This is a genomic window from Maricaulis sp., from assembly GCF_017643475.1.
GTDB lineage: Bacteria > Pseudomonadota > Alphaproteobacteria > Caulobacterales > Maricaulaceae > Maricaulis.
This window is the reverse complement of the sequence record NZ_JAEPNI010000001.1, coordinates 57672-169933: the sequence shown is the minus strand read 5'-3', so window position 1 is coordinate 169933 and position 112262 is coordinate 57672. Positions and strand designations below refer to the sequence as shown.

The following is a 112262-nucleotide window of genomic DNA, read 5'->3' as shown; positions in this document are numbered from 1 at the left end:
AAGCGCGTCGAATACGGCAATGTCATTGTCGACCTCGGCCGCGCCGAAGGTATCATCCGCCGCGCCGACGGTATCCCGCGCGAGAACCTGCAGAACAATGAGCGCGTTCGTGCCTTCATCTATGACGTCCGTGAGGAAGTCCGCGGCCCGCAAATTTTCCTGTCGCGCGCGCATCCGGACTTCATGGCGGCCCTGTTCGCCCAGGAAGTTCCTGAAGTCTATGAAGGCATTATCGAGATCCCGTCCGTTGCTCGTGACCCGGGCAGCCGCGCCAAGATCGCCGTGATCTCCAATGACGGTTCCATCGACCCGGTCGGTGCCTGTGTGGGGATGCGTGGTTCGCGCGTGCAGGCGGTTGTTTCCGAACTGGCTGGTGAGAAAATCGACATTATTCCCTGGTCTGACGAGCCGGCGAATTTCATCGTCAACGCTCTTCAGCCTGCGGAAGTGGCCAAGGTCGTCCTCGACGAAGAAGACCAGCGTATCGAGGTTGTCGTTCCCGACGAGCAGCTATCCCTGGCGATCGGTCGCCGCGGCCAGAATGTCCGCCTGGCATCACAGCTGACCGGCTGGTCCATCGATATCCTGACCGAGGAAGAAGAATCCGAACGTCGCCAGAAAGAATTCGCTGAGCGCACCAAGTTGTTCACCGAAGCTCTTGATGTTGACGAGGTCATTGCCCAATTGCTGGCGACCGAAGGCTTCTCCGATGTTGACGAGATCGCCTATGTGGATCTGGGTGAGATCGCTGTTATCGAAGGCTTTGACGACGATACCGCTGTCGAAATCCAGGCGCGTGCGCGCGACTATCTGGACCGCCTGGCTGCCGAGCAGGATGCCAAGCGCAAGGAGCTGGGTGTCGAAGACGGTGTGCTGGAGATCGAAGGTGTCGATCTGGGCATGGCGGTCAAGTTCGGTGAAAACGACGTCAAGACAGTCGAGGACCTGGCTGGCCTGGTGACCGATGACCTGCGCGGCTGGTTCGAAACCAAGAACGGCGAGCGTGTCCGCGAGCCGGGTATCCTTGAAGATCATAACCTGTCTGCGGACGACGCCGAAATGATGATCATGCGTGCACGCGTCGTTGCGGGCTGGATTTCCGAGGAAGACCTGCCGGTACACGAAGTCGAGGAAGAAGCTGTCGAGGAAGCCCCGGGGGGCGAGCTCGACATCTCCGAAATGGATCTGGCTGCGCTGGATGCTGAAGCGGAGGCTCTGGGCCTCGATCTCAGCGAGCCGCTGGCCGAGGAAGAGGAGGAATAGCTGGACTGAACGGAGGTCGGCCGTATGGCGCGTCGGGAAAAGAAATGTCTCGTCACCGGTGATATACTGGATGAGACTCAGCTGCTCCGGATTGCTGTTGCACCGGATGATCTGCTGGTTCCGGATGTCAGCGCCAAACTCCCCGGGCGCGGGATGTGGATCTCGCCCACTCGGGAGGCGGTCGATTTGGCCCGCAAGAAAGGGCTGTTCAATCGGTCGGCAGGCAAGGCGGTGCAGGCACCGCAAGACCTGGCTGATCAGTTTGAGCGCCTTTTGAGCGAGCGGTTGCTGAAGCTGTTGGGCCTTGCCCGGCGAGCCGGCAATCTGGCCCTTGGATCCGACGCGGTGCGCATTTCGCTCCAGGCGAATGAACCGGTTTGGCGGATCGAGGCGAGCGATGGCGCGGCGGATGGTCGCCGCAAGCTCGACGGGCTGGCACGCTCCATGTGGGACGAGATCCCGGTTCTGGGTTGCTTCACGGCGGAGGAACTCGGACTGGCGACCGGACGTGGTCCAGTTGTTCACGGCGTGCTGCCGAAAGGTGTCCATTCGGACACGTTTTCGGAGTTCGCCAGGAAATTGTCGGGATTTCGTTCCCTGGAAGGCCCCTGGGCCCAGGAGACGTCATCCCGGTGACAAAGGTTGAATCCGGGGCGAAGGCCGCTAGTTTAGCGCGACTTTGCTCCGGGCTCGAGTTGGATCAGTGCGGCTTTCCGGCCATCGGCTACCGGAAGTGCCCGCAGAACAAAAGCCGATTGGAAGGCTCGTATGAGCGACACAGACGACAACAATTCCGGCCGCCGGCCGCTTTCTCTTAAACGTCCGGGATCGGGCACCGTGCAGCAGAGCTTTGCACGTGGCCGGTCCAAGGCGGTCGTTGTTGAAAAGAAACGCAAGCGTGTCGCACCGGCTGGCAAGGACGCTGCGGCGCCGCAGGGCAAGTCTGCGGGCGGCAAGGCGAAATCTGAGAATACCCTCGCAGCGAAAGCGCGTCAGCTCGGCCTGTCCGAGGAAGAACTGATCGCTCGCCAGCGCGCCATTCAGCGTGCTCGCGCTGAAGCAGCCGAGCGAGAAGCCAAGAAAAAGCAGGACGACGAGGATCGTTCCCGTCGTGCGGCTGAAGAGAAGAAAGCGCTGGAAGAACAGCGTGAACGCCAGGCTCGCGAAGCCGAGGAAGCCAAGCAGCGCGAAGAGGAAGCGCGCCGTGCGGCTGAAGCGGAAGCAGCGATGAAGGCGGACGAGGCGCGTCGGGCCCAGGAAGAGGAAACCCGCCGCAAGTCAGCGCCGGCCAAGAAAGACACTCCGGCCCGCAAGAAGCCGGATGCCCCCGCTACGCCGGACCGCGCAGCCCAGGAATCCGCTCTGGAAGCCATGGGTGGTCGCGTCAAGCGCAAGGGTGGCGCGGGCGCCACCGGTCCTGGTGCTGCCAACAAGGCACAGCCTCAGCGCAACAAGAATGACAATCGCCGTCGTGGCAAGCTCACCATCCAGAATATTCTGGACGGGGATGAAGAGCGTCAGCGCTCCCTGGCGTCCGTGCGTCGTGCACGTGAACGCGAGAAGCAGCGTCGTCTTGATCCGGGCACCGGCCGCGAGAAGATCGAACGCGAAGTCATCGTCCCCGAGGCGATCAGCGTTGCCGACCTCGCCAACCGTATGGCCGAGCGTTCTGTCGACGTGATCAAACTGCTCATGAAGCAGGGCCAGATGGTGCGCCAGAACGATATTCTGGACGCTGACACCGCCGAGCTGGTGGTCGAGGAATTCGGTCACATCGTGAAACGTGTCTCCGAGGCTGATGTCGAGGAAGGCTTCATCGCTGACGATGATCCGGCTGACAGCAAGGTGGGTCGTCCGCCGGTCGTGGCCGTCATGGGTCACGTCGACCACGGCAAGACCTCGCTGCTGGATGCCCTGCGCTCAACCGATGTTGTATCGGGCGAGGCCGGTGGCATCACCCAGCACATTGGTGCCTACCAGGTTCAGCTCGCCTCCGGCGACAAGATCACCTTCCTGGACACGCCGGGCCACGCCGCCTTCTCCGCCATGCGTTCGCGTGGTGCGATGGCGACCGACCTGGTCATCCTGGTGGTGGCTGCAGATGACTCCGTCATGCCGCAGACCGTGGAAGCCATCAATCACGCCAAGGCTGCCGGCACGCCGATGATCGTAGCGGTCAACAAGTGCGACAAGCCGGACAGTGATCCGAACCGCGTCCTGACCGACCTGCTTCAGCACGAGGTTATCGTGGAAGCCATGTCCGGTGAGACGATGTCTGTTCCGGTATCCGCGCTCAAGCGCACGGGTCTGGAAGAGCTGACCGAGGCGATCACGCTGCAGGCCGAAATGCTCGACCTGAAAGCCAATCCGGAACGCGCCGCCGAAGGCGTGGTGATCGAGAGCCAGGTCGACAAGGGCCGCGGCCCGGTTGCAACGGTTCTCGTCCGTCGCGGAACGCTGAAGCGCGGTGACATTGTTGTTGCCGGCACGCAGTGGGGCCGTGTCCGCGCCCTGGTGAACGAGCGTGGCCAGCAATTGTCTGACGCCGGTCCGTCGGTTCCGGCCGAGATTCTCGGCCTGGACGGTGCGCCGGAGCCGGGTGAGGTCTTTGCTGTCGTCGAAAACGAGGCCCGTGCCCGTGAACTGGCGGAGTATCGCCAGCGCAAGGCCCGCGATGGTGCCGGCATTGTCGGTGGTGGTGCCACGGCATCGCTCGAGCAGATGATGGCCCGCCTCAAGCAGGACCAGGTCCAGGAAATGCCGCTCCTGGTGAAGGCGGATGTGCAGGGCTCGGCCGAGGCAATCAAGCAGTCGCTCGAGAAAATCGGCAATGACGAGGTTCGCGCTCGTGTCATTCACTCTGCCCCGGGTGGTGTGAATGAGAGTGACGTCCTGCTCGCCAAGTCGTCCGGCGCCCCGATCTTTGCGTTCAATGTTCGTGCGAATAAACAGGCACGCGATCTGGCGGAACAGGAAGGCGTGGAAATCCGCTACTACTCGGTCATCTATGATGTGATCGACGATGTTCGCGGCACAATGGAAGGCATGCTCGCGCCCGAGAAGCGCGAGGAGTTCATCGGTTACGCCGAGATCCTGGAAGTCTTCAACATTACCAAGGTCGGCAAGGTCGGCGGTTGTCGTGTCACGGAAGGCGTGGTCAAGCGCGGCTGTGGCGTGCGCCTGCTGCGCGACGACACGGTCATCCACGAAGGCAATCTCAAGACGCTCAAGCGCTTCAAGGACGAGGTTCCGGAAGTTCGTGCCGGCACCGAGTGCGGTATGGCCTTCGAGAACTATGACGACATCCAGAAGGGCGATCAGATCGAGTGTTTCGAGGTCATCGAAGTGGCTCGCAAGCTGGAAGACTGACCCTGATCCAATGATCATGGAAAAAGGCGGCTCCAAGGAGCCGCCTTTTTTCTTGCGCCGACAGGGCCTGCAAAATCCGGGCCCGGAAACAAGGGAGGGCGACCCGCTGGGCCGCCCTTTTGTGTCTTTCACGTTAGACTCGAGAGGGATGTCTGCTCGAGGGGGATATTCCGTGAAAGTCATAGTGGATCGAAGACCTGATCAGCCAGGAGTGCTCGGGCTGAAAAAGGCCTCACAGGCCCTCGATCCATTACTGAGCTGCCGGGGCAGCCTCAGTAACCTCCTCAATGCTCATCTCGCCACCCAGATAGTCGGGCATGTCGAGATGTTCGATAACTTGTCCGTCACGCACGCGAACCGTGGTGACGACGTCGCCGCGCCAGACCCGATCGCGTCCGTCAGGCAAACGCCAACGGGCTTCAACTGCACCGCCGAACACGGCCTGACCGGAAGCTTCGTGGTCGATTTCCAGGTCGTAATTCAGCGCGTATAGACCATATTGGTCATGGAAAGTGGTCAGGGCGGCGGTGATCGCCTCCTTGCCCTCATAGTGGTAGGGCCCACCCTGGACGTTGAAACTGCCGCGATCGGAAAACACCGCTTCGTCAGCCAGTAGCTCATTCATGCGTTCCACATCCATCACCGTATAGGCGTGGAAATAGTCGCGGGCGATCTCGGCCGGCTCCTGAGCCAGGGCCGAACCGGAAAATACCAGGCCGGAGAGGCAGAGTGCGAGGCGCAGGGTCATTGCGTCCCTCCCTCTACCGGCAGCGGTGTCATCTCATTGAAACCGGTATAGTCGCGGTGTTCGGTCACGAGTCCGTCCTCCATGGTCACGATGGTGATGATCGGGTAGCGGAAACCACGTTCTCCCTCCGAGGTCGCGTAGAAAACAACGCGACCGGCCGCTTCATAAACACGATCGATGTGGTGTTCGCCCCGAGCCACATTCCAGGCGGAAATTCCGTTGAGGATTTCATCCGGCCAGGTCCAGTGAATGGGTGTTTGTACAAACGCCAGGTCAAACGAGGTCGGGTCGATGAAGACGGCATCATCGGCCATCAGGCCGCGCATACTGTCAAAGTCCTGCTGTTCATAGGCACTGATATAGGCCCGGGCGACATCCATGCTGTCCGCCGGCTGGTCCGTCCGGACCACCGTGCTGGTCAGCAATATCGTCGTCAGTGTGAGCAGGTTGAGCATCAAACTTTTTACTCGCCAACTGGCTTTGCGGTAGCCCCTCGCCGCCGCGTCCCAACCCTTCTACCCATCCATCCCCGAGAGAAAAGCGCCTGAAGGCCCTGAAGGGATGAGTGGTGTCTTGCGAGGGATGAATGAGATGAAAATGGGCCGAAATAGCAGTGACTTGGCGTTTACCGTTCAGTCTGCCGGGACCATTTCGCGCTGCGGATTGGCGTAGCTTGCGAAGTCCTGGTGCCGGACAACGTGGCCATCCCGTACTGTGATCACGGTCACCTGTTCAGCCCGCCAGCGGAAGTTCTGCGTGACGTCCTGGGTCGGGTAGAGCGCATTTACATGTCCGGAGAAAATCACCCGTCCATTGCTCTCGAACACAGTGTCCCAGGCAAAGCCGAGCTCGATGGGGTTATAGGTGGCGCGGAACTGGTTCAGCATCTCCATAACTGACGCACTGTTGTCGTAGGACAGGCCGTCGGGGCCGACGCCTTCGCCCAGGGCCGTGCGGTCCTCGAACACAGCATCATCGGCGAGAAAGCTCTGCATGCGTTCCAGGTCGACCTGTGAATAGGCGGCCATGTAGTCGCGCGCGATGCGTTCGGCTTCGCTCCGCTTGGCGGGTTGGGCGTCCTGAGCGATGATGACTGCAGACAGGCTGGCGATGGTGATCAAGTCCATTGGGGAACTCCTTGAGAAACGTCCCGCGCATAAATCGCGCTGCCGAGGCCAAGGCCAGTGATCGCCCCGCGGCAAGGGACGAATGACGCTCTTGGAGGGATGTTCTCCATGCCCGGACTTGCATCCGGGCGCTGGCAGGCGTAAACCCGCGCGCCTTGCAGGAAGGCGCATGTGACATGGCAAAACGTTTCGACAATTCCAAAGGCCCCTCACAGCGGCAGTTGCGCGCTGGCGAGCTGATCCGTCATGCCCTGGTCGATATTCTCGCCCGTGAGGGCCTGCGCGACCCTGCCCTGGAGTCTGTTTTGATCTCGGTCACTGAAGTGCGTCCCAGCCCGGATCTGCGCTCGGCCAAGGTCTATGTCGCCCCGCTCGGTCAGGGTGATGCCAAGGCGCTGGCCTCCGCGCTCAACAAGACTGCCGGTTTCCTGCGCGGTCGCCTTGGACGTCAGATCGACATGAAGTTCACGCCGGAATTGCACTTCCACGCCGACAACAGTTTCGATACGGCCAGCCAGGTCGATGCATTGCTGTCACGTCCGGAAGTGACCCAGGACCTGCGCAATGAGGATGAGGAAGACCGGGACTAGTCTTCCGCCGTCTCTGTTTCAGGCATTGGCGGCATGTCGCGTGCCCAGCGTGAGATTTCGGTCTGCTGCCCGATCATCCGTTGTGTCGCGGTCAGCGCCGTCAACAGGCCCGTTTCGTCACGTGTCGGGGCGAGATGGATATTGAATGTCCGCCACAGGACCGCCCCGTCCGGCTGAGGGGTCAGGTAAAAACTCCAGCCCCCCTCTAGAAGCGTGAAGGCCAGCCCGTCTTCCGCTTCCGAGATCTCGACCGGGCCAAATCCGGTGCTTTCATATGTTCCGATCAATGCGCGATGACTGTCGGCCAGTTCGTAGGTGGGCTGACGGACAGCTGCCGGAATGACGGCTTCATCCAGCACCAGCCGGTGCAGTACGTCGCGGATTCCCCAGTTCGAATAGGACTCGATATTGGTCGAATAGGCGATGACAAGTTCGCGCGCGGGAATGATGGATACCCCTCCGGAATAGCCCGGCACACTGCCCTGTATGGTGTAGATCACCTCTTCGCCCAGTGTACGGACCGAGAAGCTCCCGATCAGGCTTCCGTCCGGTTGGAACAAATCCAGCTCCCGGGAGGCCACCGCCGTGGCCAGCCGCATCAGATCATCGACCGTGGTGATCAGCCCGCCAGCACCAAAGCCCGGTTCGTCCACCATGGGTGCGCGCAGATCCAGCGGCAGCGGGCCCGGTGCGTAACCGGTGACATCCAGTTCCCGGCGCTCGCGCGAGAGGCGGCTTGAGGTCATGCCCAGCGGCGACAGCAATTCCATCGTCACCAGAGTCTCGAACCTGCCATGGCCGGCGCGTTCGGCGACAATGGCGAGCAGGCTGTAGCCGACATTGGAATAACTCTCATCATGCGGACCCGGTTCGAAAGCATGCGTGTCATTCAGCCATTGGATGACTGTGTGGGAGCGGCTGTCTGTCAGGGCTCCCGGAGAAAAGTCGCGCGGCAGGCCTGAGCGGTGCATCAGCACATCGAAGACGCTGGCCGTAAATGCCGGATCGAGGTCGGGAATGTACTGGCGGACTGGCGCATCCAGGTTCAGCTGACCTTCGCCGTTCATTCGAATGATCAGACCTGCGGTCAGGCTTTTGGTGACCGATCCGACCGGGAAGGCGGTCTGCGGTGTGAATTGAGTACCCGTCTCCCAGTTCGCGTAGCCGAAACGCTCATAACTGATCAGTTCATCGCCCCGGCGCACGGCGATCACACCGGAAAAATCGCGGCTGGCTTCCAGTGGCTCGAAATAGGCACGCAGACGCGCGCTGATATCGGGATCCTGGGCAAGGGCCGCAGTCGAGGTCAGGGCGCTCAGAACGGCAAGCAGTGCGATGCGAATCATACAGTTTCTCCTAGCCTCCAACTCCTAGTCTGTCCGGCTTTGTCAGAACAAGCCGGATTCCGTGAGTGGCGACTTTTTCCAGCCGAGCGGCTCAGGCGCTTGCGGTCAGCCTCGTGATCCAATAAACAGCGCGACTTGCTTGGCCGGGTCCGATCCCCGGCATGAGAACCAGAAGAGAAAAGGTATCCTCATGGGGCGACGCAAAAAGGGCCTGGCGATCCACGGCTGGGTCATCCTCGACAAACCGTATGACATGACCTCCACGCAGGCGGTTTCGGCTGTTCGACGCCTGTTCAACGCGAACAAGGCTGGTCATGCCGGCACGCTTGATCCACTGGCGACCGGCATCCTGCCGATTGCGCTGGGCGAGGCGACCAAGACGGTGCCCTTCGCCATGGAGGGTGAGAAGGCCTATCGCTTTACCGTGCGCTGGGGCGAGCGGACCGACACGCTGGATGCAGAGGGCAAGGTGATTGCGATGTCCGAGGTTCGCCCGGAGCGGGATCATATTGAATCCGTGCTTGATCAGTTCATCGGCGATATCGAACAGATCCCGCCGGCCTATTCCGCCATCAAGGTCGATGGCGAGCGTGCCTATGACCTGGCGCGTGACGGGGAGACGGTGGAGCTTGAGCCGCGCCCGATTTACATTGAATCCCTGAAGCTTATCGAGGTTCGCAGCGCTGATGAGGCGGTTTTCGAGATGCGGTGTGGCAAGGGCGCCTATGTGCGCTCTCTGGCGCGTGATCTTGGACATGCGCTCGATACAGAAGGTCATATTGTTGAGCTGCGCCGGACCGAGGTGGGATCCTTCCTGGAGGAGGAGTCCATAAAGCTGGACGAACTGGAAGAAATGGCCCATAAGGGCGCCGCTTCGGAAGCCTTGCTCCCGGTTCAGACCGCGCTGGACGACATCCCGGCACTGGCCGTGACCGACGACGAGACTTTCCAACTGAAGCAAGGACGCTCAATCGTCCTGCTCCCGCGTATTGCGCAAGAACTGAAGGAGCAACGACGCCCGCTGTCGATTGCGGGCAAGGATTGCACCTTCCTGGTTCTCGCCGAGAACAACGGAATCGCAGTAGCACTGGGCGAAGCGAAGGCCGGGCAGTTCCAGCCCTCGCGTGTTTTTAATCTGACCCCATAGGGTCACACGACTACTAGGAGATCCCGATGTCGATTGAAGCTGAGCGCAAGACTGCTCTTATTTCTGAACACGCCCGTGGCAATGCCGATACCGGTTCGCCGGAAGTACAGGTTGCTATCCTGTCCGAGCGTATTTCCAACCTCACCGAACACTTCAAGACCCACAAGAAGGACAACCATTCCCGTCGCGGCCTTCTTAAAATGGTCTCTCAGCGCCGTCGCCTTCTCGACTATCTGAAGAAGAAAGACGAAGCGCGTTACAAGGCAATCATCGAGAAGCTCGGTCTGCGCCGCTAATCCGCGACATTATCCGTACGAAAGACGATATGTTCGATATCCAAAAAGAAACGATTGAGTGGGCGGGTCGCCCACTCACCATCGAAACCGGGCGGGTCGCCCGACAGGCAGACGGCGCGGTCATGGTGACCTATGGCGAGACCACGGTTCTCGCCACCGCCGTAGGCGTCAAACAGGTCAAGCCGGGGGCTGATTTCTTCCCGCTGACCGTCAACTACCAAGAGAAATACTTCGCCGCCGGTAAGATTCCTGGTGGCTTTTTTAAACGCGAAGGTCGCCCGACCGAGAAAGAGACGCTGACGTCTCGTCTCATCGACCGTCCGATCCGCCCGCTGTTCGTGAAAGGCTTCAAGAACGAAGTCCAGGTCATGATCACGGTTCTGTCCCACGACATGGAAAATGACCCGGATGTTGTCGGCATGGTTGGCGCATCTGCGGCTCTGTGCCTGTCCGGCCTGCCGTTCATGGGCCCGATCGGCGCTGCTCGCGTTGGTTATATCGATGGCGAATACGTCATCAACCCGCAGGTTGACGAAATGGCCGAGAGCGATCTCGACCTCGTTGTTGCTGGTACGGCTGACGCCGTGATGATGGTTGAATCGGAAGCGAAAGAGCTGTCCGAGGAAATCATGCTGGGTGCGGTTGTTGCCGGTCACGAGGCTTTCCAGCCGGTGCTCGACGCCATCATCCGCCTGGCTGAAAAAGCCGCCAAGGAGCCGTGGGACTACGAGCCGGAAGATCATTCCGCCGAAGAAGCCAAGGTTCGCGAACTGGTCGGTGATGACATCGCCAAGGCTTACACCATCGTTGAGAAAACCGAGCGTTACGCTGCGGTTGGCGAAGCGAAGGAAAAGGCTGTTGCAGCCCTGCTGCAGACCGAGGAAAACCAAGACGGTATCGAAGAGACCGTTCTCAAGGACGTGCTCAAGTCTGTTGAAGCTTCCGTTGTTCGCGGTGGCATCATCAAGACCGGCAAGCGTATCGACGGTCGTTCCCTCGACCAGGTTCGCTCCATCGTCTCTGAAGCCGGTATCCTGCCGCGTACGCACGGTTCTGCCCTGTTCACGCGTGGCGAAACCCAGGCCATGGTCGTTGCGACCCTGGGTACGGGTGACGACGAGCAGTTCATCGACGATCTGACGGGAACGTACAAGGAGCGCTTCATGCTCCACTACAATTTCCCGCCCTACTCTGTCGGCGAAACCTCGTTCCGCCTGGCTCCGGGCCGTCGTGAAATCGGTCACGGCAAGCTGGCATGGCGCGCAGTCCGCGCAGTTATTCCGGGTGCCGAAGACTTCCCGTACACCATCCGTCTCGTGTCCGAGATCACCGAGTCCAACGGTTCGTCCTCCATGGCGACCGTGTGTGGTGCATCCCTGGCCATGATGGATGCGGGTGTTCCGATCACGCGTCCGGTTTCCGGTATCGCCATGGGCCTGATCAAGGATCCGGAAGGCGTTGCTGTCCTGTCCGACATCCTGGGTGATGAAGATCACCTCGGTGACATGGACTTCAAGGTTGCCGGTACGTCTGAAGGTGTCACATCGCTGCAGATGGACATCAAGATCGCCGGTATCACCAAGGAGATCATGGAAACGGCCCTGGACCAGGCCAAGGGTGGGCGTATGCACATCCTTGACGAGATGGCCAAGGCGCTCGACACGGCGCGTGAGGAACTCGGCGAGTTCGCACCGCGTATCGAGACCATGCAGATCCCGACCGACAAGATCCGTGACGTTATCGGTTCTGGCGGCAAGGTGATCCGCGAGATCGTGGAAACCACCGGTGCCAAGGTCGACATCAATGATGACGGCGTGATCAAGATCGCATCTTCCGATGCAGCTTCGATCAAGGCAGCCCGCGACTGGATCCACGGTCTGACGGCTGAGCCGGAAGAAGGCCAGATCTACAAGGGCAAGGTCGTCAAGGTCATGGACTTTGGTGCCTTCGTGAACTTCTTCGGACCGAAAGACGGCCTCGTGCACGTCTCTCAGATGAAGAATGAGCGTGTGAAGCACCCGTCTGACGTCGTCTCCGAAGGTGACGAGGTCTTCGTGAAGCTTCTCGGCTTTGATGATCGTGGCAAGGTTCGCCTGTCCATGAAGGTCGTCGACCAGGAATCTGGTGAAGAAGTCAAGAAGGACGAGGAAGCTTCCGAAGAGGCGTAAGCCGCTTCCAGCTTTCCGCTTCAGGATTGAGAAAACCCCGTTGGCTCATGCTGGCGGGGTTTTTCTTTGCGGCAAAAAGAACCCCCGCCGGAGATATCCGGCGGGGGTCGCTAAACGGCTACCCGCCGCACTAGAAAGCAGCTTGGACACCAACCGTGATCACGTCGGTCTCGGCGTCAGCTTCCGACCATGTGGTATTGATCGGCATGCCCGGCGTACCACCGGACAGGAAGTTGAGCGGAACCCAGCCTTCCGTGTGAATGACTTCACCAAACAGTTTGACCGTCGGCGTGGCGAAATAGGACAGGCCACCGACCCACTGGTCCTGGTCTTCCCAGGGGGAGCCTTCGTCACCCGCCGTGAAACGGCTGAACTCGAAGGAGAACGCCAGCGGGCTGTCCGCCCCGATATCCATGTCATAGCGACCGCCCAGTGCCCAGGAACTGGTCTCGACAGCCTCAAAGACGTTGAGCGGCGCGTTCGGATTGTGCGAACCCGGCCAGACATCGGTTGTGGATGCAAATTCTCCGAGCAGGGTGAAGGCACCGGCTTCCAGGCGTCCGTAGACGGAATAGGCTGGATTGTTGTCGGCACACGGGTTGAAGTGGAGGACCGGGAATGCCGTGCAATAGGTCGAGCCATGCGTGTAGCTGGCGCCGACGAGCAGCGTGTTGTCGTTGCCGAGATCTGCCGTGTAGTTCGCATCAACCGCAAAATTGTTCACGCGGGACGGAACATTGGTGCCCTGGACAGAGGTGTTGTGGGCGCGGAATTGGGAACCGCCCTGGATGCCCATGGCCCGGAGGTGGAAACCATTATTGTAGTAGCCAACCAGGCCACCATAGGCGAGGCCTGCAAAGGCGTGCCAGGTGGTGGAATTGGTGAACGGGCTGACGGTGTCCTGCAGGCCGAATGGCGTGTCCATCTTGCCGATCGCAGCATACCAAGGTGTTTCATCCAGATTGCCGAACAGGACATAGGCCTTGCGCATCTGGATCTGGTTGCGATTTAGGTCGGTGATGGTGCCCGAGCCAAAGCTCTGCTCCGGGTTGTAGAGAAGTTCCAGATAGCCAGTGATATTGTCGGAGAAGCGTGCCGTCGTTTGCAGCGATGCGGCGTGCACCACAAACTCCGATACTTCTTCGCCAATCTGGTTGTTGGATGTCGGGTGGCGCATCAACCAACCAAACTTGGTGTCGGAATTGGAGCGCTGGTAGTTGGCCAGCACTGTCAGGCCACCGCCCAGGGTGACACGGTTGTTCAGCTCGCCATTCTGCATCGCCTGCAACATGATCAGTTGGCGATTGTTCACGTTTTCGGCGTGATCGAGCATGCGGAAGCTGTATTCCGAGCTGAGACCCACATAACCGCCTGTCGCGTTCTCGCCATGGTGATCAGCGTGATGGGACGCATGTTGCTGCGGCGCCGGTGTCTGCGTGGCTGCCGGAGCGTGGGAACGTTGATGATGTGAGGAGGGGCCGGAGTGATGCGGTGCGCCCTGCGGCTGTTGCTGGCTTTCCAGATATTCCAGCAGGCGGCGATTGGTTTCTTCCAGCTGCGCGATGCGGTCTTCCAGTTCGGCGATGCGCGCATCGGTTTGCGGATCCGATGCCAGAGCGGCACCGGAAGAAAGGCTGAGCGCAAGCATGCTTGCACCCGCGATCAAGAGTGTCTTGTTCATCTTACTGTCCTGTCCGTCAATTGGCGGGTGCGCGGACCCCCTCCACCGCCGCCGGGAATGCAAGCAGGTATTCCAGATCGGGTGCCCTCGTGCAATCAGTTAGCATGGTACTAGTTCGCGCGTTTGAGTTGATCACGATAGCGTCGGCTTCCCGGCACTTGCCGGCCACTGTCCAGTGTGATTTCGACATCACCTTCGCCCGTTGGGCGAATTTCCCGGATCTGGGCCCGGTTAACCAGCCAGGAGCGATGGCAGCGAACCGCATCAACACGGGCTTCCACCAGCTGGTTCTGCAGCTCGGCCAGGGTGATGCGGGCGAGGTGGGAGCCGGTCTGGAATTCGATCTCAACATAGTTCCCGGCCGCCTTCGCCGTCAGGAAATTCATCGCTTCCAGATGCATGATTCTGCCGCCGCATTTCAGTGTCAGGCGCTGGGTTTCGCGCGCATCGCGCCGGGCCGCGGCGGCTTCCATACGGTGCCATTCAATGGTGCGCAGAGCGGTTAGCGTCATCAGCTGCAGTGTGTAGGTCACGAGGTCCTTGCGCAGCTCGTAGAGGAAGACCTCGAACGGACCCGGGTAGGAGAAAAACCGGTAGTCCCAGCCTAGCAGGGCCGGGTAAATCGCTTCCCGTGTCAGGCCCATGGCCAGGATGTGCAGGCTTGACCACACCAGTGCCGCGCCGGCATGCACGACAAGATTTCGGCGCCATGTGCCGCGTTCGATCGGGAAGCGGCGTTCCAGCCACAAAAGACCAAAAAACAGAACCAGGATGTAAAAGGCGCTGGTGCCTTCGCTCAGCCAGGGGAAAAGCGGATTGATTTCGCGCCCATCTCGTGATGCCTCCATCAACAGAGAGGATGCATTGAGCGTCATCATGATCAGGGTCAGCGAAAAAACCGCAATCATTGCGGTCAGGCGCAGTCTTCGCTCGGCATCCTGTTCAAGATTGTATTCGCGGTTTTCCATCCCGCGATCATGCCCATGCCCGGGCGGGTTTCAAGCGGGTGTCTGTCGTTCGTCCCGTCTCGCCGCCGCTTGTCCCGGACCCGTTGTCACTCGCCCCGTAGAGCCACCTGCGGACCCACACGTATCGTCTTCGCGAGGGACATCCGCGAAGAAGATGGGGTAGAGTGCTGACCAGGAGGAAACAATGTCCGGTGCCAACCCCAATGCCCAGTTCACACGGCGATATGATCTCGACTGGCTGAGGATCATCGCGTTTGGGCTTTTGATCTTTTACCACATCGGCATGTTCTTCAACACGGAGGGCTGGCACGCCAAGAGCCTGGGCGCAAACGACGCGATGGAGCCGTTGATGTGGCTGTCCAGCCCCTGGCGGCTGCCCTTGCTCTTCCTGGTCTCCGGTGTGGCGATCCGTTTTCTGTCTGACAAGCTGGGCAGTGCGCGTTTCGCGGCAGATCGCAGTTGGCGGCTTTTCCCGGTCATCCTGTTCGGCATGTATGTCGTGGTTGCACCACAGACCTATGTGGAATTGCGTTCGGCCGGTGAGATTGCGCCCGGATTGGTGAATTTCTACCGGGGCTATGCCTTTGAGTGGGACGGTCCGTGGTCCATTCATACGCCGACCTGGAACCATCTCTGGTACGTTGTCTATCTGTTTGTCTACTCGCTGCTCCTGGCCCCGCTCTTCCCGCTTCTGCGGCGTCTGGCGGACAGTTCGGCAATGCTGGCAGCCGGCCGGCTGACGGCGAGCAACGGATTTGCCGCCTCGCTGGTGATCCTGGTGCCGCTGATTCCGCTGCTGGTGATCCGTTTCACCCTGGCACCGGACTTCCCGACGACGCACGACCTGCTCAATGACTGGGCCAATCATGCGCGGTCGCTCACCATGGTCTTGCTTGGCTATGTACTGGCCAAGAATGACGGGTTCTGGCGGGCGATCGATCGCATCCTGCCCGTGGCCGGCGTCATCACGGTGACGGCCGCAATCTTCCTCTTCTGGACTTATTCCAACTGGGAACCAGCCGTTGAGAACCAGGCCTGGCTGTGGACGGCCCGTATCAGTCGTATCGTCTTTTCCTGGACGATCATCCTCAGCCTGGTCGGTCTGGCCCGGATCTATCTGACCGGTGATGGTCCGGTGCGCCGTTATCTGACCGAGGCGATCTTCCCCTATTACATCCTGCACCAGACGATCACGGTTGTGGCTGGATACGCCCTGTCAGACCTGGGTCTGGGCGTGTGGACGGAATTCGTCTTGTTGGTGGTCATCACCGCCGGTGGCTGTGCGGTCGGCTTTGAAATTATACGCCGCATACCCTTCTTGCGTCCGGTCATGGGCCTAAAGCTTACAGAAAAGCAATCCACCAAGGCTCGACCTGCGCCGCAAACCCATTAGCCTCTCCCCCAACTCATGTTGGGGAGATGCTCATGTTCAAGAAAACTCACCTGATCGGGGCCGCCCTGGCCCCGATCGCCGGTATTCTGGTGCTCGGCCAGGCGGTCGCCCAGGAGCCCTATCGCCTGCCACCGCAGGAGATTGTCGATATCGTGGATGCCGCACCTGCGCCTTTCAGCTCGCTCTCCCCGGCCCGCGACACCATCCTGTTGATGCACCGCGAGGCCCTGCCGCCGGTTTCCGAAATGGCGCGTCCGATGGAGCGCCTGGCCGGTATGCGCCTGGATGCGGCGACGAATGGGCGCCATGGTCCGCGCACCGTGATCGGCCTGTCGATCATGGATCTGGATACCCAGGAAGTCCGTGATGTGCGTTTGCCGGATGATGCGGGCATCTCCCGGGTGACCTGGTCACCGGATGGTTCGAAAGTGGCTTTTGCCATCACCCGCAATGACCAGATTTCGCTGTGGGTTCTCGATGTGCGCCGTGGTCGTGCCCGTGAGATCGTCGATGAAGGCCTCAACGCCGTCTTCACGCCCTTCCGCTGGATGCCGGATGGCGAGCGTTTGCTGGTCAATCTCGTTGATCCGGATCGCGGTACCATGCCGGAGCGTCCGCGCGTGCCGGTTGGCCCGGTGACGCAGGAAGCTTCCGGTTATGAAGCGCCGGTGCGGACCTATCAGGACCTTCTGCAGGATCAGCCGGATGCAGACCTGTTTGCCTGGCTGGCAACGTCCCAGCTGGCGCTGGTTGATGCGGACGGCGGACGTCCGCGTATGATCGGCGAGCCCGGTCTCTTCTACATGGCGGACCCGTCCCCGAACGGTGACTACATTCTTGTTGGCGAGATGACACGCCCCTTCTCCTACCAGGTGCCGTGGTCGCGTTTCGCGGACCGGACGACGGTGGTGGATACACGCGGCCGTCTTGTTGCCCAGATCGCCGAACAGCCGATCGCCGACAGCACGCCGATCGGTGGTGTCATCACAGGCCGCCGCAGCGTCGAGTGGCAGGACAGCCACCCTGCACAGCTCACCTGGGCCGAGGCTCTTGATGGCGGTGACCCGCGCGCCGAGGCTGAAGAACGTGACAGTGTCTGGGCGCTGGAAGCGCCGTTCAATGGCGAACCGCGTGAGGTATTCCGCACCGAGGATCGTTATTACGGTACCCAGTTCACCGATATGGGCGAGACAGGTTTCGCAGTCGAATATGACCGTGATACGCGCGTTATCCGTCGCTGGTTGATCGATTTTGAAGAGGGTGGTGCCGAGCCGCGCCTCGCCGAAGAGCGCAGCCTGCAGGACCAATACGCCAATCCGGGCACGCCCCTGACCACGCGCAACGAATTTGGCCGCACGGTCGTCGACGTGCATGAGGGGCATATCCTTTATGCGGGTGACGGTGCCACGCCCGAGGGCGATCGCCCTTTCCTGCGCCGGATGAGTGTCGAGACGTTCGAGTTCGAGGAGTTGTGGCGCAATTCCGGTGAGAATTATGAGGAAGTCATCGGCGCGATCGAGGCCGATGGTTCCTCCTTCCTGACCTCCTGGGAAGATCCGGTCACGCCGGAGAATGTACGGTGGCACCGCGATGGCGAGGTCGAGCAGATCACCGACTTCGAAAACCCGCACCCGCAGCTCAATGACATCTCCCGACAGCTGATCACCTATGAGCGCGAGGACGGCGTACCGCTGTCTGCAACGCTCTACCTGCCGGCAGATTACGAGGAAGGCGACACCCTTCCCGTGCTCGTCTGGGGTTATCCGCTGGAATACAATGACGCCTCCACGGCGGGCCAGGTTTCCGGTTCTCCCTACGAGTTCACGCGTGTCGCCGGCACCAGCCCGCGCTTCATGGTCACCCAGGGTTATGCACTGCTGGAAAACGCGACCATGCCGATCGTGGGTGATGATCCGGAAACGGTGAATGACACTTTCATCGACCAGCTGGTCCTGTCGGCCGAGGCTGCGCGTGATGTCACGGTCGAGATGGGTTTTGGCGATGGCGAGCGCCTGGCCATTGCCGGTCACTCCTATGGCGCCTTCATGACCGCGCACCTGCTGGCTGCATCGGATATCTTCCGCGCCGGTATCGCGCGTTCAGGTGCCTATAACCGCACCCTGACACCGTTCGGCTTCCAGGCCGAGCGCCGGACTTTCTGGGCGGCGCCGGAAACCTATTTCGAGCTCAGCCCCTTCATGCATGCGGACGATATCAACGAGCCGATGCTGATGATCCACGGCCAGATGGACAATAATTCCGGCACTTTCCCGATGCAGTCCGAACGCATGTTCGCGGCTGTAAAGGGCAATGCCGGCACGGCCCGCCTGGTCATGCTGCCCTATGAAAGCCACGGCTATCGCTCTCGCGAGAGCGTGCTGCACGTGCTGGCAGAAAGCATCGACTGGCTCGACCGCTGGGTGAAGCCGGAAGAGAATCCGATGGGTGAGGGCGAAACGGAGTAGGCCAGCTCCAGCTTGGAAACAAAAAACCCGCCGGAGCGATCTGGCGGGTTTTCTATTGAGCTGAGCTCGAGACTTAGTCGTCGTCCGTGCTCGGCACGGCCACGGCGTGGAAGCCGGCATCGACGTGCAGGGTCTCGCCCGTGCAGGAGAAGCCGAGATCAGACAGCAGGTAGAGCGCGGCGCCGGCCACACCTTCCATCTTGGTGTCTTCCTTCATCATCGACCATTCACGACCGGTTTTCATCAGCGACTTGCCGCCGGAAATGCCGGCCATCGCAAGGGTGCGCATCGGGCCGGCAGACAGCGCGTTGACGCGGATGCCGCTCGGGCCGAGGTCGCGGGCCATGTAGCGCGTGGAGGCTTCCAGCGCGGCCTTGGCGACACCCATGACATTGTAGGACGGAACAACACGTTCAGCGCCGAGATAGGTCAGGGTGACCATGGAGCCGCCATTGGGCATCAGGTGCGAGGCCCGCTTGCCGGCGTCGACAAAGGAGAAGGCCGAGATTTCCATTGCGCGGCGCCAGCCTTCGCGGGAGGTATTCTCGGTGAAGGAGCCGACCAGCTCGTCCTTGCCCGCAAATGCGATGGCGTGAACGAGGAAGTCCATCGTGCCCCACTGGTCCTTGATGGTGTTGAAGCAGGCATCCATGGAGGCGTCGTCGGTGACGTCGGCCTGAACCATGGTCGGATTGCCCGGCAGGCTCTCAACCAGCGGACGAACGCGGCGCTCCAGGGCTTCGTCCTGATAGGAGAAAGCCAGCTCGGCGCCCTGTGCAGCAAGCTGCTGGGCAATGCCCCAGGCGATCGAGTTCTTGTTCGCCACGCCCATGACAAGCCCGCGCTTGCCCTTCATCAATTCACCAGATGGAAAAACGGTATCCGCCATGGGATTCCCCTTTTTGAAATTCGTGCAGGATTAGACTTTCTGGAAGACAACCGTGCCGTTCGTGCCGCCAAAGCCGAAGGAGTTCGACATGGTCGTCTTGAGGTCGGCATCACGCGCCTCGGTGACGATCGGCAGGTTGAGCGCGGCAATGTCCGGGTCCATGTCGAAGACGTTGATGGACGGCGCGACAAAGTCGTTCTTCATCATCAACAGCGTGTAGATCGCTTCGTGAACGCCGGCGGCGCCCAGGGAGTGACCCGTCATTGACTTGGTGCCGGAGATCATTGGCGCATTGTCGCCGAAGACCTGCTTGACCGCTTCCATTTCCTTGATGTCGCCAACCGGAGTCGCCGTGGCGTGCGGGTTGAGATAGTCGATCGGACCGTTGACGGTTTCCATCGCCAGTTTCATCGAGCGCACAGCGCCTTCGCCGGACGGGGCGACCATGTCGTAACCGTCGGAGGTGGCGCCATAACCGGTGATCTCCGCATAGATCGGTGCGCCGCGCTTCTTGGCCCGCTCGTATTCCTCGAGGATGACGACACCGGCGCCGGCACCACCGACAAAACCGTCTCGGTCCTTGTCGAAGGCACGCGAGGCTTCGGTCGGCGTGTCATTGTATTTCGTGGACATGGCGCCCATCGCGTCGAACAGGTTGGAGAGGGCCCAGTGGATCTCCTCGCAACCGCCCGCGAACATGACGTCCTGCTTGCCCCATTGGATCTGCTCGGCAGCGGCGCCGATACAGTGCAGTGAGGTGGTGCAGGCAGAGGTGATGGAATAGTTCACGCCCAGGATCTTGAACGGCGTGGCCAGGGTGGCTGACGCTGTCGAGCTCATCGCCTTGGGAACCGCAAACGGTCCAATGCGGCGCGGGCCCTTTTCGCGGGTCACGTCGGCAGCGCTGACAATGGTGCCGGCGGACGGACCGCCAGAGCCCATGATAATGCCGGTGCGCTCGTGAGAGATATCGCCTTCCGGCAGGCCGGCATCCTCGATGGCCTGTTCCATGGCCATGTAGTTCCAGCCAGCGCCTTCCGACATGAAACGATAGACCCGCTTGTCGACATGCTCGGCCGGATCGATCGACGGCTTGCCACCGACCTGACACTTGAAGCCGTGTTCGGCGAAGCTCTCCATGCGACCGATGCCGCTCTTGCCGTCCTTGAGGGACTGCGTGACTTCGGCAGCGTTGTTACCAATGGGCGAGATAACGCCCAGACCCGTGATTACGACACGACGCATAGTCCAACTCCTCGATCAGGCCATTTCGCCGGGCTGGAACAGACCGACGCGCATGTCCTTGGCAGTGTAGATAATCTTTCCGTCCGCTTCGACATGACCATCGGAGATGGCCATGATCAGCTTGCGGCGGATGACGCGTTTGAAATGGATCACATATTTTACCAGCTTGGTCTCCGGCGTGATCTGGCCCGTGAATTTGACCTCCCCCACACCTAGGGCGCGACCCAGGCCAGGGCTACCACCCCAGCACAGGAAAAAGCCGGTCAGCTGCCACATGGCGTCGAGGCCCAGGCAGCCCGGCATCACCGGATCGCCCTTGAAGTGGCAATCGAAGAACCAGAGGTCTTTCTTGATGTCGAGTTCCGCCTCGATATAGCCCTTGCCATGCTCGCCACCGTCATCATTGATCGTTGTGATGCGGTCCATCATCAGCATCGGCGGCGCCGGTAGCTTGGAGCGGCCCTCGCCCCACATGCGGCCGTCAGAGGAGGCGATCAGGTCTTCGTAGCTGAAGGAGCTTTGGCGTTCAGTCATGTAGCCATTCAGTTGCGCCGCAGGGGAGCGGCACGGGCGCTCACCGGGCTGGGAAATGGGGCCCGGTCGTGAAGCGAACCGGGGACTTAACGCAGAGCGGTATCACGCGTGAGAGTGGCGCTCAAGTTGGGGATGCCGTTAGCATCTGCAGCATTATCGCCGCCACGTTCTTCGCTATATACGCCCCAAAGATGGCTCGCATCGACCCATCCGCGATAGCCTTGGCCCTCGACGCGGCACCAGCCGGAGCGGCAGCGTTCCAGAGACAGGACAACTCCGGCATCTGCAATGGCTTCCAGCGGGGCATCGTCTTCAGCACGGGCGCGGAGCTCGGTCTCCTGCGCGGTGAAGACGGAACGCCGGCCGGACAGGATGGAGCGGTGCATCCAGGTGACTTCGCCCTCCGGATCACGTACCCGGCGCCAGTCCTGGGTTTCCGCGATGACTTCCATGGGCAGGCCGGAACGCAGGTAGCGCCAGGCGATCGGATGCGCCTGGGAGGGGCCGGAGCGACCATTGGCGACGTCAAACTTGAGGCTGACAAAACGCGGCACCGGCTGACCGGACGGTGTATCGGTGTCACGCGTCTGGGCGTGGGTCGCTGCGGAGACAGCAAGAGCGGCGATACAGGCGGTCAGTCGAAACATGGTAAACTCCCTTACCTATTCCCTCTGCCCGAACAGGGTGAACGCCGGGTAAATTCGTCGGCTGATCTGGAGGATTGAAATGGCGAAGATGGCAAAGCGCAAACCAAACTGGGGTGTTGGTATCGCTCTTGGAATCGGTACTGGAATCGCGCTCGGCACGGCTATGGGCAATGTGGCTCTTGGCGTGGGCATGGGCGCAGCCCTGTCGCTTATCTGGGCGCTTGCCCTCGGTGAGCCCGTAGATTCACACGATGGTGATGATGCAAATTCCGATGAGCCACCTATATCCCAAGAGGACGCCGACGGAGGATCGGCAGACTAACGGAGGGAACAATGGGTTTTCGCTTGGCGATTACAGGTGTGGCAGCTGCCCTGGCCGCTGCAAGTATTGGCGGCACGGATGCGGTCGCCCAGGATAACGAGATCACCGTAGAGACAACCGAGTTGGGCGACGGCATTTTCATGCTTTCGACCGGCATTGCCGGCAATCTCGGTCTGTTGGTTGGTGAGGATGGCGCGGTCCTGATCGATGATCAGCTGCCCAATACAGGAGCCTTGATCGAGGGGGCTGTCGTGGAGCTCGCTGGAGATGATGCTCCCCGTTTCATCGTCAACACGCACTATCACGGTGACCATGCTGGCGGTAACGCGCATTTTGCCGAGCGTGGCGCGACGGTCGCCGCCCACCACAACATCCGCTCGCGCCTGGCAGAATCCCCGCAGACCTGGATCCAGGAAGCGACCTTGCCGATCCTCACCTTCGGTGATGACCTGACCTTCCACATGAATGGTCAGACGGTCGAGGTCAGCCACCTGCCGGCGGCGCATACCGATGGCGATGCGATCGTCTATTTCCGCGAAGCCGATATCCTGCACATGGGCGATATCTTCTTTTCCGGCATGTTCCCCTTCATTGATCTCAATGGTGGCGGCACGGTCGATGGCTATCTGGCTGCGATGGAAGCGGCTTATGAGATGGCATCCGACGATACCCGCATCATTCCGGGCCACGGCCCGATGTCGACCCGTGAAGATCTGATGCGGTCGATCGATATGCTTCGCGAGACTTCCTTCCGCGTTCGCAGCCTGGTTGAAGGTGGTGCGGATCTCGAGGCGGTGCGGGCTGCCGAGCCGCTGGCGGACTATCACGAGGACTGGAACTGGGCGTTCATCACCACTGAGCGCATGGTCGACACCCTCTATTATGACGCCACGGCGCGATAACTGGCGCGTCAGATTCCTGTCAGGAATTTAAAGGGATAATCAGAGTCCCGAGAGGTTTGGCCGGATAGGGTCTGGCTCATGACTGAGACAGACCCCACGCCCGCCCCGAAAAAGCGCACCGGCATGCCCAAACCCCTCGGTTTTGCGGCCGGGGCGGGTATTGGCCTCTTCCTCTGGGTTATTATCTCCCTGAGCACCGGAAACATGCTGCTTGGCTTGCTCTTCGGCATCTTGCCGGGCGTGGCGATTGGCGCCGGGCTGCAATTGACAGCCAAGCGCTAGTTGCCACACCCACAACAGGCAGGATCCCTGGTCAGCTTGACGGTTCGGCTGGTCATCGACAGGCCGTCAAACAGCATCATGCGGCCATCCAGGCTGTCTCCCGCCTCGCATACGAGCTTGATCGCCTCCAGCGCCATCATCGAGCCGATGATACCGGTCAGGGCGCCGACGATGCCGACCGCAGCGCAGGTTTCCGCGTCCGGTGGTGGCGCCGGGACCCAGCAGCGGTAACACGGCGATGCAGGTGTGTGATTGAACACGCCGAGCTGGCCATCCCAGCGCCCCACAGCGCCGGAGACCAGCGGGATGCCGAGCGCCCGGCTGGCCTTGTCCACTGCGAAACGGGTCGGGAAATTGTCACAGCCATCCAGCACTAGATCGCAACCCTGCAGAAGCTCGGAGGCATTGCTGTCGTCAATGCCGACGGCGTGCGTGTCGACCTGAAGGGCCGGGTTCAGCGCGTTGAGGTGGTCTGAGGCGCGCTCGACCTTTGGCTTGCCCACATCGTCTGACTGAAAGAGGACCTGGCGCTGGAGGTTTGACAGGCTGACTACGTCCGGATCAACCAGGCGCAGTCTGCCGACGCCTGCGGCGGCCAGATACAGCGCTGCGGGTGATCCCAGCCCTCCCGCGCCGACAATTCCGATATCGGCCCGGGCAAGGGCTTGCTGGCCCGGCCCGCCAATCTCGCGCAGGACGAGATGGCGTGCATAACGTTCGACATCAATGCTCATGGACAAGAGGTGGAGAATATCGCGCGCGAGATCAAGCACCGGAAGCTCCAGACGCCCTCGCGCTGGAGATGTGGGGAGGATGCGGAACACCGGACGTGTTTCAGATGAAAGAGGCGGTACCTGTGGTGTTCCGCGGGCAGCCTGCTGACTCGGATGGACTTCTGGGCGGAGCCCGCCATCTGTCTTCGCCGGTGATCCGTCGATCGCCACCCACCCGGACCGTCGATTGCGCGGCCGACGCCTCCCCGATCCGGATGAGACGCATTATGGGGCTGGCCGGGGTGGTGTGGATAAGTTTTCCGCTATCCACGCGGCGTGCCGCATTGGTCTCTTTCAAGTTTGGCCGAACCCGCGCAGTTTGCGTCCATGTCCACACTACCTGCGCCGCAACTCTCCCAGCACCAGACCCGTCTGATCGAATACCTGTTCGAACAGCGGCCCAATGTCTTCCTGACCGGGCGAGCGGGTACCGGCAAGACGACGTTGATGCGCGAATTCCTGCGCCGGGCGGGCAGCCGGGCGGCTGTGCTGGCGCCAACGGGTGTCGCGGCCATGCAGGCCGGTGGTCAGACCATCCACTCTTTCTTCCACTTCCCGCCGCGCCTGATCGAGGCGCGCGATATCCGCAAGGTGCGTCACCGCCGGGTGGTGCAGGCGCTGGAAACCCTGGTGATCGACGAGATCTCCATGGTGCGCTCGGACATGATGTGGGCGATCGACAAATCCCTGCGCCTCAACCGGGAACGGGACGAGCCGTTTGGCGGGGTACAGGTGATCCTGGTCGGGGATCTGGCGCAATTGCCGCCGGTTATCCAGGGCGCCGAGGCGGAGTATCTGGAAGCCAAACATGGCGGGCCGTTCTTCTTCCACCCGACGCCCTTCCGCGATGCCGGTTTTACCCTGGTCGAGCTGGAACAGGTGTTTCGCCAGACCGACGAGTATTTCATCAACATCCTCAACGCCGTGCGCGACGGGGATCTGACCTCCGACGAGGCCGCCGATCTGAATGACCGGGTGACCGGGCGGTCGGGCCTTGAAGCCAGTCTCAGCCATATCGTGCTGACCTCGACCAATGAGGCCGCCTTCCGCATCAACCAGGCGCGCATCCAGGGGTTGGCGACACCGGAACGCACCTATGAGGGCAAGGTCGAGGGTCAGTTCGATCCGCGCCTCTTCCCGGTCGAGGACCCGCTGGTCCTCAAGATCGGCGCGCGCGTCATGCTGACCCGCAACGATCCTCAGGGGCGCTGGGTCAATGGCACGCTGGGGGAGGTTGAGGGGTTTGACGAGAAAGCCGTGCGCGTGCGCATCGGCGAGAACATCTATGCCATCGAACCGCAGAAATGGGAGCGCAATGCCTATGCCTTTGATGCGGCAGCGCAGGCGCTGACCAAGACAACTGCCGGCAGTTTCACCCAGTATCCCCTGCGGCTCGCCTGGGCGATGACGATTCACAAGGCCCAGGGTCTGACCCTGGACAATGTGTATCTGGACCTCGCCCGTCGTCTGTTCGCCCACGGTCAGGCCTATGTCGCCCTGTCACGCGCGCGCTCCCTGGAAGGCCTAGAGCTGTCCCGCCCCCTGACGCCGGGCGATATCATCTCCGACCCGCGGATCTTCGATGTGCGCAGTTTCTGCGACCCGGCGCCGATCAGCCTGGGTTAGTCCCGCGCTGTTGTCGCGATTTCCCGCAGGAGTGCGCCGGCGTTTCCCGTGCGCATGCGGTTCATGGCGATGACCGCGCCCATCTGTTGTTCCGGCACAATCACCGTATGCATCAGCCACATCCTGTTGGAGCCGGAGTGCTGGAGTTCGTCAGAGCCCAGACCCCAGCCCATCGCATAACCGGCTTCGAACGGCCTTGTGTGGAGGATGTCCCAGCTTTCCTGGCTCAGGAAACCTGTCTCGACCCCGCGGCCGCCATCGATATGGGCCTGGAGGTAGAGCGCGTAGTCGGGCAGTGACATGTGCATGGTACCGGCCGGGCCAAGCACTGGCGGATTGTCGGCGGTCGGGCCGGACATGGCCGCCGGATTGCCATGTGAACCATCGAGATGGCCGCGTGGTTGATCGATCACTTCCGTGGAGCCCGGCGCACCAAATCCGAAATCATCAATGCCCAGCGGGGTCATGACTTCGCGTTCGATGAGGACTTCCCAGGCTTCCCCCGTCGCCTGTTCGAGCATGGCGCCAGCGATGACATAGCCGGCGTTGGAATAGAGATAGGTCGAACCCGGCTCGCTTTCAGGCGGCAGGGCCAGGATATGACCCGCATAACTCAGCCGTTGTTCCGGAAGCGGGCGACCGCCCTCACGCTCCAGCGCGAACATCATCATATAGGCTTGGCCGATATTGGCCGGCGCCCCGGAATGATGGCTCAGCAGGTGCCGGAAGGTGACGTCGTGAAACCCCGGATCAATGAGCTCCAGATGTTCGCCGAGATGCTGGCTGACCGTGTCGTCCCAGCTGATCACACCACTCTCAGCCAGACGGGCAACAAGGGTCGCCGTCATCGACTTGGTGTTTGAACCGAGGTGCCAGAGATCGTCCGTGGAGACCTCCGCCGTGTCGCTGACATCACGCAGTCCTGCGACACCGATATGGACCTCTCCTTCGCGCAATTGCATCAATCCGACAGCCGGGCTGCCCCAGCTGTCACGCGTATCCTCCGCCAGTGCAGCGAGCGTCGCGTCATTGGAGGTCTGGGCCCAGGCGGCGGGCGCCGCGAGCAGGCAGGCTGCGCTGGCCAGGCCAATCGAAAGGCGATGAACGGATTGTCTGAGTGTGCTGGTCATCATGCTGGGTCCTCGGGATCATGGCTGCGACGGGCAGGCCGAGGCGGCATAAAGCCTGTCTACGTCGTGGCCGACCACAGGGACTTTGCAACCCGGTGTCCCCCACGCACCCCAAGATTACCAACCAGTAATGATTTCAACAGGATTCGACCCGGGCTGCGCTCTATCAATTGAAGATCGCAGAAGAAATCTTAGAGGAAAATCATGCTGGGACTTACAGCGGCGCTGTTGGCGTCGACCGCTCAGGCTGGGAGCAATCCGGCCTATGACACTCAGTTGGATACACTTGTCGGACAGGATTATCGCGCGGCGGTGAGCATGCTGGGCATGCCGTCGCAGCGGAGCCTGCGTGAGGGCGGTGGCGAGATCTGGACCTTCCAGTCGCGCTCTGATGATCGCAACGGCGCTGGAACGGCCTCGGACGACGTGGATGGCAGTGCGAGCGGCTCCTTTGCCTATGAAAGCGACAATGCAACGGTCGTTCCGGCAACCAGCCAGAGTTCCGGCACACCGCCGAGCGGCGGGGCATCCAGCGGCAGCGGATCGACCCGGGCTCCGGTTGGTGGTTCTACCAATACCGGCAATGGCATAACGGCGACGCGATCGCGCGGCGCGGAAGTCTGTACAACCCGCATTGCACTGGACCCAGACGGCACCATCGCCGGATATAATTATCAGGGCACCTGTCGCGCAGAGCGCTAGGCAGATTCAGGATTTCGGGTCTACACGCCTGTGGACCCGAAACCTCCCGAACCACGTTCGGTCTCGTCCAGGGTTTCAGCAACCTGCCAGACGGCCTGGGCGACGATCATCTGTGCGACTTTCTTTGGAAGCGGCGTGGAGCAGCTCACGGCTTAGCTCTCAGTGTCGGGGGCATACAGGTCGAAGTCGATCTCTGCTCCGCGTTCGGCCAGGGCTTGGATCGTGAGGGCGGTCAGAGGAAGTCCTTCGTTACAATCTGACATCATAAGTCCACAAAAGACTCGGATGACGAAACGTTTTCTCAGTGTTGTCCAGTCATCGAGATCCTGACTTGTCACCGAAAACAACTCGGATATCTGCCCATCCAGATCCGCCGGAGATCGCCGATCTATCTTGAAGCGCCAATGACCCGTTTTGGCGATCCTCAGCTTGCCCGAGGGCATTTCGACGCGATCGCCCTTCGCTTCTGCAGATGTTGGATCTACCCCGAGCAAGCGGGTGACTTCTTCAGGGTCGAGATCATTGCCGATCACGTGAAGTGAAGCTGCGGACTGAGACATTTGGGGTTATCCTGCTCCTCGAACAATGCCGTCGAGAGACAACGCTCGGCGCAGCCGCCGAGAATGACGACGATGGTCCTCGGCCGCTCGGGCTGTTCCCTACACGCCTGTGGACCCGAAACCACCCGAGCCACGCTCGGTCTCATCCAGGGTTTCAGCAACCTGCCAAACCGCCTGGGTGACCGGGGCGACGATCATCTGTGCGATGCGGTCGCCGCGCTTGACGTTGAATTCGACCTTGCCGTGATTGATCAGATTGACCTTGATCTCGCCGCGATAATCCGCGTCGATCGTGCCGGGCGTATTCACGCAGGAAATGCCGTGTTTTGCCGCCAGGCCGGAGCGCGGGCGGACCTGGGCTTCAAAACCGGCGGGCAGGGCGATGGCGATACCCACCGGGATCAACCGCCATTCACCGGGCGGGATAGCGACGTCCTCCGCCACTGCGGCGCGCAGATCCATGCCGGCTGATTGCGCGGTCTCATAGACCGGAAGCTCCAGGCCTTCATAGTTTTCCAGCGGCTTGATGCGTACGTCGACAGTGTTCATGGCGTGCTCCCTCGTCACGGGCGCAGGAAAGCCAGTTTTGCACCTTCTGGCCAGTCTTGATCAGCAGGTTTCCACGACGGCCTGGGCAATGCGTTGCGCGATCAGTCCCGCGATTTCCGGTTTGGAAGCGCGCTGGGACCGCCACACATCATCACTGGAAACGATCGCGATAGCGTTCTCGTCGCCTCCCATCACATCGCCGGAAACATCATTGGCGACGATCCAGTCACAGCCCTTGCGGGCCAGTTTCTGGCGGGCGTGGTCCTCGACTTCATGGGTCTCGGCAGCAAAACCGATCACCAGGCCGGGGCGTTCATCTTTGCGCTGGCTGATGGTCTTGAGAATGTCGGGATTTTCCACCAGGGCCAGGGAACCCATCTCGCCTTTGTTGCCCTTGATTTTCCGGTCGTGCGCTTCTGCCGGTCGCCAGTCTGCGACCGCGGCAACGGCGATGAAGACATCGGCAGGCAGGGCCGTTTCGACGGCGGCGAGCATGTCGCGGGCGCTTTCGATGCGGACAGTTTCGACACCCGCCGGATCATTCAGCGCGGTCGGGCCCGAGACCAGGACGACCTCCGCGCCCAGCTCGGCGCAGGCTGATGCGAGGGCATAACCCTGTTTGCCCGAGGAACGGTTGGAAATGAAGCGTACCGGGTCGATCGCTTCCAGCGTCGGGCCGGCTGTCATGACGATGCGGCGTCCGGCAAGCGGGCTAGTCATTCAGCAGGGCCTCGATGGCATCGGCAATCACCGGCGGTTCTGCCAGGCGCCCCGGGCCGAATTCGCCACAGGCCATGTCGCCTTCGTCAGGACCGACAAAATGTACGCCATCACCCCTGAGCGTCGCCAGATTTCGCTGGGTGGCCGGGTGTTCCCACATGCGCACATTCATGGCAGGCGCCATCAGCACCGGCTTGTCCGTGGCCAGCAATGTGGTGGAGGCGAGATCATTGGCCAGCCCGTTGGCGGCCTTGGCCATCAGGTCAGCGGTGGCCGGAGAGACCACGACGAGATCCGCGGACCGGGAGAGTTCGATATGGCCCATTTCCGCTTCGTCGGTGAGGTCAAACAGATCGCCATAGACCTTGTCGCCGGACAGGGCAGAAACGCTCAACGGCGTCACGAATTCCGCCCCGGACTTGGTCAGGATGCAGCGCGAGGCAATCGACCGGCGCGAGAGTTCGCGGATCAATTCCAGGGACTTGTAGGCAGCGATGCCGCCGCCGATGATCAAGAGCACGCGTTTGTCTGTCACGCCCGGACCTTTCACTGTTCTGTCTCTACCTAGCGGTTCGCTGCGCCAATCCCAAGCCCTGAACGTCTCGACAAGCAGGCGAAACGGGCTAGCCTTGGCGCTTCAATGCCTGGGGAGGGCTTTATGATACACATGATCCTGGCCGCGTCGGCGCTCGCTCTGCTGACACTTTTTGTTTATCTGATGCTGACGATTTTTGGCGTTATCGCGAAGTCGAAAGGCCAGTTGAGCGAGGAATATTCGCTGACCAAGGCCGGAACGCCGCCGCCGGACTGGCTGGGCAATTGGGGGCGCAATCTCGCCAACCTGTTCGAGCTGCCGATCCTGTTTTATGTGCTGGTCCTGTTCCAGGCCGTCACGCCGGATACGATCGACAGCCTGCAGGTTACCCTCGCCTGGGTCTTTGTTGGCACGCGTTTCGCCCACACGGCAGTGCATGTGAGCATCAACAACATGGCCCTGCGTTTCCTGACGCACCGGATCGGTTTCCTGATCCTGGCGGCGATGTGGGTGCGTTTTGTGCTGGCGCTACACGCGGTCTAGCCGAGCATGGCCATGGCGGCAGCTCCGGCTGCCGCCGCGCCAGCCAGCCAGGCCAGGCGCAGGAACCAGGGACGCAAGCGCGGCCCGCCGCCCAGTTTCAGCTCACCGGCTTTCAGCTTGCGCCCCACCTCGGCCCAATCCTCGATGGCGTCTGGTAGTTTGCGGGCGGCACCATAGAGGCGGCTGACATCTTCGGCGAAATCGCGGGCACGGCCTTCCGGTCCCAGCTCGCGTTTCATCCATTCCTCGACCACGGGAGCTGAGGCGCCCCACATGTCGTGCTGTGGATCCAGCGAGCGGGCGACGCCCTCGCACTGGACCATGGTCTTTTGCAGCATCACCAGTTCGGGGCGCAGGCGCATGTCGAACAGGTCGGTGATCTCGAACAGCTGCAACAGCACGCGCGACATTGGCACTTCGTCGGCATTCTTGCCGAAGATCGGTTCGCCCACGGCGCGCAGGGCGCTGGCGAAATCGTCAACTGAATGATCGGCCGGAACATAACCCGCGGCAAAGTGCGCCTCTGCAGCTGCCTTGTAATTCCGGGTCAGGAAGCCGTGCAGGATCAGCGCCAGGAAACGCCGTTCGGCGCGGCCGATCCGGCCCATAATGCCGAAATCGACAGCCCACAGCGTGCCGTCCTCGCTGGCAAAGAGATTGCCGGCATGCATGTCCGCGTGAAACACGCCGCGATGCAGGGCGGTGCCCAGGAAGGCGCGGGTCAGTGTCGTGGCGAGCGCCCTGCGGTCGATGCTGCTGTCCTTCAGGGCCGCGTCATTGCTCAGGGCGATGCCGTCGATCCACTGGGTTGTCAGCACGCTCTTGGTCGATAGCGGCCATTCGACGGACGGGATGCGATAATGACTGACGGCGCTGGCAGCTTCCGACAGCTCGGAGCCGGCCGCTGCCTCCAGGCGCAGATCCGTTTCCAGCTGCAGGGAGCGCGCGACCGTCTCGACGAAGAGTTTTGGTTCCAGGCGTTTGCTGGCGGGGGCAAATCTCTCCGACAAACTCGCACCAAGCGTCAGCGTGCGAATGTCCCTGGCGATGCGGTCGGCAATGCCCGGACGCACGATCTTGACCGCGACCCAGCGGCCATCGGCCAGTTTTGCCTTGTGCACCTGGGCGATGGACGCGGCCGCGACTGCGGGGCCGAATTCCTCGAAGATCTCGTCTGCCGGGGCGCCAAGCTCGCGGGCGATCACCGCGCGGGCCTCGTCCTCGTCAAAGGCCGGCATCTTGTCCTGCAGGCGCGCGAGGCCGCGGGCAAAACGCTCACCGATCAGGTCTCCGCGCGTGGCGAGGACCTGGCCGAATTTGACGTAGGAGGGGCCCAGCTTCTCCAGTGCACGTGCCAATCGCTCACCGGGATTGTCGGCGCGGTCGCGAATGGCGAACAGGCGCGAGACCTGACCCAGCACGCGTGCCATGGGCGGGTGCATGGACTGGTATTCACGCGGCAGGACAGCGTCATGGCGCGCCAGCACGAAGACAGCGCGGATCAGGCGCAGGAATGACATGAGAGACGAGATCATGGGGCGAGGTTTAGAGCGCCTTTGCGCACTTGGCGAGGGCGGCGTGAAGTCGCGGACAGAGCGTCCCGGCCAGCAGAGGCCACGGTCCTAGCGCCAGCCGACATGCAGGGCAGCGATACCACCGGAGAAATTCGTGTAGCTGACCTCGCGGAAGCCGGCCGCCTCGATTTCCGCCTTGAAGCTCTCCTGGTCGGGGAAGCGACGAATGGATTCCACCAGGTATTGATAGCTCTCACGGTCCTTGGCGACGAGGGCGCCGAGCTCCGGCATCACGTTGAAAGACCAGGCGTCGTAGATCTTTTCCCAGGCGCGGCTGGTTGGACGGGTGAATTCCAGGCACAGGAAACGTCCACCCGGTTTGAGCACCCGGCGCATCTCCTTCAGCGCGGCATCGCGATTGGTCACGTTGCGGATGCCGGTGGAAATGGTCACGCAGTCCACATGCCGGTCCGGCAGCGGCAGGCATTCAGCATTGCCGGTCACCCAGTCGATGCGACCGTCATGTTCGGTCGAGAGGCCGCGTTTCACGCCGGCGCGCAGCATCTGCTCATTGATATCCAGAACGATCGCCTTGGCCGGGGCCCCGGCGCCGCGGCGCTTACCGGCGCGGTCGGCCTTGGTCAGGAAGCTGCGGGCCAGATCGCCGGTGCCGCCCGCCACATCGAGATGGGTCTCGCCCGGCTGGGGGTTGGCGCGCGTCATGACCATGTCTTTCCAGGCGCGGTGCACACCGACGGACATCAGGTCATTCATCAGGTCATAACGGCGTGCGGACTTGTCGAAGACACCGCGGACAAGGCCAGCCTTGTCCTCGCGGGCAACATCCTTGAAACCGAAGGAGACTTTGTCGTCGGATTGCGTCTGGGTCATGGCGCGATAAATAGGACAAGTGTGCCCCAAGCGCCAGCAAGTCAGCTGTCACCAATCGCCGCACGCAGTGTCATGAGGAACGTCCATGCCCGAGCTTCCTGAAGTTGAAACGGTCCGCCGCGGTCTCGAGCCCGCCATGTCCGGTCGCCGCGTGCAGCAGGTGATGCTGAACCGTGCTGATCTGCGCTTTCCCTTTCCCGAGAACATGGCAGAAGCCCTTTCCGGCGCGCGCATCGAAAGGCTGGACCGGCGCGCGAAATACCTGCTGGTGCGGTTCGACAATGCTCAGACATTGCTGGTGCATCTGGGCATGACCGGTCGTTTCTCCATCGAGGCCGATGAAGTGCACGAGCAGCCCGGCGATTTCGTGCATGCAGCGCCCGCCAATCCGGCACATGATCATTGCGTCTTCCAGATCGAGGGTGGCGTGACGGTCCGTTACAATGACCCTAGGCGGTTTGGTTTCATGGTTTTGTTCGAGACAGCGCGGGAGAATGAGGTGAGCTTCCTCAAGGATCTCGGACCCGAGCCCAATGCCAATGATTTCTCGGCGCCCTACCTCATGTCTGCCCTGGAAGGCCGGCGGACACCGATCAAGGCGGCCCTGCTTGACCAGGCCATCATCGCCGGGCTGGGCAATATCTATGTTTGCGAGGCGTTGCACCGTTCCCGCATCAGCCCGAGGCGCGAGGCCCGCACCATCCGCGGGGAGCGCGCGGAGCGTCTGACAGCAGCGATCCGCCAGGTCATTATCGACGCGATCAATGCCGGCGGTTCAACACTTCGGGACTTTGCGTCTGCTGACGGGGCGCTAGGTTATTTCCAGCACAGTTTCCGGGCCTATGGCCGCGAGGGAGAAGCCTGCGTGACAGAGGGCTGCGAAGGCGAGATCCGCCGGATCGTGCAATCCGGTCGATCCACCTTCTATTGCGGGCGATGCCAACGTTAGCGTTCACTGGCGGGAATATTAAAGCTGACTCTTTCGGGGCATTGTGTATCGACCCCGCTAGTTCACTGCGCTATAGCGGCGCGGTTTTCTCTGCGCCCCGGGGCGCGCCGTCAAATGGAGTGCCTCAATGGCATACAAGACGATCCAAGTTAAAACCGAAGGCCGCGTCGGCGTTATCACGCTCGATCGCCCGGAGGCTCTCAACGCGCTGTGCGACGAGCTGACCACCGAGCTGACCGCTGCCCTTGGTGAGTTCGAGCGCGATGCCGAGATCGGTTGCGTGATCCTGACCGGTTCCAAGAAGGCCTTTGCCGCTGGCGCCGACATCAAGGAGCTGCAGTCCCGTGACTTCGCCGGCCTCTACGCGCACGACCCGTTCGCCGAGACCTGGGAATCCGTCGCACGCTTCCGCAAGCCGATCATTGCAGCTGTTTCGGGCTATGCACTGGGTGGTGGCTGCGAGATCGCCATGATGTGCGATTTCATCATCGCATCGGAAACGGCCAAGTTTGGTCAGCCGGAAATCAATCTCGGTGTCATGCCGGGTGCCGGTGGTACGCAGCGCCTGCCGCGCGCCGTTGGCAAGGCCAAGGCCATGGATATGTGCCTGACCGGCCGCATGATGGATGCTGAGGAAGCTGAACGCGCGGGCCTGGTTTCCCGTGTAGTCCCTGCCGACGACATGCTCGATGTTGCCATGGAAGCTGCAGAGACGATCGCGTCCAAGTCCCTGCCGATTGCCATGATGACTAAGGAAACGATCAATCAATCCTACGAAATGGGCCTCACAGAGGGCATTCGTTTCGAGCGTCGTGTCTTCCAGTCTCAGTTTGCGCTGGAGGATCAGAGTGAGGGCATGGCAGCATTCGCGGAGAAGCGAGCTGCACATTTCAAACACCGCTAGGTAAAACAGCGGTTCAAACGGTTGACGGCAGCAGCTCTAGGGCCTATACGCCGCCGCTCACGGATTTTGCTGGGCCAGACGGGCTCAGCCGTTTTATGAGGTTTATCCATGGCCAACACATCCTCGGCCAAGAAGATGGTTCGCAAAATTGCGCGCCGCACCGCCGTCAACAAGGCACGTCGCTCCCGCGTTCGTACCTTCGTTAAAAAGGTGGAGCTGGCGATTGCTTCTGGCGATCAGGCCGCAGCCAAGACCGCTCTGGTCTCTGCTGAGTCTGAAATGATGCGTGCCGTTGGCAAAGGCGTCTTTCACAAGAACACTGGTTCCCGCAAGGTTTCGCGCCTCGCAGCTCGTGTGAAGTCGATGACTGCCTAAGCCTCTTCTGAGGTCACAAATTCCAATACGCCCGGGACTCGCGTCCCGGGCGTATTTTTTTTGTGCGTGCGAAATCCGATCATATTAAATTAGCGATGTGACGAGGTGCGTCAGAAATAAAAATATTTGTCTGAGTACGGAGGTCTTGATCTGGCAGAAAATGACTCCGCGCAGACGGGATTCGGGGGCGATTCAGGCAGTAAAAATGCACTCTTCGCTGAGTTACAAATCTGCCACACGGGTCAAGCTTCAGTCCGGTCACGGATTTCCCGTGTCAAGCGAAGAATCTCCTGAATCAGGAGCGAAATGAAGTTGACCGACAACTCCCAAAGCGTAACCTTGCGACTTCTGAGGGCGACCATTCCCAGGCGGAGGATTATCCGGTGCCAGCGCGCGAATAGCAGCAGCTGGGTAGGGGGGAATTAAGCCATAAAAAACAAACACCTGACGCCTGCCTCGATGCAGGATACGCGAGAAGTGTGACCAAAGATGGCGTTGAATAATATTGCTGTTGCAGAAGCAAATCCGGTTGTATTCGAGACCCTGGAAGCAGACGCAATTTCGACTGTTTGGCGTAAAATTCGAGCGACCCTGAGAGACGAGTTTGGGGACGCTCTTTATTCTCAAGAGATTGCGCGTCTGCGCGTCCGTCGCTCGCAATCCGGTGCCGTTATTGTTCTCGCTCCGAGCACGTTCAATCGCGACTGGGTCGAGGATCATGCGGGTGCCAGAATTCGCGGACTTTGGGCCGAAATGGATTCCGACTTTACCGAGATCCAGATCCTGGCCGACGGTCAGGCCGAGGCTCAACCGGTGGTCGCGGAGTCGAGCAGGAAATCGGTCGAAAAGAGAGCGGCGGTCGCCGATCAGGTCGAACCTCGTTTCACCTTCGACAGTTTCCGCGTGGGTCCGGCCAATGAAGTCGCGGCTGCTGCAGCGCGCACCATGGTCTCGGCCTCCAGTCCGCCCTTCAATCCGGTCTTCTTCTATGGCGATTATGGTGTTGGAAAGACGCACCTCATGCACGCCGTCTGTTCCGCTGTTCAGCAGAACATGCCCGGCCGCAAGGCGCTCTATCTGACGGCCGAGGAATTCCTCTCCGGTTTTGTCACCGCCATGAAGGAGCGTGACACCATCAAGTTCAAGGAGACGATCCGCAGTGTCGATTGTCTCCTGATTGATGATGTCCACTTCATCGCCGGCAAGCCGAAGACAGAGGATGAGTTCCTGCACACGATCGCCGCGCTGATCGCCGAGAACAAACAGGTCGTGCTGGCGTCGCACCGGCCGCCATCGGATTTGCCGATGAGCGATAGTCGCCTGCGTTCGCTGCTGATCGGCGGCCTGTCCTGTCCGCTCGCCAAGCCGGACCTGGACCTGCGTCGCCAGATCCTGGACTGCAAGATCGCCCAGGCAAAGTGTCACTATCCGGCACTGGATGTTTCTGAGGCTGTTCGTGATTTCCTGGCGGCGCGCATCACGTCCAGCGCCCGTGAGCTGGAAGGCGTGCTCAATAATGTCATCTGTCGCACGGCCCTGCTGGGGCTGCCGGTCACGATGGATGCTGTGACCAGTGCGCTGCGCGACTTGTCGCTGACGTCCGAGAAACGCCTGACGGTCGACGAGATCCAGAAGGCTGTGGCGACACATTTCGGGGTGACGGCCGCGGACATCTGTTCGAAACGCCGGACCCAGTCCGTTGTGCGTCCGCGCCATGTGGCCATGTATCTGTCCAAGACGATGACCACGCGTTCGCTGCCGGATATCGGTCGCCGTTTTGGCGGTCGCGACCACTCCACGGTCATCCATGCGGTCAACAAGGTGACTTCCATGCTCGAGTCCGGCGACCCGATCGCCCAGGATGTCGATACGCTGACGCGTTCCCTGCGCGGTATCTGACACGAAAATTTTGCGTAACCGCTGGATAAAGTTCTTGCGGTTGCGCTTTTTCATGTATCCTCTTCCACCCCACCTTATTCGGTGTCGCTGATTTGTTTTCGCGACACTGCCTTACTGACGCTGATAGCGGAACGAGACATGAAGCTGACAATCGAGCGAGGCGCGCTCCTTAAAGCACTGGGTCACGTGCAGGCCGTGGTCGAAAAGCGAAATACGATCCCGATCCTGTCCAACGTTCTGATTTCTGCGGGTCCGGATGGCGTGAGTTTCGCCGCGACCGATCTCGACATTGAAATCCTTGAAGTGACTGAAGCGACGAGTGATGGCGAAGGCCTGTTCACGGCGCCGGCGCATACGCTCTATGACATTGCTCGCAAACTGCCGGACGGCGCTGACGTGACGCTGGAGATGAGTGGTTCGGATCCGCGCATCTCGCTGAAGGCTGGTCGCTCGAACTTCTCCCTGCCTTCGCTGCCGCCGGGTGATTTCCCGGTGATGCCATCCGAGGCGCTGGAGCATCGTTTCACCGTATCCGGTTCCGATCTGGTTCGCCTGATCGACAAGACCCGTTTCGCGATCTCTACCGAAGAGACGCGTTATTATCTCAACGGTATCCATCTGCACGCCGCTGACACGGATGGTCGCAAGACCCTGCGCGCTGTCGCGACCGATGGTGTTCGCCTGGCTCTGTCCGAGATTGACCTGCCGGAAGGCGCTGACGGCATGCCGGGCGTTATCGTGCCGCGCAAGACGGTCCAGGAAGTTCGTCGCCTGCTCGAGGATGCAGATGACGAAGTGGAGGTTTCGGTTTCCGAAGGCAAGATCCGCTTCAAGCTGGGCAATGCCACGCTGACATCCAAGCTGATTGATGGTGCCTTCCCGGATTATGAGCGTGTGATCCCGCGCGGTAACACCCGCACCATGTCGGTCGAGAACAAGCGTTTTGCCGAGGCGGTGGATCGTGTCGCGACGATCTCTGTCGAGAAATCCCGTTCCGTGAAACTCTCGCTTGGTGCTGACAGCCTGACGCTGGCGGTGAACAATCCGGAGAGCGGCCAGGCCGAGGAAGAACTCGCTGTATCCTACAAGGATGAGGGTTTCGCCATCGGTTTCAATGCCCGCTACATGCTGGACGTGGCATCCCAGATCGAGGGCGATGAAGCGCTTTTCCACTTCGCCGACAGTGCTTCTCCGGCCCTGGTGACCGATAGCGGCGATGCGGATGCGCTTTACGTGCTGATGCCGCTGCGCGTGTGACGGCGAATCTATCCGACATGACTTACCAGCCGCCGCAGGTTCCGCCTGCGGCGGTTCGTCGTTTGCGGCTGACGGATTATCGCTCCTATGGTTCGCTCGACCTGGAGCTGGACCAGCGCCCGCTGGCGCTTTACGGCTCCAACGGATCGGGCAAAACCAATCTGCTGGAAGCCATTTCCTTTTTTGCACCAGGCAAGGGGCTGCGCTCTGCCGGGGCCGACCAGGTCGCCCGCAAGGAGGCCGGCCAGCCGGCTGCAGTCTGGGGTGTCTATGCCGAGCTGGAGAGCCGTGGAGATATTTTCCGTCTCGGGGTTGGTGCACGTGAAGGTGCGCGACGGGAATGTCGACTGGAAGGTCAACCTGCGACGATCAACGAACTGGCACGCATGATGCCGATGATCTGGCTCACACCGGCCCAGGACAGGTTGTTTGCGGGGCCGCGGGCAGATCGTCTGAAATTCTTCGACCGGCTTGTCTATGCTGCCGACCCCGCGCTTGGCGAGGCGGCAAATGCCTATGAAAAACTGCGCACCAGACGCCAGAAACTGCTCGATGATGGTCGGCCCGATGACAGTTGGCTGAAGGCGCTGGAAATGGAGATGGCTGGTCATGGTGTCGCCATGGCGGCGGCACGTCTTGATGCCTTGATCCGTCTTCAGGCCGAGATTGATGTGCGCCCCGAAGGTGTTTTCCCAAAGGCGAATCTTTCACTGGATGGCGCGGTTGAGAGTGATCTGGCCGACGGGATGAAGATCGGGGAAGTCGAGGACCGGTTTGCCGAAGCCCTGCGCAATGGTCGTAGCCGTGATGCGGCGGCCGGGCGAACTTTGACCGCGGGTCCCCACCGGACCGAGCTCCTGGCGGCCCACCGGGAGAAGGACCAGCCGGCAGGCGATTGCTCGACGGGCGAGCAGAAGGCGCTGATCCTGACCCTGACGCTCGCCCAGGCCAGGGTCCTTTCGCGTCGGGCCGGGCTGGTGCCGCTCCTGCTGTTCGATGAGGCCTGCGCGCACCTTGATGCGGCGCGTCGGGAGGGGTTGAGCCGCGAAATCCTGGCCACCGGCAGCCAGGCCTGGCTGACCGGTGTGGAGCGGGTTCTGTTTGAACCCTTTGCAGACCAGGCCCAGTATTTCGAGATCGCACCGGGCCTGGTGAGTGCTGCTTGATCAGGCCGTCGCTGCGGCAGCCTGGTCCTCTTCCTCATTGGCGTTGAGGATCTGGAACACAGCGCCGCCGACAAGATCGGCCAGCGCATGCAGGATGATGCCGGGCCACAGCGATCCGCTCAGCAGGAAGACCAGGGTCAAGCCTATCGAGATCGGCACGATCCGCAACATGCCGGCTACGCCCTGATAGGCGTGGCCAAGAATGAAGATCACAACGGCCAGCGCTGCAGCCGCCGGGACCGGCATCCACAGGGCGAAAACGCCGATCAGGAAGCCGCGGAAGATGATTTCCTCGGTAATGCCGGCCGTCAGGGCAACCCAGTGAAAACGACGGTATTCTGCCTCGTTTTCCGGGCGGATGAGGTCGAGATCGCCAGCATCGCCGATCTGTTTGCGGATACTGTCGCGAGATTTGGCCGAAAACGCCATCGTCATGACCGTCCAGATGAAATACATCGCGCCCGCGGCGGTCAGGCCCCAGGCCAGCCAGCTGCGCCATCCATCCACGCCCAGGCCCAGGCCCAGCGAGCCGGCATCGCGACCGGACATCAGCCAAACGCCTGCTGTCACCGCGGTCAGCAGCCAGAGATGCACGATCACCTTGTTGTAGACCTTCAGGCGGGCGCCCTCGACACCGCTCTGGATGCGGGCCTTCTCGCGTCCCTCGGAGAGATAATTGTTGATGAAGAGGATGGCGATGGCAGCGAGGCCGGCTGCCAGGGCGGGTTCCTGCGAAATCCAGGTGAAAACCGTGTTCATGTGATTACCTTTCCAGTTCGCGCCTTGCTGCGGCGGGATTGAAATGCGAAACTATTATGTGAATGCGAATTCGCGTTCACATATAGGATGGAGAATGAAGTGAGTCAAGGCGCCCGCCCGGCCCTGCAATCGCGATCGCGTGCCACCCGTGACAAGCTGGTGGCGTCGCTGGAGCGTTGTCTGCGCAAAAAGACGTTTGAAAACATCACTGTGGCCGAAATCGCCAAGGAGGCGGGACTGGCTGTAGGCACGGTCTATCGACGCTTTGAAAACAAGGACGCCTTCATCCCGGTCCTGTTCGAGATCTATCGCTCGCGGCTGGATGAACTGCATGGCGAGGCCGGCGGTATCGAGGTGGATCCCAGTGGCGGCCTGCGCGCTGTGCTGCGCCAGATTGCCGAGAAGTCCTGGACCTTCATGCAGGAGCAGAAACACATCATCGCAGCGGCCCATCTTTATTCCCGGCTGCGGCCGGATCTGATCGGCGATGAATGGGATGATCTGCTGGAAGCCGGGGCCAAGGGTTATGAGGCATTGGTACACGCCTTCCCCAATGAGGTGCGACGTGATCCGGAAGAGGCGGGCCAGATGATGGCCTATCACTTCAACACAGCGCTGGCTGAGCGGGGCCTATATGGCGCCCATGGTGTCGCTGCGATGATGACGGTGTCGGATGAGGACTTTGTCCGTGCCATCGCGGACTTTGCATATGGCTACCTGGTCACGGAAGATGCGAAATGACGGCGCAATCCCTCGCCCTGTTCGCAGGAGCTCTGTTGCTGCTTTTTGTGACGCCGGGACCGGGCATTGCTGTCACGGTTTCCCGCACGCTGGATGCCGGCCCGGTCAATGCATCCGTTTACTGGGGTGGCATCCTGACCGGTGACATGTTCTGGCTGACGCTTGCGGTCAGCGGTCTCGCCGTCGTTTCGGATGGTCTTACGGGTGCCGCACCACCAGAGTCCCTCGCGAATTTCATGCTCGCTGCGAAACTGATTGGCGGCGGTTATATCGGATGGCTGGCCTACAGGGCCTTTCGCACGGCCTGGACGGGTGAACGCAAGGCGCTGGATTTCCCGGCCGGCTCGAAACGCGGACTTGTGGCGGCTTATGTCGCCGGAGTGGCGATGCCGCTGTCCAATCCCAAGCCGATTGCCTTCTATCTGGGTTTTGTACCGGCCTTTTTCGCGATCGATGCGATCGGGCCGGTGGATTATGTCTTGATGTTGATCACCATGGCGGTGATGGCGATCCCTGCAGGCCTGATCTATATCGGCGGCTCGCATCGGGCCCGTCACTGGATCCAGCGTCCGGAGATCCGCAGGATTGCCGACATCGCCACAGGCTGTGTTCTGGCCGGGATCGCCCTGCTCTTGCTGACGCGCTAGCGCCTATTCTCCTGCAATGTGGACAATGCGCCACTCGCTCTGGCGTCGAACCCAGACCTGGGTGCCATAGCCGGTTGGCTCCAGCACGTCTCCCGATTGCAGGACCACGCGCTGGTCATAGGTGTTGAGCAGGAGGATGGTATCCTCCGCGATGGTGCGAACGACAACCTGCGGGAAGTCGACCCGATCCAGGCTTTCGGTGGTGGCAAGCAAGGCGCGATATCCATCGGCCCAGCCCGGGAAGTCCCGGACCAGCTCTCCGGCCAGCGCAGCCGAGAAGCCGTCAGCCCAGAAATGCTTCAGCACCGCATCGGCATCGAGGCGGCGGGCATCTTCGACCATGTTGTGGAAATTGGCGCAGACCCGGGCTTCGTCAGCCGTCAGGGCAGCGCTGTTCTGGCAATCATCCGAACCGGGTTCGGAGCGGCTCGCCAGGACCGGTGCGGTCGTGACGAGTGTGAGAGCGACGGTCGCCCCCATCAACACATTCACTTTTTTCATCGCGGCGGGGGATAGGCGAAGCGAGCGCACAAGGCAAACGAAAATTCCACGGCAGGTCGGTTGAGAAGCACGACTCGCGCGCGTACGCGCGCGCATGTGCGCGCGACTAGCCGGACTCAAGCGAACAGGGTACAAAACCCTATGACTGAACAGGCGAATCACGAATATGGCGCAGACAGCATCAAGGTCCTCAAGGGCCTCGACGCCGTTCGCAAACGTCCGGGCATGTATATCGGTGACACCGATGACGGATCCGGCCTCCACCACATGGTCTACGAGGTTGTCGACAACGCGATCGACGAGGCCCTGGCCGGTCATTGTACGGCCGTGACGGCAACGCTGCACGCGGATGGCTCTGCCAGCGTGCGCGATGATGGCCGTGGCATCCCGACCGATATCCACCCGGAAGAGGGCGTTTCCGCGGCCCAGGTCATCATGACCCAGCTTCACGCCGGCGGTAAGTTCGACCAGAACTCCTACAAGGTTTCCGGTGGTCTGCACGGTGTGGGCGTCTCGGTGGTGAATGCCCTGTCCGACTGGATGGACCTGACCATCTGGCGCAACGGCCAGAAGCATTACATGCGTTTCCGCCGCGGTGAGGCCGAGGAAGACCTCAAGGTGATCGGTGATGCCGAAGGTGAAAAGGGCACGGAAGTGCGCTTTTTCCCGTCCTCGGACACGTTCTCGATGATCGAGTTCTCCCGCGAGACGCTGCAGCATCGCCTGCGCGAGCTGGCCTTCCTGAACTCCGGCGTGACCATCGTGCTGAAGGATGAGCGCGAAGCCGAGCCGTTCGAGGAGACCATGGTCTATGAGGGCGGCGTGGCCGCTTTTGTCAGCCATCTCGACCGCAACAAGACACCGATTTTCACGCCGCCGGTCCTGATCCAGGGCGAGCGCGAGGGTGTGACTGTCGAAGCCGCGCTGGAGTGGAATGACAGCTATCACGAGAATGTTCTCTGCTTCACCAACAACATCCCGCAGCGTGATGGGGGTACGCACCTCGCCGGTTTCCGTGCCGCGCTGACGCGGATTATCAACTCCTACGCCAACTCCTCGGGTCTGGCGGCCAAGGCGAAGGTGGCGATCTCCGGCGATGATGCGCGTGAAGGCCTGACCTGTGTGCTTTCGGCCAAGGTTCCGGATCCGAAGTTCTCGTCCCAGACCAAGGACAAGCTGGTCTCCTCCGAAGTGCGTCCCGCCGTGGAAGGCATTGTCGGCGAGGCGCTGTCGGAATGGTTCGAAGAGCACCCGAACGAAGCCAAGCAGATCGTCGGCAAGATCATCGAGGCAGCTGCCGCCCGTGAGGCTGCGCGCAAGGCGCGTGAACTGACCCGCCGCAAGTCGGCGCTGGATATCACCTCGCTGCCGGGCAAGCTGGCAGACTGCCAGGAGAAGGATCCGGCCAAGTCCGAACTCTTCATCGTGGAGGGTGACTCAGCTGGCGGTTCTGCAAAGCAGGGCCGTCATCGCGAGAACCAGGCCGTGCTGCCGCTGCGAGGCAAGATCCTCAATGTCGAGCGCGCGCGCTTCGACAAGATGCTGTCCTCGGAACAGGTCGGCACGCTGATCACGGCACTGGGCACGGGTATCGGTCGCGACCAGATCGATTACGACAAGCTGCGCTATCACAAGGTCATCATCATGACCGATGCCGATGTCGACGGCGCCCACATCCGTACACTCCTGCTGACCTTCTTCTACCGGCAGATGCCGGAGCTGATCGAGCGCGGGCATCTCTATATTGCCCAGCCACCGCTCTACAAGGTGATGAAGGGACGGTCCGAGCGTTATGTGAAGGACCAGCCGGAAATGGATGCCTATCTGGTCGAGGAAGGCGTCAATGATGCACGTCTGACCCTGGCAAATGGTGAAGTCATTATGGGGGCAGACCTGGCCGAACGCGTGGAAGCGGCGCGCCTGGTCAAGCTGTCGACCGAGCGTCTGAAGGCCCGTGCTCCGGCATTTGCGCTGGAAGCGGCGGCTCTGGCTGGCGCCCTGGTTGATGAGCCGAGCTCAGCGTCTGTCGAAGATACGGTTGTTCGCCTCAACCGCTATGCGGATGAAGGCGAGGACACCTGGTCCGGTCATCTCAATGACGAACATGCGCTGGTCTTCTCGCGCGATGTGCGCGGTGTTACCGAGACAGTCGTGCTGGACGCCCACTTGCGAGAGACACCGGATGCACGCCGCCTCAGCGAGCGTGGCCTGGCTATTGCCTCGGATTATGAAGGCCGCGCGCTTTATCAGCCGAAATCCGGCTCGGTGGACATCACCAGCCCGACCCAGCTGATCGATGCCGTGGTCACCGCCGGTGCCAAGGGTATGAAGATCCAGCGCTACAAGGGTCTGGGCGAGATGAACCCGGATCAGCTGCGCGAGACCACGCTGGACGCAGATGCGCGTTCCCTGCTGCAGGTCTCCGTGACCCATGCCGATACGGCTGACGAGCTGTTCTCCAAACTGATGGGCGATGTGGTGGAACCGCGCCGCGACTTCATCACCGAAAACGCCCTCGATGCCGAGGTGGACGCCTAGACCCGCCTTGCATGACAGGATTTTCGAGACCCGGCTGCCTGATGGTGGCCGGGTTTTCTGTCTGTTGGATTAACCCAGCCTGACCTCGACATGACTGCACCTTCAGATGCACTGGCCGCCCGTGCATGCGATAGATGTCGTGACCATTATGGAGGTTTAGAATGTTTGGGTTGGGCATTGCGGCGGTGTTGAGCGCCACGTCCGTTCTGGCGAGCGAGCCGCTGGTTCTGGCTGAAGAAGACATCCGGTTCGGTCGCAGCGGCCACATCATTATCGATGTCGAGGTCAATGGGCAGGGGCCTTACGCCTTTGTCGTGGACACCGGCGCGCAGACCAGTGTTGTGTTCGACAGCCTGATCGAAGAGCTGGACCTTGAGCCGTCGGACAGTGTGACGGTGCAGGGCGCTTCCGGTCCGCAGGAGAGCTATTTCTACAATCTCGAGGAATTGCGCGTCGACGAGGCCAGTGTCAGCGATGTGCGTGTCGTTGAGGGGCCGGCCGGTCTTTCCCGTGGCCTGGCGCGTTTCCGGACCTATGGCATGCTCGGTGCGGACCTGCTCAACGCCTATGGCGTAGAGTTCGATTTCGCCGACAACCGCTTTGTCCTCTACGACGCAGACGCGGATTTCTCGGCTGTTACGACGGGTTGGAGCCGCGCTGACTACGAGCTCAACGAAGTCGGATTTGCGACCTTTCCGGTGAGCATCAGCGGGGTTGAAGCGCACGCCATTCTAGATCTGGGCGCCGCTCACCATGTGATCAATGCCCCGAGCTTCGAGGCGCTTGGCTATAGCGAGGACGATGAGTTCGACGAGACCCGCCGCCTGCGTGGTTTTTCGGGTGAACAAGTTCGCGCGCCGATTATCAGCGATATCGATCTGGGCATGGGAAATCTGAGGCTCGACGATGTTCATGTTACCTATATGGACAGCGCGGTCTTCCGAATGCTCGGTCATGGCGACACCCCGGCGATGTTCATGGGCCTGCCCATGTTCGAAGACCGCCGCATCATCTTCGATCGCGCCAACAGCCAGCTGATCATCAGCTCGGAGGGCTAGGTAGGTACGACCGGATGGTGGACAGCCGAACCCGCCGTCCCGCTAGCGGCCCCGGATAGCACGTGTCAGCATCGCCCTGACTGGGGGTGCTGGCATGCGTCGATTTCTTGTTCTCCTTCTGCTGACCATCGGATTGATGGACGCTTTTGCGCGGCCGTTGGGATTTGGGGACGTGCGCTGGCTGCCCCGGCATGCGGCGGTCTGGCATGTCCTTCAATGGTATGGGCAGCGCGAGGGCGGACTGGGTGTGGGGGCTTATGAAAGCCTCGGCGCGGAGGAGCGCGCGCGGCGTCACCGGCGGATCTGGGAAATGCTCCAGATTATCGGAGCCTCCGACCCATTGATTGAATGGAACCTGCACAGCATGTCCGCCCGGGCGTCTATGGTACTAGGGGAATACGAACGCGCACTACAGGAATTTGCCGCGGCGGAAGCGCTCGCGGATCAGATTCTCATCGTCTTTGAGGATCGGCTTGCGGATGACTTGAGGCTCGCCTTTGAAGCTCGGCTTATCCTGCATGGCTCGGAGATAGCGATAGCCGAATTGTCCGCTGCAGAGGCGATGATGGCGTCGAACCGGGGGCGCATCGTTGAATGGCAAGCAACGCTCGGATTTGATGCCTATGAGGGTGAGCCCTATGTGGCCGAGCGGTTTCCGGAGTGGCATTCCGACGCCTATTGGAGCAGCGGTGGAGATTATGCCGTTCGCTGGCTCAACGTTCATACCCTGCTCAAACACCGCTATCCGGACCAAGCGCTGGCGCTGGTGTCGGCCGAGCGGATATACGGTTCGGGGCAGATCCGCTCTACGTTGGCAGCTGCCGCAGCCATGGCTGACGGTGCGCAGGTTGCCCAATCGGATCTGGAGCAGATGGGGATGTTTCTGGCACCTCTCGCACAATGGCAAGCCGACAATGGGTGGTGGAGTTTTACTGCCTCCGAGCTGGACTGGGGGCCACCGGTGCCGCCCGTCACGATGGGGCTTTATGCCCGGCTCGGCGATTGTGAGGCGTTTGACCGATTGGCGGCGCCAACCCAGGACTGGTTGAACCGTGAAGAGCTTGCCGACGTTACGGACTGGGAAACGCTTCACTCCGTCTGTGAAAATGCCAGCTTTCATGGCATCGCGAGTGCCGAACACTTCTGCTCCCGGCGTGATGCGATGTGGGATCAGGCGCGCGCTGGCTTTGTGGACAGTCCAGGTGTCCATTCGCCGCTCCCGCGTTTGCGTCCACAGCGCCGCGAATCCCTGACTTGCAGTTAGGGCCGAGAGGCGGAAGCGGACTTCCTTCTAACTGGCCACCCGCCTACACTCCGCGCATGATTATACGATCTCTTCTTGCTGGCCTGGGCGGTCTGGTGCTGGGCGCTGCGGCGGCCGTGTTCCTGGTGTTCGGGCCGGCTGATTTTGGCGGTGTCAGTGTTGGGCCATGGCGGACCAATATCCATGTCGGGTCACCGGACGCGCCGGATATCGTCCGCGCTGTTGTCGCGCGCCGCGGTCTGCTGGCGCTGAACCGGTCGGAGACGATCTACTTCTCGGCCGATGCGGACAGCGAGGGTCGCCCGCTGGAACAGGCTTGCGACTATCGAATTCTCTTCACTGACCGGCCTGATGCCCGCTGGTGGAGCCTGACGCTGTATGCCGAGGATGATTTCCTGCCGGTGGGCGGGCCCGGAGCCTATTCGATTTCCGCCGATGCTATTGGCGCGGAAGAAACCGGTTTTGTGGTGTCAGTCTCGGAGCGTCCGGCCATCGGCCACTGGATGAGCCCGGAAAATGCGGGGGCCTTCAACCTCACACTGCGTCTCTATAATCCGGGAGAGGCCATCGTAGAGGATCCAGCGACCGCTGTCCTTCCGGTGGTGGAGCGCCTGGCGTGCGGAGGTGGGGCATGAAACAGATCCTGATCCCGGTCGGCGCCGGTCTCGTCGGCCTCGTCCTGGGTTTCCAGGCAATGCTGGGCCTCTTGCCGGGCTTTATCATGGGCAAGGCGATGGAGCGGTTCGAGACGCTGGGCGGCGAGGCCAATCAAGCAGGCCATTTCCCGCCCATCGACGAGACGGCCCGCACTGTGGTCCGGCCCAGCCCGGACATCATCTATTCCGGTTGCATGTATGATGTTTCCAACGGCGCGGTCGCGATCACCCTGCCGGCGCTGGAAGGCGAGAGCTATGTCTCGGTCAGCTTCTTTGACGCCCGGACGAATAATTTCGCGGCCTTCAACAATCGTGATTTCGGTGGCGCGGCGGCCGAGATCCTGCTGCATGGCCCCGCGCCGGACCATACTCATACCGACCCGGGTTATGCCGATTACGACGAGAGCGTGCTGGCCCCGACATCGACCGGACTTGTGCTGTTGCGGCGGGTGCTTTCGGGTGGCGTGTCTGTGGAGGACGCCGACGCTCACCGCCGGCAGTTTGGCTGCGAGGCGCTCTAGTGCGCCTCGCCCCAGGTCGCGCCGGCCTTGGCGTCGACCTCCAGCGGGACGGAGAGTTGCAGCGCCGGGCGGCAGGCTTCTGACATGACTTTTTTGGTCAGGGCGATGAGGTCATCGGCCTGGTTTTCCGGGACCTCAAAGACCAGTTCGTCATGCACCTGCAACAGCATGCGAGCGTCCAGATTGGCCCGGTTGATGGCGTCGGGCATGCGGATCATGGCGCGGCGGATGACATCTGCGGCCGAACCCTGGATCGGAGCGTTGATGGCCTGGCGTTCGGCAAACATGCGCATGTTGGGATTCTTGTCGCGGATGGACGGGAAATGGGCGCGACGACCAAAGATCGTCTCGACAAAGCCGGTCTCCTTGGCCTCGGTTTTCATGCGCTCCATATAATCGGCAATGCCCGGGAATTTCTCGAAATAGGCATCGATGAAGGCCTTGGCTTCCTCACGCGAGACATCGATCTGGTTGGCCAGGCCAAAGGCTGAAATACCATAGATGACGCCGAAATTGATCGCCTTGGCCTTGCGGCGAACCATCGGGTCCATGCCCTCGATGGGCGTGTCAAAGACTTCCGACGCCGTCATGGCATGGATGTCGACACCATTCCGGAAGGCGTCTTTCAGGGCACCCACACCGGCGATATGTGCGAGCAGGCGCAGCTCGACCTGGGAATAGTCGGCTGCGACCAGGACATTGCCCGGCTCGGCGATGAAGACTTCGCGGATCTTGCGGCCTTCCTCGGTGCGGATCGGGATGTTCTGCAGGTTCGGATCGGTTGAGGACAGGCGCCCCGTCGTGGTCGAGGCCAGCGAGAACGAACCATGCACCCGCTTGGTCAGCGGATTGATGTGCGAGATCAGCGCGTCGGCATAGGTGGATTTGAGCTTCTGGAACTGGCGATATTCCAGCAGCGCGACCGGCAGGGCATGTCCTTCGGCGGCCAGGCTGTCGAGCACGGCGGCATCGGTGGACCAGGCGCCCGTCTTGGTTTTCTTGCCCCCCGGCAGGCCCATCTCGCCGAACAGGATCTCGCCAATCTGTTTGGGCGAGCCGAGATTGAATTCGCGGCCTGCCGCTTCGTGGGCGGTGGCCTCGGCGGCCATCATCTTCTGGGCGAAGTCGGAAGAGAGGCGATGCAGCTGGTCCGGATCGACCTTGATGCCGGCGCGTTCCATGTCGGACAGCACCTGCGGCATGGGCCGTTCCAGCGTCTCGTAGACGGTGGCCTTTTTCTTGGCGACCATGGCCGGTTTCAGGATCTCCCACAGGCGCAGGGTCACATCGGCGTCTTCCGCCGCGTATTCCGTGGCCTTGTCGAGGGCGACCTTGTCGAAGGAGATCTGGGATTTGCCGGTGCCGCAGACATCCTTGAAGGACAGGCAGGTATGGCCCAGATGGCGCTCGGCCATGGCGTCCATGCCATGTTTTTCCAGCCCCGCCGCCATGACATAGGAAATCAGCATCGTGTCGTCATAGGGCGCGACGGTGATGTCATAACGACCAAAAACGGCGAGGTCATATTTGAAGTTCTGGCCGACTTTCAGGATGGCCGGGTTTTCCAGCATCGGGCGCAGCACATCGAGGGCGGCCTGCATGTCGATCTGTTCCGGCGCCGCACCGGTATCGAACATGTCGCCCGAGCCCTGTGGGTCGACGTGGGCGAGCGGGATGTAACAGGCTTCGCCCGGCGCAGTGGCCAGGCTGACACCGACCAGGCCGGAGGCGGTGGCCGAGAGCGCGTCCGTCTCACAATCCACCGCGACAATGCCCACCTCTTCACAGCGTGCGATCCAGCGTTCCAGATCGGCCATCGTGGTCACGCACTCATATTTGGAGCGATCAATTGGTGCGGTGGCGTCACCCGTCTCGTCGGCGACTGGGCCGCCCAAGGCCTCCTCGACCTTGCGAGTGAATGTGCGGAATTCCATGCCCTTGAGAAAGCCGACCAGGGTTTCCGGATCCGGGTCGGACATGCCGAACTCTTCCAGCGGCGTATCGATGGGCGTGTCGACCTTCAGCGTCACCAGGTCACGGGAAATGCGCGCATCATCGGCATGATTGAGCAGTTTCTCGCGGCGGCCCTTCTGCTTGATCTCCTCGGCCCGCGCGAGCAGCGTATCGAGATCGCCATATTCATTGATCAACAGGGCCGCGGTTTTCACACCGATGCCGGGGACACCCGGAACATTGTCGACACTGTCGCCGGCCAGGGACTGGATATCGATCACCTTGTCCGGACCGACGCCGAACTTCTCGTGCACTTCCGGGGCCTGGATGCGCTTGTTTTTCATGGCGTCGAACATGGTGATCTTGTCCGAGACCAGCTGCATCAGATCCTTGTCCGAGGAGACGATGGTGACGTCCGCGCCCTTGGCCTCGGCCTGGCGGGCATAGGTCGCGATCAGGTCATCCGCCTCAAAGCCTTCCTTCTCGATCGAGGGCGTGCCAAAGGCGCGCGTCGCATCGCGGATGATGGAGAATTGCGGCACCAGGTCCTCCGGTGCGGGCGGGCGGTGGGCCTTGTATTGCGGGTACATGTCATTGCGGAAGGACTTGCCGGAATGATCAAAGATCACCGCCAGGTGCGAGGGCTGGTCCTCACCCTTGAGGTCCTCCAGCAGCTTCCACAACATGTTGCAAAAGCCCTGCACAGCCCCCACCGGCGTACCGTCTGACCGGGTCAGCGGCGGCAGGGCGTGATAGGCGCGGAAGATATAGCCTGACCCGTCGATCAGATAGATATGACTGTTCTCGTCGACCGGTTTCGTGATGGCCATTCCGCTTCCCCTCGTTTGAGTCGCCAAACACTAGCGCGCGTCGCCTGCCGGGAGAATGCCAAGCTGCTGAGATTGCTGACAGTGGGGGGCTGGAGGGATTTTATCTTCCCCTCTGGGGAAGTGGGCTCGCCGAAGCCTTGGCGAAGGTGAGGTCGAAGGGGACGAGCGTAGCGAGCTGATTTCCGCGTTCCGGATCACCTCCCCGGTGGGGAGGGTCCGGAGCTTGAATCTCATCCAGGCAGTTCGCCTTACAGGGTTATTCAGGTCAAGGGCGCACAGCGCCGCTTCGCGGTTACACCCTTGACCTGAATAACCCTGCAAGGCCCCATCTCGGCATGAGGCTTAAGGGGAAAAGGGGGGCTCAACCCCCGTTGCGTCACCCCGCCGTGTCATTGCCCGCCTTGCACGCCGAAACCCCATCTCCCCCGGACGAGCGCAGCGAGATCCAGGGCCGACTGGCCCATCAAGGCCGAGGGGGGACAGCGCCCGGGTCAATCACCACAGACAGCACGTGCGCCAACTGTTAGCGTGCGCAGGAGTTGCGTTGGGGGAAGTCATGAAGCTCTTGTTCCGCGGATTTCTGGTCCTTTTGCTGGTCTGGCTGGTGGGCGCGTATTTTGTGCCAAAACGCATGCAGGACGGGCCGTTGGGCATCGCGATACAGCTGCATCCCGTCGATTTTGCCGCACAGTGGGGCATGCATTGTGCCCGAGAGCAGGGCGAGTTGAACGGGATTCAATACGCGTTCAAGGGAGGTTCCGACCGTCTCGATCGGGCGCATCAATGCTTGTCCATTGTGCGCCGTTTGCACTCTCCCAATCACCGGACGGGGCCGCGCATTCAGGAACAATGGCTGACTTACCTGAATTTCTCAGGCCGAGATGCCGAGGCGCTCTCAGGCTGGCTGCAGATCGCGCGATCCGAGGACATTGCATTTACGTTTGGACCGGAAAGTGACAATGCAGAAGCATGGCACGCCGCCATCTGGTCGGCCACGCGGATGGATGATCCCGCGCTCGTCGTCCGCCTGGGCCGCGAAGCTCTGGCGACTCTCTCATCGCGGGAGTTTGCCGAGCGCGTTGCGGCACACCCGTTCTGGGACACGGCGCTGGCTGCTGTTAGCCACACAAATACGATTCACCAGACTATCAATGGTCAGCGAATACCCAACTGGGCGTGGACGCGACTCTCAATAGCGGAAATGGTTGTCGCAGCTCTAGTTGCAGATGGGCGAGTCGAAGAGGCCGTGAAGGTTTTGGACGACCTCTATGCGCAAGAGCCTTTCGTGTCGGGACGGTTCGATCTGACTGAGCATCACGCCGCGATGAATTCTATGCTCGGGGACGCGCTAGATGATCGAGCGCGGCTCGAAGCCGCCCTGGCATACTGGCGCCCGATTGTTGATCGCGACATCGAGCGACTTTCCGATCCCACAGTCTATTCCGGGGGCGAGAATCTTCGGGCGTTGAGATTGACGCTTGCGCTTCTCGGGCAGCTGGACCGCTGCGATGAGGCCGCCGCAATCGCGGATGCCTTGCCGATCGGCGAGGATTTGCCAGCGGCGTTTGAGCGTCCTGAGGATCGGTATCTCGCCAATGATCACGACTGGTATCATTTTCAGTGTGTCGCAGCCTCCTTGTCTGGCAATGACGCGGTGGCCCAACACGCATGTGGTCTGCGTGATCAGCTGGGGGCCAGCCTGACGGGCGAGGAGTTTCAGGCCCTTTATCTCCCCATTTTCGAAGAACCTCTTCCTCGTCCGGAACCCTCCGCCTGTTTCCTAGGCGAATAACCGCCGCTCAAACTCACCGTCACCCCGATGAAGATCGGGGCCCAGTTCGTCGAGCGAGGGTGTTTCAGAGAAGGGTGCCTTCTGGAGCAGGCCCCAGCCTTACGAACTGGGTCCCTGCCTTCGCAGGGATGACGGATGATTTTGTGGCTCGCCCGCTTTCCACGTCCACCACCCGCTGGACCTTCACCTCCAGACATGCATGCTGCCGCCAGTTCGAGAAGGGATCCGACATGCTGGTGGAGTTTCTGGCGCGATTGTTTGGGGGTGCGCAGGGCGCGGGTGAGAACACCGCGCCGCAATTCGTGCGCCTGGCGCACCCGGTCTCCGACCGCCCTGACCGGCCCGCGAAGTTCGGCCGCAGTGCCAACTGGCTCGCTGTGCGTTCTGCTGATCCGCAGGCCGTGGTCGATGCGTTGGGTCTGGAAGATGTCCAGGCCAGCAACTGGGCCTCGGGCCTCAAGATGACGCAGGAGATGAGCGCGGCGGGGTTTGGCAAGCTGGCGATCAATCCGGCAGCCTTTGTGACGCCGGTGATTGATGGCTGGGTCGCGGTCACGACGCGGCATCTCGGCCCGGTCGATGAATTGTCGGTTGTCGAGGTGGAAGAGGTGCTGGAACAGCTCTCCGCAAACTTCGGCGAGGCCCAGTATTTCGGCGCCTTTCCCGGCGCAGGCTACATCGCCTGGTATCGCGCCCGCGACGGCAAGCTGACCCGCGGCCTCACCTATGTGGGTCAGGGCGATGGTTTCCTAGACAATTTCGGAGAGACCACGCCGGAAGAGATCGAACTGGGCTTTGGCGACCTCACCGGACGTGAACCGGAGGAGATGCAGGACCTGACCCCGGCCGAGGATGATCACCTGCGCGTGGCTGAGCTCTGGAGCTTCAATCCGGACTTGCTGGAGGATCGCGAGGATCTGGACAAGAGCACGGGGCTGCTGGGGCATTTCCCGGAAGGCTAATGCCCCTCCGCTGCCTTGTCCGCCTCGCGCTTGTTGCGGGCCAGGATGTTCAGCGTCTCCACGAAGAGGGAGAAGGCGATGGCGAAGTAGAGATAGCCGCGCGGGATGTGGAAGCCGAGACCGTCGGCGACCAGGGCCATGCCGACCAGCAGGATGAAACACAGGGCCAGCATTTTCGCGGTGGCGTATTTCTCCAGGAAACCGGCAACCGACTTGGCCGAGGCGACCATGATGATGGTCGAGATGACCACGGCCAGGACCATGACGGCCAGGCGGATGCCTTCGGCGCCGTCACCGCCCAGATCGCGGGTCATGCCCACGGCGGTCAGCACACTGTCCAGCGAGAAGACCATGTTGATGGCGGTCATCTGGGCGACCACGATGAACATGGAAGAGACCTTGCCGCCGCCAGTGCCGTGATGCTCGCCCTCGATCGTGTCGTGGATTTCCTCGGTGCCCTTCCACAACAGGAAGAGACCGCCGCCAAACAGGATCACATCCTCCAGCGTGATATCCATCAGCACTTCGGGATGGTCCGGATCCGCCAGGCCGGCAAACATCTCTGGCAGGGTGAAGAGCGTGGCGTGGGTCAGCCCGGTCAGCCAGACCAGGGCAAACAGCAAGAGGATGCGCATTGCCGCGCCGGACCAGATGCCGATATCGCGGCCCTTGGCCTGTTTTTCCTCGGGCAGTCGCTGCGAGGCAACCGAAACAAAGACCACATTGTCCACACCCAGCACGACTTCCAGGAAGGTCAGCGTCAGCAAGGACATCCAGACGGCAGGCGAGGTGAGAAATTCGATCATGAATGGTCGTCCCGGTTGTAGGGTCTTTGTGCACTCCTAACGTGCTGCGGGTGTGATGTCATCCGCGATCTCGGTCTCGCCTTCGCTGAAGCTTCGGCAAGTGTCCTAGAGGAAGCTGTAGGGATCGATATCCACCGACACCCGTACCGAGGGCGGCGTCTTGATGCGCTTGCGCCAGGCGCGGACATAGGCGGACATGTCGATGGTCTTGTCAGCGCGCACGAGAACGCGCCGGCGGTGCCAGCCGCGCACGATGGCGAGCGGGGGTTCGGCCGGGCCCCAGATTTCCACACCGTCAGTGACGGGCGCTGCTGCTGCGAAATTGGCCGCCGCGTCCTCGACGGCCTTGGGGTTCATGGCCATGAAACCGATCGAGGCCATGCGCCCGAACGGCGGCAGGCCTAGCATTTCACGCGCCATGATTTCGGTTTCCAGGAAAGCGTCCCGGTCCCCTGCGACAAGGGCCTGGATGGCTTCGTGTTCGGGCTGGTGGGTTTGCAGGAGGGCGCGTCCCGGGCGTTCGGCACGGCCGGCCCGGCCCGCCACCTGGACCAGGGTCTGATAGGTGCGCTCGCCTGCACGTGGATCACCGCCCGCCAGGCCCAGATCCGCGTCGATCACGCCGACCAGGGTCAGGTTGGGGAAGTTGTGTCCCTTGGCGGCAATCTGGGTGCCGACCAGGATATCGATCTCGCTGTTTTCCATGCGCTCGACAATGTCGGCACCGGAGGAGCTGTCCGAGGAATAGATCTCGACCCGGGCTTCGGGGAAAAGATGGCGCGCTTCCTCGGCGACCCGTTCCACGCCGGGCCCTACAGAGGTCAGGCTGTCCTCGGCCTTGCAGTTCGGGCACAGCTTGGGTTTGGGCATGGAAAAGCCGGTGACGTGACAGACCAGGCGGCCGGTATAACGGTGTTCGACCAGATAGGACTGGGTGTCCGGCGAAACCATGCGGTGTCCGCACTTGCGGCACAGGACCAGCGGCGCGTAACCGCGGCGGTTGAGATAGAGCAGGCTCTGTTCGCCGCGCTCCAGCGTATCGCGCATGGCCTCGATCAGCGGCGGGGAGAGCCAGCGACCGTCCTCGGCCGGGGTCTCGCGCAGGTCAATTGTATCAACCGCCGGCAGGATAGCCGCACCGGGACGGGCTGGCAGGCGGACATGCACATAACGCCCGGCCTGGGCATTGGTCAGGCTCTCCAGCGACGGCGTCGCCGAAGCCAGGATGACATTGGCACCTTCCAGCTTGGCCCGGACCACGGCCAGATCACGCGCCTGGTAATGCAACCCCTCTCCCTGTTTGTAGGTGGGGTCATGCTCCTCATCGACGATGATCATCTTGAGATTGGGGAAGGGCAGGAACAGCGCGGATCGCGCGCCGACAACGATACGGGCGCGACCTTCCGCGATTTCGCGCCAGGCGCGGCGGCGGTTCTTCGGCCCGGCACCGGAATGCCAGAGGGCCGGCTGCGCGCCGAAGCGTTTCTCGAACCGGCTGAGCACGGCCTCGGTCAGCGCGATCTCCGGCAGCATGATCAGGATCTGGGCCCGCTCGTCCTGGCGCAGGATCTCGGCGATGGCTTCGAAATAGACCTCCGTCTTGCCCGAACCGGTGACACCGTCCAGCAGGGCAGACTGGAAGCCCCCTGTCTTCACCAGGCGTCGGAGCACACCGGCGGCTTCTGCCTGGAGCTGTGTCAGCGGCAACCCTTCCAGCTCCGGATCCGGCCTGTCGAAGGGTGGATCAACCAGCTTGATGATCGAGTGCAGGGCCCCCGCCTCGGCCAGGCCCTTTACAACACCGGAGCTGACCCCGGCCTCGCGAGCGATATCGGCGGCACTGGCTTCTCCAAGGCTTTCCACCGCATCGAGCACTTTTTCGCGCGCGGCAGTCATGCGCGGAGGTTCCGCATCACCGCGGACATAGAGTGTCTCGGTCGGCGAGGGTTTTAGTGCGTCCTGGCTGCGCAGGACCGACCGCAGGAGGATGCCGGGCGGCTGGACCAGATACTTCGCGGCCCAGTCGACGAGATTGCGTGTGCCTTCGGGGATGGGTGCGCCATCCATGCGGCTTTCCACCGATTTGAGTTCCCGTTCGCCGGGGCCGTCCTTGATGGCCCAGACCACGCCGTGGGCGCGGCGCTGACCGAGCGGGGCAATCACATGATCACCCGGGTGGAGCTCCAGGCCCTCGGGCACCCAATAGTCAAACGCCTCCGGCAGCGGCATCGGAAAAAGTACCGCGGCTCGGCTTTGCGATTTCACTTTCGGCTCGGTCACAGGGCAGAATGTCAAAAATGATTCGGTTTGTACGGGCCCTCAAATTGCCCGTCAGCGCCAGAAGAGGCAAAGCCTATGTCCACGACCACTGACGAAACCCGGTCCGGCCAGCTCGATATCGAGATGATCCGGGAGTTCCTGATGCGCAATCCGGATTTTGTCCGCGAGGACGCCGAGCTCTTTGCGCGCGTCACCGAGAGCCCGTCGACCGAGGGTGTGATCGATATCGGCAATGCCGCACGCGAAAAGCTGATGGGCGAACTGCGCCAGTACAAGGCGATGAATGAAAGCATTGTCGAAACGGCCCGCGCCAATCTGGCCATCCAGTCCCAGATCCATGCTGCCGTGCTGGGCTTGCTTGAAGTGGACAGTCTTGCCGGCCTGGACCGCAAGATTTCCAGCCGCCTCACCGGGGCGCTGGGCGTGGATGTCTGCCGGGTGCTGATCGAGGGCCATGCGCCGCTCAAGAGCGCGGAATCCATTCTGGGCGCGTCCGAGGGTATGGTCTCCAGTGTGATGGACGAGCGGGTGGAAATAGTCGGCCCGGTCGATGCAGAGCGTGCGCATGAAATCTATGGCCAGCAGGGAGCCCGCATGCGGTCCCAGGCCATTGTGCGTCTGGACTTTCATGGACATGACGGGCTGTTCGCGCTGGCAGCGCGGGATCCGCAACTCTTCCAGTTCGGACAGGGTACGGAATTGCTCAACTTCCTGGCCCGCGTGACCGAACGACTGATTGTGCAATGGATGCATCAGCGCTGAAGACCAGCGCCTCGGACGCGCTGACAGCCTTCCTCCAGCACCTTGCGGGTGAACGCCGGCTGAGCCTCAGGACGGTGGATGCCTATCAACGGGACATTTCGGGCTTTGTGGCCTTCCTGACCGGTCATCTCGGCGAGGCTGTTTCGCTGCAAACGCTCAGTGAAGTGAGTGCGCGTGACTTCCGGGCCTTCATGGCTGCGCGGCGCAAGACGGGCCTGGCGGCGCGTTCGCTGGCGCGTGAGATGTCGGCGCTGCGCTCCTTCTACACCTATCTCGAGCGTCGCTGGGAGGTGTCGAGCACGGCCTTGTTGCTGGTGGAGCTACCCAAGGTGCCGCGATCCAAACCCAAACCGATCAGTGAGACAGCCGCGCGGGACCTGGTCGAACAGGTTGGCGAGCGGGATGTGCCCGACTGGGTCGCCGCGCGCGATGTCGCGGTTCTGCTGCTGTTGTACGGCTGCGGTCTTCGCATCTCCGAGGCCCTGTCCTTGACCGGGCGGGACCGGTCGCTGGGCGAGGGCTTGCGTGTGACCGGCAAGGGCGGAAAGACCCGGCTGGTCCCGGTTTTGCCGAATGTGGCAGAGGCTGTTCGTAAATATGCCGCGCTGGCCCCTTTTGATCTCGAGCCGGAAGTCGCGCTTTTCCGCGGCGTGCGCGGCGGTCCGCTGGGCCCGAGGCCAGTGCAGAAACTGGTCGAGGACATGCGTCTCGCGCTGGGGCTGGCGCCCAGTGCGACGCCGCATGCTTTGCGCCATGCCTTTGCCACCCACCTTCTGGCACATGGTGGAGATCTGAGGGCCATCCAGGAATTGTTGGGTCATGCCAGTCTTTCCACGACCCAGGTCTATGCCGAGGTGGAGGCCGACAATCTGCTGAAGCTTTACGACAAGGCACATCCGCGCAGCCAGGGCTGATCTTCCCCGGTCAATTTGCGTCCGTGACTGAACACGCATCCTGTGATGCAGGGTCCGTAATTGACAGAGCGATGGAAAGCTTCTACTTTGAACTATAAAGTACTTGGAGAGATATTATGAGCAGCGATGCTGACCTGTCTTATTTGCGTGAAATGGCGGAAGCCGGCGAGCGTGCACCCATCCTGTCCGGACGCTTTTTTATCTGGTGGGGCAGCTTGGCCTCGCTGGCCCTGTTGGCACACTGGTTCATTCTGACGGGGCGCGCCGGCCTGCCGATCGAACAGGTGGGCCTCGTCTGGCTGAGTTTTGGAGTTGTCGGTTCAATCGGGTCGGGGGTGTTGCGCAAGGGCATGAGCGTGAAGCCGGGTTCCGGATCAGCTGGAAACCGCGGCGACCGTGCTGTCTGGCACGCCATGTTCATCTCCATTGTGGCCTATACGCTAGGTCTGGTCGCAGCTCTTTCCATGGGGCGGATTGAACAGACGCTCTTCGACACTATCCCGCTGTTTTCGCTGGCGTCTTATGGCATTGCCTTCACCACGGTTGCCGCGCTCGGTGGCCCGCGCTGGATGAAAGTCATGGCCTGGATCAGCTGGATACTTTGCGCTGTGGGCACCAGTTTCATCGGCACCGCGGGACTCTATCTTTTCTGTGTGTTGAGTGTGCTGCTGGTCGCGGTCGTGCCGGGTGTGCTTTTGTTGCGCGCTGAACCCGCCGCAGAGAGCTAATCATGGCAGACGAGTTTGACGCGTCCGGCCTGGATGATGTCATCCATGGCAAGTTGAGACTGGGTCTTATGGCCTATCTCTCCTCGGTGGAGAGTGCCAGTTTCAACGAGCTCAAGGACAAGACCGGGGCCAGTGACGGCAATTTGTCAGTGCACCTGCGCAAGCTGGAAGGTGCGGGATATGTCGGAATCGAGAAACAGTTTGTCGATCGAAAACCGCACACCCGCGCCAGCCTGACTGCAACGGGACGCAAGGCCTGGCAGGCCTATCTCGATCATATCCGGACCTTGCTGGGCGACTAGTTCAGGAATGTGACACGAGGTCAGGCCGCAACTTCGCGGGCTGGATGGTGTTCCCACTCGACGACGTCGCAATCCTCGGCTTCATCGAAACGCGTGCCCACCAGCTGGAAACCGGCTTTTTCGAGCACGCGGTGAGAGGCATCGCGATCGGCGCGTGTCACGGCGGTGATCGATTTGACAGTCTCGTGTCTGTAGGCCCATTCCAGAAGTGTCATGACTCCTTCGGTCGCCAGGCCCTGTTCACGATAGGATTGCAGCATGGAATAGCCGATCTCGACGGAGCCGTTCGCATCCGGTGGTCCCTTGTAGCCGGCGCACCCCACCAGGCGATTGAGCACGGGGGAGATATAGACCCAGGCGTGCCAGCCTTGCTGACCCGGCTCGTCACTCAGCCGGTCGGCTGCCCAGTGCAGGGCGTTTTTATCCATGAGTTCCGGCGGCCAGCTGGGTTCGATTTCGACGCCCAGAGCCTTGAAAAAGGCCAGCCGGTCGTCGAGCTGCAGGCGGGCAAGCTCGGCGTCGAGTGCGATCAGTCGCAAGCGGGAAGATGCAATCTCGAGCGTCATGATACCGGTCCAAAGGCCCCCAAAGCCGAGGGTGCCCGATCGGGGCACTCACCGGACCAGCTATATGCCTGATCCGTTCCCGGTTGTCCGCTCAATTTCGCGTCACAATCGAATTTTGTGACGAAAGGCTGTGAATACATGGCACCCGAAGGCGCCATGTATCCGGATTTTCGGGTCAGGCCTGCATGGTCCAGCCCTCGACACCCATGGCCGCCTGTCGGACAGCTTCCGTCAGGGTTGGGTGCGGGTGGCAGGTGCGGGCCAGGTCCTCCGAGGCTGCGCGGAATTCCATTGCGATGCAGACCTCGGCGATCATCTCGCCGACATTGGCGCCGATCATGTGAGCGCCCAGGATCTCGTCCGTTTCCGCATCAGCGAGGATTTTCACAAAACCGTCTGTCGTGTGGTTGGTACGGGCGCGGGAATTGGCCTGGAAGGGGAATTTGCCCTTCTTGTACTTGCGGCCGCTTTCCTTGAGCTCGTCCTCGGTCAGCCCAACGGAGGCGATCTCCGGTGCTGTGTAGACCACGCCGGGAATGACACCATAGTTCACATGTCCGGCCTTGCCCGCGATGCGTTCGGCACAGGCGACCCCTTCATCCTCGGCCTTGTGCGCCAGCATCGGGCCATGGGTGCAATCGCCGACGACCCATACATTCTCGGCGGAGGTCTGGAAGTGATTATTGGCAATGACGCCGCGTTGATCCGGCTGGACGCCGACATTCTCCAGGCCAAGGCCTTCCGTGTAGGGACGGCGACCGATACAGACGAGAACCGTATCGGCTTCGATTGTTTCGGCATCGCCGCCGGCAGCGGGTTCGATGGCGACTTTCAGCGAGTCCGGATCAGAGCTGTCGATACCGGTGACCTTGGTTCCCAGCTTGAACTCCATGCCCTGTTTCTTGAGCGTGCGCTGAGCCGTTTTGGCGAGCTCGCTGTCCATGCCGGGCAGGATGCGATCGAGATACTCGACCACGGTGACCTCTGCGCCCAGGCGGCGCCAGACCGAGCCCAGCTCCAGACCGATCACGCCAGCGCCAATGAGAACAAGTTTGCCCGGGATCTTCTCCAGTGAAAGCGCTCCGGTTGAGGACACAACCCGTTTCTCGTCGATCTCCACGCCGGGCAGCGGCGTGACTTCAGAGCCTGTGGCTATGACAATATGTTTGGTCGAAAGGGTCTGGCTGCCGCCCTCGGCGAGCTCGACCTCGACCTGACCGGCACTGGCGATGCGACCTTTGCCCTTGATGTATTCAACACCGTTTTTCTTGAACAGGAATTCGACGCCCTTGGTCAGACCGTCAACCGCGTCGTCCTTCTGGGCCAGCATGGCGGGAAGGTCGACTTCGACACCGGAGGTCTTGATTCCGAGCTTGGCAAACTCGGTATTTGCGGCTTCGTAGAGTTCGGAGGCGTGTAGCAGAGCCTTGGACGGGATGCAGCCGACATTCAGGCAGGTGCCGCCAAGCGTGCCACGCATTTCGATACAGGCCACCCTGAGGCCGAGCTGTCCGGCGCGGATCGCGCAGTTATATCCGCCCGGGCCACCACCGATGATGACGACGTCAAAGCTATCCGACATGTTTGCCTCGTGATTGGGGAAGGAAGGGATGTGTCCCTATATGCCCGGGATATGAAGACAAGGTAAGGGCCAATATGTCCCGGCTGCGCAAGGCCGGATTGCACTACCAGCGCACGGGCTTTCGAGTGCGCAGGAAGATGAAGCCGAGAATGCCGGACAGGAGGGCTATGTTCACCAGCCAGTCGAGCCAGATATTCTGGCCGCCGGCAATCTGGTCATAGGATGGATCTGCGGAATAGGAGAGCCAGACGGCCAGATCGACAAATACAGCCAGACAATAAGTGTAGAAGGCCCAATGGCGGCGCAGATACAAGCCGACTACGGATGCCCAATAGGCCAGTGCATTGATGAAGGCCGCGGCAATTTCCCAGCTATGAAGTGATGTCAGGACGACGATCCGGTTCGGGTCCAGCCCGATGGCTGTGCCCTGACCCATCATTACGAGCAAAATCGAAATGGCAGACGTGGCCTGAACAGAGGCCCAACCCGCAATCGCGAGCATCATCATCCATCGAAGAGTGAGGGCCTTTACAAGCGTTTGCATAGGGGCAACATAAACATATTTTGCTGTTGAGACAAAGCAGTTAGCGAGATTTTGCGTTGTTGGAAAGCACGAAATAAAAGACCCCGCCGACGACGAGAAGGCGCAGGATCAGCTTGAGCCAGTCAAGCAGCTCTGCCCAGTCCAGGCTGTTACCATCTGTTACGTCCGCATGGGCAGCATAACTGCCGCCAGAAAATGTTGCTTTGATCCAGCCGGCCTGCGCGGCGACCAGGAGAGTCGGTGCTAGGTAGAGCGCCCAGAGTGGTTTGCGCGGGATCAATACTGGCAGCGCGAAATCGCCGATAACTACCAGCGAGCGCAGTAACTGAGAAATCCAGGGCACGGTGGCAAGATCAGGGGCCACTGCCGGTGAGCTGAGGAAGAAAACATGACCGTTCATCGGCGCGGTCCAGCCTACGAGCAGGAAGCGCAGGCTGTAGAGACCGAGCAGGATAGAGGCGAGAGAGATCCACCGAAAAAGCGGAGAACGTGCGGTATGACTGTTCCAGTTGATCATCGGGTTAGCTCCCCAGCCAGGCTACGGTCGATGGACGATGAAGCGGGGTGATTTTGGATAAACGACATACATCGAAAGTGTTCTCGCTCAAGACCCCTTCAGATCCTCCGTTTGCGTTCGTCGAAGAACATAAGGCTGACACCGAGCAGCACCAGAAGGCTGGCGATATTCATCAACGTGTCTTCAATCGAGAAGGACGGTTTTTCGACGGCAAGATAACTGGTCTGCTAGGTCACCCAGATCCAGTATCCAAAATCGCTGAGGACAGCGGTTCCCGCGGCGACCAGCGATAGGAGGACAGATCCGGGCCTGTGGATCAGGAGTGCGATCGCCGTCGTGGAATACCCGATCATGTAAGCCGTCCACAGAACGAGCTGAAGCGGTCCGACCTCGCTGAGAACGTGCAGGACAGTTGGATCCGGTGCGCCCCAGGGCGGCAGGACCCAGTCATGCGTCATCGCGGTAAGGTAGAAGGGCAGGCTGTGAATGACCCGCAAGGCGCACACCAGAAGTACAGCGTAACGAATATAGGACATGGCCCCCCCCAAGGACCGGCGGCCCAAGCCGGTCGCAGGGGGTTTTAAAAGTTGGACCGTTAACAAGCAGTTCGCCAGTCATACCCTGTCGACCGGCAGGAGCCATTGGCGGGCCGTGACCAAGGCCGTCCCAATCAGGATGAGGAAGTTCACCGAGTTCACCACAAGATCGAGATAGCCGTCCGCAAGGGACATCAGACTCACATAACTCTCGTGTGTGGCCATGGTCACCCAATAACTCATATCGACCGCGAACGCGTAGCCCGCCGTCACCATGGCCCAGCGTGATCTGTTGATCAGCAGGTAGGCGGTCAGCGCGTAGCCTGCGGCATAGCTGAACCAGATCAGATACTGCAAAAGGTCCAGTTGCCCCAGGCTGTTGGCTTCCATCGGCGTGGACCACAGCGGTTTTTCCATCCCGACCGCTGCCAGAAGCCCAACGGCAATGTACCAAAAACTGTATGCGGCGCGTCCCGCCGCCAGAATGGCTGTCGCTGTGGTGAGTTTTTGCAAGCTCGCCCCCGTTGGTCCTGCAAATATTCTAGGGCGTATCGGCGGCAGTTCTACCAATCGAAGGTGGAAACTAGACCCCTAGCGGGTGAATTTCGGGAGCAGGTTCAATGTCAGACTCCCGAGCAGAACCAGCATGGCCAGCGAATTGATCAGGATGTCGCCGATGGTGAAGTTGAAATCATACACGCTGTCATAGGCTGGCATGATGACCAAAGCGGCCCAGAAGCCGAAATCCGCCAGGAAGGCGATTGAAGCGCTGACGATGGCCCAGCGTTGTCCGCGGAACAGGAAATACGCGGTTAGACCGTAACACAGCATATAGACGGTCCAGGCCGTCATCTGTGTTGCGGGCAGGTTCAGCAGAATCAGCCGGATGGAATCGCCTTCCGCGGAGAGCAATCCCAGGTGCAACAGCCAGGCGACCAGGAAATGGCGAATGGAAATGCCCACACGTACGATTGCGAGCCCCGCTGCTATCCAGCGGAGCAAACGCAATCTATCACGCGTGAGGTCGATCAAAGATCAAAGAGCATGCGCTGAGGATCTTCGAGGTTTTCCTTGACGCGGACGAGGAAGGTCACTGCTTCCTTGCCGTCGACAATGCGGTGGTCGTAGGACAGCGCCAGATACATCATCGGCTTGATGACGACTTGACCGTTCTCGGCCACCGGACGTTCTTGGATCTTGTGCATGCCGAGAATGCCCGATTGCGGGGCATTGAGGATCGGCATGGACATCAGGGATCCATAGACGCCTCCATTGGACAGGGTGAATGTGGCGCCCTGCATGTCCTCGATGGTCAGCTTGCCGTCGCGGGCCTTCTTGCCGAGGGAGATGATCTCCTTCTCGATATCAGCGAGAGACATCTGGTCCGCATCACGCACAACCGGAACCACCAGGCCACGATCCGTGCCGACGGCAACGCCCATATCATAGTAATTCTTGTAGATGATGTCGGTGCCATCGATCTCGGCATTGACGGCCGGGATCTCTTTCAGCGCATTGACGCAGGCCTTAACGAAGAAGGACATGAAGCCGAGCTTCACACCGTGTTTGGCCACGAAGGCTTCCTGGTGGGCCTTGCGGGCCTTCATGATCGCGGACATGTCCGCTTCGTTGTAGGTGGTCAGGATCGCGGCAGAATTCTGCGCATCCTTCAGGCGCTTGGCGATCGTCTGGCGCAGGCGTGTCATGCGAACACGTTCCTCGCGCGGCCCGGTTTCACGCGGAGCGGCCGGAGCTGCGGGGGCAGCCGCAGGCGCTGACGTCGCCGGGACAGCCGCCGGTGCCGCTGCTGCAGCCTTGGCGTCACCCTTGGTAATGCGGCCATCCTTGCCAGTCCCGCTGATGGATCCGGCGTCCAGCTTGTTCTCTTCGATGACGCGCTGGGCTGACGGCATGGCGATGCCACCGGTCGCCGCCGACGCCGCAGCTGCAGGCGCCGCGGCCGGGGCAGCAGCGGGCGCTGAAACGCCACCCGCGCCTTCCGCGATGCGCGCGACGGCGTCACCAGGTGCCACGCTGTCACCCTCGCCAACCAGCAGCTCGGTGACCGTGCCTGCAACGGGTGAGGGCACCTCAACCGCCACCTTGTCGGTCTCGATCTCGACGAGTGCCTGGTCGATTTCGACCGCATCGCCGACATTGACCAGCCAGCCGCCAATCGTGCCCTCAGTGACGCTCTCGCCCATCTGGGGAACGGTTGCGTCAGTCGTGGACCCGGAGGCCGGAGCTGCAGGCGCGGTTTCCTCGACGGCCGGAGCTTCGGCAGCAGCAGCGCCAGCGCCGCCCATCTCTGCCAGTTTGGCACCGATTTCTACCGTGTCGCCTTCCTCGGCGACGATGGCCGTTATGACGCCATCAGCTTCGGCGCGGACTTCCACGGCAACCTTGTCGGTTTCAAGCTCGACCAGAACGTCGTCCTTGGAGACGCTGTCGCCAGCCTTGACCATCCAGCCGCCAACGGTTGCTTCGGTTACGGACTCACCGAGTACGGGAACGATGATGTCGGTCATGAGTATATCTTTCCTGTTGATCTTCGGGCGTTAGGACAGCGCTTCTTCGACGAGCGCGTCTTGCTGTTCTTTGTGTTTCGAGGCGATGCCGGTGGCGGTTGATGCGGTCGGCGGCCGGCCGACATAGGACGGGCGCTTGGTTTCGCCGGCGACCTTGGTCAGCACGAATTCGATATTCGGCTCCATGAAGGTCCAGTAGCCCATATTTCGCGGCTCTTCCTGGCACCAGACGATTTCCGCGTTCGGGAAACGCGCCATCTCTTCCAGCAGCGCCTTGAACGGGAACGGGTAGAGCTGTTCGGTGCGCAGGATGTAGACGTCGTCGACGCCCTTTTCCTCGCGGCGCTCGAGCAGGTCGTAATAGACCTTGCCCGTACACAGGACGACGCGGCGGATCTGGTCATCCGGCTTCAGCGTCATCTCGGTGTGCGAGATTTCGCCCTGGTTCTTCTTCACCGGATCCGCATCATCCCACAGCACGCGGTGGAAGGTAGAGCCCGGCCCCATGGCCTTGAGCGAAGAGACGCAGCGCTTGTGACGCAGCAGGCTCTTCGGCGTCATGATGACGAGCGGCTTGCGGAAATTGCGGTGAATCTGACGACGCAGGATGTGGAAGTAATTGGCCGGGGTCGAACAGTTCGCGACCTGCATATTGTCTTCGGCACACAGCTGCAGGAAGCGCTCCGGGCGCGCGGAGGAGTGTTCCGGTCCCTGGCCCTCATAGCCATGCGGCAACAGCATCACCAGGCCGGACATGCGCAGCCATTTGCGCTCACCGGAGGAAATGAACTGGTCGATGATCACCTGGGCGCCATTGGTGAAGTCACCAAATTGTGCCTCCCACATGGTCAGCGTGTTCGGAGCAGACAGCGAGTAGCCATACTCGAAACCGAGCACGGCTTCTTCGGACAGCATGGAGTCGATGACTTCATACTTCTTTTGATCGTCCGACAGATGGTTGAGCGGCGTGTAGCGCTCTTCGGTCTGCTGATCGATGATGTGGGAATGGCGCTGCGAGAACGTCCCGCGACCACAATCCTGGCCCGACAGGCGCACCGGGAAGCCCTCAGTGACAAGCGTGCCAAAGGCGAGGTGTTCGGCCGTGGCCCAGTCAATCCCCTTGCCGGTCTCGATCATCTTGCGGCGATTGTCGATGACGCGCTTGAGCGTGCGGTGGATGTTCACACCGTCCGGGATCTCGGTCATCGCCATACCAACGGCGGTCAGGCTCTCGGTCGTCGCACTGGTCTCGCCGCGGCGATCGTCACCTTCCGGCAGGCCCAGGCCCGACCAGCGTCCATCCAGCCAGTCCGCGCTCTTGGGTTCGAATTCCTTGCCCGCCTCGAACTCCTTGTCGAGGAAGGTGTCGAACTCGTTTTCCATCGCCTCTGCTTCCGCAGCGCTGATGGTGCCCTCGGCGATCAGGCGATCCTGGTACTTCTTCTTGACCGGTGGCAGGTCCTTGATGATCCGGTACATGATCGGCTGGGTGAATGTCGGATCATCGCCTTCGTTATGGCCGTAGCGGCGATAACAGATCATGTCGATGACCACGTCCTTGCCGAACAGCTGGCGATATTCCGTGGCGATCTTGGTTGCGTGGACCACGGCTTCCGGATCATCCCCGTTCACGTGGAAAATCGGGGCCTGCACCATCAACGCCACATCTGACGGATAAGGGCTTGAGCGACTGTCCTTGGGATCGGTTGTGAAACCGATCTGGTTGTTGACGATGAAGTGGATGGCGCCGCCCGTCTTGTGTCCGCGCAGTCCGGACAGGCCCAGACATTCGGTCACGATGCCCTGGCCAGCGAAGGCCGCATCACCATGCAGCAGCAGGGGCAGCACATTCATGCGCGGCGTGCCCGGTTCCTTGCGGCAATTCTCTTCCTGCTTGGCGCGCGCCTTGCCCAGGACAACCGGGTCAACGGCTTCGAGGTGAGACGGGTTGGCGGTCAGCGACAGGTGGACGGTATTGCCATCAAACTCGCGGTCGGAAGAGGCGCCCAGGTGATACTTCACATCACCGGAACCGAACTCGTCCTCGCCCTGGGTATTGCCACCCTGGAACTCATGGAAAATCTGGTGGTACGGCTTGCCCATCACGGCAGCGAGAATGTTCAGACGGCCGCGGTGAGGCATGCCGATGATGATGTCCTCGACACCCATCGCGCCACCGCGCTTGATCACCTGTTCCAGCGCCGGAACCATGGCTTCGGCACCGTCGGCGCCAAATCGCTTGGTGCCCGGATAGCGCTTGTGCAGGAATTGCTCGAAACGCTCGGTCTCGATCAGCTTGGACAGGATCGCTTTCTTGCCTTCGGCAGTGAACGAAATGTCCTTGTCCGGGCCCTCGAAGCGCTCCTGCAGCCAGGCCTTCTCCTGCGGATTGGAGATATGCATGAACTCCACGCCCACCGGTCCGCAATAGGTGCGCTTGAGAATATCCAGCATCTGGCGCGGCGTTGCCGTCTCCAGCCCCAGATAGCCGTCGATGAAGACTTCCTCGTCCATTGCAGCGCCGGCAAAGCCGTACGTGGCCGGGTCGAGTTCCGGTTGCGGGCCAAAATCCGTCAGGCCCAGCGGGTCCATATCAGCGGCCAGGTGGCCGCGCATGCGATAGGCACGGATCATCATGATGGCGCGGATCGAGGCCTGGGTGGCAGCGCGGACATCCTCTGGGGCCGCTTCCGGCTTGGTCTTCCCGACGTGAGCGGCGACCTTGTCGACCATGGCCGCCTCGTCCGGGCCAATATCGCCCAGCGCGCTGACCATCTCGCCATTGGCCTGGCGCGGCCAGTCGGAGCGTTTCCAGGCCGGGCCGGTGGCTGCATGTGCAGTCTCGGCGGGTGCATCGCCCATGGCCGCGAAGAAATTGCGCCAGCTTTCCGGAACTGAGAACGGGTCCTTGGAGTAGGCGGCGGCCATCTGTTCGAGATAGAGGGCGTTGGCGCCCTGCAGGAATGACGTGTCCAGGAAAGCCTGGTTTTCGGAAGATCGGTTGTTGTCAGACATTGGGGGGAAGACCTGAGTCAGGAGTGTGTCTGGAGTGGGCGTAAGCCCATATGGTTAAAAAAGGAGATATGCCCCTTTTGCGACAAACAGAAGGTTTGCGCGCCGGTCTGCTGACAAGAAGGTGACAAAGAGCGATCTGGTGACGCAGTTCGAAGGGGTGTTTGACAGAAGAACAATTATTGGGCGAATTTTGCCGTGGTGTGAGTCCGGGGGAAACAGATGGACATTTTTGGCGTTCTTTTGCTCTCAGGTGCGTCGGTCTTGGGCGACGATGTGGTTGGGCATTGTGATTACTCCTATACATGGCGGAATGGTCGAGCTCGCAATGTGGAGCTCAGCTGTGAGGCTCCCGTAGATCTGCCAGGGCTCTATCGTGCGGCCGAGGAGCAATTCGCCAATCGACGCTCCAATAATAGGACAACAAACTGGGCTCGATATCACAGTTATCCGCAGTCGGGCAGCATCACTTTCCATCGTCTGGCCACAGGAAGCGGAGAGGTTTGGGAGCCGGAACTCACGACAATCGCGCACCGGGTCGAGCCTTACATCTATCGTGCATACGAAGGGTTGGAGGAGGACGTGCCTGCTGTTGCCTGCCGAACGCGTTATACGGTTCACAATGGCAGGGCGCGCGATATCTGCACCAGTTGCACGCCGGACCTTGCGTCCGATCGCTTCGGTGAGGAGATTGCTGACGCGATCGAGAAATGGCAATTCACGCGCCGCCGAGGTGATGACAGCCGCGAAACGACCATCGAATTTGTGTTCGTGGAAGATGGCCCTGTCACGCTCGACGCCCCGCCTGAGGTTTCCTGCGCCGAGTAATGGCATGCCCAAATGGACAACCGCGCCCCGGTTTCCCGGAGCACGGTTGAACTTCTTCTCACCCTTAACGGGAGGTGGCTGAGCCGAAGGCGACGCCCCCTTCCCCTCGCATGCTCGGGACTTCCCCCTGAAGGGGAAAGAAACCCCTAGCCCTTGAGCAGGTCTTCCAGCGTTACGCCCAGGCGTGCCGGGGACGGGGAGACGCGGATGCCCGCGGCTTCCATGGCTGCGATCTTGTCTTCTGCGCCGCCCTTGCCGCCGGAGACGATGGCGCCGGCATGGCCCATCGTGCGGCCCGGAGGTGCGGTGCGGCCGGCGATGAAGCCGACGGTCGGCTTGGAGCGGCCCTTCTTGGCTTCGTCCGCCAGGAATTGTGCGGCGTCTTCCTCGGCAGAACCGCCGATCTCACCGATCATGATGATGGACTCGGTCTCGTCGTCGGCGAGGAATTTCTCCAGCACGTCGATGAATTCCGTGCCCTTGACCGGGTCACCGCCGATACCGACCGCGGTGGTCTGGCCGAGGCCAACCTGGGAGGTCTGGTAAACCGCTTCATAGGTGAGCGTGCCGGAGCGGGAGACCACGCCGACCGAGCCCTTCTTGAAGATGGAGCCCGGCATGATGCCGATCTTGCACTCTTCCGGCGTCAGGATGCCCGGGCAGTTCGGACCGAGCAGCATGGAGCTGGATTTCTCCAGCTTGGCTTTCACCTTGACCATGTCCATGACCGGAATGCCTTCGGTGATGCAGACGATGAACGGGATCTCGGCATCGATCGCCTCGATGATCGCTGCACCAGCGCCGGCCGGCGGAACATAGATCACGGACGCGTCGGCCCCGGTGGCTTCCCGGGCTTCACCCACGGAAGTGTAGATCGGCAGCTCGGCAGAGCTTTCCAGGCCGGAAGACCAGGTGGTGCCGCCCTTTTTCGGGTGCACGCCGGCGACCATCTTGGTGCCGTAATATTCCAGTGCCTGTTCCGTGTGGAAGGTGCCGGTTTTACCCGTCAGGCCCTGAACGATGATCTTGGTGTCTTTATTGACGATCACAGACATTATTCAGCCCCCTTTACAGCGGCGACAATCTTCTGGGCAGCATCGTCGAGATCGTCAGCAGCGATCACGTTGAGGCCGGAATTATTGATGATGTCCTTGCCCAGCTGGACATTGGTGCCTTCCAGGCGAACCACCAGCGGGACCTGGAGGCCGACCTCTTTCACCGCGGCAACCACGCCTTCGGCGATGATGTCACAGCGCATGATGCCACCGAAGATATTGACCAGAATGCCTTTGACGTTCTCGTCAGCGGTGATGATCTTGAAGGCTGCGGTGACCTTTTCCTTGGTCGCGCCACCACCCACATCGAGGAAGTTGGCCGGCTCTGCGCCATACAGCTTGATGATGTCCATCGTCGCCATGGCCAGGCCAGCGCCATTGACCATACAGCCGATATTGCCGTCGAGAGCGACATAGGCGAGGTCGTATTTGGACGCTTCGATTTCCTTGGCGTCTTCCTCGGTCTCGTCGCGCAGTTCCATGATGTCGTCATGGCGGAAGAGGGCATTGCCGTCGAAGGAGACCTTGGCGTCGAGAACACGCATATGGCCGTCTTTCATGACGATCAGCGGGTTCACTTCCAAAAGCGCCATGTCCTTCTCGGTGAAGGCCTTGTAGAGGATGCCTGCCAGCGACAGCATGTCGTCGCGTGCCGAGCCGGAAAGCTCGAAAGCGTCGGCGATCTTGGCCGCATCAGCCGGGGTTACGCCGGTCTCCGGATCGATATCGATCGTGTGGATCTTTTCCGGGGTCTCCTCGGCGACAGCCTCGATGTCCATGCCGCCCTCGGTGGAGACGACAAAGGAAACGCGGCCGGTTTCGCGATTGACGAGCAGCGAGCAATAGAGCTCGGTCTCGATGTCAGCGCCGTCCTCGATATAGAGGCGGTTGACCTGTTTGCCGTCCGGGCCGGTCTGGTGCGTGACCAGTGTATTGCCCAGCATTTCCCTGGCGTGGGAAATGACCTCGTCCTTGGAAAAGGCGAGGCGGACGCCGCCCTTGGCGTCGGGACCAAGTTCCTTGAACTTGCCCTTGCCGCGACCGCCGGCATGGATCTGTGACTTCACAACCCAGAGCGGGCCGGGAAGTTGATCCGCAGCGGCGGCTGCGTCGTCTGCAGAGAAAATGGCTACGCCGTCTGCGACGGGTGCGCCGAAGGATTTCAGGACAGCTTTAGCCTGATGCTCGTGGATATTCATGTAATGGGCCTCGCGGGAGGAATCAGCGGAGGAAATCCAGGTGGAGTTCGCCTTATAACACTGGTTGCCCGCAGCGCAACGGCGTGCGCTGTGAGCGTTTACAACATAATCAATCAGTCGATTTCAAAGACATCGGTATCCGGCCCGGATTTGCGTAATCGGTTGGCGATGCCGGCAAAATCAAGCGATCTCGCCGGTTGAGGGGCATCCTCGTCATTGGCGATCACAGGTCCCGAGAAAAGCCGGATGCCAGTGGAAATGGCGGCGTTCAGCAGGTCCGGATTGCCCATATTGTTCAGGAAGGCCTCGCCTTGCAGCTCCCTGGCCTGTGTGACCAGCTGCATGAAGCCCATTACGGCCTCGTCGCCGGGTTCCCGAATGCTGAGTGTTTGCGGCAGGGCCGCGCCGAATACACTGATCCCGCAGCCTTCAAAGCGGGCGAGATCCCATTTATTGGCGTAGCTGATTTCGGCGAGGATGTTGGAGCCGAAATGGCGCATTGAGCGGAAGACTTCCTGCATCTGCGTCACCGGTGCGCCGGAAGGGACTGAATCCACTCGGATCTGGAAGTATTTGCGAATGGGTTTGGGAACCGCCTGCAGGATGGAAAAATACTCCATGCGATGGGAGACGGCGGACAATGTCTCGTAGTGTACCGGGATAGTGATCCCGCACTTTCCGCCCTTGGAAAACACGGATTGGAAACCGCGCTGCGCCGCGAGTGCAACTTCGCGATCAAGTGCTCGCAGCGCTTGGGCTTCATCGATGCCCATCAATGTGTCGCGACCATAGACATGACGATCGCCGACTGTGCGCCGGACCTGGCAGACGTGGTGCAGGACGGCGTTGGTGCGGCTGTCCCAGACCGGTTGGAAGATGATCTCGTCCCACGCCTTGGCCTCGTAGACCTCGTCTGGCCATTCTAGAACGCCTTCCTTGTCGGAACGCGATTTGGACTGGGTGGTCTTCTCCCAGCGACCGCCCTTGGCGCCTTTCGGGCCTTCACCAGACTCTGGTTTCTTTTCCCAGCCGGCCGCGGCCTCTGCAGCGGCTTCCTGGGCTTTCTCAGGTTCCGGACGCGCCTCACCGGCGGGCTCGCCCTCAACCTGCGTGCGCGCGACAATGCTCAGGAATTCGTCTGTTGGAACTCGGCGAGCCTCGGCATGGGAGCGCAGCTTCTCCAGCCAGCGCTCGCCGAGGAAAAACTCGTTGAGTTCCTCGTTGATCTCCTCGACATGAGCTTCAGCCTCGACACCGCCCATTGTGGAGAAAATGATCAGGAAACCGCCCTGGCAACGAATGAAGACGTCATCGTCGGCCAGGCGTTTCTCGATGAAATGACCCGAGACCTCATAGGTCTTGTCACGGATCTCCGGCCACTCGTCACCGGCCTGCGAGCGGATCTCATCCAGGTTCACGAACTGGAACTGGCCCATCTCGACCGCGGACTTCCCGGCGAGGGCCTTTTTGAGTTTTTGTTTGAGATCGGGCGACATGCGGCCGACGCTCTCCTGACCGATGCAAGAAGGGACTAAGACATAGCCTTTAGATGCATAGGTTGAGAAACGGTAATTCGCAAATGAGATTCCGTTGAAAAACGAGCGTGCCTAGCGGGTTGTTGCAGCCAGCGCGCCGTCGATCGACAAGGCTCCGCTGCCTCGTGCGAACAGGTAGAAGGCGATGGCCTCGAACACGACAGCCGATTGCCAGGCATCCGGAGCGATCCAGAATATGTAGGCGGCTCCGGCCAGAACCAGCACGAATCCGACCACGCGGCTCAGGAAGCCGAGCAGAAGCGTGATGGCCGCGAGATGCGCGCCCCAGACCGCGATCTGGGCGACAAGGGCATCGGGCAGAAGCGGGATATTCCAGTATCCGACCGCGGAGAGAATGCCCGGAGAGACTTCAAGCCAGTCTTCACCGGCATTGGCGCGGCCCCAGCTCCACAGGCCCGGAACGATGGACAGGCGCACGATCAGGCCCAGCACCCAGTCCGGCATGAAACGATCAGGCTTGTTCGAAATCTGGGTCGACACGACCGAGACCTTGTTCATCTTTATCCCCCCGGATCCCCATCCGTATCAGCCAAGATGACGTGCGGGAGAGAAGCGTGCAACCGATTAAGCCTTTGAGGCGAATCTATTTCCGAACATGTGATCGAGAGACAACCGCCCGGGTCCCTTAGCCATCAGATAGAGGGCGATGACAGCCCACATCGCATGGGTTCCCCACCAGGCTTCCGGATAGACAAAGAACTGGATGACCAGCGTCATCACCATCAGGCCGGCAGCCGCAAAACGGGTCGCCAGGCCCAGTACCAGCAGGATGGGGAGAATGAACTCCCCCACGGTAGCCATCAGGGCAGCGAGCTCGCCCGGAATGAGCGGTAGCGCGAAATCGCCATTGAACTGGTGATAGGTGGCCGGACGGATCTGTAGCGGGAAATCAGGCAGCCGCACATGCGCACGCTCGACCGGGAAGTCGTTGATGTACTCGGTGTATTTGAACAGTTTGACCGTTTCGACCTTGGTCAGGAGTGAGCGCCAGAAAATCCCGGCGAGGGTCAGGCGTGCGAGCACGGCCAGGACATCACCGCCCAGGGATTTCTCAATCGCGGCAAAGACGCCGGTGTAGAGGCCATGGGCCCGGCTCAGGAATGAGGACATTAAAGGGTCTCGCTTTGGCGGTTTGCAGCGAACAGGCCGCTGGTCAGACCGTGGGAGAAAAATTGTGACGGATCAATGCCGCCATCGTTGGCGTCTTCCATCGCGCTGCCGAGGCTGTCGCCCCGGGCGATCCGGGTCAGAAAGTCGAAATGTTGAACCGGGATGCTGGCGGACTGAACAGTGCCGCGATGTCGCCAGACGAGAACATGTTCAGCGCTCTCGCCGATCTGCATGTCTTCGGCGGCGGCTTCCTGCCGATTGGCCAGCCAGGCCGCGTGCGCGGAGTGATGCAATGTCAACAATTGAACGCTGGCTGTCAGGCCCGGGCGGAGTTCGGGCAGGCTTTCCGGATTCATGCCTGTAACGTCTGACGGGTTGAGTGCAGGAGTATCAGCAGCGTGATGTGCTTCCAGCCAGGCCCGGTCGAGGCGGGCGATCGTTGGCAGATATGGCAAGCTGCGCGCCGGTTCATAGGTCGCGACGTGCTGGTCGAAACCCTTGCCATAAAGAAAGAGCGGCGCGTCTGTTGGCGGGTGATCAAGCCAATACTGTCGTGCCATAGGGGAAAAGAAATTCGCGCCCGCGATGCGGTTCACAGCGGGATAGGCCGCGCGAAGAGCTTCGATCGCACCGCGGGCAACGTTGTTGCGATAGACATTGAGCCGCTTGGCGTGGGCCGGGTTTGCGAGGTGTTCCAGCAGGTCCTGGTCACCTCGTCCGAGCAGTGTGCCCGCGAATGCCTGGTTGAACTCAGCTGGCATGGGCTGCCTCCCGAACACGGGCTGCATCGATGTAACCCTGTGCACGGACATGGTCGGTCAACAATGTCTCGAAAGTGGGAATGTTCGTGTCGCGCTCGATGAGGACCGGTCGTGGTCCGGTCAGCGCCAGCGTGTAGTCCAGCAGCGACCAGACACTTTCAACGATAGGCGCACTATGAGTGTCGATCAGCAATTCTCCGCCTAGCGCCGTGTCTTCTTCATGACCGGCAATATGGATTTCACCGATAGCATGGTGCGGAAAGGCATCGAGATAGGCGATCGCATCGAGACCGAGATTGTGACAGCTGACATGCACATTATTGACGTCCAGCAACAGGCCGCAGCCTGTTCGAGCGACGGTTTCCCGAAGAAATTCCACTTCGCTCATCTCTGATTTCAGGGCGACATAGATCGAGGGGTTCTCGATCAATACCTGTCGACCGAGCCGGTCCTGCATGATGTTCACATGCTCGACAAAACGGGAGAGCGCAGCCCTGGTCGCCGGGACGGGCAAGAGGTCGTTGAAGTGCGTTCCCTGATGGGACGTCCAGGCCAGGTGTTCGGATATTGCTGCGGGCTTGTAGCGGTCAATCAGCTGTGCCCAGCGATCGAGATGTTGCGGGGCCGGGGCATCCATGCCGCCCAGCGACATGCCGACCCCGTGCAGGGATATCGGAAATTTCTCGGCAAACGCGTCGAGCCAGCTCAGCCGCGGACCGCCCGGAGCCATGTAGTTTTCCGGATGGACTTCGAACCACATTCCCTCAGCGGGCGTTTCCAGCGCTTGCCGGAAATGTTCTGGCTTGAGGGCAAGCCCTGCGGAATCGGGGAGTTCGGTCATCACGGGAACACCCCCGGCGCAAACACGAGGTTGGCGCCAGGGCTGAGAGAGTTACGGACGTTCAACCGGCTCGAGAGAACCGTTGCCGTAAGGGGTTTCAATGCTTTCACACGTGCCTTCCGGTACGTAGGTCCAGGCATTGCCTTGGTAATCGACAGTAGAGGTGCCGGCACAGGACGTGCCCGGACCAGCAGCGCAGTCGTTTTCACCCGCGAGGGATACGCCGTAGCACTGTTCCATTTCCTCTGCCGCACTTGCGGCTTCGGCATTAGCAGCGGCCGTGGCGAGGGACAGTGCCAGGGCCGTGGAAGCTACGGCAGCGAACTTGGTTTCAGATTTCATCTCTCAGTGTCTCCTTGTTGAGAGGTCGAGCGGGGGACAGGATGGCCCGACCTGACCAGCTCAAACTAGGCGAGGAAGAAGATAAATTTCCAGTAACGTCCGCCCGACGCGCCGTCACCATCGTGTTATCGCGCGTCAGATCACGTTCAGTTGCGTGTGAGCGTGTCGAGAGCAATGCTCTGCTGTCGGACGGTTTCACCGCTACCATCCCGGATTTCCAGCGACAGATTGCGGTTTGCCCAGTCCACTTCGATGGCGCCGAAATTCGCCGGCGCATACATCTCGCCTATGCGATTGGGGCCTGGCTCATTGTTTTCATCGCCATAGGACATGTTCAGAGCCGACGAGGTGATTTCGTAGAGAGGATAACCGATCACATCATCGCGTAGATATAGGCCTGATGAGTGACGATCGCCGGAAACCAGGACCACGCCGTCCGCTCCGGAAGCCTCGATGGTCTCAAAAAGACGGTCACGCTCGTGAGGCATGGTACGCCAGGCTTCCCAGCCATGACCATCCGCCAGCACTTGGATGGAGGAAACTACTAGGCGAACATCGGCCGGCTCCCGCAGGGTTTCAGCGAGCCAACTCCACTGTTCCTCGCCCAGCATGGTAACATTTGTATCCTCCGTCGGAACATAGCGCTCCATGCCGACGGCATTGCGCTGGGGTGTACGTGCGAGGGCGCCGCGGAAGTAACGGGTATCGAGAAGGATAATCTGAACCCGTTGGCCGTCCGGGCCATACGTGCGACTGGTATAGATGCCAGGTCGCGAGCGGCGTTCGTCCTCCTCGGCGACACCCCAGAACTCCAGGAAGAGCTCTTCGGCAAATCCCTTGAACGGGAATTGGGCGCCGAAGTCATTCATGCCGTAATCATGGTCATCCCACGTCGCCAGAATTGGCGTGGACTGGCGCAGGTTCCGAAAAGGTTCTGAGGCGGCCAGACTTGAGTAGGCAGAGCGTAGTTCGGGAAGGGAAGGGTCCCAGGAATAGGCGTCGCCATAGACGTTATCGCCCGTGTAGATGAATAAATCGCCCTGTTGGCCGACAATCGTGTCGAGGATGTCCAGCGGCCGGTCTGTGCTGTGGCAGGATCCAAACAGGATGGTCTGCAACAATGTGTCGGCTGCCGGTTCGCCAGCGCCGGGAAGCGCTTGTGGTCGTTCCACATCCAGCTGCTCATAATACGGCGCCAATGCAGCGACTATATTGTTGGGAGCGGCTGGCTCGGTCTCCGGCTGACAAGCCCCCAGGGCAATAGCGGACACAGTGATAACGAATTTGCGCATGAAATTCTCCTTCAGACTGCCGACCGATATAAACGAGCTGTGTGACAGGGCGATGCTCGTCTAGTCGTTGGACATACGCAGGACGCGCATGTCCTGGCCGAGGACGTCAATACGAACGATGTCACCGGTTTCCTGATCGACGAAGATATCATTCTCAGGCGAACCACCACGCAGTTCGATACGGGTGGTGGTGTAGGGGCCGGCGGGCGTCTCGATGTCGACGGTCTCCATTGCCGAGAGGGTGACGTCGGACACGGTGTGCGTCAGCGGGGCATACCAGGTCAGTGGCAGGCTTTCACCGACCGCCATTTCCATCGTGGCCGGAATGACAAAGGCCGTGACCCGGGCGAGTGCATCGTCCGGCAGCGGCGCTGACAGCGGCTGCACGCCGCTCTGACCGCGGGGGCGGGTCGTTGTGATGGTGTTGGAGACGGAGCTCTCGGAGAAATCAACATCGAAGTCGAAAATGTCGAGGCCGGAATGGAAGCGGATATCGATACGGTCGACGAAGTTGATTTCCTGTGCGGACGCGGTGGTGCAACTGGCCATGGCGGCAGCGGCTGCCAGAACAGATCTGAACATGGATTTCCCCAATTAGCATGGATTTCCCCAATTAGCGCCGCACTCCCGGGCCGTACCATAATCGTCGCGCCCGGGGTGCCTACTTAATTCGAGGACATGATGTGCTTCAATTGCGAGCGATGTAGACCGTGTATCTGTCGGTGAAACTGCCGAAAACCGCTTCGCGGGTTTCCATCGGGGTGGCTCCGTCAGGGCAGCGGCGTTCCGTCGTCAGGGTCGCGCTCGTGCTGTCCTCGAACCAGCAAATCCCGCCATTACGTGGCAGCCGGGAGACCTCGAAACCAACCAGCACACGCTGCTGCGATGGAAAGCCACGATACAGGTCAAGACAGTTGGTTTGTGCCAGGAAGGCGTTTTCACCGGTGTGCAGGCTTCCATCCGGTTGCGGTTCGAACGCCGCCACCCGGAGATCGCTCGAATAGGAGTTACACACCTCCAGTGTCCGCGTGAGCTGGGCCAGTCCGCGTTCATCCCGCGGGGCCTGGAGGCAAAGCCGGGCGTCTTGGCTTTCAAGATCGTGACAGGAAATGCGAGCCGAAATCTGCCCCATCATGCGATTTCCCGCTCCTCGACGTCCGGAGCTGGTGATGGGATGGGTGCGGAAGCTGCGAGTTTCCTGGCTCAACGAACACGGCGGCGCGGACGCGAATTGCATTCCTGATCCTGCGGGCACACAGATCTGCTTGTCGCCCTCGCCGGCCGGCCAGTGGAAACTGCCGGACATCACATGCAAGTCCAGAGTCTCACCGACGACACTGTTAAGCGCTCCCTGCAAGCATTCGCCGGGCTCAACCAGGAACCAGCTGCGCAGCGTCTGGTCCGGCGTGGGCGAGGTGCGATAGGCCGCCGCGGTGGCGACGGCAAATCCGGTGTCGTTACAGACATCAAGCAGGACATCGCGTGGTGCCTGTGCTCGGGCTGCGGGCAGGAGGACAAGCGCGGCAAGAAGAACAAGCAGGTGTTTCATGAAAATCCCCGGAGACTGCAGACGAATCTGCAACCTCCAGGAGTTGAGATCAACCGAAGACGACCATCCACATCAGCCGTCCAGGCAGAAAGGCGAGAACGCCGGGAATGAGCAGGGCGCCGAACAACAGCCCCCTTGCTTCCTTTCCGTGACGCATCCCGCGATGGGCCATCGCATGCCGGACCAGGCCATAAAGACCGAGAAAGGTCAGCGGCACGAAGATATGGATCGGCGAAAAATTGCCGTCATTGATCTGGCGAATAAAGACCGCCGTCGTGGCCGTGACGACCATGCCGATGACAAAAGCGAAGCCGAGCGTCCGGTGTGGCAGCGTTCCCTTGGGGCCGAAGAACTGAAGTAGCCCGATCAACAAGGACAGGATCGCGGCGACAGCGTGCACCTGGATAACCAAAGGGGCTTCGAAGAAAACACTCGGATTCATCGTGTTCTCCTAGGCCTGACGCCAGGTGCCGTGGAAGCCGAACGGACCGGAATAGCCCAGGCGCCAGGACGTCAACGGTCCGTCGGACAAGTGCAGCGCATCGAAGATGTGCATTTCGGTCCGTCGCTCATGGGCATTGAGCGCGGTGTGGATGATCCAGCCCTCGCCTTCGCGGGAGCGCCCGGGCGCAGGAATAAACAGCGGCTCTTCTACATAAATGCCCGGGCCGTGATCAAACCGATCCAGGGAACCGGTCTCCAGATTGCGGCAGTCGATTGTTGTGGCACTGCGGATCTGGTCCGGCCGCCAGGAAATCGACCAGCTGCGGGTCCGCCGACGCCCGGTGAAACGCATGTCGACTTGAGGGAATTCCGCGAAGTCCGGTCCGAGAAGTCGGATTTCGACCGGCCGTCCGGTGCGCAAGGTCACCTCGCTGTGACGGGTCTGGCTATCGCTTTCCGACTGGGTTTCGCCGCGCATGACGGCATAGGCACCGCCGTCTGCGAAACCCGCATCCTGAGACAGCGCCGCGTCCAGGCGGATCGTGCCCTCAACGTCTTCCCAGGCACTGCCGAAGTGGAAGAGGAAACCCGGATCCATTTCCCAGACCCGTTTTTGCGTCCAGTCATTCTTGTCGATCGCGACGGCATACATCGGGGTTTCCGACTGGAAGCGGAAACTCTCGATGAAGGGCAGGCGCATTTCCTCGAAACGGAAACTACCGACCAGGAAGACCAGCGAGCGCTCCGTGATCACGAAGTCGTGGATCATGCCGCCGGGGATGTCATTGACCAGGCCGGCCTGGAGCAGCTCGCCTTCGGGGGAGATCTTCCACACGATGAGGCGGTCATTGATGGCGTCCTGGCCAAAATTCCAGACGATGCCGGTATCCGGCTCGCGCTTGGGGTGGGCCGAGAAGGGAACGCCGTCCAGCCCGTTGCCCCAACGACGCGCGCCATTGCTTTCCAGCGTGTCGGGATCGAGCGACCAGGCAGAACCGCCTTCCCAAAGGGCCAGCAATTCATCGCCGAGCATCATCACCGAGGTATTGGCGACATTCATGTCGTCCGGCCCGGTCAAACCGCCGGGATTGGGGGGAACGGAGCCAAGGGCCGGAACCAGGAAACGGCCCGCTGCCTCCTCATTGCGCCATTTGTCAGTCTGGACGAAACGCCCGCGGTGGCGGATGCCGTCATCAGTGATGTTCCAGGACTGGATGAAACCGTCGCCGTCAAACCAGTGGCGATAGCGGTACTCCTGGCGGCTGAAGCGCCCGGGGCCATTGCGGAACAGCGTTCCGCGCAGACCGTCGGGAATGCGGCCGTGCAGACGAACAGCCTCGCCGTCAAATCCCTCGGCCGGAGCGTCACGGGTGATCAGCGTCCACGGATCATTCTGGCTCGCGGCCTCATAGGCGGCATAAACCGGGTCCATGGACTGGGCAAAAAGGGCGGAGGACAGGCCGGCCATGCCCGTGCCGGCCAGCATGACTTTCAGGGTCTCGCGACGATCCAGCTTCATGATGCTCTCCCTAGTCCAGGCGAACCGAATGCGTGGCCGTGTCGCCGGACACCTCGAAGGCGGAGTCTTCCCAGGAGGCCGGGCCGAAGCTGCCGCGGGCATTGTTGGAGAAAGCGAAGGGTTCGCTGGGGATGCCCATCAGATTGGTGTCCAGCTCACCATTGCCATTGACGTCGTGATACATGCGGATGGCGTACTGGCCGGCCGGCAGCGCGCCCAGCGAGGCAGAGGCGGTGTCGGAGGACACGTCGATGCGGGCGCCGGCGACCGGTGATCCACCGCTCCAGGCATCCGCGCTGTCAAAGACGGCGACCATCAGCGTGCCCTGGTGGTTGTCAATCGAGGTGACAGTCAGGGTCAGCTCGGTGTCGGCGGCGTGGGCTTGTGCACCAGAAGCAGCGAGGAGGCCGAGGGTGAAGAGTGCTGTGGTGATGTTTTTCATTGTCTTGGTCCAATCTCTTTAAGCGCCCCGCTCTTGTTGTTTGGCGGGATCTGGATTGGTGATGCGGCAGGCTGCGGCGCTTTTCGAGCGAGATTGCGTGAAAGGGCTGCCAGGCTTCGCGAAACGCGCTAGATGTCGGTTCACGTATCGTGAGTGGCACATGAACTGGCTTCGGAAAAACCGTTCGGAAATTGTTTCGGTCCTCGTGATTGGCGCTTTCATGACCGTGTTGGCGCCCTATGACACCGATCAGCTGCCGCTATGGCTGCGCTATTTCTACTGGACCATCCTCATGGCTGTCGGCTGGGGGTCGGCGTCGCTGATCCAGCCGTTCATGCGCAAGCATGCGCCGGACCTGCCGGACTGGGCGCACATGCTGGCGCTGTCGCTGTCGGTGAGTATTCCGGTGACAGCCGGTGTGGTGCTTATTCAGGGTGCGTGGGGTCCGGGCTTTCCGCTATCGGCGGTTCCGGTCGTGTTCGGGCTCGTATGGGTGATCTCGGCAGGTGTGACCGTCATCGGCTGGCTGACCAGCCGCAAACAGGAGGCCGAACGCGCTGACGAGGCGGAAGCCACGGTCGGGTCCAGCCTTCTGGATCTCTTGCCGATCGGCCTGCGCAGCTCGCCGATCCTGGCTCTGGAATCCGAGGATCACTATCTGCGTGTGCATTGCGAGGGCGGGGATGCGCTGATCCTGATGCGCCTGCGTGATGCGATTGCCGCGCTGCCGGACGGTACGGGCGAACAGACGCATCGGTCCTGGTGGGTCGCCAAGGCCGCGGTGGTCGAGGTCGAGCGTGGCCAGGGCCGCGCCCAGCTCACGCTCAAGAATGACATCACCGCGCCGGTCAGCCGGACCTATGCGCCGAAACTACGCGAGGCGGGCTGGTATTAGTGCGCCAGCAGGATGGCGAACGGTACGTCCTTGATCAGGCAGGTGGTCTCGTCGCGACCCAGGGAACGCTGCCAGCCCGGGGCTCCGAACCCGCCCATGACCAGAAGATCAGCACCGTTCTGGGAGGATGTCTCGATCAACGCCCGCGCCACGCTGCGCCCGTCCAGATCCACCGAGCGGGTGGCAGCGCGCACATCGTGCAGTTCCAGATAATCGGAGAGTTCCGCGAGCTGGTTGGCTGCTTCGCTCTCGGTACCAGCATGGGTAATTGTCACGTTCTCGGCGGCCTGCAGGAAAGGCACGGCGCCAACAACCGCGTGCATCGCTTCCAGCGAGCCATCCCAGGCGATGACGATATCGTTGAAATGGCCGGTACATGCGCGCGCGGTCGGGAGGACGAGAACCGGACGACCGGATTCAAATGCGGCGGTTTCGATGGAGTTGAGCTTGTTGCGCAAGTCCTTGCTGGAGGGTTTGGGCATGATGATGAGGTCGGACAGGCGACCTTCACGACTCATCGCGCTGCGTGGCAGGCCGATGTATTCGACAAACCGTCCGATATGGTCCGGGGCTGCGTCGTCAGCGCGCTGGTCATAGCTCTGGCGGGCCTTCCGGGCCGCAATCGCCGCGGCGTCATCCAGCGCTTCCAGCACGGCTTCCATGCCGTAGGTTGAGAAGGCATCACCCAGGAAATCTCCGCCGCTGGCTGCGTTTCGTCGGACGAAGAGCGCGTCCAGGCGCGCCTCGTAATCGGCGCAGATCGCATAGGACCTGGACAGCAGCGGGGTGTCTTCCTCACTGCCGGAGAGCACGGCGATAACGCGACGGAGTTTCATGCGAAAGCCTTTCCTAGTTGTCTCGACGGGCACGCCACTCCTCAGCGGTTTGCCCCCATACATTCACCATCATCCCGAAGCCGGGGACCTCGACTTCGCGGCCGCTGTCGCTGGAGCCGAGCTTGGCGGCAACGGCCTGGCTGGGCGTGTTGTCGACATGGATGAGATGAATGACGGATGGCCATTCCAGCGTGTTGAACACGTGGTCGAGGCAGGCGGCAGCAGCTTCGGGCGCATAGCCTTTTCCCCAGGCCTGTCGCTTGATGGTCCAGCCGACTTCTGGCTGTGGCCATTGATGCGGATACCACGGACCGACACGGCCAAGCCATTCATCAGTCTTTTTGTCGACGACGGAGAAGAAACCGAAACCGCGCAATTGCCAGTGCCCAAGGAGGCCACAGAAGGCACGCCAGGTAATGGCCGGCTCCTGTTTGCCGCCGATAAAACGGGCTGTTTCCTCGTCCTGCATCATTTCGGCGAGCGGCTCGAAATCGCGCTCTTCAGGGTAACGCAGAAGCAGGCGTTCGGTTTCAATGATGGGTCTTTCCATGGATGGCACTCCTGAACCGGATGAATTGCAAAGGGTCAAATCGGCGCACCTGCAACGCTCATGCTTTATGAGCGGCGAAGTTGCTCTGTGTGCCGATTGAATATGATATGAGTGCTGAGGGGTAGCCGCTGGCGCAGGTCTTGCTTGGACAGGCCCAGGGGTAAAGCAGTGGGGTAGTACACACCATGGACGAGACAAAGCGTCCCGGAGTGATACGGTTTTTGATCTATCTAATAGCGGCCGCTGGCCTTGCTGGCGGGCTGGCAGGATGGGTGCAGTCGACCGGCGGTGGTGACTGGGCCTCGGGGCTGGACGCGCCGAACTGGACGGTGGGTACGGACCTGTCCGTCCTCATCGGTGTCCTGATGATCCCCCCGATCGCGATTGCCCTGTGGCTGTGTCAGAGAAGTGGCCGTGACGGCATGCGCTTTCTGTGCTCACTCCTGATTGCGGGCGCGCTGGTCGTCATCATCGGCCATACGCTGTTTTTCTTCGGCGCGCGTGATGTGGCACTGGGCTTCGTCGCCCAACTGGGCAGCTGGGTCTATATTCTGTTTGTGACCGGGATTGTCGGACGGTGTTCGCGCGCAGCCGGATATCTCTTCTGGCCGGTTTTCGCCTGGCACACATTCAATCTGACAGTCAGTTTCGAGCTGATGCGTCTGAATGTCGGCGTAATCGGCGGGCTCTAGGCCTCGATCTCTTCCATCAACGCTGCCCGGGCTTCTTCTCGACTGTCAGCAAAGGTGACAGCCGACCTGCCGCAACGGCTGAGCAAGAGCTCCAGCATTTGCGCAGCCTCGGCGCAATGACTTGAATTGCCGATCCACACCGTCTTGCTGATGGTATCACCATCAGTCGCAGTCGGGTCGGGTAGCTCATTCAGTTCCGCCAGCGACGTGTGAAAGCGGCCGGCGCTGGCATCCACGATCAAAGGATTTCGTCTGTACCAGCCATCGCGTTTGGCAATGTCGCGCGCGAGCGTGAGCAGGCGCCGAGGGTCGATTTCCCCGGACAACGTCACTTCAACATGAGTGACAAATGATTTTATGTCTTCGTCCCTAGACACGAATCTTGTGTATCCGTTCAACCGCTTTTGCTTGAGTTCTAGAATATTCATGCAAAAGCTGGACCATTCTACCCGAAATGCAAGCTCAGGGTGAATTTGAAGAATATCGTCTAGGCATCCTTCGTTCAAAATGCATTTGAGGTTTCGAGTTACCGGATATTAGCCATTCTCCCGCATCCTCTGGTTTCATTAGCAGACCAACGGGTGGAGTGATGAACTGGATACTGGTCCTGCGCCTTGAAAACTGATTAGGCGTCTAGTGCGCAACAGGCACAAACAAAAAGAGCGGGAGCCTGGCTCCCGCTCTTTGCTTTCTGGCAGATGCCCGCTGGATCAGCCCAGGCTCGGCTCCAGGCCCTTGCAGGCTTCCACGAGGCCTTTGACGGCGTCGACCGAGTGGTCGAACATTGCCTGTTCGTCTGCGTTGAGGGAGATCTCGACGACCTTCTCGACACCGTCCTTGCCGATCACAACCGGAACGCCGACATAGAGGTCGTCCTGGCCGAACTGGCCGGTCAGGTGTGCGGCACAGGGCAGGATGCGCTTCTTGTCACGCAGGTAGGAAACGGCCATTTCGATGGCGCTTTCCGCCGGCGCGTAATAGGCGGAGCCATTGCCCAGCAGAGCAACGATTTCGCCGCCGCCCTTGCGCGTGCGGTCGACGATTGCGTCCATTTTTTCCTGCGTGGACCAGCCCATTTCAATCAGGTCCGGAACCGGGATGCCGGCAACGGTGGAATAGCGCAGCAGCGGAACCATCGTGTCGCCATGACCGCCCATGACAAAGGCCGTGACGTCTTCGACAGATGCTTCAAACTCATCAGCCAGGAAGTGACGGAAGCGCGCGCTGTCCAGCACGCCAGCCATGCCGACGACCTTGTTGTGCGGCAGACCGGAGAATTCACGCAGCGCCCAGACCATGGCGTCGAGCGGGTTGGTGATACAGATCACGAAGGCGTTCGGAGCGTGCTTGGCAATGCCCTCACCCACGGCCTTCATGACTTTCAGGTTGATGCCCAGCAGGTCGTCGCGGCTCATGCCCGGCTTGCGCGGGACGCCTGCGGTGACGATGCAAACGTCTGCGTCAGCAATGGCCGCATAGTCATCAGCGCCGGCCAGCTTGCTGTCCTTGCCGAAAACCGGGCTGGCTTCGGCGATGTCGAGTGCCTTGCCCTTGGCAATGCCTTCCGCGATGTCGAACAGAACAACGTCGCCGAGTTCTTCGCGTGCTGCGATGTGGGCGAGCGTACCGCCGATCATGCCGGAACCGATAAGGGCGATCTTGTTACGGGCCATTGAGGAGACTCCTTGAGCGGATGGATCACGTAGTGAAAGAATTCTGTGGGCGGTCTAGCGCCGCTTGATCCATGCTGCAAGTGCACATCGCGTCACGCCGTTGATGCAGCGCTTCGGGCCATTGCGCCGACGCAGACCCCTCCCCACATTGCAGACGGACCGGAGGAGAGCCTGATGTCGACCCAATATCACCTTGCCGAACTCAATATTGCCCGCGCCCGTTACGAGGATGATGATCCGCGTTTCAAGGATTTCGTCGACATGGTCGAGCCCGTCAACACCATGGCCGAGCGCATGCCGGGCTATGTCTGGCGCCTGGTCGACAAGGAAGGTGTCGGCACGATGGATATCAAGGCATTCGATGATCCGCGCCTGCTCGTCAATCTCAGTGTCTGGGAAGATCTCGAAAGCCTGCTGACCTTCGTCAACAAGACGGTCCACGCCCGCGTGATGAATCGTCGCAAGGAGTGGTTTGCCGCGATGGAAAGCCATCACCTGGTCTTGTGGTGGGTGCCCGCCGGCCACACTCCGGACCTTGCCGAGGCCAAGACGAAACTGGAACAGCTCGACCGCGAAGGGCCTGGCGCTGCGGCCTTTACCTTCGGCAAGTTTTATTCGCCGGAAGGCGAGCCGGTAGCGTTTGAATTGTCGATGGACGGCTAGGCCAGCGCCGACAGCGCCAGTTCCAGCTGGCGGCCATCGCGGGAATTGGTGATGGAGACCAATCCGGCTTCATAGGCAATCGGCATCCCGACGTCCGGGGCGCGGTAGAACTGGTAACAACAGACCTGCCCCTCCGGTACGGCCTTGGTGCAGGTCTGGCATTCCTCACGCAATTCCCGCGGGCCATCTGCGTAGGGAATGCTTGCGAAGCCGGCTCCTGTGAGCGCCTTGCGGGACCCCGCGCCGTAATCCGCGTGCGCCGCGCCTGTGTAGAGGCTGGTCCAGGGCGCGATCTTACGGGCCAGAAAGACCGCCAGCCGCGCCTGGACCATGAATTTCTGCAGGCCGAAACCTGTCATGTCCGGACGGACGAGCGCGCCACCCAATTCGAACTTGCCTTCGTCCAGGGGCAGGATGCCGGCCATGGCGATCAACTCATCGCCCTCGTCCAGTATGGCGATCAGTGCGCCGTGTTCGATCGCATAGGCGAACATGCCTGCATCGCGGGGCGTAAGTCCGCCACGACCGTCCCGTTTCACGAAATCCGCGAGGGCTTGAGGCGAGGGAAAACCCTCCTGGTGCGAGAAAATCAATCGAGCCTGCATGCTCGTCTTTTGGACCGCCGGGCGGATTGGCTCAAGATCTTCACTTGAGAAAACACGCTGATCGGACTCTCGAACCCATCACGTCTATCATGCAAAATCGCATCTGTTATCAGTCGCGCGTCAGGGTGGTGATGCGCTGAGGCATACACTAGATTGCCTTTATGGACTGGAGAGACCTGCAAACCTTCCTCGCAACTGCCGAGGCCGGCTCCACCCAGGCAGCATCGGCTGATCTGGGCCTGGACCAGAGCACGATTTCGCGTCGTATTGCCTCGTTCGAAAAACGCATTGGACAGCGCCTGTTCGAGCGTTTGCCGACCGGGTTGATCCTGACACCTGCAGGCGAGCAGATGCTGGACACAGCGCGCAAGGTCGAAACGGATGTGCACTCGCTGGAGCGACGCCTGATCGGTGGCGGCGAGGAGCTGGAAGGTGAGGTTCGTCTGACTGTCCCGCCTTACATGCTGAGCGGCTTTCTCGGCGATATCCTGGCGGAGTATCACCAGAGCCACCCCGATGTGCATCTCGATATCGATGTCTCGATGACCGAGGCCAATCTGACCAAGCGCGAGGCGGACATCGCCGTGCGCGGCTCCAACACGCCGCCGGAACACCTGATCGGGCGACGCGCGGGCACGTTCCACATGACGTTGTATGCGCGCAAGGACCTGGCGGCGCAGGGGATGAGCCTGCCGTGGATCGGCTGGGGTGAGCCGGGCGAGCTTGAAACCTGGGCGCGGGATCGTGGCCTGTCGATCAATTCGCGGATCTGGAACACGGAAAGCATGGAGGGCCAATTAGCTCTTGTCCGACAAGGACTTGGAATGGCCGTTCTTCCCTGTGCCCTGGCCGACACCCAGCCGGACCTGGCGAGGATAATCCCGGACCAGACCTGGCCGAGCCGGGATGTCTGGGTGTTGACGCACAAGGACTTGTTGTCCTCGCCGCGCATTCGCAGCCTGTTCAACTTCCTGGCCGATGGCCTGCGGGCTCGCAAGAACCTGTTTGAAGGGCGGCTGACTAGCGCTTGATGACCATGAGAATGCCGTCGCCGATGGCGGTGAAGGCCATGTCTACGCGGTCATCCTCGCGGATTTTCTCCGCAATGTCGTAAAGCGCGCGTGTGTCGCGATCGCCTTCGCGCTTGCGTTCGTCGGCCACGTCGCCGGACCACAATACATTGTCCAGTAGCATCAGCCCGCCTGAGCGCAGCAGTTTCAGGCCAGCTTCGTAATATGTGTCGTAATTCGCCTTGTCGGCATCGATGAACATCATGTCCACCTCGCCCGGGATTTCACCGACGAGCGTGTTGGCGGTCTCGACGGCATCGCCCTGGCGCATGTCGATCAGCCCGGTCACGCCAGCCTGGTCCCAGAAGCGCTTTGACTGGCGAAAATAGTCCGCATTGATGTCACAGGCATAAAGCCTGGCCATGTCACCGTGCAGTTCCTGCATGACCAGCAAGGTCGCCAGCGAGGAATAGCCGGTGAAAACGCCGATCTCGACCACGGTACGGGCATTGGCCAGACGGGCGCAGAGTTGCAGAAAGGCGCCTTGTTCGGGTGAGATCTGCATGCGCGCGATCTGACCCATATTGGCAGTAAACTCGCGGCAGGCTGCCAGCGCCGGATGTTCCTGGCGATTGGCACCGCGAACATAGGCCGTCAGCGTTTCATCAAGACCGATAGAGCGAGACATGAAAAACCTCCCGGAAAACTTCGGGAGATCTATCATGCTTTTCAGGGTGAGCCAGCTCAGGGCTGTGCATCAATCCATTCGCGCAGGGCGGCCTCGCTCCAGTCGGTTCCGGTATGGGGCCAAAGTACAAGTGGCGAAGCCGACGGTCAGGCCCGTCAGCCGGTTTTTGATGATCATGGTCTATCCCCCTGACGTGGTGATCTGCCGCCCGAGGAGACAGTGGCAGGTCGGGATTTTCGATACATGGTCAGGGGGTTAAAATGCGGTCAGGTCAGCTTTGAAGATCAGGGCCTTGTCGTTCAGCAGCCAGGTATTCATGCGTGCGCATTTCGATCAGGCGCGACGCTGTGCGTTCGAACTCAAAGGCTCCGTCGCCGGCAGGATAGAGGTCCACGGGCTCTACATCGGCGCTCATGACCAGTTTGGTGCGAGCCTCGTAGAGGGCGTCGATCAAGGTTACGAAGCGTTTGGCTTCGTTACGCTTGTCGGGGCTGAGCCGCGGGGTGTTGTCCACAAGCACCGTATGGAAGCGTGCCGCGATGGCCAGGAAGTCGGCGGGTCCAAGGGGTTGGGCGCATAACTCCTTGAAGGTGAACCGTGCAACGCCCGCGGCTTCGCGCGCGACTTTCAGGGCCCGGCCATTCACTTCGATCTGGCAGGATTGCGGTGCGGCTCCCTGGGTCAGGCGCTCCCAGGCATCATCCATCGCCAGTTGCGCCTCGGCGTCCAGCGGGCAGTAATAGACCGGCGCGGCCTCGAGCTGGCGTAGCCGATGGTCGGTGTCGCCGCCCATCTCACAGACGTCGAGACTGTCCTTGAGGAAGTCGATGAAAGGCAGAAAGAGCTGGCGGTTGATGCCGTCCTTGTAGAGCGCGTCAGGGTGTCGATTCGATGTCGAAACGACCACGATGCCTTCGGAAAACATGGCTTCGAACAAGCGACCCAGGATCATCGCATCGGCGATATCGGTGACCTGGAACTCATCGAAGCACAGCAGTTTTGCGTTCCGGACCAACGCCCGGGCCACCGGCGGAATCGGGTCGTCACCGGCGGATTTCACGTATTCGGGGCGACGTTTGCGCTGGCCGGGTTTCAGCCCACGCCACTCGCCGATCCGGGCGTGCACATCCTGCATGAATTCGTGGAAGTGAACGCGGCGCTTTTTCGCAACGGGTGCCTCCTTGAAGAACAAATCCATCAACATGGATTTGCCCCGGCCCACCCCACCCCAGAGATAGAGGCCCTTGGGCGCAGGTTTCGCGCGACCAAAAAACGGTTTGTGGCCGGATTTCCATTCGACCAGCTGAACGGTCAACATGGTCAGAATCTCGGCCGCGTGTTCTTGTGCCGCGTCGGGGGACAGCTCCCCGGCGGCCACGCGCGCTTTCCACATGTCAATTGGCGTAGGCATGTCAGGCCTCTTGCCGCTGTCCGCTGTAAACGTCAATCGGTCTTGGTAACATCAGCCCGGCCAGTGGCGCACGATGGCGAATATGATCAATGCCAGCGCCAGCGTGCAGATCCCGGCAAGCAAGGCGGGGCGGCGGACTTCACGCATGGATTTTCTCCAGGGCGGACCGCATGGCATCCGGAAGCACCACAGGGCGCCGGGTTTCACGATCAACATAGACATGGACAAACCGACCCTGGGCGGCGGGGGCGTTCTCGCCTTTCGCAAAGAGGCCAAGTTCGTACTGCACGGACGAAGAGCCGATGCGCGCCACGCGCAGCCCGGTTTCGATCGTCTGGGGATAGGCAAGCGGGGCGAAATAGTTGCAGCCGGTCTCCACGACCAGGCCGATCACCGCACCGGCATGGATATCCAGCCCGGCATCATCAATCAGGAAGCAATTCACGGCGGTGTCGAAAAACCCGTAATAAGCCGCATTGTTCACATGGCCATAGATGTCATTGTCGGCCCAGCGGGTCGGCTGAGAGAGCCAGTGGCGGTAGTCCTCGCGCAAGCGTTTTTCGATCACAGCACGGCCTCGTAACAAGCCTGGGCGGCTTCCAGCGTCATCTCGCGGGGATTGTTCACCAACAGGCGTTTCACTTCCATCGCTTCCTGTGCCAGTCGCGGCAGGTCGTTATGGCTGATGCCCAGCTGGGACAACCGGGTCTCGATGCCAACTTCGTCAGCGATGCGCTCCATCTCGGTGACCAGCCCGTCGGTCGAGGCATGCAAGCCGAGATGTTCGGCGAGTTCCGCGTAGAGAGGTTCGGCGGCCTGAGCGTTGTAGCGCAGCACCGGCGGCAGCATCAGTGAATTGGATAGTCCGTGCGGGATGTGAAACACCCCGCCCAGAGGATAGGCGAGCGCGTGCACGGCCCCGACGGGAGCATTGGCAAAGGCCTGGCCGGCCAGCAGGGCGCCCGTCAGCATGTCTTCACGTGCTTCGATATCGTCCCCATTCGAACAGGCTCGTTCGATGGCACCGTGAAGTTTCTTCAATCCGGCCAGCGCCAGGCTGTCAGAGACGGCGTTCTTTTCGATTTTGGAGGTGAAGCCCTCGATGGCGTGTACCATGGCATCGATGCCCGTCGCTGCTGTGACCGCTCGCGGTAAACCCAGGGTCAGCTCGGCATCGAGGACAGCAATGTCGGCATAGAGTGGCGGGGCGTTGACGCCCATCTTGGTGCTTTCACCAATCGTGATGACGGAAATCGGAGTGACTTCGGAACCGGTACCCGCCGTTGTCGGGATCAACACCAGCGGCAGGCGCGGGCCGGTGGCATTGTTGACGCCGTACATGTCTTCCAGAGTCTGTGTCGAGCCGAGCAATAGAGCGATCAGTTTCGCCGTGTCCATCGAGCTTCCACCGCCAAGCCCGATGACTATTTCAGCACCAAAGTCGCGGGCCTTGTCCTCGGCCATTAGGACCACATCGCGGGGCGGATCAGCAACCACCTGATCGAAGATGAGGACCTCAAGCCCGGCAGCTTGCAGGCTGGTGACAGCGGCATCTGTGAGGCCGTGGCCGCGAACACCGCTATCGGTCACCAGGAAGATGCGTTTCGCCGAACCGATCAGCGGCGCGCAAATGCGCGCCAGATGGCGCGAAGCACCGCGGCCAATATGGATGTGCGGAACGGTCCGGAAGTCGTACGCGGGCATGAATAGTCTCCTCCTGGACAGGGTGACCAAAGCCGCAAACTACTGCAAGCGCCTTGAACCGGAGTTTCTTCCGTATATTGTACGCCATGCAGTCGTTCGCGCGGGGATTGCATGCCGATCAGTGTCAGATTTCTGCCCGAGAAACGCATCGTTTTGCAGGTTGGCAGTGGTGATATCCGACCTGCAGATATCGACCAGGCTATTGATGACACGCGTGACGCTGTCTTCGCGAACAATCCGCGCGGCGTCGTAATCGATACACGCGCCGACACGGTCAACATCCCCATGGAAGCCTGGATTGATCTGATTGCCGACTATTTCGAAAAGATCGGCACCCATGTTCCAACAGCCTATGTCATCGATGGTGGCGTGACACCCGACCAGTCCATGTTGCTGGAGCTGACGGGCTTCAACAATGGCACGCCGGTCCGTGTTTTTGCGACGCTGGAGGAGGCCGTGGACTGGGTCGCAAAGGTCGCCCGAAGCCGATGATTGCGATGCTGGAGTATGATGCCGAGACCGGCATCCTCCTAGTGTACCAGACCGGACAGCGCACCGAAGCGGATGCGGGCAGCCAGGAAGGCATGCTGGCAGACGAGGTCGCGAAAACTGATCCTTCCGGATTTCTCTACGTCATGGATCATGCCCGCTGGGATGTCTCCCACGAGACCTGGCTGCGTTCGCTGAAAACCGCGGCGACCATGATCGGGACGCGCCCCGCAGCCCTGGTCATGCCCAGTGACTTTCCCGACGAGCAGGTGGCCCTGTTGTTCGGAACGGTTTCAGCATTTGGTTTGCGCCTTGAGACCTTCCGCGATGAGGAAGAGGCGCGCGACTGGCTGAGCGCGGAAATCGCCAGCTCGCGAAAGAAGTGCAGCTAGCCCGGAATGCCTTCTGTGGTAGGTGAATCGAATTTTCAAATACTGGCAAGGCCTGCCGCTGCCCTGTAGGTCTCCGCTGTCCCGATGGGACAAAAAACAAGACGAATAGTGTTTGGTGGTGCGTATGGCTGTGAAGGTAGAGCTTCTCGAAGAGGGGCCGTTTGTCTCGATGACAAGCTGGGGCGTGCTCAGCCGTCAGGAGGCCGGTTGGGCTCATGAGACTGTACGGGAGCTCGTTGCGGGGGGCGATGCCACAGGTGTGCTTGTGGATGCGCGGGTCACCGAAGTGACCAGCACGCCGTCCTATTCGGCCGAGATCGTCGAGAATTTTGTGTTTGCGCTCGAGCGCAAGCTGCCGATCGCCTTCTTGCCACCGAACGCCTGGACCGAGGCGCATTACGAGACAGTGTGGAAACAGATGCCGGAACTCAATGTCGAGGTCGCGGTGTTTGACGAAGTGGCGGCTGCACTGGACTGGCTTCAAACTGCCGCAAATGCCCGCCGTGCAGAAGCCAAGAAAAAAGCCGCCCTCTAGGGGCGGCTTTATTGTTACTGCATCGTCGGAATGACGAAGGCCTGGTCCCCAATCTCGCCGGATGGCCAGCGCTGGGTCACCGTCTTGATCTTGGTGAAGAAGCGGATGCCATCCGTACCGTACTGGTTGGTGTCGGTGAAGGCGGAGCGCTTCCAGCCACCAAAGGAGTGGTAGGCCACCGGAACCGGGATCGGCACATTGATGCCGACCATGCCGACATTGACCTTGGAAGCGAACTCGCGCGCGGCCAGGCCGTTGCGCGTGAAGATGGCGACGCCATTGCCATACTGGTGCTGGCTTGGCAGAGCGGCGGCCTCTTCCAGATCGGCAGCGCGAACCACTTGCAGAACCGGGCCGAAGATCTCTTCCTGGTAGGAGGTCATCTCGGGGGTGACATGGTCGAACAGGGTCGGACCGATGAAGAAGCCCTTTTCGTGTCCCTGTAGCGAGAAGCCGCGCCCGTCGAGCAGCATGTCCGCGCCTTCCTCGACACCCTTGCCGATCCAGTTTTCGATGCTGGCCTTGTGAGCCGCGCTGATAACCGGACCGTAATGTGCGTCCGGATCAGTAGAGACGCCGACGTTCAGCTTCTGGGCCTCTTCCTTCATGCGGGCGACGAACTCATCCGCCGTATCCTTGCCAACCGGAACCGCGACCGGCAGCGCCATGCAGCGTTCGCCGGCAGACCCGTAAGCCGCGCCGAGGAAGTCCTTGACCACCTGGTCCATGTCCGCGTCCGGCATGATGATGCCGTGGTTCTTGGCGCCGCCCATGGCTTGGAAGCGCTTGCCATTGGCAGCACAGGTTGCAGCTATGTACTGGGCGATGTTGGAGGAGCCGACGAAGCTGACAGCCTTGATGTCGTCATGGTGCAGGAGGGCGTCGACGGCTTCCTTGTCGCCGTGGACGATCTGCAGCACGCCCTCCGGCAGGCCCGCTTCCATCCACAGCTCGGCGAGACGGACGGGAACGGACGGGTCCTTCTCCGACGGCTTGAGCACGAGGGCGTTGCCGGTGGACAGCGCCATGCCCATGAACCACATCGGGATCATGGCCGGGAAGTTGAACGGCGAGATGCCAGCGACCACGCCCAGCGGCTGGCGCATGGAATAGACGTCAATACCGGTGCCGGCGCTCTCGGTGTATTCGCCCTTTAGCAGGTGCGGCACGCCCATGGCGAATTCGACAACCTCGAGACCGCGGATCAGGTCGCCCTTGGCGTCGGCGATGACCTTGCCGTGCTCGGAGGAGAGGAGTTCAGCCAGGCTGTCCATCTCGGCTTCGACGAGCATCTTGTATTTCATCAGGACGCGGGCGCGGCGCTGCGGGTTCATGGCCGCCCAGACCGCCTGGCCCTTCTTGGCACCTTCCACGGCATTGGCAACCTCGTCGGTCGTCGCGAGCTGGACGCGGGCCTGCACCTCGCCAGTGCTGGGATTGAAGACATCGCCATAACGACCGGAATTGCCGGTATGGGATTTGCCGTTCACGAAGTGATGAATCTCGCGGCTCATGCGCGTCTCTCCCCTGATAGTTCTAATACGTGCCCAGAACGGGCAGGATCTTTGCGGCTCCCTTAATACGGCTGGAAGCCTGTGTCGAGCAGAGGCAGCCGCACTTCCCGATCTTGTCATCGACTGAAAACCGGTAATCGTTGCACCAGAACAACGCCTGGTGAAAAGAAGTATTGCGGATGGTTAATTCGACTTGACGAACGTGCCATATCGACAAGTCTATAGAATATGAGTATGCGGCAACCGACGGTCGCGCTACCGGGATCTGCCTGTCCGGTCGCGAGGGTTAGTGCTCGATGTTCCGTCCTGCCGCGGACCATGAAAAACATAAGGGGGATAGCCTTGTCCAAAAAGAGCTTCGGGAGCACGTTCAAGCGCGCTCTAAATATCACTGCATCTGCAACAATCCTGGCGATGGCCGCCAGTACCGCGCACGCCCTGCCGGGTCGTGATGATGTTGGTGTCGACGGAATGGTCGATACGGAAAACAGATGGTCCGGCGTCGGCATGATGTATGCGGGCGGATTTGTCTGTACCGGTCAGCTGGTCAACGCACGGACGGTCATTTTTGCTGCGCACTGTGCGGATAACGCACCGAATGCCCAGTTCGGCACGTTCGGGTCCATTCCGATGGCGTTCAGCTTCGGCGTGGATGCCCTGCCGGGTTTCCAGAACTGGTTCGCCAACAGCTTCCAGTCCAACCCGGACATGCATGTCTATAACGTCCTCCAGTATCAAACTGTTCTGGACACCGGATTTTCTTTCCCGGGTGCCGACGTAGCTATGGCGACGCTGGACACGCCGGCGATCGGCTTGCCGACCTATGGTATGCTCTTCTCCGCGATCAGCGAAGCGCGTCACGTCGACATGGTCGGTTACGGCGGCAATGGTACGGGCAGCACTGTCCCGGTCGGTGGTATCGACTGGAAACGTCGCGCCGGTGAGAACATGGTCGACGCGCTGATTTCCCAAGATGATTTCCTCACCGCGACGTTCGGTATTGCACCGGGCAGCTGGTCCAGCATCGTCGGACCGTCTGGCTCGCAGATGATGTATCATACCGATTTCGATCGCCCGGATCGCAATGCGAATGATTGTACGCGCGGCACGGTTTACCTGGGCCCGAATGACATCACCTGTGCAACGCCGCCCTTCGCTGGTGTCACCACCTTCGATTTCACTTCCGCGATCGCGATCGGTGATCATATGGACTGGTTCCCGGGTGATGCGACCGCTCGTGAGGCCGGTACGGCAGGCGGTGATTCCGGTAGTGCGCTCTTCTCGAACTTCAACGGCCAGGACCTGATCCTGGGCGTTCTGTCCGGCGGATGGACCTTCACCAGCCCGAATGGCGGTTATGGCGACATCAGCTATTATAATCCGCTCTTCCTCTACCAGAACTGGATCGTCGCGCAGAATCCGAACGTCTACGCGTCCGCGGCTGAGGGCGACGGTGTCTGGTCTGACACATCGCGTTGGCAACAGACTCTGGATCCGAACTATTTCGTGCTCGATGAGAACGGTAATGCGGTCAACGGCCTGTCCACGACGGCTCCGACCAGCGCCATCGAGGCGATGACCGCAACGGATGGTGCTTTTGGCACGATTTTCGACACGGAAGTGAATGCACACCGCAATCCTCCGGCGCCGCAGGCTCCGAACGCCGAGCAACTCGATGCCCTTGCAGCTGGGTTGGGCATCAATTTCCGCGGCGTAGCGGATCTGCCGGGTCTGACTGGCAAGGGTTCCGGCGTACAGGTCCAGGACAATAACGTGCCTGTATCCACGGCACCGGGTGACAAAGCGTCTGAAGTCCAGGTGCAGGATGTTAATCTGGCCGCCAATTTCGGTGGTGTTGTTGCGACCCAGGACGGTCTGACCGGTGTTGCCTCGAACCTCGCGCCGGGTACCTGGGTTCCGAACAACCATTTCGGCACCTACGGCACCTTCAATGATCCGAGCTCCAGCGTCGCACGTTTCTTCAACGTGAATCTGTCGAATGCAGGTACGACGACGCTCGATATGAATGTCGAAGTCGACACAATGACCGTGTCGCATGCGAATGCACGCTTTGACATCGGCGCCGATTGGACCTTCAACACGCTGATCTCGTTCAACCAGTCTGCTGGTATTGTGGATCTGCGCGGTCGCGTGAATGCGCGCGAATACATGCTGACCGGTGGTCTTCTGACCGGTACCGGCACGCTCAACACCATGACGCTCTGGAATATTGGTGGCGCTGTCATGCCGGGTACCGCGTCGTCCACGGGCACGCTTGATGTCTTGGGTGACTACGTTCAGTCCAGCGCAGGCATGCTTGTGATCAATGTTGACGGCACCGATTCCTCGACCCTGAACGTCACGGGTGATGTATCGCTTGATGGTGGTCTGGTCTTCAATCCGCTGGGTGGTTATCTGCCGCGCTACGGTGACACATTCACCTTCCTGACGGCGAATTCCATCATCGGCAACTTCGCAAGCGTCGCTGATCTGCCGGGTGTTCTGCGTCCGGTGGTGAACCTCACAGCCGGTCAGGCCGACCTTGAACTCACTGCTGATAGCTTCGGCACGCAGGTGACCTATACCAACGCCTTCCAGTCGAGCCTCGGTGGTGCGTTGGATGCGGCTCGTGACACGGACTATGATGCCTTGTCTGCCATCTATGGCCGTCTGGACTTGCTGTCCGGTGACTCGCTCGGGGCAGCTCTGAACTCACTGTCTCCGTTTGAATCCGTGATGTTTGATCGCTCCGCCCGCGTGCATTCTGACACGCTCAGCGAAGCCCTGATGGGCCAGATCCGCAGCAGCGGCGGTTCCACGGCGATGGATCTTGCTGTCGCCATGCAATCTGCCGAGATGCAGCGTGACGGGTCGACCAACCCGCTGCAGCAGGCTGGTGCCAAGATGATCTTCCGCCACAACCATGGTGGTGATCACGAGGCGACCCGTCCGGGCCTGCGTGCCTTCGCAGAAGTAGGTGTTATCGGCGCTGATGTGGATCTCATCCAAGGTGCCGGCACTGCAGAGCTGGACGGCGAGTTCTCGCTGTTCGGTCTGGAAGCCAACTTCGATTCCGGCTGGTCGGTCGGTGCGGCGTTCGGTTTCGCCAGCTCTGAAATGGACAACCCGGCTAACCTGCCGTCGCTGACGAGCAAGACCACGACGACGCAGTACAGCCTCTTTGGTGGTTACCAGGGCGATCGTATGGGCGTGTCCGCTTTCTACAGCTTCGGTGACAATGAAATTGATGCGGATCGTGCGGTTCTCATTGGTTCCGCGGCATCTGCTGTTCCAGCGGACATGGACGGCGAGGCGACCACATTCGGTCTCGTCGCTGATTTCCGCCTGACCGGTGAAGACGCGGCGATCCAGGTTGTTCCGACTGCCAGCTATGTCTCGACTTCGTTCGACTATAGCGTGCAGGCGGTTCAATCCACGCCAGCATTGATCATTGACGGTCGTTCCGTCGACAGCTCTATCGCTCGTATCGGTTTCAATCTCAGCACCCAGCGCACCTTCGCTGGCTTCACGCCGGTTGCCTATATCGGTGCGGCGACGGATTACGGTGACGAGATCGAGTCCTACTCTGCGTCCTTCCAGGGCGCGCCGGGCGTAAGCTTTGGTGCTGTGGAGCGCATCGATGTGAACTCGGCCTGGCACGAGTTCTCCGTCGGGGTCGAGCGTGAGTTCGAAAACGGACTGACCTTCAGCTTTGGCGCCTTTATTGAGGACCGCCGTAAGATGATTGACCACAGCGGTGCATCCATCGGCATCAGCATGCCGTTCTAATCACGATGCATGAGTCTTAAGGGAACACCCGGCCAATCGGCCGGGTGTTTCTTTTTGCGCGACGGACTGTTGTGTTTCCTGCGTAGAACTGCGGGGCACAGATCCGGAGACAAGCGTGTTTAGATCCATTTCAGTCATCGCCAGTGTCACTCTGCTGGCCGCCTGTTCAACCTCGGGGCCTGAAGGACGACGCGGTGAACGTCGGGCAGAAGCGCCCGGGCAAGCCGGAGCGGGCCCGGTTTCGGGATTTACACTGGCGTCACGCCTGGTTGACCGTGAACGATACGACGCCGCCCTGCCGATCCTGCGCTGCGTCGCTGGACAAGGTCACGGGTATGAGATCGCACAACACCTGGCCGGAAACAGCCTTATACGTCTGGCGGATGCCGAGACCACGCCCGACATCATGCGACCGGAACATCTGACCGAGGGTTTCGAGCGCCTCGAGATTGCGGCCAGTGCCGGCTGGGGCGCGGCCCAGGCTGAGCTGGCGCGCGCCTACTGGGATGTCGGATCACCGCAAGCGATCGAGCGCGGGGTCTATTGGGCCAGCGTCTATACACGAAACTCGCGGGATCGGGCCTATGGCATCAACCGCATTCCCGACACGTTGGAGGCCAACCTGCTTGCTGCTGTCAGCGTGTCTGAACGGGCAGGGATTCTTGAGGAGGCGGCGATATTTGTCGTCGAGCCCATGCAGGCGGAAGCCCTGACACCGGAATGCGCTCAACTGGTACAGGACCGCAGGGTTGGTGCTGGAACGCGCCAGCGCGGACAGGGACGTGGCGGTCGGGGTAATCGCGGGCGAGGTGGTCCAGGTGGCCGCGGTGGTCCGGGGATCGGAACCGATATCGACTAGCGCGTCAGCGGTTTGGCTACGAGCCAGGCCGCGATCGCACCGAGAATCTGCATGACGATGAAGAGCGGGGCGTGGCCGGGATCTATGCCGGCAAACGTGTCCGTGAAGCTGCGGGCAATGGTGACGGCTGGATTCGCGAAGCTTGTTGAAGAAGTGAACCAGTAGGCGCCGGTAATGTATAGGCCGACGATCCATGGCACGGCGCGGGCATTGTGCCTGACACCGAGGAGAATGAAGAAAACCAGACCAAAAGTAGCGAGGAATTCCGATCCGTATTGCGCCAGGCCGGTGCGTGAAGTTGTCGAGAACTGGAGCAGGCTGTGTGCGAACATGAAATGCGTGACGAGCACTGCCAGCAGACCGGCGCCAATCTGCGAGGCGATGTAAACCGCCATTTCGCTCGACCTCAATTCTCCGCGCAGCAGCATCACCAGCGAGACGGCCGGGTTGAAATGGGCGCCGGAGACCGGACCCAATGTGGTGATCAGCACGACCAGCGCTGCACCTGTTGCCAGGGCATTGGCCAGCAGGGCCAGGGCAATGTCATTGGTCGAACTCTCTGCCATGATGCCGCTGCCGATGACGGCGACGAGCAGGAAGAAAGTTCCGATGGCTTCGGCCAGTGCGCGTGCGAACATGTGTCTGCGTCCCTCAGAGACGACCGATTGCCTGGAGCTCGGCCTTCAGGCCTTCGCGGGCCGGATCGAGGTTGTCGATGGCCAGGAAGGCTTTAATGCGCTGTTTAAGCTGATCGTAGGCGATTTCAAAAGCCCGGCGCTGCTCTGGACCCGCGTCCTCGACCGCAGCGGGGTCCGGAATGCCCCAGTGCACGGTCATTGGATGACCCGGCCAGACCGGGCAGGCCTCTGCCGCTGCGCTGTCACAAACGGTGAAGACGAAGTCCAGCTGGCCGCCAAAACTGGCATCGTCAAACTCGTCCCAGCTTTTCGAGCGGAAACCGCCGATATCGAAACCACGCGCCCGCAGCAGCTCCAGCGCCGCCGGATGTACTTCGCCTTTCGGCTGCGAGCCCGCGGACAGGGCTATGATGCGATCCCCGGCAAGGCCCTGCAGAAGCGCTTCGGCGAGAATGGATCGAGCTGAATTGCCGGTGCAGAGAATAAGTACCGACAGAGGGCGCGAGGTCATGAAGCTTCCTGGAGAACGGTTGCGTTGTTTTCAACGAGACCCGCTAGCAGATCCGGCTGATCACCGCAGCAATCCTTGAGCAGGAATGTCAGGAATTGCCGGGTGCCGTCATGATCCAGGGAGTACAGCATGAAGCGAGAGCGCCGCTGGGACCGGATCAGGCCGGCGCGTTCCAGCGCCTGGAGATGACCCGTCATCGTCGAGGGCGGGATGTCGAAACCGCTGGCGAGTTCGCCTGCGGACACGGTATCGGGCGCGCGCTGGCACAGCGTCCGGAACAGGGCCAGACGAACAGGGTGCGAAAGCGCCGAGAAACCGGAAATACTCAAACGGTCAGTCATGTCTGCCTGTTAAGGCGTAAGCATGACCGTTAGATCGAAATTACGTGAAAGTTTTGCGACATCGCGACGGGTGACTAGCGCGTCCGGTCTAGCGGTGCTGAGCGATCCTTGAACAAGGTCCGCATGACGCCGGACATCAGCCCTGCCGGTTTCTCCGTGGCCGCAGGCGTGTCCGTCGTGACAGGCTTGAGCGTGTCCGGCTGCGTCCGCGGTTTGCGGATGCGACGGAATACGGCGACTTCGCCACCGATCATGTCCTCGAAGGCCCAGTTGGGGTCGATGAACAGGGTGTCGCACAGGCGCGCCGCAGGTGCCTGGGAGGCGGCGCTCACCAACAGCACTCCGCCAATCTTGAGACGAGCACTGGCCGTGGCCCAGTGTTCTGCCATGGTGGAGAAGCCCAGTTTATCGCCGAGGATCAGCAGATCGAGCGGAGTTGTGTCACCGCCCACCGTTGTGTCCAGAATAGCCTTGCGGCGCTCGCACTCTGCGCCGATCCAGCTCTCCCCCAGCTGTAAGGCTCGGCTGGTCTCGTCCATGAGAAGGCCGACATAGTCTGCAACGAGATCGTCGCGGGCGTTTTCGCGCTGGGTTGGGAGTTTTCTTAAGCTTCCGGCAGGCAGGGTGTCTGTCTTGGTCATGGCTCGTCCCGATGGTGAACACTCGGTTAATCCTGCCCTGGTCAACGCAAATGCCGGGCCAGTTTGTAAACACCGTGTTAACCTTTGTGGCCCGATCGCCAGTTCGGACTTGCACGAAACAGGCGCTGGGAGTTTGTTCAACGCATGGAAAACACTGATTCCGTCTACATTTCCGAGCAGCATGTCGTTGACGCGCTGATCGAGGACCGGGCACCGAAACTGATCCACACGCCTCTGTGGCCGATGATCAAGGCGGTGGGATATCCCATGCTTGGCTACAGGCGTGCGGTGTGGATGGCGGACCAAATTGCCGGGCTGACCGGCACGCAATGCCTGGAATGGATGTCCCAATTCCTCGCGCTGGACACGGATGTGACGGGGCTCGAGCACATTCCCAAGGAGGGGGCATGTGTGATCGTCGCCAATCACCCCGGCGGGATTGCAGATGGCCTGGCGCTCTGGGATGCGATCAGGGCCCGGCGACCGGATGCTGTCTATTTCGCCAATCGCGATGCCCTCAAGGTCTGTCACGGGCTGGAAGAGCGCATCATTCCGGTCGAATGGCGTGACAATGAACGAAACCGCTCCCAGTCACGCGAATTGCTCAAGCGTTCATTCGCCGAGTTCAAGGCGGGCAAGTGCGTGGTGATCTTTCCGTCGGGACGCATGTCCGAGTGGAACTGGAAAGAGCGGCGGCTCAAGGACAAGGTCTGGCACCCGACGGCCGTCAGCATGGCGCGCAAGTTCAAGGCCCCGATTATCCCTCTCGCCGTTCGCCAGCGCATGCCCTTCCTCTATTACCTGCTTGCCCAGATAAACGAGGAGCTAAAGGACATGACCATCTTCCACGGTCTGATGGGCAAGAAGGGCGCGAAGTATCGACTGGACTTTGCAAAGCCTGTCGATGTCGCGGAGCACGGCGGGACTGACGCCGAACTGACACTCATGCTCCGCGATATTTGTGAACGTATCGCCTTGGAATAAAGGGCACACAGCAAAAACCCCGCAGCGGACACTGCGGGGTTTTCTGGTTCTGCTGAGTCAGCAGGCCTAGCTTTCCCGCTCGACCATCATCTGCTTGATCTCGCCGATCGCCTCTGCCGGGTTGAGACCCTTCGGGCAGACCTGGGCGCAGTTCATGATGGTGTGGCAGCGATAGAGCTTGAACGGGTCGTTGAGATCGTCCAGGCGCTCGCCGGTGGCTTCATCGCGGCTGTCCGCCAGCCAGCGATAGGCCTGCAACAGGGCTGCCGGGCCCATGTATTTGTCGCCATTCCACCAATAGGACGGGCAGGAGGTCGAGCACGAGGCGCACATGATGCACTCGTAAAGACCGTCCAGCTTTTCACGATCCTCGGGGGATTGTTGCCACTCCTTCTCCGGTGCCGGCGTATCGGTCTTCAGATACGGCTTCACCGCCGCGTGCTGGGCGTAGAATTGTGTCAGATCCGGCACCAGGTCGCGAACCACCGGCTGGTGCGGCAGCGGCGAGACGGTGATCGTGCCGTTATACTCCTCGATGCCGGAGGTGCAGGCGATGGTGTTGCGGCCGCCGATATTCATCGAACAGGAGCCACACACGCCCTCACGACAGGAGCGGCGGAAGGCCAGGGTCGAATCGACATTGTTCTTGATCCACAACAGGGCATCGAGAACCATCGGGCCGCAATCATCCATGTCCACCTTGTAGGTGTCCCAGGACGGGCCCTGTTCGCTTTCCGGGTCGTATCGATAAACCCGGAAAGTGCGGGTGTTCTTGGCACCGTCCGGCTTGGGCCAGGACTTGCCCTTCTTGGGCTGGGAGCCTTTGGGAAGTGTGAGCTGAACCATGGTGATCTTCCCCTAGTAAACCCGAGCCTTGGGCTCGATATAGGCAATGTCGTTGGACATCGTGTAGGTGTGGACCGGGCGGTAGTCGATGGTGACCTTGCCGTTTTCGTCACACCAGGCGAGCGTGTGTTTCATCCACTCATCATCATTGCGATCCGGGAAGTCTTCGCGGGCGTGTGCGCCGCGGCTTTCTTCACGGTTGGCCGCACCGTTGACGGTGACGGCTGCCTGGCTGATCAGATTGTCCAGCTCGAGCGTTTCCATCAGATCCGTGTTCCAGACCATGCTGCGGTCATTGATGCCAATGTCCGGCATGCCGGAATAGACGTTCTTCATTGCCTCGACGCCCTCATCGAGGACCTCGCCGGTACGGAAGACGGCACAATTGGTCTGCATCGAACGCTGCATTTCCAGGCGGATCTTCGCCGTCGGAGTCGAGCCCTTGGCGTTACGGAAGCGGTCGAGGCGATCCAGCGTGTTCTGGCCTTCAGAAGCCTTGAATTCCGGCTGGGTCGCGCCCGGTGTCACGGTCTCACCGACCCGCAGGCCTGCCGCACGACCGAAGACCACGAGGTCGATCAGCGAGTTGGAGCCCAGGCGGTTGGCACCATGGACAGAGACACAGGCCGCTTCACCGACAGCCATCAGGCCCGGCACGACCGCATCCGGGTCATCGCCCTTCTTGGTCAGCACCTCGCCGTGATAATTGGTCGGGATGCCGCCCATATTATAGTGAACCGTCGGCAGGACCGGGATCGGTGCCTTGGTCACATCAACGCCGGCAAAGACCTTGGCGCTTTCCGAGATGCCCGGCAGGCGCTCGGCCAGGATAGCCGGGTCGAGGTGATCCAGGTGCAGGTGGATGTGATCGCCATTGGCGCCCACACCGCGACCTTCGCGGATCTCGACGGTCATCGAGCGTGAGACGACATCGCGGGAGGCGAGATCTTTCGCGGACGGGGCATAACGCTCCATGAAGCGCTCGCCATTGGAATTGGTCAGATAACCGCCTTCACCGCGGGCCCCCTCGGTGATGAGGACGCCGGCGCCGTAAATGCCGGTCGGGTGGAATTGCACGAACTCCATGTCCTGCAGCGGCAGGCCAGCGCGAAGGACCATGGCATTGCCATCACCGGTACAGGTGTGCGCCGAAGTCGCGGAGAAATAGGCACGGCCGTAACCACCGGTCGCCAGGATCACTTTCTGGGCGCGGAAACGGTGCAGCGTTCCATCGTCCAGCTTCCAGGCGGTGATACCGCGGCAGACACCGTCATCGTCCATGATCAGGTCGAGGGCGAAATACTCGATGAAGAATTCCGTCTCATTGCGCACGGACTGGCCGTAAAGCGTGTGCAGGATGGCGTGACCGGTCCGGTCTGCCGCTGCACAGGTCCGCTGGACCGGGCCTTCGCCGAAATTGCGCGTCATGCCGCCAAAGGCACGCTGATAGATCTTGCCGTCCTCGGTGCGCGAGAAGGGCACACCCCAGTGCTCCAGCTCGTAGACCGCGTCCGGCGCGTTACGGCAGAGATATTCGATGGAGTCCTGGTCACCCAGCCAGTCCGAACCCTTTACGGTGTCGTACATGTGCCAGCGCCAGTCATCCTCACCCATATTGCCGAGCGAGGCGGAAATGCCGCCCTGGGCTGCGACCGTGTGGGAGCGGGTCGGGAAAACCTTGGTGATACAGGCGGTCTTCAGACCGGCCTGGGAAGCACCGAGAGCGGCGCGCAGGCCGGAGCCGCCAGCGCCAACGACCACGACGTCATAGGTGTGATCAATCCAGTTGTATTCGGCCATGTGTGTTGTCCGTTACAGCGCAATCTTGACGAGGCAGAAAACCGTGGCGAGCCACAGTCCCGCTGTCAGCAGCGTATTGCCGATCAGCAGGGTGAATTTCATGCCAGCTTTATGGATGTAGTCCTCGATCACCACCTGCATACCCATACGCATGTGGTAGAAGGCCGCAGTCAACGTCAGCAGGGTGACAATGGCGCCGGCGGGCGAGGCCAGGAATTCCCGGGTCGCAGCCGGGTCCGGCGCGCCGGACATGGCCAGCATCCATACGAAGACCGGCGCCAGCAGGAACATGGCGACAGAGGAAACGCGGTGGGCGATCCAGTGTCCGGCGCCGTGGCCGGAGGCGCCGAGGCCGCGCACTTTCGAAGTCGGGGTGCGATAATCAGACATCATCAATTCCCCAGGTTGAGCCACAGCAGCGCGGTCGGGATGACCGCGCCGAGCAAGATCATGACAGAGCGGCGGTTCGACCCTTTAGGATCAAAACCCTTGCCGATATCCCATAATAGGTGACGCAGGCCATTGAGCCAGTGATAGCTGACCGAATAGGTCAGGGCGATCAGGCCAAAGCGCGTCACCCAGGCCATCCAGCCCTCGAACAGGAAGGCGACAGCGCCCTCGGCGCCGAGCGCCAGCAGGATGAACCAGATGGCAATCGCGACAGCACCAACATAATTGGCGATACCGGTTGCGCGGTGGAGGATGGACGACGCCATGGTCGCATGCCAGCGCCAGACCTGCAGGTGTGGCGACATCGGTCTCGGATCGGACCAGTCGGAAGACATGTGGCAGCCTTTCTTCAGTGTTCCGCTTACGTAACCGCAAAGCCCCGTTGCGGTTTAAGAGGGGTCTGAGGCGCACAATAGGCCGCTTTATGTCAGGGTCAACGCAAGCGCAGCAAGCCGCTGACAACATACCGACAGAATTAGGAAAACGCTCATTTTGTTGCGAATGGGTCGCAGCGGCGGGCGGTTTTGGCTGACGCGCAAATCAGGCCTAAGCTCCGGCAGGCTAGAAAGGGGTGACCATGTCTGAATCCAAGCGACACGGCGTCGTTACCGGCGCTGTCAGCGGTATTGGTCGAGCGACTACCGCCCGGCTGGTGCGCGAAGGCTGGCATGTCTTTGCAACCGTGCTGGACCAGGCGGAGGCGGATGATGTCAGCGATGCCTTTGGCGACAGCGTGACGGCGCTGGTCATGGACGTCACCGACGAGGAATCCGTTGCTGACGCGGCCCGCGCCGTACGTGACGCCATGGGTGAGCAACGTCTTGCCGGTCTCGTCAACAATGCCGGCATCGCCCTGGGCGGCCCCGCGATGGAATTGCCGATCGAGGAGTTCCAGCGGCAGATGGAGGTCAATGTCATCGGTGTGATGCGGGTGACCCAGGCTTTTGGCGGATTGCTGGGCATGGATCCGGAACGCCAGGGCAAGCCGGGCCGGATCATCATGCTGTCCTCGGTGGCCGGTCAGCTCGGTGCGCCCTTCATGGCCCCTTACGTGGCGTCGAAACACGCCGTTGAGGGCCTCTGCAAATCCCTGCGGATCGAGCTTCAGCACTACGGGATTGATGTCGTGATGGTCGGGCCGGGGCCGGTACGGACACCGATCTGGGAAAAGGCCCAGGAGGTGGACGCCACGCCCTATCACAATTCCCCGCTCTACAAGCCGATGGTCGGATTTCGTGATTATCTTAGCCATATCGGCGCCAATGGGCTGGAGCCGGAAGTGATCGCGGACCGGATTTACAAGGCCCTGACCGAGGCCGCGCCGCGCTTGCGTTATGCGGTTGTTCCTCAGCGCTTCGCCAACTGGACCCTGCCCAAGCTCCTGCCGGAAAAATGGATTGATCGCATGATCGCCAAGCGCACCGGGATTGTCGAAGACTAGAGCGCTATAGCTTTCGCCCGGAAACACACTAGCTTGCCCGCAAAGGGAGAACGCCATGTCCAAACAGCCAAAAACCGCCGTCGTCACCGGAGCTTCGACCGGGATCGGCTATGCCTGCGTTGAAAAACTGACTGGCAAGGGCTGGCAGGTGTTTGCCGCCGTCCGCAAGGATGAGGACGCCAAGCGCCTGACGGACGCCTTTGGTGACAAGGTTACGCCCCTGATGATGGATGTGACGGATCCGGCGGCGATCGATGCGGCCGCCGTCAAGGTGCGCAAGGCGCTCAACGGACGCACGCTCAACGGTCTGGTCAATAATGCCGGCGTGGCTGTTGCGGGGCCGTTGCTGGAGCTGCCGATCGAGGATTTCGAGCGCCAGATGGCCATTAATGTCACCGGCCAGGTGCGCGTGACCCAGGCCTTCGGGCCGCTCTTGGGGGCGGATCTTTCGCTGGAGGGGCCTCCCGGCCGCATCGTGATGATGTCATCCATGGCCGGAGAGATGGGTGCACCCTTCCTCGCGCCTTATGCCGCCTCGAAACATGCTTTGGAGGGGATCTCGAAATCCCTGCGTCGCGAACTCAATGTGTTCGGGATCCAGGTTGTGGTTATCGGCCCCGGTGCGGTGGCGACGCCGATCTGGGCCAAGTCCGACGAGGTGGATGTCTCGGCCTATGAAAACTCGATCTTCTATGACGCGCTGGTGCGCTTGCGCAATTACATGTCCAAGTCCGGCCCTGAAGGCTTCCCGCCGTCCAAGATCGCCGACCGCGTCTTCCGCGCCTTCACCGATGCCAAACCGCGCTTCCGCTATGCCATCGTTCCGCAGCGCTTCATGAACTGGTCGCTGCCGCGCATGCTGCCCGCGCGCAAGGTGGATGAGATCGTGACCAAACGCCTCGGATTACACAGGGTTCGGAAATAGGCCGTGTTTTCGTAATGTTCGGACCAATACTCCTGTGGCGTGTGGCTCAGGCTGAGGGAACCGAACAAAAATGTCCTTGATGATGGCGAGCAGCGCGGCTGCTCTGGTTATGGCGCTGCAAACGGCGCCGCAAGTTCACTATCAATTGTCGATCGAAGAAGGCGCGGATACGCGCCCGGTGGTGACGGTGGAACTTCGTTTCGATGGCGAAACGGACGGGTCCACGGATCTTTATCTACCCGATAACTGGGGCGGCGAGACCGAGCTGTGGAACGGCATCCAGTCTCTGGTGGCCGAGGGTGCAGATATCTCGCAAGGTGATCAGCCGCGCGTTCGTGTGCTGACCCACGCTCCCGGTGCCGCGTTGACCGTACGTTATCAGCTTGTGCAGGACTGGCAGGGTGTGCCCAATGCCGAGCAAAGCAATTATCGCCCCATCCTGCAGCCCGGTTTTCTTCACCTGATCGGCAATACGTGGATCGCCGAGCCGGACCTCGGGTCGGACAAGGCGGTGACCATGGATCTGCAGGCGCCGGAAGGCTGGACCCTGGCCAGTGACATGGATCATGGCGTTTCGACGATGGATGACATCATGTCCAGCGTCCTGGTCGCCGGGGATTATCAGGTTTTCACCACGGAACTGGACGGCGCTGCCATTCGCACCGGCATTCGCGGCGAGGGCTGGCCGATGAGCGAGCAGGCGTTTGCGGACGAAGTTGCGCGTGTGGTTGCCGCCAGTCATGCCTATTGGAACACGCCTGTGGAACCGTATTTTGTCTCGATCATGCCGGTCGATGCGCCGGAGAACTGGCAGAGCCTGGGCGGAACCAATCTGGGAGACAGTTTCGCCTTCTTCGCCACGCGCAATCTGGATCCGTCCATGCTCACCGAGATCCTGACGCACGAGCACACGCATACCTGGATGCCCTTGCGTCTGGGTGGGCTGATTGATGGTGATGAACAGCCGTCTGAATACTGGCTCTCTGAAGGCTTTACGGAGTTCCTGACCCAACGTGTCGGCGTCAATGGCGGCCTGTGGACCGCGGAGGAGTCCATTGCCTCCTGGAATGGTGCCTTGCAGGAATACTGGACCTCGCCGGTCAACGACCAGCCCAATTCCGCCATCACCACGGGGTTCTGGGCCGAGCGGGACTATCAGCGCCTGCCGTATCTGCGTGGAATGATGTTTGCCGCCCGGGCCGAGGCGCTCATCCGCGAGGCCACGCAGGGGCAGCGCGATCTGGATGATGTTTTCCAGCACATGCTGAATGTCGAAGAGGGCGTCACCGCCCCCCAGGCTTTCCTGCCCGCGGTACAGGCGGTTGCGGGTATCGATCTGAGCGCAGAGATCGAGCACTATATCAACCAGGGCAATCTGGTGGATATCCCGGCTGACGCGTTTGGCGCTTGTGGCGAGGTTGTGACCCTGGATCAACCGGTCTTTGAATACGGGCTGACATGGGGCGATCCGCTTGAGGATGGTCGCCGTCCCCTCGAAGCGGTGGAATCCGGGACCAATGCCGAACGTGCGGGCTTTCTGCCGGGCATGTTCCTGATCGAGCGTGTGGGCGGTGCCTATGGCGATGCCAGCCAGGAAAGCGTCTTCCGGGTCGAGCATGAGGGTGAAATTCGCGAAATCGGCTATCTGCCGACCAATGGCGAGACCTTCCCCCTGCAACAGATCATCGTCGCCGATGATGTGGATTGGCAGGCCTGCACACGCGTTCTGGCCGGCCGGTAATCACATCGCCCTTGCTCTTTGGGTCCGGTTCGCGCAAGTCTGCGGCGAATTGGATCCAATGGAGGGGTGAGATGATCAGCACAAAATTCTGGATGACGGGTAGCGCGGTCATGGCGTTGGCCCTGGCGGCCTGTTCGCCGTCCGCTGACGCGCCGGCCACCAGCGATGTCGCCAGCGACACGGCAGAAACCAGCAGCCCGGCTGCTGAAGCGCCGACTGAAAATGCCAGCGAAGACAGCTTGGCCTTTGTCCAGCTGGTTACGGATTATGAAGCGCACCAGGAAGCCAATTCCAACACCCGTCGTGGCCAGGAGGGCGATCTGGAGGCGTTGGCGTCCTGGGATGATATCTCTGCGGATGCCCAGGCAGCCGATAATGCGGCGGATGTCGCATTCCTGGAGCGCCTCGAGGCGATTGATGCCAGCCAGCTGACCCAGTCCGAAAAGGTCAGTCATGCCGTGCTGGACTATATCCTTCGCTTCTCGGTCGAGCTGTCCCAGTACAATACCAGCCGCATCCCCTTCCTGTCAGACAGCGGTTTCTTCTTCACCCCCTCCTACGCGGCCGCCTCGACGCGCCCGCGCACGATCGAGGAAGGCGAGGCCTGGATCCGCCGGATCGAGGGCATTGACGGCTATTTCGGTCAGAATCTCGACTGGATGACATCAGGCCTGAATGACGGTTTCACCCAGCCGCGGATCATTGCTGAAGGCGCCATCTCCCAGCTTGAAGGCCTGTTGGCCGACGCGGTGCTGGAAGGTGTCCTGATCATGCCGATCGACAATATGTCCCCGGCGCTGGATGCGGATGAACGCGCTCGCCTGCGGGCAGAGGCGCTGGCGGCGATCCGTGATCATGCCATTCCGGCCTATCAACGAGTGCTGGACTTCTTCAATGCACAGTACATGCCGGGGTCGCGCGACAGTATCGGTATTTCCGAAGTGCCGGGCGGCCGCGAATACTACCAGTCGCTGGTGCGCTATCACACGACGCTGGATACCTCTCCGGAGGAGGTGCACCAGCGCGGACTGTCCGAAGTCGCGCGCATCCGCGCCGAGATGGAAGAGGTGATCGCCGAGACGGGGTTTGAGGGCACGTTCGCAGAGTTTCTGGAGTTCCTGCGTACCGACCCGCAATTCTATGCCCAGAGTGAGGAAGAATTGCTGATGCACGCCGCCTGGATTTCCAAGCGCGCGGATGATGCGATGCCGGCCTTTTTCGGGCATTTGCCGCGCCTGCCCTATGGTGTGCGCCCGGTGCCGCCGAGCATGGCGCCGACCTATACGACCGGGCGTTACTGGCCGGGCAATAGCGAGACGGGTGTGGCCGGCGGCTACATGGTCAACACCTATAATCTCTCCCAACGTCCGCTCTATGTGTTGCCGGCGTTGAGTGTGCACGAGGCCGTACCGGGGCATCACCACCAGATCGCGATTGCGCAGGAGCTGGAGGATGTTCCCGACTTCCGACGCAATACCTACATCACTGCTTTCGGCGAGGGTTGGGGGCTCTATACGGAGAACCTGGCCATCGACATGGGACTCTACCGGACGTCGTACGAGAATTTCGGGCGGCTGACCTATGAGATGTGGCGTGCCTGCCGTCTCGTGGTGGATACCGGCATGCATTACATGGGCTGGACGCGCGAGGAGGCTGAGGCTTGCCTGCTGGAGAACTCCGCCCTGGCACCGCATAATGTTCGAACCGAGGTCCTTCGCTATATCGCCTGGCCGGGACAGGCCCTGGCCTACAAGACCGGTGAGCTGTTGATGCGCGATCTGCGTGCGGAAGCGGAAGAGCGTCTTGGCGCGCAGTTCGACATTCGCGCTTTCCATGACACCTTGCTGGAAGACGGCTCCATGCCGCTCTCTGCGCTGGAAGCAAAAATGCGCAGCTGGATCGACGAACAGGAAGCGGCCATCGAATA

General features: G+C 60.9%; 111 protein-coding genes and 2 pseudogenes (2 of these 113 cut by a window edge). 49 read left to right on the top strand and 64 right to left on the bottom strand.

Annotation, left to right across the window (positions count from 1 at the left end; all coding sequences use genetic code 11):
• The 3 genes from nusA to infB all read left to right on the top strand — a co-directional run.
• Window positions 1-1263, top strand: partial view of a transcription termination factor NusA gene (gene nusA, locus JJ889_RS00825; RefSeq protein ID WP_291890861.1) — the 3' portion only. The gene continues 447 nt to the left of window position 1, outside the view; only the last 1263 of its 1710 coding nucleotides appear in the window; the start codon falls outside the window, past its left edge; its stop codon occupies window positions 1261-1263.
• Between the two features lie 24 nt (window positions 1264-1287).
• Entirely contained in the window at window positions 1288-1899 is a 612-nt protein-coding gene (locus JJ889_RS00820; RefSeq protein ID WP_291890860.1) for an RNA-binding protein, read from the top strand.
• Between the two features lie 132 nt (window positions 1900-2031).
• Window positions 2032-4632: a translation initiation factor IF-2 gene (gene infB, locus JJ889_RS00815; RefSeq protein WP_291890859.1), complete on the top strand. Its 2601-nt coding sequence runs from the start codon at window positions 2032-2034 to the stop codon at window positions 4630-4632.
• 250 nt (window positions 4633-4882) lie between these two features.
• Here infB and JJ889_RS00810 read toward each other — a convergent pair whose 3' ends face one another.
• From JJ889_RS00810 to JJ889_RS00800, 3 genes are all read right to left on the bottom strand, one after another.
• Window positions 4883-5380, bottom strand: coding sequence for a nuclear transport factor 2 family protein (locus JJ889_RS00810; RefSeq protein WP_291890858.1), 498 nt, complete (start codon window positions 5378-5380; stop codon window positions 4883-4885).
• Window positions 5377-5835 (bottom strand): nuclear transport factor 2 family protein, encoded by a 459-nt coding sequence (locus JJ889_RS00805; protein ID WP_291890857.1) that lies wholly within the window; start codon window positions 5833-5835, stop codon window positions 5377-5379. Before JJ889_RS00805 ends, JJ889_RS00810 begins: the two co-directional genes overlap by 4 nt.
• A 177-nt stretch (window positions 5836-6012) precedes the next feature.
• Window positions 6013-6507 carry a nuclear transport factor 2 family protein gene (locus JJ889_RS00800; protein ID WP_291890856.1) on the bottom strand — a complete coding sequence of 165 codons (495 nt, stop codon included), beginning with the start codon at window positions 6505-6507 and terminating at the stop codon, window positions 6013-6015.
• A 176-nt stretch (window positions 6508-6683) separates the two neighbouring features.
• On the opposite strand from JJ889_RS00800, the gene rbfA reads away from it, so the two are divergent.
• Window positions 6684-7097: a 30S ribosome-binding factor RbfA gene (rbfA, locus tag JJ889_RS00795; RefSeq protein ID WP_291890855.1), complete on the top strand. Its 414-nt coding sequence runs from the start codon at window positions 6684-6686 to the stop codon at window positions 7095-7097.
• Here rbfA and JJ889_RS00790 read toward each other — a convergent pair.
• Window positions 7094-8443 (bottom strand): serine hydrolase, encoded by a 1350-nt coding sequence (locus JJ889_RS00790; protein WP_291890854.1) that lies wholly within the window; start codon window positions 8441-8443, stop codon window positions 7094-7096. The genes rbfA and JJ889_RS00790 overlap by 4 nt on opposite strands.
• A 190-nt stretch (window positions 8444-8633) precedes the next feature.
• Between JJ889_RS00790 and truB the strand changes: the two genes are divergently transcribed.
• From truB to pnp, 3 genes are read left to right on the top strand one after another with little or no spacing between them, the layout of a single operon-like run.
• A complete protein-coding gene (truB, locus tag JJ889_RS00785) occupies window positions 8634-9590 on the top strand; it encodes a tRNA pseudouridine(55) synthase TruB (RefSeq protein ID WP_291890853.1) in 957 nt (318 codons plus the stop codon).
• A gap of 26 nt (window positions 9591-9616) precedes the next feature.
• On the top strand, window positions 9617-9886 hold the full coding sequence (gene rpsO, locus JJ889_RS00780) for a 30S ribosomal protein S15 (protein ID WP_291890852.1): 270 nt from the start codon (window positions 9617-9619) through the stop codon (window positions 9884-9886).
• 29 nt (window positions 9887-9915) lie between these two features.
• Window positions 9916-12054 (top strand): polyribonucleotide nucleotidyltransferase, encoded by a 2139-nt coding sequence (gene pnp / locus JJ889_RS00775; protein ID WP_291890851.1) that lies wholly within the window; start codon window positions 9916-9918, stop codon window positions 12052-12054.
• Window positions 12055-12184: 130 nt separating this feature from the next.
• On the opposite strand, the gene JJ889_RS00770 is transcribed toward pnp, so the two are convergent.
• Window positions 12185-13735, bottom strand: coding sequence for a hypothetical protein (locus JJ889_RS00770; RefSeq protein WP_291890850.1), 1551 nt, complete (start codon window positions 13733-13735; stop codon window positions 12185-12187).
• 110 nt (window positions 13736-13845) lie between these two features.
• Window positions 13846-14703: a LytTR family DNA-binding domain-containing protein gene (locus tag JJ889_RS00765; RefSeq protein ID WP_291890849.1), complete on the bottom strand. Its 858-nt coding sequence runs from the start codon at window positions 14701-14703 to the stop codon at window positions 13846-13848.
• Window positions 14704-14887: 184 nt separating this feature from the next.
• Between JJ889_RS00765 and JJ889_RS00760 the strand changes: the two genes are divergently transcribed.
• Window positions 14888-16096, top strand: a complete 1209-nt coding sequence (locus JJ889_RS00760) for an acyltransferase (protein WP_291890848.1) — start codon at window positions 14888-14890, stop codon at window positions 16094-16096.
• 32 nt (window positions 16097-16128) lie between these two features.
• The gene (locus JJ889_RS00755) at window positions 16129-18561 is read left to right on the top strand and encodes a prolyl oligopeptidase family serine peptidase (protein WP_291890847.1); all 2433 of its coding nucleotides are present in this window, start codon (window positions 16129-16131) and stop codon (window positions 18559-18561) included.
• 73 nt (window positions 18562-18634) lie between these two features.
• Here JJ889_RS00755 and JJ889_RS00750 read toward each other — a convergent pair whose 3' ends face one another.
• The 4 genes from JJ889_RS00750 to JJ889_RS00735 all read right to left on the bottom strand — a co-directional run bounded on the left by JJ889_RS00750 (window position 18635) and on the right by JJ889_RS00735 (window position 21876).
• A complete protein-coding gene (locus tag JJ889_RS00750) occupies window positions 18635-19450 on the bottom strand; it encodes an enoyl-ACP reductase (protein WP_291890846.1) in 816 nt (271 codons plus the stop codon).
• 30 nt (window positions 19451-19480) lie between these two features.
• Window positions 19481-20695, bottom strand: a complete 1215-nt coding sequence (gene fabB, locus JJ889_RS00745; RefSeq protein ID WP_291890845.1) for a beta-ketoacyl-ACP synthase I — start codon at window positions 20693-20695, stop codon at window positions 19481-19483.
• Window positions 20696-20710: 15 nt separating this feature from the next.
• The gene (gene fabA / locus JJ889_RS00740) at window positions 20711-21229 is read right to left on the bottom strand and encodes a bifunctional 3-hydroxydecanoyl-ACP dehydratase/trans-2-decenoyl-ACP isomerase (protein ID WP_291890844.1); all 519 of its coding nucleotides are present in this window, start codon (window positions 21227-21229) and stop codon (window positions 20711-20713) included.
• An 86-nt stretch (window positions 21230-21315) separates the two neighbouring features.
• Entirely contained in the window at window positions 21316-21876 is a 561-nt protein-coding gene (locus tag JJ889_RS00735; protein ID WP_291890843.1) for an SH3 domain-containing protein, read from the bottom strand.
• Window positions 21877-21955: 79 nt separating this feature from the next.
• Here JJ889_RS00735 and JJ889_RS00730 point away from each other — a divergent pair, with 79 nt between their 5' ends.
• The 3 genes from JJ889_RS00730 to JJ889_RS00720 all read left to right on the top strand — a co-directional run bounded on the left by JJ889_RS00730 (window position 21956) and on the right by JJ889_RS00720 (window position 23382).
• On the top strand, window positions 21956-22198 hold the full coding sequence (locus JJ889_RS00730) for a hypothetical protein (protein ID WP_291890842.1): 243 nt from the start codon (window positions 21956-21958) through the stop codon (window positions 22196-22198).
• A gap of 11 nt (window positions 22199-22209) precedes the next feature.
• Window positions 22210-23100, top strand: a complete 891-nt coding sequence (locus JJ889_RS00725) for an MBL fold metallo-hydrolase (protein WP_291890841.1) — start codon at window positions 22210-22212, stop codon at window positions 23098-23100.
• 78 nt (window positions 23101-23178) lie between these two features.
• Complete coding sequence (locus JJ889_RS00720; protein ID WP_291890840.1) at window positions 23179-23382, top strand: hypothetical protein; 204 nt, start codon at window positions 23179-23181, stop codon at window positions 23380-23382.
• Here the strand turns inward: JJ889_RS00720 and JJ889_RS00715 are convergent.
• A complete protein-coding gene (locus JJ889_RS00715) occupies window positions 23379-24122 on the bottom strand; it encodes a HesA/MoeB/ThiF family protein (protein WP_366940041.1) in 744 nt (247 codons plus the stop codon). The two genes, JJ889_RS00720 and JJ889_RS00715, sit on opposite strands and share 4 nt — an antisense overlap.
• A gap of 360 nt (window positions 24123-24482) precedes the next feature.
• On the opposite strand from JJ889_RS00715, the gene JJ889_RS00710 reads away from it, so the two are divergent.
• Complete coding sequence (locus JJ889_RS00710) at window positions 24483-25781, top strand: ATP-dependent RecD-like DNA helicase (RefSeq protein ID WP_291890838.1); 1299 nt, start codon at window positions 24483-24485, stop codon at window positions 25779-25781.
• On the opposite strand, the gene JJ889_RS00705 is transcribed toward JJ889_RS00710, so the two are convergent.
• Window positions 25778-26911: a serine hydrolase gene (locus JJ889_RS00705; protein WP_291890837.1), complete on the bottom strand. Its 1134-nt coding sequence runs from the start codon at window positions 26909-26911 to the stop codon at window positions 25778-25780. The two genes, JJ889_RS00710 and JJ889_RS00705, sit on opposite strands and share 4 nt — an antisense overlap.
• 204 nt (window positions 26912-27115) lie before the next feature.
• Between JJ889_RS00705 and JJ889_RS00700 the strand changes: the two genes are divergently transcribed.
• Complete coding sequence (locus JJ889_RS00700; protein ID WP_291890836.1) at window positions 27116-27613, top strand: hypothetical protein; 498 nt, start codon at window positions 27116-27118, stop codon at window positions 27611-27613.
• 20 nt (window positions 27614-27633) lie between these two features.
• On the opposite strand, the pseudogene JJ889_RS00695 reads toward JJ889_RS00700, so the two are convergent.
• From JJ889_RS00695 to coaBC, 4 genes and pseudogenes are all read right to left on the bottom strand, one after another.
• Window positions 27634-27738, bottom strand: a pseudogene (locus JJ889_RS00695) (dUTP diphosphatase); the annotation flags it as partial.
• A gap of 27 nt (window positions 27739-27765) precedes the next feature.
• Window positions 27766-28173, bottom strand: a complete 408-nt coding sequence (locus JJ889_RS00690) for a DUF4279 domain-containing protein (RefSeq protein ID WP_291890834.1) — start codon at window positions 28171-28173, stop codon at window positions 27766-27768.
• 99 nt (window positions 28174-28272) lie between these two features.
• Window positions 28273-28722 (bottom strand): dUTP diphosphatase, encoded by a 450-nt coding sequence (gene dut, locus JJ889_RS00685; protein ID WP_291890833.1) that lies wholly within the window; start codon window positions 28720-28722, stop codon window positions 28273-28275.
• Window positions 28723-28782: 60 nt separating this feature from the next.
• A pseudogene (coaBC, locus tag JJ889_RS15865) lies at window positions 28783-29977 on the bottom strand (bifunctional phosphopantothenoylcysteine decarboxylase/phosphopantothenate--cysteine ligase CoaBC).
• A gap of 123 nt (window positions 29978-30100) precedes the next feature.
• Here coaBC and JJ889_RS00670 point away from each other — a divergent pair.
• Complete coding sequence (locus JJ889_RS00670; RefSeq protein ID WP_291890830.1) at window positions 30101-30520, top strand: MAPEG family protein; 420 nt, start codon at window positions 30101-30103, stop codon at window positions 30518-30520.
• Here the strand turns inward: JJ889_RS00670 and ubiB are convergent.
• Window positions 30517-32055, bottom strand: coding sequence for a 2-polyprenylphenol 6-hydroxylase (ubiB, locus tag JJ889_RS00665; RefSeq protein WP_291890829.1), 1539 nt, complete (start codon window positions 32053-32055; stop codon window positions 30517-30519). The two genes, JJ889_RS00670 and ubiB, sit on opposite strands and share 4 nt — an antisense overlap.
• 87 nt (window positions 32056-32142) lie before the next feature.
• Entirely contained in the window at window positions 32143-32925 is a 783-nt protein-coding gene (gene ubiE, locus JJ889_RS00660) for a bifunctional demethylmenaquinone methyltransferase/2-methoxy-6-polyprenyl-1,4-benzoquinol methylase UbiE (protein WP_291890828.1), read from the bottom strand.
• A gap of 85 nt (window positions 32926-33010) precedes the next feature.
• On the opposite strand from ubiE, the gene mutM reads away from it, so the two are divergent.
• From mutM to recF, 6 genes are all read left to right on the top strand, one after another.
• Window positions 33011-33874 carry a bifunctional DNA-formamidopyrimidine glycosylase/DNA-(apurinic or apyrimidinic site) lyase gene (mutM, locus tag JJ889_RS00655; protein WP_291890827.1) on the top strand — a complete coding sequence of 288 codons (864 nt, stop codon included), beginning with the start codon at window positions 33011-33013 and terminating at the stop codon, window positions 33872-33874.
• Window positions 33875-34001: 127 nt separating this feature from the next.
• Window positions 34002-34778 (top strand): enoyl-CoA hydratase, encoded by a 777-nt coding sequence (locus JJ889_RS00650; protein ID WP_291890826.1) that lies wholly within the window; start codon window positions 34002-34004, stop codon window positions 34776-34778.
• Between the two features lie 108 nt (window positions 34779-34886).
• A complete protein-coding gene (gene rpsT, locus JJ889_RS00645; protein ID WP_291890825.1) occupies window positions 34887-35153 on the top strand; it encodes a 30S ribosomal protein S20 in 267 nt (88 codons plus the stop codon).
• A 489-nt stretch (window positions 35154-35642) separates the two neighbouring features.
• Window positions 35643-37052: a chromosomal replication initiator protein DnaA gene (gene dnaA / locus JJ889_RS00640; RefSeq protein ID WP_291890824.1), complete on the top strand. Its 1410-nt coding sequence runs from the start codon at window positions 35643-35645 to the stop codon at window positions 37050-37052.
• Between the two features lie 138 nt (window positions 37053-37190).
• On the top strand, window positions 37191-38309 hold the full coding sequence (gene dnaN / locus JJ889_RS00635; protein WP_291890823.1) for a DNA polymerase III subunit beta: 1119 nt from the start codon (window positions 37191-37193) through the stop codon (window positions 38307-38309).
• A gap of 17 nt (window positions 38310-38326) precedes the next feature.
• Window positions 38327-39475: a DNA replication/repair protein RecF gene (gene recF, locus JJ889_RS00630; RefSeq protein WP_291890822.1), complete on the top strand. Its 1149-nt coding sequence runs from the start codon at window positions 38327-38329 to the stop codon at window positions 39473-39475.
• Here recF and JJ889_RS00625 read toward each other — a convergent pair whose 3' ends face one another.
• On the bottom strand, window positions 39476-40234 hold the full coding sequence (locus tag JJ889_RS00625; RefSeq protein WP_291890821.1) for a CPBP family intramembrane glutamic endopeptidase: 759 nt from the start codon (window positions 40232-40234) through the stop codon (window positions 39476-39478).
• 99 nt (window positions 40235-40333) lie between these two features.
• Between JJ889_RS00625 and JJ889_RS00620 the strand changes: the two genes are divergently transcribed.
• On the top strand, window positions 40334-40975 hold the full coding sequence (locus tag JJ889_RS00620; RefSeq protein ID WP_291890820.1) for a TetR/AcrR family transcriptional regulator: 642 nt from the start codon (window positions 40334-40336) through the stop codon (window positions 40973-40975).
• Window positions 40972-41622, top strand: coding sequence for a LysE family translocator (locus JJ889_RS00615; protein WP_291890819.1), 651 nt, complete (start codon window positions 40972-40974; stop codon window positions 41620-41622). Before JJ889_RS00620 ends, JJ889_RS00615 begins: the two co-directional genes overlap by 4 nt.
• Before the next feature lie 3 nt (window positions 41623-41625).
• Here JJ889_RS00615 and JJ889_RS00610 read toward each other — a convergent pair whose 3' ends face one another.
• Window positions 41626-42102, bottom strand: coding sequence for a nuclear transport factor 2 family protein (locus JJ889_RS00610; RefSeq protein ID WP_291890818.1), 477 nt, complete (start codon window positions 42100-42102; stop codon window positions 41626-41628).
• A gap of 162 nt (window positions 42103-42264) precedes the next feature.
• On the opposite strand from JJ889_RS00610, the gene gyrB reads away from it, so the two are divergent.
• The 5 genes from gyrB (at window position 42265) to JJ889_RS00585 (ending at window position 48160) form a co-directional block, all read left to right on the top strand.
• Window positions 42265-44661, top strand: coding sequence for a DNA topoisomerase (ATP-hydrolyzing) subunit B (gene gyrB / locus JJ889_RS00605; protein ID WP_291890817.1), 2397 nt, complete (start codon window positions 42265-42267; stop codon window positions 44659-44661).
• A gap of 161 nt (window positions 44662-44822) precedes the next feature.
• Entirely contained in the window at window positions 44823-45719 is an 897-nt protein-coding gene (locus tag JJ889_RS00600) for a retroviral-like aspartic protease family protein (RefSeq protein WP_291890816.1), read from the top strand.
• A gap of 94 nt (window positions 45720-45813) precedes the next feature.
• Window positions 45814-46983, top strand: coding sequence for a hypothetical protein (locus JJ889_RS00595; protein ID WP_291890815.1), 1170 nt, complete (start codon window positions 45814-45816; stop codon window positions 46981-46983).
• A 56-nt stretch (window positions 46984-47039) separates the two neighbouring features.
• Window positions 47040-47618 (top strand): DUF1214 domain-containing protein, encoded by a 579-nt coding sequence (locus tag JJ889_RS00590; protein ID WP_291890814.1) that lies wholly within the window; start codon window positions 47040-47042, stop codon window positions 47616-47618.
• Window positions 47615-48160 (top strand): DUF1254 domain-containing protein, encoded by a 546-nt coding sequence (locus JJ889_RS00585; protein WP_291890813.1) that lies wholly within the window; start codon window positions 47615-47617, stop codon window positions 48158-48160. Before JJ889_RS00590 ends, JJ889_RS00585 begins: the two co-directional genes overlap by 4 nt.
• Here JJ889_RS00585 and polA read toward each other — a convergent pair.
• Window positions 48157-50943, bottom strand: a complete 2787-nt coding sequence (polA, locus tag JJ889_RS00580; protein ID WP_291890812.1) for a DNA polymerase I — start codon at window positions 50941-50943, stop codon at window positions 48157-48159. The two genes, JJ889_RS00585 and polA, sit on opposite strands and share 4 nt — an antisense overlap.
• 556 nt (window positions 50944-51499) lie before the next feature.
• Between polA and JJ889_RS00575 the strand changes: the two genes are divergently transcribed.
• Both JJ889_RS00575 and JJ889_RS00570 read left to right on the top strand, forming a co-directional pair.
• Window positions 51500-52735, top strand: a complete 1236-nt coding sequence (locus JJ889_RS00575; RefSeq protein WP_291890811.1) for a hypothetical protein — start codon at window positions 51500-51502, stop codon at window positions 52733-52735.
• Window positions 52736-52878: 143 nt separating this feature from the next.
• A complete protein-coding gene (locus JJ889_RS00570) occupies window positions 52879-53697 on the top strand; it encodes a hypothetical protein (protein WP_291890810.1) in 819 nt (272 codons plus the stop codon).
• Here the strand turns inward: JJ889_RS00570 and JJ889_RS00565 are convergent.
• Entirely contained in the window at window positions 53694-54503 is an 810-nt protein-coding gene (locus JJ889_RS00565) for a TerC family protein (protein ID WP_291890809.1), read from the bottom strand. The two genes, JJ889_RS00570 and JJ889_RS00565, sit on opposite strands and share 4 nt — an antisense overlap.
• Window positions 54504-54608: 105 nt before the next feature.
• Window positions 54609-56768 (bottom strand): primosomal protein N', encoded by a 2160-nt coding sequence (locus tag JJ889_RS00560; RefSeq protein WP_291890808.1) that lies wholly within the window; start codon window positions 56766-56768, stop codon window positions 54609-54611.
• 90 nt (window positions 56769-56858) lie between these two features.
• Here JJ889_RS00560 and JJ889_RS00555 point away from each other — a divergent pair, with 90 nt between their 5' ends.
• The 4 genes from JJ889_RS00555 (at window position 56859) to JJ889_RS00540 (ending at window position 59489) form a co-directional block, all read left to right on the top strand.
• Complete coding sequence (locus JJ889_RS00555; protein WP_291890807.1) at window positions 56859-57545, top strand: DUF484 family protein; 687 nt, start codon at window positions 56859-56861, stop codon at window positions 57543-57545.
• Window positions 57527-58459, top strand: a complete 933-nt coding sequence (locus JJ889_RS00550; RefSeq protein ID WP_291890806.1) for a tyrosine recombinase XerC — start codon at window positions 57527-57529, stop codon at window positions 58457-58459. The genes JJ889_RS00555 and JJ889_RS00550 overlap by 19 nt, the downstream gene beginning before the upstream one ends.
• Before the next feature lie 116 nt (window positions 58460-58575).
• Window positions 58576-59187, top strand: a complete 612-nt coding sequence (locus JJ889_RS00545) for a hypothetical protein (protein ID WP_291890805.1) — start codon at window positions 58576-58578, stop codon at window positions 59185-59187.
• 2 nt (window positions 59188-59189) lie between these two features.
• Window positions 59190-59489: a transcriptional regulator gene (locus JJ889_RS00540; RefSeq protein ID WP_291890804.1), complete on the top strand. Its 300-nt coding sequence runs from the start codon at window positions 59190-59192 to the stop codon at window positions 59487-59489.
• Window positions 59490-59509: 20 nt separating this feature from the next.
• On the opposite strand, the gene JJ889_RS00535 is transcribed toward JJ889_RS00540, so the two are convergent.
• From JJ889_RS00535 to JJ889_RS00495, 9 genes are all read right to left on the bottom strand, one after another.
• On the bottom strand, window positions 59510-60055 hold the full coding sequence (locus tag JJ889_RS00535; protein WP_291890803.1) for a GNAT family N-acetyltransferase: 546 nt from the start codon (window positions 60053-60055) through the stop codon (window positions 59510-59512).
• Window positions 60056-60230: 175 nt separating this feature from the next.
• Window positions 60231-61637 carry a dihydrolipoyl dehydrogenase gene (lpdA, locus tag JJ889_RS00530; protein WP_291890802.1) on the bottom strand — a complete coding sequence of 469 codons (1407 nt, stop codon included), beginning with the start codon at window positions 61635-61637 and terminating at the stop codon, window positions 60231-60233.
• Window positions 61638-61740: 103 nt separating this feature from the next.
• Window positions 61741-62181: a hypothetical protein gene (locus tag JJ889_RS00525; RefSeq protein ID WP_291890801.1), complete on the bottom strand. Its 441-nt coding sequence runs from the start codon at window positions 62179-62181 to the stop codon at window positions 61741-61743.
• A gap of 40 nt (window positions 62182-62221) precedes the next feature.
• Window positions 62222-62698 carry a hypothetical protein gene (locus JJ889_RS00520; RefSeq protein WP_291890800.1) on the bottom strand — a complete coding sequence of 159 codons (477 nt, stop codon included), beginning with the start codon at window positions 62696-62698 and terminating at the stop codon, window positions 62222-62224.
• A gap of 227 nt (window positions 62699-62925) precedes the next feature.
• Window positions 62926-63234: a hypothetical protein gene (locus tag JJ889_RS00515; RefSeq protein WP_291890799.1), complete on the bottom strand. Its 309-nt coding sequence runs from the start codon at window positions 63232-63234 to the stop codon at window positions 62926-62928.
• A 78-nt stretch (window positions 63235-63312) separates the two neighbouring features.
• The gene (locus JJ889_RS00510) at window positions 63313-63747 is read right to left on the bottom strand and encodes a hypothetical protein (RefSeq protein WP_291890798.1); all 435 of its coding nucleotides are present in this window, start codon (window positions 63745-63747) and stop codon (window positions 63313-63315) included.
• Window positions 63748-63825: 78 nt separating this feature from the next.
• Window positions 63826-64236, bottom strand: coding sequence for a hypothetical protein (locus JJ889_RS00505; protein WP_291890797.1), 411 nt, complete (start codon window positions 64234-64236; stop codon window positions 63826-63828).
• Window positions 64237-64262: 26 nt separating this feature from the next.
• On the bottom strand, window positions 64263-65762 hold the full coding sequence (gene odhB / locus JJ889_RS00500; protein WP_291890796.1) for a 2-oxoglutarate dehydrogenase complex dihydrolipoyllysine-residue succinyltransferase: 1500 nt from the start codon (window positions 65760-65762) through the stop codon (window positions 64263-64265).
• A 30-nt stretch (window positions 65763-65792) separates the two neighbouring features.
• Window positions 65793-68777, bottom strand: a complete 2985-nt coding sequence (locus JJ889_RS00495; protein ID WP_291890795.1) for a 2-oxoglutarate dehydrogenase E1 component — start codon at window positions 68775-68777, stop codon at window positions 65793-65795.
• A gap of 219 nt (window positions 68778-68996) precedes the next feature.
• Here JJ889_RS00495 and JJ889_RS00490 point away from each other — a divergent pair, with 219 nt between their 5' ends.
• Window positions 68997-69602 (top strand): hypothetical protein, encoded by a 606-nt coding sequence (locus JJ889_RS00490; RefSeq protein WP_291890794.1) that lies wholly within the window; start codon window positions 68997-68999, stop codon window positions 69600-69602.
• 146 nt (window positions 69603-69748) lie between these two features.
• Here the strand turns inward: JJ889_RS00490 and sucD are convergent, their stop codons facing one another.
• The 14 genes from sucD to JJ889_RS00420 all read right to left on the bottom strand — a co-directional run bounded on the left by sucD (window position 69749) and on the right by JJ889_RS00420 (window position 81712).
• Window positions 69749-70657, bottom strand: a complete 909-nt coding sequence (gene sucD, locus JJ889_RS00485) for a succinate--CoA ligase subunit alpha (RefSeq protein ID WP_291890793.1) — start codon at window positions 70655-70657, stop codon at window positions 69749-69751.
• Window positions 70657-71856, bottom strand: coding sequence for an ADP-forming succinate--CoA ligase subunit beta (sucC, locus tag JJ889_RS00480; protein ID WP_291890792.1), 1200 nt, complete (start codon window positions 71854-71856; stop codon window positions 70657-70659). The genes sucD and sucC overlap by 1 nt, the downstream gene beginning before the upstream one ends.
• A gap of 113 nt (window positions 71857-71969) precedes the next feature.
• A complete protein-coding gene (locus tag JJ889_RS00475) occupies window positions 71970-73352 on the bottom strand; it encodes a hypothetical protein (protein WP_291890791.1) in 1383 nt (460 codons plus the stop codon).
• A 111-nt stretch (window positions 73353-73463) separates the two neighbouring features.
• Window positions 73464-73910, bottom strand: coding sequence for a TQO small subunit DoxD (locus JJ889_RS00470; RefSeq protein ID WP_291890790.1), 447 nt, complete (start codon window positions 73908-73910; stop codon window positions 73464-73466).
• A gap of 66 nt (window positions 73911-73976) precedes the next feature.
• Window positions 73977-74522 carry a DoxX family protein gene (locus tag JJ889_RS00465; RefSeq protein WP_291890789.1) on the bottom strand — a complete coding sequence of 182 codons (546 nt, stop codon included), beginning with the start codon at window positions 74520-74522 and terminating at the stop codon, window positions 73977-73979.
• Window positions 74522-75283 carry a DNA-binding domain-containing protein gene (locus tag JJ889_RS00460; protein WP_291890788.1) on the bottom strand — a complete coding sequence of 254 codons (762 nt, stop codon included), beginning with the start codon at window positions 75281-75283 and terminating at the stop codon, window positions 74522-74524. The genes JJ889_RS00465 and JJ889_RS00460 overlap by 1 nt, the downstream gene beginning before the upstream one ends.
• Window positions 75273-76124 carry a DUF692 domain-containing protein gene (locus JJ889_RS00455; protein WP_291890787.1) on the bottom strand — a complete coding sequence of 284 codons (852 nt, stop codon included), beginning with the start codon at window positions 76122-76124 and terminating at the stop codon, window positions 75273-75275. The genes JJ889_RS00460 and JJ889_RS00455 overlap by 11 nt, the downstream gene beginning before the upstream one ends.
• A gap of 51 nt (window positions 76125-76175) precedes the next feature.
• Entirely contained in the window at window positions 76176-76466 is a 291-nt protein-coding gene (locus JJ889_RS00450) for a DUF2282 domain-containing protein (protein WP_291890786.1), read from the bottom strand.
• Between the two features lie 146 nt (window positions 76467-76612).
• The gene (locus JJ889_RS00445; RefSeq protein WP_291890785.1) at window positions 76613-77758 is read right to left on the bottom strand and encodes an alkaline phosphatase D family protein; all 1146 of its coding nucleotides are present in this window, start codon (window positions 77756-77758) and stop codon (window positions 76613-76615) included.
• Window positions 77759-77818: 60 nt separating this feature from the next.
• Window positions 77819-78340 carry a hypothetical protein gene (locus JJ889_RS00440; RefSeq protein WP_291890784.1) on the bottom strand — a complete coding sequence of 174 codons (522 nt, stop codon included), beginning with the start codon at window positions 78338-78340 and terminating at the stop codon, window positions 77819-77821.
• Window positions 78341-78446: 106 nt separating this feature from the next.
• The gene (locus JJ889_RS00435; protein WP_291890783.1) at window positions 78447-79307 is read right to left on the bottom strand and encodes a DUF1036 domain-containing protein; all 861 of its coding nucleotides are present in this window, start codon (window positions 79305-79307) and stop codon (window positions 78447-78449) included.
• Window positions 79308-79356: 49 nt separating this feature from the next.
• Entirely contained in the window at window positions 79357-79749 is a 393-nt protein-coding gene (locus JJ889_RS00430) for a DUF2306 domain-containing protein (protein WP_291890782.1), read from the bottom strand.
• Between the two features lie 9 nt (window positions 79750-79758).
• The gene (locus tag JJ889_RS00425) at window positions 79759-81270 is read right to left on the bottom strand and encodes a carotenoid oxygenase family protein (protein WP_291890781.1); all 1512 of its coding nucleotides are present in this window, start codon (window positions 81268-81270) and stop codon (window positions 79759-79761) included.
• 10 nt (window positions 81271-81280) lie between these two features.
• Window positions 81281-81712, bottom strand: a complete 432-nt coding sequence (locus tag JJ889_RS00420) for a DUF2141 domain-containing protein (RefSeq protein WP_291890780.1) — start codon at window positions 81710-81712, stop codon at window positions 81281-81283.
• A 160-nt stretch (window positions 81713-81872) separates the two neighbouring features.
• Here JJ889_RS00420 and JJ889_RS00415 point away from each other — a divergent pair, with 160 nt between their 5' ends.
• Entirely contained in the window at window positions 81873-82607 is a 735-nt protein-coding gene (locus tag JJ889_RS00415) for a LytTR family DNA-binding domain-containing protein (protein WP_291890779.1), read from the top strand.
• Here JJ889_RS00415 and JJ889_RS00410 read toward each other — a convergent pair.
• Both JJ889_RS00410 and JJ889_RS00405 read right to left on the bottom strand, forming a co-directional pair.
• Entirely contained in the window at window positions 82604-83443 is an 840-nt protein-coding gene (locus tag JJ889_RS00410; RefSeq protein ID WP_291890778.1) for a universal stress protein, read from the bottom strand. The two genes, JJ889_RS00415 and JJ889_RS00410, sit on opposite strands and share 4 nt — an antisense overlap.
• 13 nt (window positions 83444-83456) lie before the next feature.
• Window positions 83457-83993 carry a GNAT family N-acetyltransferase gene (locus tag JJ889_RS00405; protein WP_291890777.1) on the bottom strand — a complete coding sequence of 179 codons (537 nt, stop codon included), beginning with the start codon at window positions 83991-83993 and terminating at the stop codon, window positions 83457-83459.
• Between the two features lie 185 nt (window positions 83994-84178).
• Here JJ889_RS00405 and JJ889_RS00400 point away from each other — a divergent pair, with 185 nt between their 5' ends.
• Window positions 84179-84685, top strand: coding sequence for a tryptophan-rich sensory protein (locus JJ889_RS00400; RefSeq protein ID WP_291890776.1), 507 nt, complete (start codon window positions 84179-84181; stop codon window positions 84683-84685).
• Here JJ889_RS00400 and JJ889_RS00395 read toward each other — a convergent pair.
• Window positions 84682-85113 (bottom strand): hypothetical protein, encoded by a 432-nt coding sequence (locus JJ889_RS00395; protein ID WP_291890775.1) that lies wholly within the window; start codon window positions 85111-85113, stop codon window positions 84682-84684. The genes JJ889_RS00400 and JJ889_RS00395 overlap by 4 nt on opposite strands.
• 282 nt (window positions 85114-85395) lie before the next feature.
• Window positions 85396-86358, bottom strand: coding sequence for a malate dehydrogenase (gene mdh / locus JJ889_RS00390; protein ID WP_291890774.1), 963 nt, complete (start codon window positions 86356-86358; stop codon window positions 85396-85398).
• Window positions 86359-86532: 174 nt separating this feature from the next.
• Here mdh and JJ889_RS00385 point away from each other — a divergent pair, with 174 nt between their 5' ends.
• Window positions 86533-87021: a DUF3291 domain-containing protein gene (locus tag JJ889_RS00385; RefSeq protein ID WP_291890773.1), complete on the top strand. Its 489-nt coding sequence runs from the start codon at window positions 86533-86535 to the stop codon at window positions 87019-87021.
• Here the strand turns inward: JJ889_RS00385 and JJ889_RS00380 are convergent.
• Window positions 87018-87626, bottom strand: a complete 609-nt coding sequence (locus tag JJ889_RS00380; RefSeq protein ID WP_291890772.1) for a hypothetical protein — start codon at window positions 87624-87626, stop codon at window positions 87018-87020. The genes JJ889_RS00385 and JJ889_RS00380 overlap by 4 nt on opposite strands.
• Window positions 87627-87787: 161 nt before the next feature.
• On the opposite strand from JJ889_RS00380, the gene JJ889_RS00375 reads away from it, so the two are divergent.
• Window positions 87788-88657 (top strand): LysR family transcriptional regulator, encoded by an 870-nt coding sequence (locus JJ889_RS00375; RefSeq protein WP_291890771.1) that lies wholly within the window; start codon window positions 87788-87790, stop codon window positions 88655-88657.
• Here the strand turns inward: JJ889_RS00375 and JJ889_RS00370 are convergent.
• The 4 genes from JJ889_RS00370 to JJ889_RS00355 all read right to left on the bottom strand — a co-directional run bounded on the left by JJ889_RS00370 (window position 88647) and on the right by JJ889_RS00355 (window position 92439).
• On the bottom strand, window positions 88647-89324 hold the full coding sequence (locus JJ889_RS00370) for a class I SAM-dependent methyltransferase (protein ID WP_291890770.1): 678 nt from the start codon (window positions 89322-89324) through the stop codon (window positions 88647-88649). The two genes, JJ889_RS00375 and JJ889_RS00370, sit on opposite strands and share 11 nt — an antisense overlap.
• A gap of 271 nt (window positions 89325-89595) precedes the next feature.
• Window positions 89596-90735, bottom strand: coding sequence for a cell division protein ZapE (gene zapE, locus JJ889_RS00365; protein WP_291890769.1), 1140 nt, complete (start codon window positions 90733-90735; stop codon window positions 89596-89598).
• A gap of 139 nt (window positions 90736-90874) precedes the next feature.
• A complete protein-coding gene (locus JJ889_RS00360; RefSeq protein ID WP_291890768.1) occupies window positions 90875-91303 on the bottom strand; it encodes a thioesterase family protein in 429 nt (142 codons plus the stop codon).
• Window positions 91300-92439, bottom strand: a complete 1140-nt coding sequence (locus tag JJ889_RS00355; protein ID WP_291890767.1) for an iron-containing alcohol dehydrogenase — start codon at window positions 92437-92439, stop codon at window positions 91300-91302. The genes JJ889_RS00360 and JJ889_RS00355 overlap by 4 nt, the downstream gene beginning before the upstream one ends.
• Before the next feature lie 111 nt (window positions 92440-92550).
• Between JJ889_RS00355 and JJ889_RS00350 the strand changes: the two genes are divergently transcribed.
• From JJ889_RS00350 to JJ889_RS00340, 3 genes are all read left to right on the top strand, one after another.
• On the top strand, window positions 92551-92931 hold the full coding sequence (locus tag JJ889_RS00350) for a hypothetical protein (RefSeq protein WP_291890766.1): 381 nt from the start codon (window positions 92551-92553) through the stop codon (window positions 92929-92931).
• Entirely contained in the window at window positions 92928-93320 is a 393-nt protein-coding gene (locus JJ889_RS00345; protein ID WP_291890765.1) for a hypothetical protein, read from the top strand. Before JJ889_RS00350 ends, JJ889_RS00345 begins: the two co-directional genes overlap by 4 nt.
• 124 nt (window positions 93321-93444) lie before the next feature.
• Window positions 93445-93855: a hypothetical protein gene (locus JJ889_RS00340; RefSeq protein ID WP_291890764.1), complete on the top strand. Its 411-nt coding sequence runs from the start codon at window positions 93445-93447 to the stop codon at window positions 93853-93855.
• A gap of 14 nt (window positions 93856-93869) precedes the next feature.
• On the opposite strand, the gene JJ889_RS00335 is transcribed toward JJ889_RS00340, so the two are convergent.
• Window positions 93870-95369, bottom strand: coding sequence for a CoA-acylating methylmalonate-semialdehyde dehydrogenase (locus JJ889_RS00335; protein ID WP_291890763.1), 1500 nt, complete (start codon window positions 95367-95369; stop codon window positions 93870-93872).
• Between the two features lie 342 nt (window positions 95370-95711).
• Here JJ889_RS00335 and JJ889_RS00330 point away from each other — a divergent pair, with 342 nt between their 5' ends.
• Together JJ889_RS00330 and JJ889_RS00325 are read left to right on the top strand one after the other, a co-directional pair.
• Complete coding sequence (locus JJ889_RS00330; RefSeq protein WP_291890762.1) at window positions 95712-99158, top strand: autotransporter outer membrane beta-barrel domain-containing protein; 3447 nt, start codon at window positions 95712-95714, stop codon at window positions 99156-99158.
• A 115-nt stretch (window positions 99159-99273) separates the two neighbouring features.
• Entirely contained in the window at window positions 99274-100017 is a 744-nt protein-coding gene (locus JJ889_RS00325; protein WP_291890761.1) for a hypothetical protein, read from the top strand.
• On the opposite strand, the gene JJ889_RS00320 is transcribed toward JJ889_RS00325, so the two are convergent.
• From JJ889_RS00320 to JJ889_RS00305, 4 genes are all read right to left on the bottom strand, one after another.
• The gene (locus JJ889_RS00320; RefSeq protein ID WP_291890760.1) at window positions 100014-100655 is read right to left on the bottom strand and encodes an MIP/aquaporin family protein; all 642 of its coding nucleotides are present in this window, start codon (window positions 100653-100655) and stop codon (window positions 100014-100016) included. The genes JJ889_RS00325 and JJ889_RS00320 overlap by 4 nt on opposite strands.
• A gap of 13 nt (window positions 100656-100668) precedes the next feature.
• Window positions 100669-101166, bottom strand: coding sequence for an arsenate reductase ArsC (locus JJ889_RS00315; RefSeq protein WP_291890759.1), 498 nt, complete (start codon window positions 101164-101166; stop codon window positions 100669-100671).
• Window positions 101163-101507: a metalloregulator ArsR/SmtB family transcription factor gene (locus tag JJ889_RS00310; protein WP_291890758.1), complete on the bottom strand. Its 345-nt coding sequence runs from the start codon at window positions 101505-101507 to the stop codon at window positions 101163-101165. The genes JJ889_RS00315 and JJ889_RS00310 overlap by 4 nt, the downstream gene beginning before the upstream one ends.
• Before the next feature lie 74 nt (window positions 101508-101581).
• The gene (locus JJ889_RS00305) at window positions 101582-102148 is read right to left on the bottom strand and encodes a hypothetical protein (protein WP_291890757.1); all 567 of its coding nucleotides are present in this window, start codon (window positions 102146-102148) and stop codon (window positions 101582-101584) included.
• A gap of 144 nt (window positions 102149-102292) precedes the next feature.
• Here JJ889_RS00305 and JJ889_RS00300 point away from each other — a divergent pair, with 144 nt between their 5' ends.
• On the top strand, window positions 102293-103132 hold the full coding sequence (locus JJ889_RS00300) for a 1-acyl-sn-glycerol-3-phosphate acyltransferase (RefSeq protein WP_291890756.1): 840 nt from the start codon (window positions 102293-102295) through the stop codon (window positions 103130-103132).
• A gap of 66 nt (window positions 103133-103198) precedes the next feature.
• Here the strand turns inward: JJ889_RS00300 and JJ889_RS00295 are convergent, their stop codons facing one another.
• From JJ889_RS00295 to sdhC, 4 genes are read right to left on the bottom strand one after another with little or no spacing between them, the layout of a single operon-like run.
• Window positions 103199-103978 carry a succinate dehydrogenase iron-sulfur subunit gene (locus JJ889_RS00295; RefSeq protein ID WP_291890755.1) on the bottom strand — a complete coding sequence of 260 codons (780 nt, stop codon included), beginning with the start codon at window positions 103976-103978 and terminating at the stop codon, window positions 103199-103201.
• A gap of 12 nt (window positions 103979-103990) precedes the next feature.
• The gene (gene sdhA, locus JJ889_RS00290; RefSeq protein ID WP_291890754.1) at window positions 103991-105778 is read right to left on the bottom strand and encodes a succinate dehydrogenase flavoprotein subunit; all 1788 of its coding nucleotides are present in this window, start codon (window positions 105776-105778) and stop codon (window positions 103991-103993) included.
• Window positions 105779-105790: 12 nt separating this feature from the next.
• The gene (sdhD, locus tag JJ889_RS00285) at window positions 105791-106168 is read right to left on the bottom strand and encodes a succinate dehydrogenase, hydrophobic membrane anchor protein (RefSeq protein ID WP_291890753.1); all 378 of its coding nucleotides are present in this window, start codon (window positions 106166-106168) and stop codon (window positions 105791-105793) included.
• Window positions 106169-106170: 2 nt separating this feature from the next.
• On the bottom strand, window positions 106171-106563 hold the full coding sequence (gene sdhC, locus JJ889_RS00280; RefSeq protein WP_291890752.1) for a succinate dehydrogenase, cytochrome b556 subunit: 393 nt from the start codon (window positions 106561-106563) through the stop codon (window positions 106171-106173).
• A 242-nt stretch (window positions 106564-106805) separates the two neighbouring features.
• Here sdhC and JJ889_RS00275 point away from each other — a divergent pair, with 242 nt between their 5' ends.
• From JJ889_RS00275 to JJ889_RS00260, 4 genes are all read left to right on the top strand, one after another.
• Window positions 106806-107669 carry an SDR family NAD(P)-dependent oxidoreductase gene (locus JJ889_RS00275; RefSeq protein ID WP_291890751.1) on the top strand — a complete coding sequence of 288 codons (864 nt, stop codon included), beginning with the start codon at window positions 106806-106808 and terminating at the stop codon, window positions 107667-107669.
• Window positions 107670-107724: 55 nt separating this feature from the next.
• Window positions 107725-108594, top strand: coding sequence for an SDR family oxidoreductase (locus JJ889_RS00270; protein WP_291890750.1), 870 nt, complete (start codon window positions 107725-107727; stop codon window positions 108592-108594).
• A gap of 70 nt (window positions 108595-108664) precedes the next feature.
• Window positions 108665-110335, top strand: coding sequence for a hypothetical protein (locus tag JJ889_RS00265; RefSeq protein ID WP_291890749.1), 1671 nt, complete (start codon window positions 108665-108667; stop codon window positions 110333-110335).
• 71 nt (window positions 110336-110406) lie between these two features.
• Window positions 110407-112262, top strand: the 5' portion of a protein-coding gene (locus JJ889_RS00260; protein ID WP_291890748.1) for a DUF885 family protein. 1 nt of this gene lie beyond the right edge of the window; the window shows 1856 of its 1857 coding nt (coding positions 1-1856); it begins with the start codon at window positions 110407-110409; the stop codon is cut by the window's right edge — 2 of its three bases fall inside, at window positions 112261-112262.

Bases quoted from the DNA above. Each gene is read 5' to 3' on its own strand.
- JJ889_RS00300 (WP_291890756.1), top strand. From the start codon at position 102,293: ATGGAAAACACTGATTCCGTCTACATTTCCGAGCAGCATGTCGTTGAC.
- dnaA (WP_291890824.1), top strand. From the start codon at position 35,643: ATGGCGTTGAATAATATTGCTGTTGCAGAAGCAAATCCGGTTGTATTC.
- JJ889_RS00725 (WP_291890841.1), top strand. From the start codon at position 22,210: ATGGGTTTTCGCTTGGCGATTACAGGTGTGGCAGCTGCCCTGGCCGCT.
- sdhA (WP_291890754.1), bottom strand. From the start codon at position 105,778: ATGGCCGAATACAACTGGATTGATCACACCTATGACGTCGTGGTCGTT.
- JJ889_RS00275 (WP_291890751.1), top strand. From the start codon at position 106,806: ATGTCTGAATCCAAGCGACACGGCGTCGTTACCGGCGCTGTCAGCGGT.
- infB (WP_291890859.1), top strand. From the start codon at position 2,032: ATGAGCGACACAGACGACAACAATTCCGGCCGCCGGCCGCTTTCTCTT.
- JJ889_RS00625 (WP_291890821.1), bottom strand. From the start codon at position 40,234: ATGAACACGGTTTTCACCTGGATTTCGCAGGAACCCGCCCTGGCAGCC.
- JJ889_RS00760 (WP_291890848.1), top strand. From the start codon at position 14,888: ATGTCCGGTGCCAACCCCAATGCCCAGTTCACACGGCGATATGATCTC.
- JJ889_RS00395 (WP_291890775.1), bottom strand. From the start codon at position 85,113: ATGAATATTCTAGAACTCAAGCAAAAGCGGTTGAACGGATACACAAGA.
- JJ889_RS00820 (WP_291890860.1), top strand. From the start codon at position 1,288: ATGGCGCGTCGGGAAAAGAAATGTCTCGTCACCGGTGATATACTGGAT.
- JJ889_RS00720 (WP_291890840.1), top strand. From the start codon at position 23,179: ATGACTGAGACAGACCCCACGCCCGCCCCGAAAAAGCGCACCGGCATG.
- JJ889_RS00800 (WP_291890856.1), bottom strand. From the start codon at position 6,507: ATGGACTTGATCACCATCGCCAGCCTGTCTGCAGTCATCATCGCTCAG.
- JJ889_RS00435 (WP_291890783.1), bottom strand. From the start codon at position 79,307: ATGAAACACCTGCTTGTTCTTCTTGCCGCGCTTGTCCTCCTGCCCGCA.
- sdhD (WP_291890753.1), bottom strand. From the start codon at position 106,168: ATGTCTGATTATCGCACCCCGACTTCGAAAGTGCGCGGCCTCGGCGCC.
- JJ889_RS00375 (WP_291890771.1), top strand. From the start codon at position 87,788: ATGGACTGGAGAGACCTGCAAACCTTCCTCGCAACTGCCGAGGCCGGC.
- JJ889_RS00320 (WP_291890760.1), bottom strand. From the start codon at position 100,655: ATGTTCGCACGCGCACTGGCCGAAGCCATCGGAACTTTCTTCCTGCTC.
- JJ889_RS00615 (WP_291890819.1), top strand. From the start codon at position 40,972: ATGACGGCGCAATCCCTCGCCCTGTTCGCAGGAGCTCTGTTGCTGCTT.
- gyrB (WP_291890817.1), top strand. From the start codon at position 42,265: ATGACTGAACAGGCGAATCACGAATATGGCGCAGACAGCATCAAGGTC.
- JJ889_RS00585 (WP_291890813.1), top strand. From the start codon at position 47,615: ATGAAACAGATCCTGATCCCGGTCGGCGCCGGTCTCGTCGGCCTCGTC.
- JJ889_RS00460 (WP_291890788.1), bottom strand. From the start codon at position 75,283: ATGCCAGCTGAGTTCAACCAGGCATTCGCGGGCACACTGCTCGGACGA.
- JJ889_RS00265 (WP_291890749.1), top strand. From the start codon at position 108,665: ATGTCCTTGATGATGGCGAGCAGCGCGGCTGCTCTGGTTATGGCGCTG.
- JJ889_RS00440 (WP_291890784.1), bottom strand. From the start codon at position 78,340: ATGTTCAGATCTGTTCTGGCAGCCGCTGCCGCCATGGCCAGTTGCACC.
- zapE (WP_291890769.1), bottom strand. From the start codon at position 90,735: ATGCCTACGCCAATTGACATGTGGAAAGCGCGCGTGGCCGCCGGGGAG.
- JJ889_RS00765 (WP_291890849.1), bottom strand. From the start codon at position 14,703: ATGGAAAACCGCGAATACAATCTTGAACAGGATGCCGAGCGAAGACTG.
- JJ889_RS00770 (WP_291890850.1), bottom strand. From the start codon at position 13,735: ATGAACAAGACACTCTTGATCGCGGGTGCAAGCATGCTTGCGCTCAGC.
- dut (WP_291890833.1), bottom strand. From the start codon at position 28,722: ATGAACACTGTCGACGTACGCATCAAGCCGCTGGAAAACTATGAAGGC.
- rpsT (WP_291890825.1), top strand. From the start codon at position 34,887: ATGGCCAACACATCCTCGGCCAAGAAGATGGTTCGCAAAATTGCGCGC.
- JJ889_RS00565 (WP_291890809.1), bottom strand. From the start codon at position 54,503: ATGATCGAATTTCTCACCTCGCCTGCCGTCTGGATGTCCTTGCTGACG.
- polA (WP_291890812.1), bottom strand. From the start codon at position 50,943: ATGGCCATCACGAAACCGGTCGACGAGAACAGTCATATCTATCTGATC.
- JJ889_RS00350 (WP_291890766.1), top strand. From the start codon at position 92,551: ATGCCGATCAGTGTCAGATTTCTGCCCGAGAAACGCATCGTTTTGCAG.
- JJ889_RS00810 (WP_291890858.1), bottom strand. From the start codon at position 5,380: ATGACCCTGCGCCTCGCACTCTGCCTCTCCGGCCTGGTATTTTCCGGT.
- JJ889_RS00370 (WP_291890770.1), bottom strand. From the start codon at position 89,324: ATGTCTCGCTCTATCGGTCTTGATGAAACGCTGACGGCCTATGTTCGC.
- JJ889_RS00305 (WP_291890757.1), bottom strand. From the start codon at position 102,148: ATGACCAAGACAGACACCCTGCCTGCCGGAAGCTTAAGAAAACTCCCA.
- JJ889_RS00415 (WP_291890779.1), top strand. From the start codon at position 81,873: ATGAACTGGCTTCGGAAAAACCGTTCGGAAATTGTTTCGGTCCTCGTG.
- JJ889_RS00575 (WP_291890811.1), top strand. From the start codon at position 51,500: ATGAAGCTCTTGTTCCGCGGATTTCTGGTCCTTTTGCTGGTCTGGCTG.
- lpdA (WP_291890802.1), bottom strand. From the start codon at position 61,637: ATGTCGGATAGCTTTGACGTCGTCATCATCGGTGGTGGCCCGGGCGGA.
- JJ889_RS00310 (WP_291890758.1), bottom strand. From the start codon at position 101,507: ATGACTGACCGTTTGAGTATTTCCGGTTTCTCGGCGCTTTCGCACCCT.
- JJ889_RS00270 (WP_291890750.1), top strand. From the start codon at position 107,725: ATGTCCAAACAGCCAAAAACCGCCGTCGTCACCGGAGCTTCGACCGGG.
- ubiB (WP_291890829.1), bottom strand. From the start codon at position 32,055: ATGATCTCGTCTCTCATGTCATTCCTGCGCCTGATCCGCGCTGTCTTC.
- JJ889_RS00670 (WP_291890830.1), top strand. From the start codon at position 30,101: ATGATACACATGATCCTGGCCGCGTCGGCGCTCGCTCTGCTGACACTT.
- JJ889_RS00710 (WP_291890838.1), top strand. From the start codon at position 24,483: ATGTCCACACTACCTGCGCCGCAACTCTCCCAGCACCAGACCCGTCTG.
- JJ889_RS00335 (WP_291890763.1), bottom strand. From the start codon at position 95,369: ATGAGCCGCGAGATTCATCACTTCGTGAACGGCAAATCCCATACCGGC.
- rpsO (WP_291890852.1), top strand. From the start codon at position 9,617: ATGTCGATTGAAGCTGAGCGCAAGACTGCTCTTATTTCTGAACACGCC.
- JJ889_RS00750 (WP_291890846.1), bottom strand. From the start codon at position 19,450: ATGGCGGATACCGTTTTTCCATCTGGTGAATTGATGAAGGGCAAGCGC.
- JJ889_RS00705 (WP_291890837.1), bottom strand. From the start codon at position 26,911: ATGACCAGCACACTCAGACAATCCGTTCATCGCCTTTCGATTGGCCTG.
- JJ889_RS00380 (WP_291890772.1), bottom strand. From the start codon at position 87,626: ATGCAGGCTCGATTGATTTTCTCGCACCAGGAGGGTTTTCCCTCGCCT.
- JJ889_RS00445 (WP_291890785.1), bottom strand. From the start codon at position 77,758: ATGCGCAAATTCGTTATCACTGTGTCCGCTATTGCCCTGGGGGCTTGT.
- JJ889_RS00495 (WP_291890795.1), bottom strand. From the start codon at position 68,777: ATGTCTGACAACAACCGATCTTCCGAAAACCAGGCTTTCCTGGACACG.
- JJ889_RS00450 (WP_291890786.1), bottom strand. From the start codon at position 76,466: ATGAAATCTGAAACCAAGTTCGCTGCCGTAGCTTCCACGGCCCTGGCA.
- JJ889_RS00540 (WP_291890804.1), top strand. From the start codon at position 59,190: ATGGCAGACGAGTTTGACGCGTCCGGCCTGGATGATGTCATCCATGGC.
- JJ889_RS00430 (WP_291890782.1), bottom strand. From the start codon at position 79,749: ATGAATCCGAGTGTTTTCTTCGAAGCCCCTTTGGTTATCCAGGTGCAC.
- mutM (WP_291890827.1), top strand. From the start codon at position 33,011: ATGCCCGAGCTTCCTGAAGTTGAAACGGTCCGCCGCGGTCTCGAGCCC.
- JJ889_RS00315 (WP_291890759.1), bottom strand. From the start codon at position 101,166: ATGACCTCGCGCCCTCTGTCGGTACTTATTCTCTGCACCGGCAATTCA.
- JJ889_RS00470 (WP_291890790.1), bottom strand. From the start codon at position 73,910: ATGAACAAGGTCTCGGTCGTGTCGACCCAGATTTCGAACAAGCCTGAT.
- JJ889_RS00425 (WP_291890781.1), bottom strand. From the start codon at position 81,270: ATGAAGCTGGATCGTCGCGAGACCCTGAAAGTCATGCTGGCCGGCACG.
- JJ889_RS00340 (WP_291890764.1), top strand. From the start codon at position 93,445: ATGGCTGTGAAGGTAGAGCTTCTCGAAGAGGGGCCGTTTGTCTCGATG.
- JJ889_RS00790 (WP_291890854.1), bottom strand. From the start codon at position 8,443: ATGATTCGCATCGCACTGCTTGCCGTTCTGAGCGCCCTGACCTCGACT.
- JJ889_RS00600 (WP_291890816.1), top strand. From the start codon at position 44,823: ATGTTTGGGTTGGGCATTGCGGCGGTGTTGAGCGCCACGTCCGTTCTG.
- JJ889_RS00385 (WP_291890773.1), top strand. From the start codon at position 86,533: ATGTCGACCCAATATCACCTTGCCGAACTCAATATTGCCCGCGCCCGT.
- JJ889_RS00525 (WP_291890801.1), bottom strand. From the start codon at position 62,181: ATGCAAACGCTTGTAAAGGCCCTCACTCTTCGATGGATGATGATGCTC.
- sucC (WP_291890792.1), bottom strand. From the start codon at position 71,856: ATGAATATCCACGAGCATCAGGCTAAAGCTGTCCTGAAATCCTTCGGC.
- JJ889_RS00410 (WP_291890778.1), bottom strand. From the start codon at position 83,443: ATGAAACTCCGTCGCGTTATCGCCGTGCTCTCCGGCAGTGAGGAAGAC.
- JJ889_RS00755 (WP_291890847.1), top strand. From the start codon at position 16,129: ATGTTCAAGAAAACTCACCTGATCGGGGCCGCCCTGGCCCCGATCGCC.
- truB (WP_291890853.1), top strand. From the start codon at position 8,634: ATGGGGCGACGCAAAAAGGGCCTGGCGATCCACGGCTGGGTCATCCTC.
- JJ889_RS00490 (WP_291890794.1), top strand. From the start codon at position 68,997: ATGGACATTTTTGGCGTTCTTTTGCTCTCAGGTGCGTCGGTCTTGGGC.
- JJ889_RS00420 (WP_291890780.1), bottom strand. From the start codon at position 81,712: ATGAAAAACATCACCACAGCACTCTTCACCCTCGGCCTCCTCGCTGCT.
- JJ889_RS00590 (WP_291890814.1), top strand. From the start codon at position 47,040: ATGATTATACGATCTCTTCTTGCTGGCCTGGGCGGTCTGGTGCTGGGC.
- JJ889_RS00535 (WP_291890803.1), bottom strand. From the start codon at position 60,055: ATGACGCTCGAGATTGCATCTTCCCGCTTGCGACTGATCGCACTCGAC.
- JJ889_RS00405 (WP_291890777.1), bottom strand. From the start codon at position 83,993: ATGGAAAGACCCATCATTGAAACCGAACGCCTGCTTCTGCGTTACCCT.
- fabA (WP_291890844.1), bottom strand. From the start codon at position 21,229: ATGACTGAACGCCAAAGCTCCTTCAGCTACGAAGACCTGATCGCCTCC.
- JJ889_RS00595 (WP_291890815.1), top strand. From the start codon at position 45,814: ATGCGTCGATTTCTTGTTCTCCTTCTGCTGACCATCGGATTGATGGAC.
- ubiE (WP_291890828.1), bottom strand. From the start codon at position 32,925: ATGACCCAGACGCAATCCGACGACAAAGTCTCCTTCGGTTTCAAGGAT.
- JJ889_RS00355 (WP_291890767.1), bottom strand. From the start codon at position 92,439: ATGCCCGCGTACGACTTCCGGACCGTTCCGCACATCCATATTGGCCGC.
- JJ889_RS00555 (WP_291890807.1), top strand. From the start codon at position 56,859: ATGTCCACGACCACTGACGAAACCCGGTCCGGCCAGCTCGATATCGAG.
- JJ889_RS00400 (WP_291890776.1), top strand. From the start codon at position 84,179: ATGGACGAGACAAAGCGTCCCGGAGTGATACGGTTTTTGATCTATCTA.
- JJ889_RS00545 (WP_291890805.1), top strand. From the start codon at position 58,576: ATGAGCAGCGATGCTGACCTGTCTTATTTGCGTGAAATGGCGGAAGCC.
- JJ889_RS00465 (WP_291890789.1), bottom strand. From the start codon at position 74,522: ATGTCCTCATTCCTGAGCCGGGCCCATGGCCTCTACACCGGCGTCTTT.
- JJ889_RS00295 (WP_291890755.1), bottom strand. From the start codon at position 103,978: ATGGTTCAGCTCACACTTCCCAAAGGCTCCCAGCCCAAGAAGGGCAAG.
- JJ889_RS00690 (WP_291890834.1), bottom strand. From the start codon at position 28,173: ATGTCTCAGTCCGCAGCTTCACTTCACGTGATCGGCAATGATCTCGAC.
- JJ889_RS00475 (WP_291890791.1), bottom strand. From the start codon at position 73,352: ATGTCGCCCGATCTCAAACAAAAACTCAAAAAGGCCCTCGCCGGGAAG.
- sucD (WP_291890793.1), bottom strand. From the start codon at position 70,657: ATGTCTGTGATCGTCAATAAAGACACCAAGATCATCGTTCAGGGCCTG.
- JJ889_RS00455 (WP_291890787.1), bottom strand. From the start codon at position 76,124: ATGACCGAACTCCCCGATTCCGCAGGGCTTGCCCTCAAGCCAGAACAT.
- JJ889_RS00735 (WP_291890843.1), bottom strand. From the start codon at position 21,876: ATGTTTCGACTGACCGCCTGTATCGCCGCTCTTGCTGTCTCCGCAGCG.
- fabB (WP_291890845.1), bottom strand. From the start codon at position 20,695: ATGCGTCGTGTCGTAATCACGGGTCTGGGCGTTATCTCGCCCATTGGT.
- sdhC (WP_291890752.1), bottom strand. From the start codon at position 106,563: ATGTCTTCCGACTGGTCCGATCCGAGACCGATGTCGCCACACCTGCAG.
- dnaN (WP_291890823.1), top strand. From the start codon at position 37,191: ATGAAGCTGACAATCGAGCGAGGCGCGCTCCTTAAAGCACTGGGTCAC.
- JJ889_RS00650 (WP_291890826.1), top strand. From the start codon at position 34,002: ATGGCATACAAGACGATCCAAGTTAAAACCGAAGGCCGCGTCGGCGTT.
- JJ889_RS00520 (WP_291890800.1), bottom strand. From the start codon at position 62,698: ATGATCAACTGGAACAGTCATACCGCACGTTCTCCGCTTTTTCGGTGG.
- odhB (WP_291890796.1), bottom strand. From the start codon at position 65,762: ATGACCGACATCATCGTTCCCGTACTCGGTGAGTCCGTAACCGAAGCA.
- recF (WP_291890822.1), top strand. From the start codon at position 38,327: ATGACTTACCAGCCGCCGCAGGTTCCGCCTGCGGCGGTTCGTCGTTTG.
- JJ889_RS00515 (WP_291890799.1), bottom strand. From the start codon at position 63,234: ATGTCCTATATTCGTTACGCTGTACTTCTGGTGTGCGCCTTGCGGGTC.
- JJ889_RS00700 (WP_291890836.1), top strand. From the start codon at position 27,116: ATGCTGGGACTTACAGCGGCGCTGTTGGCGTCGACCGCTCAGGCTGGG.
- JJ889_RS00805 (WP_291890857.1), bottom strand. From the start codon at position 5,835: ATGCTCAACCTGCTCACACTGACGACGATATTGCTGACCAGCACGGTG.
- pnp (WP_291890851.1), top strand. From the start codon at position 9,916: ATGTTCGATATCCAAAAAGAAACGATTGAGTGGGCGGGTCGCCCACTC.
- mdh (WP_291890774.1), bottom strand. From the start codon at position 86,358: ATGGCCCGTAACAAGATCGCCCTTATCGGTTCCGGCATGATCGGCGGT.
- JJ889_RS00610 (WP_291890818.1), bottom strand. From the start codon at position 42,102: ATGGGGGCGACCGTCGCTCTCACACTCGTCACGACCGCACCGGTCCTG.
- JJ889_RS00345 (WP_291890765.1), top strand. From the start codon at position 92,928: ATGATTGCGATGCTGGAGTATGATGCCGAGACCGGCATCCTCCTAGTG.
- JJ889_RS00550 (WP_291890806.1), top strand. From the start codon at position 57,527: ATGGATGCATCAGCGCTGAAGACCAGCGCCTCGGACGCGCTGACAGCC.
- JJ889_RS00730 (WP_291890842.1), top strand. From the start codon at position 21,956: ATGGCGAAGATGGCAAAGCGCAAACCAAACTGGGGTGTTGGTATCGCT.
- rbfA (WP_291890855.1), top strand. From the start codon at position 6,684: ATGGCAAAACGTTTCGACAATTCCAAAGGCCCCTCACAGCGGCAGTTG.